Source organism: Streptomyces sp. NPDC102451 (assembly GCF_044765485.1).
In the GTDB taxonomy this organism is placed as follows: Bacteria; Actinomycetota; Actinomycetes; order Streptomycetales; family Streptomycetaceae; genus Streptomyces.
The window spans coordinates 1-110,627 of the sequence record NZ_JBIWKD010000015.1 but is presented as its reverse complement, the minus strand read 5'-3'; the positions used below and the strand labels follow the sequence as shown (position 1 = coordinate 110,627).

The window sequence follows — 110,627 nt, the reverse complement described above, 5'->3', positions numbered from 1 at the left end:
AGGAAGGGACCGTCCCCCCACTGCGTTTCGGAGCGTACACACACTCGAAGGACCGCGGGGGCGTCGCTGTCCACCAGCCATCCCCAAACGTAAGATTCTCGCCGTCTCCGTCGGCGTTGATGCGCACCAAAGGCGCTGCTGGGAAGCCCGGAGCCCGATCACAGGAACAGCGTGCGCAAGATATTCGGCCTAACACATCTGGCTGAAGAATGCATGGTGCACGGATGGCCTGGCTCCTCGGCCGACGGACGAGGCGTTCGACTGAGCGAAGGACGGAGGCTGGTCCGGAGCGGGAGGGTCAAGGGCCGGCCCCCGGAGAAGCGGGGCCGGCCCCGCACGCGTCAGGACGCATGCGGCCTGTGGGTGTTCAGGTAAGCGTGGTCCGAGACGATGAGCCCATTCCTGATGGTGAGGACGACACACCAAGCGCTCTCAGCGCCGCCGTCCCCATCGGCGCTCTCGGTGGTGGTTCCCTCGACCACCACCACGTCACCGGACGAGACCACGCGCACGGCACGCGTCTCGCGCCCGCCCGCACGAGCCGCCCCTTCGCTTTCGAGCTCCCGCAACCGCGCAACACCGAACTCCTCGACACCGGGGACGACGATCACCGCGTCGGGTGCGTAGCACTCGTCCACCATTCGTTGCGGATCGGTGTTGTGCAATCGGATCCACTTGTCGACGAAGGTAAGGTTCGCCTTCTCGTCATCGCCCACAACTGCGTTGATGAGGGGCTCCTTTCAGCCGGCGAGCAACTCGCCGGTCAGGGCGTGGAGACGACGCGCGGAATCGGGGTCGAAGGCGGGGCCGGTCAGCTCCAGCGGCTCTCCCATCATGGATGCGGAGAGCGCGGCGGTCGGAGGTGTGTCCAGAACGGACATGATCGGCAGGATGCCTTCCTCAACCGGCTTCGCAGCCTCACGCATGGCCTCGATCTGCTGGGCCATCACGGAGTCGTACTCCCCGGAGAAGCTGGTACGGACGCCTCCCGGGTTCAGCAGCACGTATTTGACCGCGCTGTCGGCGTGTTGCTGCGCGAAACCCACCCCGAGCAGGTCGTTGAGCCTGCTTCCCTGCATCAGGGCGTCGATGCCGGAGTAATCACGCTCCCGCTGCAGGTCGCTCCAGCGCACCTCACCGAAGTCGACGCCAGGACCGCACACGTTGACCACGACCGGATCGGGAGCGGCCTCGAGCAGGTCTGCCAGCTCGTGGCTGAGGAGGAAACGGCTCAGGTAGTACAGCGCGAAGCTGTTCTCGAAGCCCTCATCCGTCACCAGCCGGGCGGAACGGAAGTGCTGGGCACACAGGACGAGCCCGTCGAGCTTGCCCCACTGGGAGCGGATCTGGGCAATGGCCTTGCGGGTCTCCTCGACCAGAGCCAGGTCGGTTCGGATGAAGTGGACGCGGTCAGCCGCGCCCTGTTCCTCAGCCAGGGCGAGCAGCGTGGCGCCCTTTTCCGCGTTGCGCCCCAGCGCGACGACCTCGTGACCACGCCGCAGCAAAGCGAGAGCGACGGCCTTGCCGATGCCGTCCGTGGCACCTGAGACGACTAACGCTTTCACCCTGAGGACCTCCGCTGATTGAGCACGAGCATGACGGACTAGTCACCGATCGATGACTTAACTCAAGCTATCCAGGGCCGAGTACCATGTCAACAGACGATGATTACGCGGTGGGGAGGCATCAATGACCGTCACGCCCGGGGACCGGGAGGCGCCCCGCAAGCGGAACCGCGAGGTCACGCGGGCAGCGCTCCTGGCTGCCGCGCGAGTGCGGTTCGCCCGCGAGGGGTATTCCGGAACGAATGTGCGCGTGATCGCCCAGGACGTCGGCGTCGACGCGTCCCTGGTGTTCCGGTACTTCGGTTCGAAGCGCGCCTTGTTCGACGAGGCCTCGGCGGAGAACGCGCTGGCGGCGGAGGCCGTGCTGGACGGTCCGGCGGAGCAACTGCCGTCCCGGTTGCTCGCGACGATCCTCGAGTACGACTGGCCGGAGTCCGCGGGTGAGCACCCCTTCGTCGCCATGCTTCGCTCGGCCAACGACGACGCGATCCGCGCCGAGTTGAGTGACCAGTTGTGCAAGACCTACACCGACAGCATCAGCCGGCAGGTGCGCGGCGAAGACGCCGATCTGCGCGCAGCTCTGTTCAGCGCCTGGCTGCTGGGCATCAGCGTGCTGCGGTCGGTGGTGCGCGACGACACGCTCTCCCGGGCCACGATGGCGAGCGTCGCGCCGCACTTCGAGCGCGTGGTCGAGGCGTTGCTGGGAGAGGCAAAGGCCGGGCCCGCAGGCGCAACCCCCGCCCCCGGGCCCGAGCAGCCGGATTAGACGACGGTGGTGCCAGCCAGGACGGGGCCGCCGGACGGCAGGGTGCACTCCAGCGTCGTTCCCACCCATATCTCCATGACGAAATCCCCGGGGGCGAAGGTGTAGCCGGACAACCCCTACCTGATCAGTGCCGGCTCACCGGCGGGCGCCGAGCCCCTATCTCCTCTAGGGGGCCGCTCCCCCGGCCCCTACCGCGGCGGTCCCGGAGCAGGAGGGCGGCTCGGCCAGGGCTGTGGCCACCGGGGCGAGGGTGGTGCACCAGCGCCCCCTGGTATCGGTACCGCGTGCGATGGCCCTTCGGGCTTGTGGCGGCATCGGATGCGAGCGATGAACGAGCCGTCGGCGCGAACGGGGCCGCGGCGCCGCCACCGGTACCTGGCCCATGGCGTCCGGCAGTCTTCCGGCCCCCTTCACGGCGCAGTCCGGCCGGGGCACCGTAACGGGGCGCGTCAGCCGCCGGCGAGGACCGGCCAGATCTTCGGGTCCTCGAAGTTGAGCGCCCACAGGGCGGTTCCGGTCACGCCGTGCTTGCGCAGCACCGGCAGGTGGGCGGCGATCCCGCGTGCGTCCTGGTACCAGACCTCGCGGTGCTCCGCGCCGTCGAGATAGGTGAAGTACGGGGTGCCGGAGACCTCGTCGAACCGGTAGGGGGCGCCCTGCCGGGCGCGCAGCGCCTCCGCCTCCTTCCAGGTGACGTGCTTGGTGGCGGCCGTGCTCGCGCTCTCCGCGGGCCAGTCCCATCCGTACGCGGGAAGGCCCATCTCCAGCTTGGCCGGCGGTACGACGGCGGTGGCACGGGTCAGGATGTCGTCGTACCAGCGGGTGTCCGCGAGTGGTCCGGGGTCGCCGCCGGACCAGTGCAGGTTGTAACCCATGATGCGGATTCGGTCGGCGACACGCCCGAGGGCCGCGTAGTCCCAGATACGGCCGGTCGTGGCGGTCTTCGGGAAGACCGTGATCACACACTGCTTGCCGAGGGTGTGCAGGCGGCCGCAGAGGTCGGTCGCCAGGGCGGTGAACCCGTCGCGTACCGAGGCGTAGGTGGAGTCGCCGGTGGCGGCGATGGATTCGTAGTCGAGGTCGAGGCCGTCGTAGTCGCGGGTGGCGACGGTGCGCATCAGCGCGTCGGCGTGCTCGGTGCGCCGGGCGGAGCTGGTGAGGATCGCCGCCAGGGCACCGGACTTCATCGTCTCCATGACGGTGGGGACGACCTTGGTCCCGGCCCGGTGCAGTCCGTCGATGATGCGGCGTTCGCCCGCGCCGGGGTGGGCGTCGATCCGGCCGGCGGAGACAGCTTCGTACCAGAACGGGCTGACGGTGTGCAGCTGGTCCGCGTGGAGGAGGGCGTCCTGGTAGGCGCCCTCCTGGTCCCAGTAGGGCAGCCACGCCGACACGGTCCGTGCGGACGGTGCGGAGGGGCGGACGGACGGGCCCGGGGCCGTGGCCGACGTGGGGCCGGGTTCGGGGAGTGGGCCTGACGCGGCGACAGAAGCTGTGGGCAGCACCGTGGCTGCGAGGAGTCCGGCGACCGTGACGGCGCGGGACAGCCGGAAGGCGAAGGGGGTGATCATGTGGTCGAGCCTGCGGCCCGTTTCGCCGACCCGCTCCACGGACTGGGCCGTACAGGTCCTACGGTGTTGCGATGACGTTCCAGCACACCAACCACAGCAGCGACAGCACGACCGACTTCCCCGGCCGCAGCGGACCGGCGGCCACCACGGAGGCCGAACCACGCGACGTGGGGCCCGTCCGCACCTCGTACGCCCCCGACCGCGACGGAAATCCCGACCCCGGCGAGATCGTCTGGACCTGGGTGCCGTTCGACGAGAACGACGGGCGCGGCAAGGACCGGCCGGTTCTCGTCGTGGCCCGGGAGGAGCGGGACACGCTGCTCGCCGTACAGCTGTCCAGCAAGCAGCACGACGGGGACCATGAGTGGGTCTCGCTGGGGGCGGGCCCGTGGGACAGCTCGGGGCGGCCGTCCTGGGTGGACCTGGACCGGGTCCTGCGGGTGCACGAGGACGGGATGCGGCGCGAGGCCTGCGCGCTGGACCGGGCGAGGTTCGACCTGGTCGTGGGGCGGCTGCGGGAGCGCTACGACTGGAGCTGACCGCCGAACGCGCGGGTGAAGGCCGCCCGGACGGCGGAGTCGGGATCTCGGTCGGGTACGCCGAAGACAAGCTGCTCGAAGTGGCCGGCGAACCGCCCGCCGTCGGTGAGCAGGGCGCGGAACGCGCCGGCTACCTCGGCGGGGTCGTTCATGAAGACGCCGCAGCCCCACGCGCCGAGCACGAGCCGGCGGTAGCCGCGGACGGCGGCGACTTCGAGCACCCGTTCGGCGCGGCTGGCCAGTGCGGCAGGTATGCGGGGGACCAGCTCGGGGTCCCGGCTGCGGATCACTCCGGCGTTGGGCGCGGGCGAGGTGAGGAATCCGGCCGTGTACGGGGATTCCAGCAGCCTCCCCCGGTCGTCGCGGAAGACCGGCACTCCGGGTGAGTGGATGACCCGGTCGGTGTAGAGGGCGCTGCGCTCGGCGCGGTGGTGCGCGTAGAACTCGGGGGCCCGCAGAAGCGTGGCGTGGAGCGCGGAGCCCCGGCACAGGGACTCCTCCTGGGCCTGCGCACCGTTGAGATAGCCGCCGCCAGGGTTGCGGGCGGAGGCGTAGTTCAGCACTGCCGTCCTGGCCGCCGACTCGCCTGCCATCCGGCGTGCCGCCTGCAGGCTCGTCTCGCCCGTCACCTCGACGACCGGTGTGCGGTCGGTGTCCAGGACGGCCACGTGGACGGGCTCGGGACCATACAGCCGGGTGCCGGAGAGTGCGGTGGCCAGGGCGCGCTCGATCGTCACCTCGCGCCCCTCGGGCGTGCGGTACCGCCCGGCCCGGACGATGGACTCGGTCTCTCGCGCGATGCCGCGCAGTCGTGCGCTCATCGGCGCGCCCCCGTGTGGTGCATACGGGGCATGCTGGACGCCGCGACGGCATGGACGCAACCGGTTTTCCGCGTCCAGGGGCACCCTTGTGCGAACTCCCGGTAAGGGTTTGGGTGGGTAGGAAGCACCCGAAGAGGAGGCCCAGCATGCCCCCGGACACTCTCGGCCAGCACGGCCCGCCCGTCGACGCGGCGCCGCTCGGTGAGGAAGAGGCGGAGGATCTGCTCCGCGGCATATGTTTCAAGACGGGACCGCCCCGGACGGTCGGTGTGGAGCTGGAATGGCTCATTCATGACCGTGAACACCCCGAGGTCGCCGTCTCCCCCGACCGCCTCCACGCCGCGGCCGACGCCGTGCGCGCGACCTCGCTGGACGCCGCCCTGACCTTCGAACCGGGAGGTCAGCTGGAGCTCAGTTCCCAGCCCGCTCCCTCCATGATGGCGTGCGTCGACGCCACGGCCGCGGATCTGGCATCCGTACGCGACACGCTCGGACGGGCGGGGCTGACCCTGGCCGGCATGGGCGTGGACCCGTGGCATCCGCCGCGCCGTCTGCTCCGGGAGCCGCGTTACGACGCCATGGAAGCCGCGCTCGACCGGTCGGGACCGGCGGGCCGCGCCATGATGTGCACCTCCGCGTCCGTCCAGGTCTGCCTGGACGCCGGTGAGGAGGAGCCGGGGCCGCTGGGCTACGGGCGGCGCTGGCAGCTCGGGCACCTGCTCGGCGCGGTGCTGGTCGCCGCGTTCGCCAATTCGCCGTTCCGGCAGGGCCGGCGCACCGGCTGGCGGTCGACCCGGCAGTCACTGTGGGCCGACCTCGATCCGGCCAGGACACTCGCGCCGCAGGGCCGTCTCGCGCCCCGGGACGCCTGGGCCACGCACGTGCTCGCCACGCCGGTGATGTGCGTCCGTGACGACGGCGGCCCCTGGGCCGTACCGGTCGGCCTGACGTTCCGGGACTGGATCCGCGGCGGCGGGCCGAGGCCGCCGGTGCGGGCCGATCTCGACTACCACCTCACCACGCTGTTCCCGCCGGTGCGCCCGCGCGGGCACCTGGAACTGCGGATGATCGACGCCCAGTCCGGCACCGACGGCTGGCTCGTGCCGCTGGCCGTCACCACCGCTCTGTTCGACGACCCGGAGGCAGCAGAAACCGTGTACCGCACCGTGAAACCTCTGGCCGAGACCGCGGGTCTCCCGGCCGCGCCCCGCAACCCGCTCTGGACCGCCGCCGCCCGTGACGGGCTGGGCGATCCCGAGCTGGCGGCGGCGGCAGTGGCCTGCTTCGCGGCCGCGCTGGAGGCGCTGCCCAGGATCGGGGCGAGTGACCATGTCCTCGGGACGGTCGCCGCCTTCCACGACCGCTATGTGGCCCGGGGCCGATGTCCGGCCGACGATTTCCCCGACCCGGCACGGGCCCCGTACGGAAAGGGCTTGGTCCGATGACTGACACCTCTGCTCCGCACACCGGCCAGGAATTCGACGCCGAGTCGCTGCGCGAGCGCGCCCTGGCCGCGCTCCTCGCCGCCCGCGAGCGCACGGCCCTGCTCACCGACAGCGTCGACGACCACGAGCTCACCGCGCAGCACTCCCCCTTGATGTCGCCCCTGGTCTGGGACCTGGCGCACATCGGGAACCAGGAGGAGCTGTGGCTGCTGCGGGCCGTCGGCGGCCGCGAGGCGATGCGCCCCGAGATCGACGGGCTGTACGACGCCTTCGAGCACTCCCGGGCCAGCCGGCCCTCGCTGCCCCTGCTGGCGCCCGCCGAGGCACGGACGTACGCGGCCGACGTGCGCGGCCGGGCACTGGACATCCTCGGTGGCGCTCCGCTGCACGGCGAGGGCCGCCCGCTGGAGCGGGCGGGATTCGCCTTCGGCATGGTCGCCCAGCACGAACAGCAGCACGACGAGACGATGCTGATCACCCATCAGCTGCGCTCGGGACCGGCGGTGCTCTCCGCCCCGGAGCCGCCCGAGCCCACCGAGACCGTCACCCTGCCGTCCGAAGTCCTGGTCCCCGGGGGCCCGTTCACCATGGGGACCTCGACGGAGCCCTGGTCGCTGGACAACGAACGGCCCGCGCACCGGCGCGAGGTGGCGGCGTTCCACATCGACACCGCCCCGGTCACCTGCGGTGCGTACCAGCGCTTCATCGAGGACGGCGGCTACACCGAGGAACGCTGGTGGGCGCCCGAGGGCTGGGCGATGATCCGCGAACACGACCTGACGGCGCCCCTGTTCTGGCACCGGGACGCCGGACAGTGGCTGCGACGGCGGTTCGGGGTGACCGAGCCCGTGCGGGCGGACGAGCCGGTGCTCCACGTCAGCTGGTACGAGGCGGACGCGTACGCCCGTTGGGCGGGCCGGCGCCTGCCGACCGAGCCGGAGTGGGAGAAGGCCGCCCGGCACGACCCCGCCTCGGGGCGGTCGCTGCGCTACCCCTGGGGCGACGAGGACCCGACACCCGAGCACGCCAATCTGGGCCAGCGCCACCTGCGGCCCGCCGCCGCGGGGGCGTACGCGGCCGGCCGGTCCCCCGCGGGTGCGGGCCAGCTGATCGGCGATGTGTGGGAGTGGACGTCGAGCGACTTCCTGCCGTACCCCGGCTTCGCCGCGTTCCCGTACCGGGAGTACTCGGAGGTGTTCTTCGGCCCCGGGCACAAGGTGCTGCGCGGTGGTTCGTTCGCCGTGGATCCGGTGGCCTGCCGTGGCACGTTCCGTAACTGGGACCTTCCCGTCCGGCGTCAGATCTTCTCCGGCTTCCGCACGGCGAGGGATGCCTGATGTGCCGTCATATTGCCTACCTGGGGCCACCGGTGGCACTGGGCGAGGTGCTCGTCTCCCCCGCCCATGGGCTCGTTCGCCAGTCCTGGGAGCCCCGGCACCAGCGGTACGGCACGGTCAACGCCGACGGGTTCGGGGTCGGCTGGTACGCGGACGGTGACCCCGTGCCCGGACGCTACCGCCGCTCCGGGCCGGTATGGGGCGACGAGACGTTCGCCGATCTGGCCCGCGTGGTGCGCAGCACGGCGCTGCTCGCCGCGGTCCGGGACGCGACGTTCGCCGGGGCGGACGGGGAGGCCGCCGCGGCTCCTTTCGCCGAGGGACGTCTGCTGTTCAGCCACAACGGCGCGGTGCGCGGCTGGCCGGGTTCCCTGGCTCCGCTGGCCGGGGACCTGCCGCCCGAGAGGCTGCTGGGCCTGGCGGCGCGGAGCGACTCGGCGCTGATCTGGGCGCTGGTGCTGCACCGGGTGGCGCAGGGGGACGAGATAGCCCGGGCGGTCGCCGACACGGTTCACGACGTCGGTGCCGCCGCCCCCGGTTCACGGCTCAATCTGCTGCTCACCGACGGTTCCACGATCGTGGCGACCACCTGGGGCGACTCCCTCTGGTATCTCCACGAACCGGGCCGCCGCACGGTGGTGGCCTCGGAGCCCTACGACGACGATCCGTACTGGCGCGAGGTCCCGGACCGCACCCTGCTGGCCGCGACGCGCACCGATGTCCTGCTGACCCCGCTCAAGGAGCCCACCGCGTGAGTCCCTTCCAGCTGACCCGCACCCTGCCTGCGGACGCGACGGACGCGGCGCTGCGCGCCGATGTGCGCAGCGGTCTGACGCGGCACCCGAAGACGCTGCCGCCCAAGTGGTTCTACGACGCGCGCGGCAGCGACCTGTTCGAGGAGATCACCCGGCTGGACGAGTACTACCCGACGCGCGCGGAGCGGGAGATCCTGATCGCCCGTGCCGGGGACATCGCCGCCGCGTCCGGGGCCCGGACCCTGATCGAGCTGGGGTCGGGCTCCTCGGAGAAGACGAAACACCTGCTGGACGCGCTGCCGGCGCTGCACACGTATGTGCCGGTCGATGTCAGTGAGAGCGCGCTCGCGGGCGCGGCCGAGGCACTGCTGGCCGAGCGCCCGGGGCTCTCCGTGCACGCGCTCGTCGCCGACTTCACGCATGTCCTGGAGCTGCCCGAGAGCCCGGGGCCGCGGCTGGTGGTGTTCCTCGGCGGGACGCTGGGCAATCTGCTTCCCGGGGAGCGCGCGGAGTTCCTGCGGTCCGTGCGGGCCCGGCTCTCCCCGGGAGACGGGCTGCTGCTCGGTACGGACCTGGTGAAGGACGAGGCGACCCTCGTCGCGGCGTACGACGACGCGGCCGGGGTGACGGCCGCGTTCAACAGGAACGTGCTGGCGGTGGTGAACCGTGAACTGGGGGCGGACTTCCCGCTCGAAGACTTCGCCCATGTGGCGCTCTGGGACCCGGACAACGAGTGGATCGAGATGCGGCTGCGGGCCCGCCGGGCGCTGACGGTCAAGATCCGGGAGCTGGATCTGGTGGTGCAGTTCGAGGAGGGTGAGGAACTGCGTACGGAGATCTCCGCGAAGTTCCGCGAGGAGAGGGTCCGGGACGAGCTGGCCGCGGCGGGCCTGCGGCTGGATCAGTGGTGGACGGACGCGGCGGGCAGATTCGCGCTGTCGCTGGCGACGGCGGACTGAGCCGCCCGCGCCAGGGCCCGCCGGCCGGGCTCACCGTCCGCGTGGACCGGCGGCAGGATCCGGATCTCGGCGGTGAGCCCGGCGGCGGTCACCACGCGCCACAGCGAGGCTGCGAGCGGGTCGTCCCCGACGAACGCGGCGGCTCCCGCCGCGTTCGTCGTCGCCGTCCGGTAGCTGATGCGGACGGGGCGGACGGCGGCGCCGGCGTCGATCGCCGCCTGGAAGGCGGCGGGCCGGAACCGGCCGCCGCCGCTCCGGCCGCACCAGGTGCTGCCCTGCGGGAACACCGCGACCCGGGACCCGGAGGCCAGTGCCCCGGCGAGTGCCCGCACGGCGTGCGGGAGGGCCCGCAGCCGGTCCCGCTCGATGAACAGGGTGCCGCCGAGCGCGGCGAGCGGTCCGAGCACCGGCCAGTTCCGTATCTCGCTCTTGGCGACCATCCGGGCGGGCAGCACGGAGGCCACGAGCGGGATGTCCAGCCACGACATGTGGTTGGCGACCACGAGCTCGCCCGTCGGTGGCCGGGCCCGCTCCACCGGGCACCCGGTGATCCGTACGCGTACGCCGAAGGCCCGCACCACCGTATGGGCCCACCGGCGGATCAGCCGGTCGCGGTGCGACGGTCCCAGCAGCAGGACCGCCGGCACGCACACCACCCCCAGAAGGGTGAGGGCGCATCCGGCGAGCAGCAGGGCCGCGGCGTGCGGTGCCGGGCGTCTGGCGCCCTCGTGGTGCGCGCAGTCGCGTGGGGTGCAGGGGGCGACGGGCAGCCAGGCGCTCATCGCAGCGGGGCCAGCGAGAGGAAGTGGCGCAGGTAGCGCGGGTCGGTGCGGTGCATCGACAGCAGGACGTAGAGGTCCGCGACGTCGAAGTCCGGGTCGTGGGCGGGGGCTCCGCAGACCCAGGCGCCGAGCCGCAGATAGCCGCGCAGCAGCGGAGGCAGTGCGGCGCGGCCGCCCGCGCCGCCGCCGGGGTGGCCCGTGGTGTCCCAGAGGCGGTGCGGGGTGACCCAGTACTCCTCGGGGGCCAGGTGGTGGGTCCGTACGGTGTCCCAGCTCCTGGCGGCCAGTGCCCCTCCGTCGGTGAGCGGTACGGAGCAGCAGCCGGCCAGCCAGGTGTGGCCGGTGCGCTCCATGTAGCGGGCGAGGCCGGCCCAGATCAGGGCGATGACGGCGCCGTCCCGGTGGGCGGGGTGGACGCAGGACCTTCCCACCTCGACGAGGTCGTCGCGGATGGGGCCGAGGCGCCCGAGGTCGAACTCGCTCTCCGCGTACAGGCCGCCCGCGAGCCTGGCGCCCTGGGGCGGCAGCAGCCGGTAGGTGGCGACCACCTCTCCGGTGGCCGTCTCGCGCACCAGGAGGTGGTCGCAGTAGGCGTCGAAGGCGTCGCTGTCCAGGCCGGGTTCGGCGCTGTCGAGGCGGGCGCCGAGCTCTCCGGCGAACACGAGGTGCCGCAGGCGCTGGGCGGCCCGTACGTCGTCCTGGCCGGTGGCCAGGGAGACCCGGTAGCCCGACGGGGCGCCTGCGGCGGCCGGACGCGGCGCGGGTACACCGGCGGGAGCGGAGGAGGGTGCGGAGGTCGGGGAGGTGAGCGGCAGCACGGTCATGGCGGTCTCCGGGGGACGGATCAGCGGGGCCGTCGGCCGCCGCGGGAGTGCGGCGGCCCGGCCCTCTACTTCTTCCGTGACCGGCTGGATTCGACGTGACCGCCGTGGAGCGGGGGGATGTGCGACGGCTGAATCCCCCGGGTCGCCGGGCGGGCGGTGCTCCCCGGTCCGGTCAGCCGGTGATCAGCTTGGACGTGATGCGGTCGGACGCCTTCTTGGCCTCTTCCGCCGGATCGCGGCCCTCCAGCACCGCCGTCATGTACGGCTTGATCGGGTTGTCCGCCTCGACGGCCGCCCAGTAGGGCGAGTTGGGGGTGGCCCGGCCCTCGGTGGCGCCTTCCGCCATCGCGGAGGTCCCCTCCTCGCCTTCGACGGCCTTCGCCAGGGCGGGCTTGTTCGGCACGTAGCTCATGGCCCGGGCGAGCTCCGTCTGCCACTTCTCCCCCGCGAGGGCCTTGACGACCTCGATGCCTTCCGCCCGCTGGTCGGCGCCCTCCGGCACGATGAGGTCGGACCCTCCGGTGAAGACGGCACCCGGCTTCTTCGCGCTCTTGCCGGGGATGGGGAAGTAGCCGAGCTTTCCCTTGAGTTCGGGGTTCTGCTGTTCGATCAGCGCGGCGCTTCCGGGTACGGAGATGATCTGGGCGACCTCGCCCCCGGCGAAAACGTCGGTCTCCGGAGGAGTCTGCTCGTCGGCGTCCTTGGGTCCGTCGCCGAATGCCTGGAGCGTCTTGTAGAAGTCCATGCCGCGCAGCGCGGCGGGCGAGTCGAGTGCGCCCTGCCAGTCGCCGCCGCTGTCGTCGGCCAGCTCGCCGCCCTCGTCCCAGACGAACCCGGCGAGTACGTACCAGTTCTGCCCGGCGAGGTAGATGCCCTGACGGCCGGCGGTGTTGAGCCGCTCGCTGATGTCCACCCACTCGGCACGGGTCTTCGGGAGTTCGGTGATCCCCGCCTGTGCGAAGAGGTCCTTGTTGTAGATGACGACGCGGTTGGCCGCGTACCAGGGGATCCCGTACTGCCCGCCGTTGACCTTGCCCGGTTCCGCGAGTCCCGGCAGCCAGTCCTCCCCGCCCAGGTCGCGGAGCGATTCCAGGGTGAGGTCGCGCAGTTCACCGCTCTCCGCGTACTGGGCGACCTGGGTGTTGCCGACCTCGATCACGTCCGGTGCGTCGTCGCCCTCGAGCGCCTTCAGGACCTTGGGGCCGATGCCGCCCCACTCCTGGAGGATGAACTCCAGTTCGACCGAGGGGTGCTCAGCCTCGTACGTCTCCTTGAAGTGGTCGAGGAAGCCCTGGGAGGCGCTGCCCTTCATCAGCCACACCGTCACCGTGCTGCTGCCGGAGCCCGCACCAGGAAGGTAGCCGCAGCCGCTCAGCACGACGGAGGAAACGAGCGCGACGGCTCCGGCCAGTATGCGGATCTTCACGGGGGTCACCTTCTGCGAAACGGCACAACAACAGGACAGGACCCGGGTGGGGGGACTGCGGGCGGCGCTCGCACGGGCATATGAACCGGAGTTTGGTATGGACCAATGGGCAGGTCAAGCCCCCGTCCCGCCCCGGATCGCCACACGAATGCCTCGCGCTCCGACCCGGAGTGAGGCACCGTGGAACCACGAAAGGAGACATTAGATGACTAATCACACCTACCGGGTCACCGAGATCGTAGGAACCTCCGAGGAGGGCCTCGACGCGGCAATCCGTAACGGCGTCGCAAGAGCCTCCGAAACGTTGCACAATCTCGACTGGTTCGAGATGACGCAGGTCCGGGGCCATATCGAGGACGGCCGCATCGCCCACTACCAGGTGGGGCTCAAAGTGGGTTTCCGGCTCGACGAGAACGCCTGATCCGGTACTCCGGTCCGCACGGGGCCGCACCGGGCGTGGCGCCCGCGACCGGTCCCGTCAGGTGCGTCCTTCGCGCTCCTGGGCGTCCTTCAGCGACGGCGGGGCGACGGACCACCGGGCACGGACCACCGTGAAACCGGCCCGTTCCGCGGCGTCGCACACCAGCTCGTCGTCGTCGACGAGGACGCGCACCTCGCGTTCACGGCCCAGCCGTTCCAGGATCTCCAGCTTGGTGCGGCGGGCGGGCCGCCGGTCGGCGTTGCGCCGCATGTGGAGACCGCCCCTCGGCAGCCCCTGCCGCTCCAGCCAGGCCAGGGTGTCCCTGCGGCACCTCTCGGGCCGGCCGGTCAGATAGACGACCTCGCACTCCTCGGCGCTCGCCAGCACCAGGCTCACGCCCTCCTCCAGCGGGGGATCGTGGGGCGCCGCCGAGAAGAACCCGTCCCAGTCGCGTCGCGAGCCTTCGAGGAAGTGCTGCCGGTGGCCGCTGTCGGCGAGGGTTCCGTCGAGATCGAATACGGCCAGCGGCCGGGTGTCGTCGCTCACGGCGGCCAGCTTAGAGCGGTCCCGCGTCGCTCCTGACCCTCAGCGCCCCAGGGCCTTGCGCAGCTGCTCCTTGTTCATCGAGGACCGGCCCTCGACGTTGCGCTTCTTGGCCTCCTCGTACAGCTGGTCCCTCGTCGGCCCCTGCGCTCCGCTGTGGGAACGCTGCCCCCCGCGCTCGGAGGCGGACTTGGGGTCCTTGACCGAGGTACGGCTCGCGCTACGGGACTCTCCCGAGCGGGCCCGCTCCTTGTTGACGGTCCGCGCCGCGATCTCCTCGGCGCGCTTCGTGGACGTGCCGCGCTTCTCGGCACCTTCCTTGATGTGCTCGTACTGGCGTTCACGCTTGGCGTTGGATCCTGCGGGCATGGCACCTCTCCTCACGCTCGGACGACGGTGGCGGCCCACCGCACCCACTACCCCACACCTTCACACCTACGCCTGCCGGGCGGGGCGTCCGAACGGGGCACGGAGCCGGTCTCGCCGGTCGCGGAGCGTGGCCGTTCGAGATGCAGGCGGGCCCGGGCGCTGTTTCGCTGAAGGTGTCCGCTCCCCCACAGATCCAGGAGTGATCATGAGCGTTTCAGGTGAGTCCGGCGGCCGTGCCCAGCAGCTGCGTGCCAAGGCACAGGAACTGAACGAGGCCGCGGAGCGCGCCACCGACCCGGCGGAGCGTCAGCGTCTCCAGGACAAGGCCGGCCGTCTGCGGGAGCAGAGCGAGAAGGAGAGCTCCATGACGGACCGCGGCATGGACCCGATGGTGTAGGACCGGCGCCCCGCGCTGCCGGTGATCCGTCCGTGTGCGGGAGGATCACCGGCAGAAGCATGCCCACCCCACCGATCCCCCATGGAGCCCTGCCGCCGATGTCCACCCCTCATGATCCGTACGTCCGGGTGCGCGGCGCGCGTGAACACAATCTCACCGACGTGGACGTCGACATCCCGCGCGACACCCTCGTGGTCTTCACCGGCGTCTCGGGCTCGGGCAAGTCCTCCCTGGCCTTCGGGACGATCTACGCGGAGGCCCAGCGCCGGTACTTCGAGTCCGTGGCCCCGTACGCCCGCCGGCTGATCCATCAGGTCGGGGCGCCCGACGTGGGTGAGATCACCGGTCTGCCGCCCGCCGTATCCCTGGAGCAGCGCCGGTCGGCGCCCGGCTCACGCTCCTCGGTGGGTACGGTCACGACGCTGTCCAACTCCCTGCGGATGCTCTTCTCGCGTGCCGGCGACTATCCGCCGGGGGCCGAGCGGCTCGACTCGGACTCCTTCTCGCCGAACACCGCGGCCGGGGCGTGCCCGGAGTGCCACGGCCTGGGGCGGATCCACCGCACCACCGAGGAACTGCTGGTCCCGGACCCGTCGTTGTCGATCCGCGAAGGGGCGATCGCGGCCTGGCCGGGAGCCTGGCAGGGCAAGAACCTGCGCGATGTGCTGGACGCCCTCGGCTACGACATCGAGCGGCCGTGGCGCGAGCTGGAGCCCGCGGACCGCGCATGGATCCTGTTCACCGACGAACAGCCGGTGGTGACGGTCCACCCGGTGCGCGACGCGGGCCGGATCCAGCGCCCGTACCAGGGTACGTACATGAGCGCACGGCGCTATGTGATGCACACGTTCGCGGATTCCAGGAGCCGGACGCTGCGGGCGAAGGCGGAGCGCTTCCTGACGAGCGCGCCGTGTCCGGTGTGCGGGGGCAGTCGGCTGCGGCCGGAGGCCCTGGCGGTCACGTTCGCCGGCCGTACGATCGCCGGCCTCGTGGCGCTCCCGCTCACCGCCCTGACCGAGGTGCTGCTGGAGGCGGGCGGCGGGAGCGACACGGCACGCGTGCTGACGGCCGACCTGCTGGCCAGGATCGGGCCGGTCACCGAGCTCGGGCTCGGCTATCTCAGCCTCGACCGTACGGCCCCGACCCTGTCCTCGGGCGAACTGCAGCGGCTGAGGCTCGCCACCCAGCTGCGCTCGGGCCTGTTCGGCGTCGTCTACGTGCTGGACGAGCCGTCGGCAGGGCTCCACCCCGCCGACACGGAGTCGCTGCTCGGCGTACTCGGCAGGCTCAAGGACGCGGGGAACTCGGTCTTCGTCGTGGAGCACCAGATGGACGTGGTGCGGCAGGCCGACTGGCTGGTGGATGTGGGGCCGCTGGCGGGCGAGCACGGCGGCCGGGTCCTGCACAGCGGCCCTCCGGCGGAACTCGCCGGGGTGGCGGAGTCCGCGACCCGGCGGTTCCTCTTCGACGAGGACCCGCCGCCGGCCCGTGAGCCGCGCACCCCCACCGGGTGGATCACCCTGCGCGGGGTGGACCTGCACAACGTGCGCGGCGTCGATGCCGCGTTCCCGCTCGGGGTGCTGACGGCGGTCACCGGTGTCTCGGGGTCCGGAAAGTCGACGCTGGTCGGCCAGGTCCTGGCGGGTGTGCTCGCCGACCGGCGGCAGGCGGACACGGACGCGCCGGCCGCTCCGGAGGAGGTGCGGGGCTGCGCGTCGGCGGAGGGCCAGGAGGCGGTGGACCGGCTCGTGCAGGTCGACCAGCGGCCCATCGGCCGTACCCCCCGGTCCAACCTGGCCACGTACACCGGGCTGTTCGACGTCGTGCGGAAGCTGTTCGCGGAGACGGAGACGGCACGGGCCCGGAAGTACCGGGCGGGCCGGTTCTCGTTCAACGTGGCGGGCGGGCGGTGCGAGACCTGTCAGGGCGAGGGGTTCGTCTCGGTCGAGCTGCTCTTCCTGCCCAGTACGTACGCTCCCTGCCCGGACTGCCACGGCGCGCGCTACAACCCGCGGACGCTGGAGGTGACGCTGCGCGGACTCACGATCGCCGGGGTGCTGGACCTGACGGTGGAGGCGGCGGCGGGGTTCCTCGCCGGGACCCCGGCCGCCGAGCGCAGTCTGCGGGCGCTGCTGGACGTGGGGCTCGGCTATCTGCGCCTCGGCCAGCCGGCGACGGAGCTGTCCGGCGGTGAGGCGCAGCGGATCAAGCTCGCCTCCGAACTCCAGCGCGCCCGGCGTGGGCACACGCTCTATCTGCTGGACGAGCCGACGACGGGACTCCACCCGGCCGATGTGGAGGTGCTGATGCGGCAGTTGCACGGTCTGGTGGACGCGGGGAACACCGTGGTGGTCGTGGAGCACGACATGGCGGTGGTGGCCGGCGCGGACCGGGTGATCGACCTGGGCCCGGGCGGCGGCGACCGGGGCGGCAGGATCGTCGCCACCGGTACGCCGCTGGAGGTCGCCCGGGCGGCAGGGAGCCGTACGGCCGTGTACCTGGCCAAGGCACTGCGGACGGGCTGACTCCCCACCGCGGGGACGGGATCAGCGGCGCACCTTGCGGTTGGCGCGCAGCCATTCCTTGTTCATCGCGGTGATCGACGGCAGCGGGATGCCCTTGGGGCAGGCCGTGGCGCACTCACCGGCGAGGGTGCAGCCGCCGAAGCCCTCGTCGTCCATGGTGGCGACCATGTCGAGCACCCGGGTCTCCCGCTCGGGCGCCCCCTGCGGGAGCACGTTGAGGTGGTTGACCTTGGCGGAGGTGAAGAGCATCGCCGAGCCGTTCGGGCAGGCGGCGACGCAGGCGCCGCAGCCGATGCACTCGGCGTGCTCGAAGGCCGAGTCCGCGTCCGGCTTGGGCACCGGGGTGGCGTGCGCGTCGGGGGCGGTGCCGGTGGGCGCGGAGATGTAGCCGCCTGCCTGGATGATCCGGTCGAAGGAGGAGCGGTCGACGACCAGGTCCTTGACGACCGGGAAGGCCGACGCGCGCCAGGGCTCGATGTCGATCGTGTCGCCGTCCTCGAATGACCGCATGTGGAGCTGGCAGGTGGTGGTCCGCTCCGGGCCGTGGGCGTCGCCGTTGATGACGAGGCTGCACGCGCCGCAGATGCCTTCGCGGCAGTCGTGGTCGAAGGCGACGGGCTCGTCCCCGCCGAGGATGAGCTCCTCGTTGAGGGTGTCGAGCATCTCGAGGAACGACATGTCCTGAGAGATGCCGTCGACTTCGTAGGTGGCCATGGCGCCGGGCGCCTCGGCGTTCTGCTGGCGCCAGACGCGCAGGGTGAGCTTCATGCGTAGCTCCGCTGAGTGGGGTGGACGTACTCGAAGACGAGGTCTTCCTTGTGCAGGACGGGGGCGTCGCCGGTGGCGCTGAACTCCCAGGCCGCGGCGTAGGAGAACTCCTCGTCCCGGCGGGCGGCCTCGCCGTCCGGGGTCTGGGACTCCTCGCGGAAGTGGCCGCCGCAGGATTCGGCGCGGTGCAGGGCGTCGAGGCACATGAGCTCGGCGAGCTCCAGGTAGTCGACGACGCGGTTGGCCTTCTCCAGCGACTGGTTGAACTGTTCGCCGGTGCCGGGCACCTTGATCCGGCGCCAGAACTCCTCGCGGATCTGCGGGATCCGGTCGAGGGCCTTGCGGAGCCCTGCCTCGGTGCGGGCCATCCCGCAGAACTCCCACATGAGTTCGCCGATCTCGCGGTGGAAGGAGTCCGGGGTGCGGTCCCCGTCGACGGCGAGGAGGAGGTTGAGCCGGTCCTCGGTCTCGGCGACGGCCTCGGTGACCGCGGGGTGGCCGGCGTCGATCTCCTCGGTGTGCGGGTTGCGGGCCAGGTAGTCGTTGATCGTCGACGGCAGGACGAAGTAACCGTCGGCGAGGCCCTGCATCAGCGCGGAGGCGCCGAGGCGGTTGGCACCGTGGTCGGAGAAGTTGGCCTCGCCGATGGCGAAGAGGCCGGGGATGGTGGTCTGGAGGTCGTAGTCGACCCAGAGGCCCCCCATCGTGTAGTGCACGGCGGGGTAGATGCGCATCGGCGTCTCGTACGGGTTCTCCGCGGTGATCCGCGCGTACATGTCGAAGAGGTTGCCGTACTTCTCCTCGACAGCCTTGCGGCCCATGCGCGCGATGGCCTCGGCGAAGTCGAGGTAGACGCCCTGGCCGCCGGGTCCGACGCCGCGGCCCTCGTCGCAGACGTTCTTCGCGGCGCGGGAGGCGATGTCGCGGGGCACGAGGTTGCCGAACGCCGGGTAGATCCGCTCCAGGTAGTAGTCCCGCTCGTCCTCGGGGATCCGGTCGGCGGGGCGGTCGTCGCCCTTGGCCTTCGGCACCCAGATGCGTCCGTCGTTGCGCAGCGACTCGCTCATCAGCGTCAGCTTCGACTGGTGGTCGCCGGTGCGCGGGATGCAGGTGGGGTGGATCTGGGTGAAGCAGGGGTTGGCGAAGTACGCGCCGCGGCGGTGGGCGCGCCAGATCGCGGTGGCGTTGGAGTTCATGGCGTTCGTCGACAGGTAGAAGACGTTGCCGTAGCCGCCGCTGGCCAGGACGACCGCGTCGGCGAAGTACGTGTCGATCTGCCCGGTGACGAGGTCGCGGGCCACGATGCCGCGGGCCTTGCCGTCGACCACGATCAGGTCGAGCATCTCGGTGCGGGAGTGGAGCTCGACGTTGCCCGCGGCGATCTGCCGGGAGAGCGCCTGGTAGGCGCCGAGGAGGAGCTGCTGCCCCGTCTGGCCGCGCGCGTAGAAGGTGCGGGAGACCTGGACGCCGCCGAAGGAGCGGTTGTCGAGGAGTCCGCCGTACTCGCGGGCGAAGGGGACGCCCTGGGCGACGCACTGGTCGATGATCTCCACCGAGATCTCGGCCAGGCGGTGGACGTTGGACTCCCGGGCGCGGAAGTCGCCGCCCTTGACGGTGTCGTAGAAGAGGCGGTGCACCGAGTCCCCGTCGTTGCGGTAGTTCTTCGCCGCGTTGATCCCGCCCTGTGCGGCGACGGAGTGGGCGCGCCGGGGCGAGTCCTGGAAGCAGAACTGGACGACGTGGTAGCCCTGTTCGGCGAGTGTCGCGCCGGCCGAGCCGCCGGCCAGGCCGGTGCCGACGACGATGACGGTGTGCTTGCGGCGGTTGGCCGGGTTGACGAGCTTGGCCTCGAAGCGCCGGGTGTCCCAGCGGTCGGCGACCGGTCCGGTGGGCGCCTTGGTGTCGGTGACGGGCTCCCCCGTCGTGTACGTCGTGTAGTCGGCCATGTCAGCTCACCAATCCGGTCATGACGGCGACGGGTACGGAGATGAAGCCCACCGTCAGCACTGCGGCGAGCAGGTTGGCGAGGGTCTTCAGCACCCGGTCGCGGGTCGCGCTGCCCGCGCCGAGGGTCTGCGCGGCGCTCCAGAATCCGTGCTGGACGTGCAGCCCCAGGGCGAGCACGGCGACGATGTAGATGACGTTCCCGTACCAGGTCGAGAAGGTGTCGAGCACGTTCTGGTAGGGGTGCCCCGACTGGAATCCGCCGGAGTGCACGGTGCCGGTCGTGAGGTCCAGGATGTGCCAGACGATGAACAGCGCGAGGATGATGCCGCCGTAGCGCATGGTGCGCGTCGCGTAGCTGGAACGCGCCTTCTTGTGCACGTACGCCGTCGGGCGCGCCCTGAGGTCACGTCGGCTCAGCTGGTACGCGGAGACGGCGTGCAGCACGACTGCCACGACGAGGACCACGCGGACGATCCACAGCGCCCACTCGTAGTGCAGGAAGGGCTCGCCGAGGGTCCGGAGCCAGTGCGCGTAGTGATTGAACTCGTCGGATCCGAAGAAGATCTTCAGGTTGCCCAGCATGTGGACCGCCAGGTAACCGAGCATGATCAGGCCGCTCACAGCCATGATCGTCTTCTTGCCGACGGACGAGTCCCAGAGCGTACGCGTCATCGACGGCCGTCGGTCCGTCCGCGTTGCCAGTGCCATGGACACGACGCTAGAGGCGGAGGGCATCATCAGTCCAAGACATGAAACGACTCATCTCCATAGGCATCGGCTATGGAGTTCGCTATCGTCGGGCGTATGCACTTCCAGCAGCTCGCCTACTTCGTGGCCGTGGCCGAGGCCAGACACTTCACCCGGGCCGCCGAGGAGGTGCACGTGTCGCAGCCCTCCCTCTCCCAGCAGATCAAGGCCCTGGAGAACGAGCTGGGTGCCGAGCTGTTCAGCCGGGCGCGCGGCAACATCGCGCTGACCGACGCGGGCGAGGCGCTGCTGCCGCTCGCCCGCAGGATCCTGGCGGACGCGGACACCGCGCGGCACGAGGTGCAGGAGCTCGTACAGCTGCGCCGGGGGCGGATCAGGCTCGGTGCCACCCCGAGCGTCTGCACGGGGCTGCTGCCCGATGTGCTGCGCGCCTTCCACGGCGCGCACCCGGGGATCCAGCTCCTGATCGAGGAGGGCGGCTCCCACGACCTCGTACGGCAGCTGGCGCGGGGCGCCCTGGATCTCGCGCTGCTCGTGCTGCCCCTGCCCGCGGCCTCACCGGCGCTCACCACCGTGGAGCTGCTGCACGAGGACCTGGTGGTGGTGTCGTCGGCGTCCCGCCCCGCGCCCGGGCGGAAGGGCTCCGTACACGTCGCCGACCTCGAGAACGAGCCGCTGGTGATGTTCCGGCACGGTTACGACCTGCGGGAGCTGACCGTCGCCGCGTGCCGGGCGGAGGGGTTCGAGCCCTCGTTCACGGTGGAGGGCGGCGAGATGGACGCCGTACTCGGCTTCGTACGGGCGGGCCTGGGGATCGCCGTCGTACCCCGGATGGTCGCCGTCCGGGCGGGCCAGGACCTCCGCACGACACCGCTGGCCTCACCGGGCCTGCGGCGCACGATCGCGCTGGCGCACCGCAGCGACGTCGAACCGCCGCGCGCGGCGCGCGAACTCCAGCGGATGCTCCTGGGGGCGGGGCCGCCCGCCGTCTCCTCAGCCGCCGGCGGGTCCGGCCCCGGCGGCAGCTGAGGACGGGAGGTCAGACCGCGTCCGCCAGCAGCAGCGAGTGGATCCGGTCCGGGGCGCCCGGCCGCGCGTAGTACCAGCCCTGGGCGGTGTCGCAGCCGAGCTGCCGCAGCTGCTCGGCCTGGGCGCCGGTCTCGACGCCCTCCACGGTGACCGCGAGGTCCAGGCTGTGGGCGAGCGAGACGATGCCCTCGACGATCTTCAGGTCGACCGGGTCGGCCGGGTGGTGCTGCATGCCCTGGGTGAAGGAACGGTCCAGCTTGAGGATGCTCACCGGCAGCCGGCGCAGGTTCGCCAGGTTCGAGTAACCGGTGCCGAAGTCGTCCAGCGCGATGTCGACGCCCATCTCCGCCAACTGGCGCAGCGGCTTGAGCAGATCGTCGTCCGCACCGATCAGCGCGGACTCGGTGACCTCCAGGCAGAGGGCGCCGGCCTCCAGACCGGAACGTTCCAGTACGTCGACGGTCTCGGCGACCAGGTTCGGGTGGTGCAGCTGGGTCGGGGAGAGGTTGACGTTGATCCGCAGGGGGCCGCCGTCGGTGTGACGCTCCTGCCAGAAGTTCGCCTGCCGGACGGACTCCTCCAGGACCCAGCGGCCGAGCGGCACGATCAGCCCCGTGTGCTCGGCGAGCGGGATGAACCGGTCCGGGCCGAGCACACCGTGCTGCGGATGGCACCAGCGCACCAGCGCCTCGGCGCCGTGCACGCTGCCGTCCCCGAGGTGGACCAGCGGCTGGTACTCGATGAAGAACTCACCGCGGTCCAGCGCCGCGGGCAGCGCCGTGGTCAGCCCGTGGCGGGTGATGGCGCGGGCGTCGGCCTCGGCGTCGGCGAGTGCGAAGCGGTTCCCGCCCGCCGCCTTGGCCCGGTACATCGTGATGTCGGCGCTGCGCAGCACCTCGGCGGCGGTGCGCTCGCCCGACGGCCCCTCGACGACGCCGATGGATCCCCGTACGGTCAGCTCCCGGCCGTCGAGCCGGATGGGTGTGGCGAGCGCCGAGAGGATGCGCCCGGCCAGCTCGTGGACCTCGTCCTGGGTGCGCGGTCCTGTCGTGAGGGCGACGAACTCGTCGCCGCCGAGCCGCGCGACCATCTCGCCGGGGGCGGTGGCGCAGCTCTGCAGCCGGTCGGCGACCTCGACCAGGAGCCGGTCCCCCGCCGCGTGGCCCAGGCTGTCGTTGATCGCCTTGAAGCCGTCCAGGTCGAGGTAGCAGAGCCCGAAGCGCATGCCTTCCCTGGGCGCGAGGGCCTTCTCCAGGCGCTCGAAGAACAGCGTCCGGTTGGGCAGGCCGGTGAGCGCGTCATGGGTGGCTTCGTAACGCAGCCTCAGGTTGAGCAGCCGCCGCTCGGTGGTGTCCTCCATGAGAGCCAGCTGGTACTCAGGCCGCCCCTCCGCGTCCCGCAGCAGTGACACGGTGAGGTTGGTCCACAGGACGGTGCCGTCGTTGCGGTAGTACGGCTTCTCGACGCTGTAGTGCTCGCGCTCGCCCCGTACCAACTCGTCGTAGTACTTCCATACGTACGGCGAGTCCTCGGGGTGCACCCATTCGTTGACCTTGTGGCTGCGGACGTGGTTCTCCAGGCCGCCGAACATCCGGGTGAGGGTGTCGTTGATCTCCAGGATGTTCCCTTCGAGGTCGGCGATGCCGATCCCGATGGCGGCGTCCTTGAACACGGCGCGGAAGCGGGCCTCGGTGGCGTGGAGCGCCTGCTCGGCGTGCGAGCGGGCGGTGAGCGCCGAGCGGGCGATCGCCTCCTGCTCGGCGAGCGTCCGCTCACGCAGCGCCTGGGTGAAGCCGCCGGCCAGCGCGTGCTGGATCCGCGCGCACCGGGCCCGGCTGTCCTCGGTCGACAGCTCCACCGGCCCGTTGCCGCCGCAGTAGAGGACCAGGTAGGAGTCGACGACGCCGAGCGTGGAGCTCAGGGCGTCGGGATCGGTGCAGTGTGCGGCGACGAGGGAGGCTCCGACGCCGTGCGCGGGCGTCGCGTCGAAGACCCGGGTGTGCAGGATGTCGCTCAGCTCCCGGGCGAGCGGCAGCAGATGTTCCTCGAACTCCGGGCGGGACAGGGAGGTGGCCGTGGACGGGAAGATCGCCCGGCTCCAGATGGTGGCGAATCTCCGGAGCCGGCCCTCGGGGCCGTCGGGTTCCGCGTCCGGCGCGCCTGACGACTGGGCGGGAATGCTCACGCCTTGCGCCCAACCCCGCCGAAGCCCGAGAAGGCGAACGGGTCCTCCTGCGCGAGCGATCCGGGGGATTCGGGACGCCACTCGGGCATGGAGACCAGCCCGGGCTCGACCATCTCGTACCCCTCGAAGAAGCGGCTGATCTCGGTGCGCGAACGCATGATCAGCGGATTGCGGATGGTGCGGTAGACGCCGACCGTCCCGCCCGCCTCCTCCTCGGTGAGCGGGATCCCCTCGTACGAGGCGTGGGTCAGGATCAGCAGGCTGCCGGGGGCCAGTGCGTCGCGCAGCTCGGCGACCGCCGCGTACGGGTCGTCGGTGTCCTCGATGAAGTGGAGCACCGCCACCAGGAGCAGCGCCACCGGCTTGTCCAGGTCGAGGAGCTCGTTGATCTGCGGGTCCGCCAGGATGTCCTGGGGCTTACGCAGATCGGCGGCTGCGATGACGGCCCGCTCGTTGCCGTCGAGCACCGCCTGGCTGTGTGCGACCGCGACCGAGTCGTGGTCGACGTAGGCGATCCGTGCCTCGGGATCGGCCGCCTGGGCGACTTCGTGAACATTGCCGAAGGTCGGGATGCCGGAGCCTATGTCCAGGAACTGGTTGACGCCCGAAGTCGTCGCGTAGTGCACGGCCCGCCGCATAAAGGCCCGATTGGCCTGCATGACCTTGGGCAGGCCCGGCATGAACTCCATGGCCTTGCGGGCCGCTTCCCTGTCCACCTCGAAATTGTGCGAACCGCCCAGATAGAAGTCGTACATGCGAGACACGCTCGGCACCGAGATGTCAATGCCTTGCGGTGCCCAGGCGGGACGCTCCATCGATGTCTCCAACAAGTCGCCACGGCGATCCGGCCATGTTCATGGTCAGTGTTGACCAGAGGCTACTGATCGACCGCCAAGAGAGCGAGTGGAAACGGAAATTAGAGATCCGTTATTGGTCACACACCGGAGGCATGTGCGCCGGCCCGTCGCTGCGCGTGCGCATACGGCGACGGACCGGCACCACGAGGGGTCCTCCGGGGGCTACTTGGCGGCTCCGACCAGCTTCGCGTCGGGCGAGACCACGTACCATGTGCCCCCGACGCCTTGGCCGTTGGTGTCTCCCGGCTTGGCGTCGCCGGAGAAGGTGTAGACGGGCCAGCAGTCGACCGACTGCTGCTGGATGCCGTCGGGACGGTCGAAGGTGACGAATCCCTTCGTGGTCACACCTTCGACGTCATTCTTCGGGACGGGCGCGACCACCGGCCACTTCTTGAGGCAGTCGCCCGTGCACGCGGACTTCATCGGCCACGCCGAGTCCTTCTTGAAGCGGTAAACCGTCATGCCCCGCTTGTCGACGACGATGTCCCCGAGTTCCGGATCCTTACGGACCGAAAGTCCGGCGGCATCGGCCTGGGCGCCCGTGGGTCCGTCGGCGTTCACCGCCGCTTTCTTTCCGTCCGGGGCCGCGGCGAACCACGTCCCGCCGACACCCTGCCCGTTGGCGTCACCGGGCCCGGTGTCTTCGGCATAGCGGTACATGGGCCAGCCGCCGACGGTCAGCTGCTTGGTTCCGTCGGCCCTCGTGACCTCGCCGATCAGTGACGCGTCGACCCCCGCGGCGGCCTCGGCGTTCTGCGCGGGCACCGCGGGCCACGCCTTCGCACAGTCGCTCTCGCAATTCGAGGCGGGCGGTTCGGCGGTGTCCTTGTCGAACCGGTAGAGCGTGAAGCCCTCACTGTCGGTCAGCACCTTGCCCAGCTTCTTGCTGTCCCACACCGCGAGCTGCCCGGCCTCCTTCGGTGTGGCACCCGCAGCCGTGTCGGAGCCGTAGCCGCCGTCCGATCCGTAGCCGCTCTCGGCCGGCTGCTGTGCCGGAGCGGCGTTTCCCACGGCCTGGCCGTTCGGGGACGTGGTGCCCTTCTCCTGACCGCACGCCGTCGTCAGCGCCAACAGGGCCACCGCCGTCACCGCGAGCGAGGCGTTCCGCCAGGTATTCATGTCGACTCCCGTTGTCCTTCTGCCGTCCGGGACGCGAGTCCGCGCCTTTCGTGGCCCTAGGTACGGGCGGGCGGGGCCCCGGTGTTCAACGGGAGCCCGAGAAAGTTTCGGCGGGCGCAAACGCGAATTGCCCAATGTCCCCTCCATCAGGCGAATCAGCGCCTCGCTCCGCGTGTCCGGCGGCTCGGGGGAACATGCTCCCCGGCGTGTACGGATCACGCATATGGCGGCTGACGGCCGCCACCCTGCTCCTGCTGCTCGCCGTCCCGCTGCCGGCGGCCGGTGACGACTGTGCGGTCGCCTCCATCGGACAGGGGGACGGCGGCTCGTCCGTCGCCGTGGCGGGCGAAGGCCGGTGCGGGGCGGTCATCGCCGAACCCGAGCCCGAGCCTGCGCCGCCCCCTCCACCTCCGCCACCTCCCCCTCCACCGCCTCCGCCGCCCCCTCCACCGCCGCCACCCCCTCCGCCGCCACCCCCTCCGCCTCCACCACCGCCCCCTCCTGCCCCCGCACCACCGGAACCGGAACCGAAGCCGAAACCGGCGCCGCCACCGCCCACCGTGCACCCCACACCACCGGCCCCGGCGCCCGTCGCGCTGCCCGCCTACAGGAAGCCGCCCCGCAAGACACCACGGGCCGGCCCGTCATTGGTCTCGCTCACCCTTCTCATCACCGCGCCCGCCGTTTTCGCCGTGGCCGTCCTGCGGCCCCGCTCGTCCCGCTGACCGAAGAGGGGAACCCATGTCGGAATGGCTTGTTCTGACCATTGCGATGGCGTCGGCGTGTGCCGTCGTCCTGACCATCGCCGTCCTCAGCAACCGCCGCGTCGCCGAGGACGACGATCCGTCCGAGACTCCCGACGTCATCGAGTACATGACGATGATGATCGGCGTGGTGTACGCGATCGTGCTCGGCCTGGCCATCGCGGGCGTCTGGGAGGGGCGTAGCGCCGCCCAGGAGTCGGTCAGGCTGGAGGCACAGGCGCTGCACGAGGTGAGCGCGCGGGCGGCGGTCTACCCGGTCGAGGTCCGCGACCGGATCCGCGCCGACGTCGACGCCTACGTGGCCCATGTCGTCGGCGACGAATGGAGGTCGATGACGGACCACGAGAGTCTCACCGAGGAGGGCACGAGACTTCTCGACCGGCTGCGGGCCGACGTGACGGAGTACAAGCCGCGGACGGACCACGAAGGGCAGGCGTACCAGCCGCTGGTGGACCAGGTGGCCGCCGTCGACGACGCCCGGGGGGCCCGGGGGCAGAACGCCGGCGCGACCATGCCGGGAGTCGTCTGGTTCGGCCTGATCACCGGGGCGGTGGTCACGGTCGGGCTGATCTTCACGCTCCAGATCCGCAGAACCTTCCGTGAACTGCTGCTGGCGGGGCTCTTCAGCGTCCTGATCGCCTTTCTGCTCTTCCTCATCTGGGACTTCGACGCTCCGTTCGGCCGGGGCATCTCGGCGACCACCGCTCCCTTCATCGATCTCTTCCCGCACGCCACGGGCGGATAGGGGTGCGTCCCCAGGGCCCTGTCCCCCGGCCGGTGAGCCGGCCGGGGGACAACTCTGCCCCATTCGCCTGACACCGATCGCGGGTGATATGCGGCGCTTCTACCGTTTCGGGCATCGAGGTGCATTTCTCATGCCTCGCGGAAATCCGTTCCGCGGCTGCTCCTCGGGACCCGGAGGATTCACCATGCGCGCGATACGTGTCGCACCCGTCGCCCTGCTGGGCGCCGCCGCCTGCTTCCTGATGGCACCGGCCGCATCTGCCGATGTGCTCAACGGCGGCACGTCCACCTCGTTCACGCCGACCATCACTCCGTCGACGGTCGCGCCGGGGGGCCAGGTCACCCTCGGCGCCATGGGGTGCACCACCGATGCGACCGCGTTCTCGGGCGTGTTCGACACGACCACCATCCCGAGCGGGAGGTCGGCCACGGCCACCGTCGACCGGGACGCCCGACGGGGCGCGGTCTACGAGGTGACCTTCCGCTGCGGCACCACCACGCGGTCCGCCAACCTGACCATCACGAGCGGTGCCACCAGTACCCCCACGACCAGCCCCACCACGGCCCCGACGACCAGCTCCACCGCCTCTCCCAGCGGCGTACTGGGCGGGCTCGGCGGCAGCGTCGACACGATGGACCCCGCGGAGATCGCGGCCGGCTCCGCACTGGTCGCGGTCGCCTCGGCCGGCGCCTTCTACGTCCTGCGCAAGCGCCGCACCGGCCGCCAGCACTGACCGGCTCACATACAGACACACACGGCAGTCGCCCCGGGTCCTGATCCAGGACTCGGGGCGACGGGCGTATCGGGCCGGGCGGTAGGTTCGACGCGTCAGATCGCCGCATTGCTCGTCCGCCGGCGGACGACGAAGAATGCCCCGCCTACGGCCGCCGCCGCGACAAGGCCGCCGCCGACCTGCATCTCGACGGAGCTGGGGCCCATCGAGCCGCCGAGGCCGCCCTGTGCGCCCCGCGCGGGAAGCACGGTGAAGCGGGCCGTCGCGACCGGGTCGCCCTGGTCCCCACGGCCACCGTTGCCGCCCTGGCCTCCGTTACCGCCCTGACCGCCGTTGCCTCCGTTGCCGCCCTGACCTCGCTCGTCCCCGTTGCCGCCCTGGCCGCCGTTGCCGCCCTGGCCGCCGTCGCCCCCATTGCCGCCGCCGAAGTTGTTGTCGCTGTTGTTGCACCTCACGGACAGGCTGTACTGACCGGGCGTCGCGTTGTTGCGGATGTGCGCCGTGGCGTAGCCGACCCGGCCCGGCGAGAGGTTCACCGTCGGGAAGGCGTTCGACCACACCTTGCCGCCGGAGCGCCCGCAGCCCTCCGCGCTGACCTGCATCGTGGCGCCCTGGAAGACCGAGGACGGGTTGACGGTGACATTGGTCGGGAAGTTGCTCGGGTTGCTGCCCGGGCCGCCGCCGGCGGCGGCCAGCGGGGCAGCGAGCCCGACCGCCGCGAATGCGGTCGCGGTCACCGCGAGAGTGCGTGAAGCACGCATCTTTGAACCTCCAGCGGGAAGCGCCCCGGAGTCCTGGCCTCCGGGATTCGACGAGAACGCGTCCCATGACGAACCCTCACCAGATACCGCGGAAGTCGCACTTCGGCACTGCTCCACCCCGGTGAGCCGACACGCCGGGGGCCGGGTGCGGAATCTGACGGAGCCGCAGGTCACGGACCGTCAGAAGTTTTATCCGCTCATTACTCCGAAGAGAACACACCGCCGCCGGCACACGGTCGGCCGCCACCCGTTCGCTCCTCCCTGATCGCCACCGCGCGGAGCTGTGCCTAGCGTGGCGGTGTCGCGACGAAGGGAGAACCATGGGCCGGGTTCAGTGGGGCGCCGAGCGGAGCCGACGCACACCGTGGGGCGCCATCGCCCTGGTGATGCTCACCGGGCTCGCCCTCATGCGCAACGGGGTGGAGACGTCCCCCGGGCCGCCGCAGCCGGCCGCCGCGGCCTCGGTGGCCGGCCCCCGGGACACCTCCGTGTCCGCCCCGGCCGACGGCGAGCCCGTGCAGCCGCTCGCGTACGCCCCCGCCGAGCGCATCCAGATCCCTTCGATCGAGGTCGACGCACCCGTGGTCGATGTGAATCTGGATCCGGCCGGCTGGATCGAGGCCCCGCCCGCCCAGGACCCGAACCTCGCCGGCTGGTACCAGAACGGCATCGCCCCCGGCCAGCGCGGGACCTCCGTGATGGTCGGCCACGTGGACAACCTCGCCGGCCCGGCGGTCTTCTACGGACTGGGCTCCCTCAGCAAGGGGCAGCAGATCGAGGTGTCCCGCTACGACAACCGGACCGCGGTGTTCGAGATCTACGGCGTGGAGGTGTTCTCCAAGAGCGACTTCCCCGGGCCCCGGGTGTACGGCGACACCGGGTACGCCGAGCTCAGGGTCATCACCTGCGGCGGGGGTTACTCGAAGGCCAACGGTTACGACGGGAACGTGGTGGTCTTCGCCCGGCTGGTCGAGACGCGATAGCCCGTACGGCCACCTGGCGCCCGGTCAGCTCCGGTGCGGGACGGTGGGACGGTACCCCCTCCCGATGAGCGCGGGCAGGTACCGGCGCAGGGCCGCCACGCTCTGGGACCGGTTCCCGCCCGCGTCGTGCGACAGCACCACGACTCCGGGCGCAGCGCCCTGCGCGACCCGCCGGACGATGGTGTCGGTGCCCGGCGTGGTCCAGTCCAGCGTGTCGACCGTCCACGCCATCGGCTCCATGCCCATCGCGGCACCGATCTCGAAGGAATTGCGGTTCCAGGCGCCGTAGGGGGCCCGGTACCAGAGCGGCGGGGTGCCCAGCGTCTTCTCGATCACCTCGCTGGTGCTGCCCAGTTCGTCGCGGATCGCCCCCGGCGAGAGCTTCGGGATGAGGGGGTGCGACCAGGAGTGGTTGCCGACCACATGCCCGTCGTCGGCCATCTCGCGGAGCAGGTCACGGTTGTCCGCCGCCATCTCGCCGCAGACGAAGAACATCGCCCGGACTCCGTATCTTCGCAGCGTGGCCAGGATGTCCGGGGTGTACCGCGGGTCGGGGCCGTCGTCGAAGCTGAGCACCATGGCGTCGTTCCCCAGCTCCGGCAGCTCCTCGAAGGGCCGGGTGCGGACGGGCGGCGCGGCGGGCAGGATGCGGGCCGGTGCGGTCGAGGTCATGGGGTGCAGCCGGTAGGCCGCCGGGCGGGCCCGGGCCGTCGCCGGAGGGCCTGCCGCCGGAGCCGGCGGCTCCCCGCCGGGGCGTACGGGCGTCCCGGCGGGGTCCGCCGCGACCGTGTGCACGGCGGTGGCGGCCCCCAGCGCGAGAGCGAGGCGCAGCAAGGTGCGGCGTTCCGCGGGAATCTGATCATGCTTCATGACCAACTGCTCGCACGGAGTGACGCCCGCTCCCTCTGCCGACACCGGGGATGCGGCGTTTTGCACCCGATGGATGGAGTGCTCCGGCGGTATCCGGCGGGGAGGTTCCGGGCTGCGCGGAGGCGCCCGGGAGGCGGTCCGTGCGAGCGGCTACCCTCGGGGCCGTGACTGACCAGCAACAGCATCGTTTCGAGCGCGGCACGGACGGCCCCAAGGTGATCGTCGCGGGCATCGACGGATCGGATTCCTCCATGCGGGCCGCGGCGTACGCGGCGGGCCTCGCCCGCCGGCAGAACGCGATGCTCGCCCTCGTCTACGTCCAGCCGGTGATGTCGGCCGGTGCCGCCCTGGGAGCTCCGGTCGCCAACGCGACCGGCGAGGTCGCCGAGGGGCTGGTGAACGAGATCAGGACGGCGACCGAGCGGCTCAAGGACATATGGAATGTCCGCTGGGAGTTCCACACGTTCCACGGGGACCCGTACAACGGACTCGTGACGGCGGCCGACGAGCTGAAGGCGGACGCCGTGATCGTGGGTGCGTCGGAATCGGCCGGGCACCGTTTCATCGGTTCGGTGGCGGTCCGGCTGGTGAAGGCCGGGCGCTGGCCGGTCACCGTCGTGCCGTGACGCCCGTGTGTGTCCGCCCGTGGTCGTCGCGCGGCCGGCGCCCGGGCGGACGGCCGGCGTCGCTCACCTACCGGCCACGAGGCCGTCCCCGGCCGCACCACGGCTGAGGACGACCGTGTGGATCCGGTCGCGGATCTCGCGGAGCCGGCCGTCGGTCTCCCCCGCCGGGCCCGATGCCGCGGAGTCCAGGCCCACGACGCGTCCGGCTTCGGGGTCGAACCACTGCGGGATGAACTCGGCCTTCTTGACGGCCCACCGCTGTCCCTGTTTCGCGGGCGGCTCGAAGGTGAAGCGGCCCATCGAGCTCTCGTTGCCGCGCGGGTCCTGGGCCCCCTCGTGGTTGACCATGGCACCGGCGACCTGGTCGCCCATGCCGTAGACGATCCAGGTGCCGTTGACCTTCTCGTACGCTTGTGGGACGTGGGCGTGCGTGCCGAGGATCAGGTCGATGTCGGGGCGTCCGCCGGTGCCGGAGGCCGTGAGTTCGCGGCCGAGCCCCAGCTGGACGTCGTCGGGGGCGTCCTGCCACTCGGTGCCCCAGTGCAGGGAGACGACGACCACGTCGGCGCCCGCCTTGCGGGCCGCCCGGGCGTCCGCGACGATCCGGTCCTTGTCGATCAGGTTGACCGCCCAGGGCTGCCCGGCGGGCAGCGGGATGTCGTTCGTGCCGTAGGTGTACGCGAGGTGGGCGACCTCCGCCGCGTTCTTGCCCTTGCCCGCCCTGAGCAGGGTGGGGCGGGACGCCTCCGCGGCCGAGCGGGCGGATCCGGCATGGGCGACACCCGCGCGGTCCAGTGCGTCGAGCGTGCGCCCGATCCCCGGAGCCCCGTCGTCCAGCGTGTGGTTGGAGGCGGTGGAGCAGGAGTCGAAGCCCGTGGCGCGCAGGGCGGCCGCCACCTCGGGCGGCGATTTGAAGGACGGATATCCGGTGTACGGGCCGCCGTCCTGACCGTACACCGTCTCCATGTGGCAGATGGCCAGATCCGCCCCTGAGACCGCCGGTGCGGCGCCCTTGAGCATCGGACGGAAGTCGTAGCCCCTGCCGTCCGCGTCGGCGGCGGCCCGGTCGATGATCGAGGAGTGCGGCAGGATGTCGCCCGAGGCCAGCAGCGTGAAGGTGCGCGGGCCTTCCGCTCCCCCGGCGCCCGCGCCGTTCGCACCCCGCTCGGCGGAGAGGTGCCGCCCGGCGAATCCGGGGGGCGATGTCGGTTGGCCGGTACAGGCCGTCGCGGTGGCGAGCAGGCCGGCGACGGCGATCGCCGCGCCCGGTCGGATGCGCTTCGTCATCTGCATGACTCCCATTTCGGATGATTTCGCCCATCCGAATACACATATATTCATACCGGTGAGTCAAGAACAAAGGCGGCCAAGTACCTGAATCGGCCGTATCGAAGCTCGTCGACCGTTCACCGCACCACTCGCCGCTCCGTGCGACCGCTCGGCGCACACCTCGGTGCACCGGCTGTTCCCCCACGTCCCGATGCGTTCGTATACGCCAGGCGGGAGCGAGGCGTCAGGGGCCTCTTCGGGAAAGGACGTTCACCATGACCACTGCGACAACCGATGAGCGGGCCCTCGCCCAGCTGCAGAGGGAACACGGGCCCGCCCTGTTCCACTTCCTGCTGGGGCTGACGTTCGGCGACCGGCAGCGTGCGGAGGACCTGCTGCAGGAGACGCTGGTGCGCGCCTGGCAGCACCCGGAGGCGTTCGACGCGCCCTACGACTCGATGCGCCCGTGGCTCTTCACCGTCGCCCGGCGGCTGGCCATAGACGCCCGCAGGTCCCGGCAGGCGCGGCCCACGGAGGTCAGCGACGCGGTCCTGGAGAGCGCCCCCGCCCATGAGGACACCGCGGACTCGGCGGTCCACGCACTCGATGTGCGCGAGGCGGTGAGCACGCTCAGCCCCGAGCACCGGGCGGTCCTCGTGCAGATCTACTTCCGGGGGCTCAGCGTGGGCGAGACCGCGCAGGCCCTCGGCATACCCGCGGGCACCGTCAAGTCCCGCTCCTACTACGCGCTGCGGCTGCTCAGCCGTAATCTGCCCGGCTACTCCAGCAGGTCGTCCAGGTTGAGCAGCGCCAGCAGGGACACCGCCTCCGCGACCTCCACATAGGCCGCGGCGCACGCCCCGCACCGCTGGAGGTGCCGGGCGACCGGACCGCACTCGTCCGCCTCCAGGGCATCGAGTACGTAGGCGCCCAGCAGCTGCCGTACATGCGGGTCATCGCCGCGCTCGGCGGTCATCGCACCTCGAATCTCCCGACGGATCCTGCCCTTCTGCCCACGCGGGGCGCGTGCCCCCGGTTCAATGCTGCGTGTAGCCCGGTGCCGAGTCGACGAAAGAGGCGAGACGGGATGCGTCCCGAACATGACGAAGGAACCGGCGGGGGCGGGCTGCTGGTCCCGATGGCCTGGCTGTACTCCGAGTACATCGCCGACGAGGTCCTGGCGACCGGCGACCTGATGGAGCCGACGACCCTGGAGTACCGGGCGGGACGCGACGCGCTCGCCCTGACGATCTTCCTCTCCGACGGAGCGGGCGCCGAGGACCTCCCCGCGGCCCGGGTGGACGAGCTGCGGCTGCTCACGGCGTACGGCGCCTCCTGGAGACGCTGGGTCTGCGCACGGCTGGAGGCGCTGGAACGGCCGACCGCCCCTGCCGGGCTCCCGGGCCCCGACCTCGCGCTGGCGCGGGCCGCCTGGCGGTGGCTGGAGGAGACCGAACTGCTGGCCGCGGACCTGGACGCGATCGGCCCGCGGCCGTGGGAGCCGGTGAACGCCTACGGCGAGGAGGAAGCGGAGGGCGAGACGCGGGTGTGGACCCCGGCGTGGCAGCTGGGGCTGCCGCTGGGCCATCTGGCCGTCCATCTGTACTGAGCGGCAGAGGGACCTCGCGTCACGAACCGTGTACGCCCGCACGGTACTTGGGCAGCCTCAGAGTGATCTTCATACCTGCCCCGACACCCGTCTCGATGACGAGGCCGTAGTCGTCCCCGTACACCTGGCGAAGCCGTTCGTCCACGTTGAGCAGGCCGATGCCGGTGGAGGTGCCGCCCTCTCCGCGCAGGATCTGCCGCAGACGCTCCGGCTCCATCCCGGTGCCGTCGTCCTCGATGACGACCTCCGCCTCGGCACCCGCGTCCAGCGCGCTGATCGTGATGCGGATCGGGGCGTCCCCCGCCCGGGCGGCGCCGAGGGGCCGGGAGGGGGTGACGGCGCCCTCCAGGCCGTGCTTGACGGCGTTCTCGACCAGGGGCTGGAGACAGAGGAACGGGAGCGAGACGGGAAGGATCTCCGGGGCGACCTGGAGGGTCACGGAGAGCCGTTCCCCGAAGCGGGCCCGCACCAGCGCCAGATACTGGTCGATGGAGTGGAGTTCGTCGGCCAGGGTGGTGAACTCGCCATGCCTGCGGAACGAGTAGCGGGTGAAGTCGGCGAATTCCAGGAGGAGTTCACGCGCCTGCTCGGGGTCGGTGCGGACGAACGACGCGATGGCGGCCAGTGAGTTGAAGATGAAGTGCGGGGAGATCTGGGCCCGCAGCGCCTTGATCTCGGCCTCGATGAGCTGGGTGCGGGAGCGGTCGAGCTCGGCGAGTTCCAGCTGTACGCAGACCCAGCGGGCCACCTCCCCCGCCGCCCTGGCCAGCACCGCCGATTCGCGGGGAGCGTAGGCGACGAGTGTGCCGAGCACCCGGTGGTCGACCGTCAGCGGGACGGCGACGGCCCAGCGCAGCGGACAGTCCAGGTCGTCGCAGTCACTGTGGAAGGCGGTGTCCCTGCCGCTGGCGAGGACCCCCTCGACCTGGTGCATCACGTCCGTGCCGTGGTGCTCGCCCTCACCGTCCCACACCAGCACGCTCTCGCGGTCGGTGAGGCAGAGGGCGTCGGTGCCGAGCAGTGAGCGCAGACCCCGTGCCGACCTGCGTGCGCTCTCCTCGGTGAGCCCCGCGCGCAGCGGGGGCGCCGCGAGGGAGGCCGTGTGCAGGGTCTCGAAGGTGGCGTGCTCGACGGGTGTGCCCACATCACTGGTGCGTACGGGACGTGCGGTGCGGCCCAGCACGAAGCCCGTGGCGAACAGCAGCAGGGCGAGCACGGTGATGGCGGCGATCCCGGCCCCGGTCATCGCACACGTCCCGAGGCCAGCGCCTCCGGCAGATGGAAGCGGGTCATGGCCGCGTTGGTGCCCGGGGGTATCCGGCCCGGGGTGGCCAGGGAGACCAGGATCATGGCGAGGAAGCCGACCGGTACGGACCAGACGGCGGGCCAGGCCAGCAGGGCGTGCGGCCAGCCCGGCGGGCGCACCGCGCCGCTGACGGTGATGGCCACGGACAGCAGCGCGGAGCCGCCGCCGAGCAGCAGCCCGGCGATAGCACCGGGCGGGGTGAGCCGCCGCCACCAGATGCCGAGGACGAGCAGCGGGCAGAACGACGACGCGGAGACCGCGAAGGCCATGCCGACGGCGTCGGCCACCGGCACCCGGCTGACCACGAGCGAACCGGCCAGCGGTACGGCGATGGCGAGCACGGTGGCGAGCCGGAACTGCCGTACGCCCCGGGACGGCAGGACGTCCTGGGTGATCACCCCGGCGACCGCCATGGTGAGCCCGGACGCCGTGGACAGGAACGCGGCGAAGGCGCCGCCCGCGAGGAGTGCGCCGAGCAGATCACCGCCGAGGCCGCCGATCACCCGGGCGGGCAGCAGCAGCACGGCGGCGTCCGCGTCACCGCCGTGCATGAGCTCGGGCGCGTACAGCCGGCCCAGGGCCCCGTACACCGGGGGCAGCAGATAGAACAGGCCGACGAGGGCGAGCACGGCGACCGTGGTGCGGCGGGCGTCGCGGCCGTTGGGGCTCGTGTAGAAGCGGACCACCACATGGGGCAGGCCCATGGTGCCGAGGAAGGTGGCCACGATCAGTCCGTACGTCGCGTACAGCGGATGGTCGGCGCGGAACACGGAGATCTGCTCGTCGAAGCTGACCCGGGGGCGGCCGTCGCCCTGCCAGGCCAGCACCAGGAAGATCGCGGGCACCAGCAGGGCGGTGAGCTTCAGCCAGTACTGGAACACCTGCACGAAGGTGATCGAGCGCATGCCGCCCGCCGCGACGGCAATCACCACGACGGAGGCGACGAGGACGTCGCCGAGCCAGCCGGGCGCCCCGGTGAGGATCTTCAGGGTGAGGCCGGCGCCCTGGAGCTGCGGCACCAGGTACACCCAGCCCGCGCCGACGACGAACACGCTGACCAGTCGGCGCACCTGACGCGATTCGAGGCGCCCCTCGGCGAAGTCGGGCAGGGTGTACGCCCCCGAGCGGCGCAGCGGAGCGGCGACGAACACCAGCAGCACGAGATATCCGGCGGTGTAGCCGACCGGGTACCAGAGCATGTCGGGGCCGTGCACCAGCACCAGCCCCGCGATGCCGAGGAAGGACGCGGCGGAGAGGTACTCGCCGCTGATCGCCGCGGCGTTGAGCCTCGGCCGTACGGTGCGTGACGCGACGTAGAAGTCGGAGGTGGTACGGGAGATCCGCAGCCCGAAACCGCCGACGAGGACGGTGGCCAGGACGACGAGGGCGACCGCCACCACCGCTGCCGGGTGGCCGGGTGCGCTCATGGTGCGGGGAGACCTTCCACGAGTCGGGCGAAGTCGCGCTCGTTGCGCTCGGCCCTGCGCACGTACCACCAGGCGGCCAGGGTGAGCGGCGGATAGGTCGCGAAGCCGAGCACCGCCCAGACGAGGGCGTTGCTGTGCAGCGCCTCGAAGACCAGGGGCAGGGTCCCGGCGACGAGGGCGAGCACCGCGAAGGCGGTGAGTCCGGCGCGGAGCTGGCTGCGCATCAGCGAGCGGACGTAGGCGCCGCCGAGCGCGGTCTGCTCGTCGATCTCCGACTGGGCTCGGTAGCGGGGCAGCGGACGCACCCGCCGGGGCTCGCCCGTGACCACTTCGCGCCGGGGCGTGCTCTCTGCGGACATGGGCCCGGAGTTTAGGCGGCGCGGGGCCCGGCTGGGAAGGGCCGCCTCCCGGTCGAGCCAGGTCAGCGGCCGGTCTGCCGCATCAGGAGATCGCGCAGCGCGCGGGTGTGGCGACGGCTGACGGCGAGCTCGGCACCCCCGATGCGCACGCTCATGCTGCCCGCGTCGAGCCTGAGTTCGTCGATCCGGTTCAGCGCCACGAGGTGGCGGCGGTGGATGCGTACGAAGCCCCGGGATCGCCAGCGCTCCTCCAGGGTGGTGAGCGGGATCCGGACGAGATGGCTGCCGGCCGAGGTGTGCAGCCGGGCGTAGTCGCCCTGGGCCTCGGCGTACGCGATGTCGTCGACGGGCACGAAACGGATGACCCCGCCCAGCTCCACCGCGACCTGGTCGGCGGCCGAGTCGTGGACGGACGCGGAGCGCTCACCAACCTGTTCGGCGACACGGCGGACGGCCTCGGCCAGCCGCTCCCGGCGGACCGGCTTGAGCACGTAGTCGACGGCCTTGAGGTCGAAGGCGTGTACGGCGAAGCCTTCGTGAGCGGTGACGAAGACGATGAGCGGCGGCGCGGCGAACCCGGCCAGGAGCTGGGCGACGTCGAGACCGGTGAGCCCCGCCATGTGGATGTCCAAGAACACGACGTCGATCGCCGAGGGGTCCTCGGGCCCGGCGTCGACGGCACCCCCGATACGGCGGAGTGCCTCGGTGGCACCCGTGGCGCCCTCGGCGCTCCGGATGCGGGGATCGGCGCGCAGGAGGTAGAGGAGTTCCTCCAGGGCGGGTTCTTCGTCGTCGACGGCGAGTACGCGCAGCATGAGGCCGGAGTTTAGGTGGTTCTCCGGGGTGATGGCTTGAGTGATTCACCGGTTCGTCACGTACCTGAGGACATGCGCGCCATCGAACCTCACCGCGACGCCGGGGCCTACGCGCTCGGGGTGCTCGGGACCGCCGACACCTGCCGCTTCGAGGAGCACCTGGCGGGGTGTTCCGCGTGTGTGGTCCAGGTGCGCGAGTTCGGTCCGGTGGTGGGCCACCTGGCGGCGTACGCACACCTGCTGCCGCCCGGGGGCGTTCCCCGCCCGGCCCGGCGGCCCTGACCGGCGCAGCTACTTGAGCAGACGGGAGAGCCGCCGGTCGGCGAGTGGCTTGCCCCCGGTCTGGCAGGTGGGGCAGTACTGGAGCGACGAGTCGCTGAACGACACCTCCAGCACGGTGTCGCCGCAGACGGGGCAGGGCTGCCCGGTGCGGCCGTGGACGCGCATGCCGCTCTTCTTCTCGGCCTTGAGGCGGCCCGCGGCGACGCCCCGGGCGCGCTCGACGGCGTCCTGGAGCGTGGTGCGCATGGCGTTGTACAGATGGCTGATGTCGTTGTCGCCGAGTGCTGTGGTGAGCTTGAACGGTGACATCTTCGCGACGTGAAGGATCTCGTCGCTGTAGGCGTTGCCGATGCCCGCGATCAGCGACTGGTCGCGCAGGGCTCCCTTGATCTGCCGGCGTGTCCCGCCGAGCACCGTCGCGAACGCGTCCCGGTCGAAGGAGTCGGCCAGCGGATCCGGCCCGAGGCGTGCCACCCCGGGCACGTCCGCCGGATCGTGCACCAGATGGACGGCGAGGCGCTTCGTGGTGCCCATCTCGGTCAGGTCGAAGCCGTCGCCGCCGGCGAGGACCGTCCGGAGGGCGAGCGGCCCCTTGCCGGGCCGTGGCGGGGCCGCTGGGAAGCTGTCCTTCCACCGGAGCCAGCCGGCCCGCGCGAGGTGGATGAGCAGATGGAGCTCTCCGGCCGTGATGTCGAGGAATTTGCCGTGCCGGGCCACGGAGGTCACGGTGGCGCCTTCGAGGGCGGTGGGCGGCGGGTCGTACGTCTTCAGGACGCTGATCGCGAGCGGCAGGACGCGGGCGATCTCCTTGCCGACCAGTTGTTCGTCGAGGAAGTCCCGCAGGGCTTCGACCTCCGGCAGTTCGGGCATGACTCAAGCCTGCCGCAACGGCCACGCGCCTGCCCGGCGGACGGCGCGCGTTCGGACGGAGGGTTCCCGCAGCCCGTAGACCCGCCGCGCGGTGCCGGCGAGGACGGACCGCCGGCCGTCCTCCCCCAGGCCTCCGGTCAGCTCGCGTAGCGCGTCCAGGACCTCGGCGTATCCGGCGGCGAGCCGGCACACGGGCCAGTCGGAGCCGAACATCAGCCGGTCCGGCCCGAAGGCCTCGATGACGGTGTCCGCGTACGGGCGCAGGTCCTCCACGGTCCAGGTGCGCGGGTCCGCCTCGGTGACCAGACCGGAGAGCTTGCAGACGGTGTTGGGCAGCGCCGCGAGCGCCCGCAGACGGTCCGCCCAGGGGTGCGTGCTCCGCGTCGCCACGGGCGGTTTGCCCGCGTGGTCGAGTACGAAGGTGAGCTCCGGCAGGAGCGCGGCGGCGCGGGTGGCGGCGGGCAGCTGGTGGGGCAGGACGATCAGGTCGTAGACCAGTCCGGCGGCGGCGACCGCGCGCAGTCCGCGCAGGACGTCGGGGCGCAGCAGCCACTCCGGATCGTCCTCCCCCTGGACCTGGTGGCGGATTCCTACGAGCCGGCCGCCGCCGGGCAGGGCGCGGAGCGCCGCGAGGGTGCCGGCGACGTCCGGCGCGGTGAGGTCGGTCCAGCCCACGACACCGGCGACGAGCGTGCTGTGGTCGGCGAGCGCGAGGAGTTCGGGTGTCTCCTCCGCGACCGTGACGGTCTGGACGAGCACCGTGGCGACCACCCCGGCGGCGCGTGCCTCGGGCTCCAGGTCGGCGAGGGTGAAGGTGCGGCGGATGGGGGCGAGTTCCTCACCGGTGATCCACTCCTGGTCGCGCACCGCGAGGTCCCACACGTGGTGGTGGGCGTCGATGACCGGCGGGGGCGTCACAGCAGCCCTTCCGCGCGCAGGTCGTCCCAGAGCGCGTCCGGGACCGGTGTGCGGAACCGGGCCGCGGCGTCCCGCACCTCCTCCGGGGAACGGGCGCCGACGAGGACCCCCGCGACGGCCTGATGTCCCAGTGGGTAGTGCAGGGCGGCCGCGCGCAGCGGGACACCGTGCGCTTCGGTGACGGCCCGGATGCGTACGGCCCGTTCCAGGAGGGGCGCGGGGGCCGCCGCGTAGTCGTACGTCGCGCCGGGGCGCGGGTCGACGAGCAGCCCCGAGTTGAAGACGCCTCCGACGACGACGCTGCGGCCCCGGGCGGCGGCCTCCGGCAGCAGGGTGTCGAGGGCGCTGTGGTCGAGGAGGGTGAGGCGGCCGGCGCAGAGGACGGCGTCGACGTCGGTCTCGCGCAGGAAGCGGGTGAGCATCGCGGTCTGGTTCATGCCGGCTCCGACGGCGCCGACCGTGCCCTCCGCGCGCAGCTTCTCCAGCGCCGGGTAGCCCTCGCAGAAGGCGGCTTCCCCGTGGTCGTCGGGGTCGTGCAGGTAGACGATGTCGATCCGGTCGAGGCCGAGACGGGTGAGGCTGTCCTCGATACTGCGGCGGATGCCGTCGGCGCTGAAGTCCCAGCGGCGCCGGTGGGTGTGCGGTACGGCGAAACCGTCGGAGAGCCCGTGGTGGGCCGCCGCTTCGGCGGGGGTCAGCGGGTCGAGCAGCCGGCCCGCCTTCGTGGACACCGTGTACGCGTCCCGGGGCCGGTCACGCAGCGCCTCACCGAGGCGGCGTTCGGAGAGCCCGAGGCCGTAGTGCGGTGCGGTGTCGAAGTAGCGGATGCCCTCGTCCCAGGCCGCGTCGACGGCGGCGGCGGCCTGCGCCGGGTCGACCTCGGTGAAGAGATTGCCGATGGCCGCCGCCCCGAAGGCGAGTTCGGTGATCTCGACCGCACTGCGTCCGAGCCTGATGCGCCGCATGCCCCTGATGCCCCCGCCGGTGGTCCCTGATGGTCCGTAGAGGACTATTCATCGGATCAATCGACCGCGTCAACAGGTTCTCACCGATCGACGCTCACGCCGGTGCGGGCACCGTGGGCACGAGTGCGTGCAGGTCATGCAGCTCCTCGTGGACCGCGCGGGCCAGCCGGTCCAGGTCGGGCAGCGCCTTTCCGTCGGCGACCAGTCCGACCTGTACCCCTCCGCCGTACGTGGTCAGGGCGACGGCCAGTGACTGCCCGCGGGCCAGCGGCGCCATCGGGTAGACGGCGCGCAGCGGGCACCCGCCGAGCGACAGCGCCGAGCGGGGCAGGGGCACGCTGGTGACCAGGATGTCGAAGAGCATCCGGGCCGCGTTCCCCGCGAGGGGTGCCCCGAACCGGTGGGCCAGCGCGGGCAGCTGGTCGGCCAGTACGGCGACGGCGCCCGCCCCGCGCAACGGCCCGGCAGCCTTGTTGCGGTCCATGCCCGTGCGGACGAGCCGCAGGCGTTCCCGGGCGTCGGGTTCGCCGACGGGCAGCCCGAGGAGGTATGCGGAGAGCCTGTTGCCGGTGGCCGCCCCACCGGGGCGGCGCCGGGAGACGGGGACCAGGGCACGCGGGTCGGCGCCGGGGAGCGGCTCACCGCGTTCGAGCATCCAGCGGCGCAGTGCACCGGCCACCACGGCGAGCAGGACGTCGTTGGCCGTACCGCCCTCGGTGCGCCGGATCCGCTGCACCGTCTCGGCGTCGAGGTCGGCGGTGGCCATCCGGCGCGTACCGCTGGAGCGCGCGGTCAGGGCCGTGCCGGCCCTCAGGTCGAGGCGGCTGGCGCGTACGACGGAGGCCCCGACCCCCAGCGCCCGGCGCACGTCTCCCAGCCGGTCCATCGCCATGCCGGCGGCCTCGTAGGGGCCGGGCAGCCAGGAGCGGGGCGGCACGGGTGTCCGGCGGCGCACCGCGCCACGGCCCGCACCGGCGGAGGCGATCTGGTCGAAGATGCCGGCGCCGATGGCGACGGCGCGCATCCCGTCGGCGAGCGCGTGGTGCAGCTTCACGAGCACGGCGAACGGTCCGTCACCCGGGCTGTCGAGGACGTACATCTGCCAGGGCGGCAGGCCCCGTCCGAGCGGCTGTTCCATGAGTTCACCGGCGAGCCGGGTCGCCTCACCCATGAAGTCGCCCTCGGGGAGCACGACCCGCCTGACGTGCCGCTGCACGTCGAAGTCCTTGTCGGTGAACCAGGCGGCACCGCCGACGGGCAGCAGGACGTCACGCACCCGCATCCGGAGCCGGGGGATCGCGGCCGCCCGCGCTCCGAGCAGCTCCAGGAGGTCCTGCGGGGCCACGCCGGGCACCGGGTCGAAGACGGCGAGGGCGCCGAGGTGCATCGGGTGGGCGTCGGATTCGAGGTGCCAGAAAGCCAGATCAAGCGGTGCCAGAAGCTCGGTACTCAACGGGGCCTCGCGTCTTCGACAGCGGAACGGCGGGATCGCAGTCAATCCCGCAGGGTCGGTTACGGTCAAGTATGGACATGTTACGTACTGTTACAGTCTCGCGCTGTCCCGGCAGCGGCGCTACCGGTGCCCCGGAATGAGGAATTCGCACCACACGCACTTGCCGTTGCCCCGGGACTCCACTCCCCAGACGTCGGCAATCCGGTCGACGAGCATGAGTCCACGCCCCGAGACCCCGGACTCCCCCGCGTCCCTGCGGCGCGGCAGCGCGCTGGACCGGTCCTCGACGTCGACACGGAGGCGGCGTTCGGGTCCGGTGAGCATCCGGATGGTGACGATGGCGCCGCCGTCGGTGTGCATCAGCGCGTTGGTGATCAGCTCGTCGGCAGCGAGCTCGACCTCGTCCGCCCGGCCCTTCGCGCCCCAGGCCCGGACGGCCGCCCGGATCATGTGGCGTGCGGACGTCAGTGCCTCCGGGTCGTTCTGCGCGACGTGCTGCTGGAGCCGCCCGCCCGGATGGGGGGCGTGGGCCGCGTTGCGGCGCATCAGCAGCACCGCCATGTCGTCCTCGCCGCCGCGCTCGTCGACCACTTCGCAGAGCCTTTCGGCCAGCTTGTCGAGATCCTGCGGCCCGTCACGGACCGTCGCGGCCAGCAGCCTCATGCCGTCGTCGAGGTCGGTCCCGGGCAGCTCCACCATCCCGTCGGTGTAGAGGATCATCGTCTGGCCCGGGTCCAGGTCGACGGTGCTGACCGGGTATTCGAGCTGCCCGAACTCCGCGGAGAGACCCAGCGGCAGCCCACCGTCGACCGGCAGCCTCCGGCAGCTGCCGTCGACGTCCCGCAGGGCCGGGTCGACGTGCCCGGCCCTGACCATCTGCACCACTCCGGTGGTCAGGTCGGCCTCGGCGTAGGTGCAGGTCGCGAAGCGGTCGGTGTCGAGTTCATGGAGGAAGACGGACGCCCGTGCCATGACCGTGGCCGGGCTGTGCCCCTCGGCGGCGTAGGCGCGCAGCACGATGCGGAGCTGGCCCATGACGGCTGCCGCGTGCGTGTCGTGTCCCTGTACGTCACCGATGACGGCGCCGACCCGGCCGCCGGGCAGCGGGATGATGTCGTACCAGTCGCCGCCGATGTCCCTGCCGAGCCGAGCCGAGCGGTAGCGGACGGCGACCTGCGCCCCGGGCACGTCGGGGATCCGGCGCGGCAGCATCGCCTGCTGGAGCCCTTCGGCGAGGTCGTGCTCCTGTTCGTAGAGCATGGCCCGCTGGAGGCTCTGCGCGATCGAACTGCCGAGGGCCACCAGCAGGTTCCGCTCGTCGCTGGTGAAGCCTGCCTTGTCGCCGTAGAGCAGCCCGAGTGCGCCGATCGGGCGGGCCTGGGCGATGAGCGGCATGTAGGCGGCGGCGGTGATGCCGAGGTGGCTGATGTGCGGCCAGAGGATGGGGTACGACGTGGCGAAGTCCTCCGGCGTCTCGATGAAACGCGGCGTGAGCGTGCGGATGACCTCACTCATCGGGTAGGGCTCGTCCGTGCGGGTGTAGCGGGTGCCCTGCACGAACGCCCCTTCGGGGCCGTCCGCCACCAGATGGATGCGCCCGGACTCGAGCAGCCCCATGACGAGGCTGGTGGCGCCGAGGTTGGCCAGGCCGCGGGAGCTCTTCAGCACATCGGTGACGTCCTTGACCGTACGGGCGTGGGCCAGGGCCGCCGTGGTGCCCTCGACCAGGCTCGTACGGCGACGGCGCTCCTCGTCGACGGTCCGGCGGGCGGTGGACTCGGCCAGCTCCTGGGTGGCGTCGCGGATGATCCCGATGATGCGGCGGGGCCGCCCGGTGCCGTCACGGCGGATGAACCCCTGGGTGTGGGTCCAGCACAGGGTGCCGTCGCGTCGCGTCCTGCGGAAGTACGCGCCGTAGTTGCTGCGGCCGCTCTTGAGGGCCTGCGAGACCATGGTGTCGAGCCGGATCGCCTCGTCGGCGGGGACGCGCTGCGCGAGCCCCGCCGGATGGCCGTCGTACTCCTCGGCGCTCAGGTCGAACACATCGAGGGCGGGCTCGTCCATGTGCATGAGGCCGCTGTCCAGGTCCCAGTCGAAGCTGCCCATTCGGTTCAGGGCGAGGCTGAGGTCCGGGTGGGCGGGCCAGTCGTCCGGGAGTGACAGGGCACCCGCTACCCGATCATCCATGTGCGCCACTCTGCCATTATTTGTCCGATTCCTCGACCGAACCCACGCCTTGAACGCGTTCAAAGTTTCCCCTATGCTGTGCGCGACAAGAATTGAACACGTTCAAGTCGGGGTTGTTCCGCGTGAGACGGGGGTGGGCGCGATGTCCGTACTGGTCGGGCTGATCGTGATGCTGGGCATGCTGGTGATCGTCCCGTTGGGCCTGGGGCTCGTCGGTGAGCCCGCGCTCGACCGGATCCGGCGGCTGTGGCCGCTCTTCGCGGTGCCCGGTGCCGTGTCCCTGTGGCTGCCGCGCGGCGCCACCGCCACCGCGCTCGCCCTCTGCTACGCACTGGGGACGCTGCTTCTCGCCGCCCACGCGCCCCGGCGCCTCGCCCGTACGCGCAGCGCGGCCCCGGTGGAGGCCGCCCTGCTCACCGCGCTGGTCACGCCGTCGGTCGCCGCGCTCGCCCTCGTCGCCGAGCGCTCCGGCCACGAACTGTTCGGATTCGGGCTCGGCATCCTGGCGCTGACCGTGCCGCACTTCCACTTCGCCGGTTTCGCCGCCGCCCTCGTCGCCGGTCTGGTCTGCCGGGCCGAGGACGGCGCGGCCGGCCGTTTCGCCGCTCTGAGCGTGCCGTTCGGCACCCTGCTCGTCCTCGTCGGCTACTTCACCAGCGAGCGGACCGAGCTGGCCGGCGCCGTCGTGCTCACCGCCGGGATGTGGACGGTCGCCCTCCTGACCTGGCGTACCGCCCCCGCCGCCGGACGGGACCGTGTCACCCGCGCCCTGCTCGCCGTATCGGCCGGCGTCCTCGTGGTCACCATGGTGCTCGCGCTGAGCTGGGCGCTCGGCGAGGCCACCGGCCTGCCGCACCCCACCCTGACCTGGATGGCGGCCACGCACGGCCTCGGCAACGCGCTGGGCTTCGCGCTCTGCGCGCTGCTCGCCCGGCGCCGGCTCCAGGACCTCACCCACCCGGAAGGCAGGACCGCATGAGCACACTGACGTATCCCGAGGTCGGAGCCACCCGGCTGGGGCCGTTCCCGGACGGGTACAACCATCTGCACCACCGCGCCGCCGTCGGCAGGGGCCGGGCGGACTTCGAGGCCGCGGGTGCAGCCGTCACCGAGTGGCGCATGCACCGCACCACGGGGGCCAGGGTGAACGCCTCCGCCGCACGGGCCGCCGCCGGGGTGACCGTCGAGGTGTCGGCGGGCGTCGGGCCGTTCCGCCTCACCGCCCCCTGCGAGATCGTCTGGACCGCGTACGAGAGGCACCGCATCGGCTTCGCGTACGGCACGCTGCCACGGCATCCGGAGTGCGGGGAGGAGAGCTTCGTGGTGGAGCTGGCGGACGACGGAACGGTGTGGTTCACCGTCATGGCGTTCTCGCGCCCCGCCTCCTGGTACAGCCGGCTGGCCGGTCCACTCGTCCCGGTGGCCCAGCGGTGGTACGCCCGACGGCTCGGCACCACGCTGCGCCGTGTCGTGTCGGACGCCTGACGGGCGGGGCCCGCCGGATACTGGGGACGGTGGAGTGGTTCACCGCAGATGGCTACTGGCTGAGCAGGCTGATCTTCCAGCGTGCGCTCGCCGTCGTCTACCTGGTCGCGTTCGTCGCCGCCGCGCTCCAGTTCCGGGCGCTGATCGGCTCCCGGGGCATGCTCCCGGTGCCCGACCTCCTGCGGCGCACCTCGTGGCGGGCCGCGCCCGGCCTGTTCCGCCTGCACTACTCCGACCGCTTCTTCGCGCTGGTCGCGTGGACCGGCGCCGCGGTGTCCGTCGCCCTCCTGGCCGGGCTGGACGCGTACCTCCCGCTGGGGGCGGCGATGGCCCTGTGGGCGGTTCCCTGGGTGCTGTACCTGTCGATCGTCCAGGTCGGCCAGGTCTGGTACGGCTTCGGCTGGGAGTCGCTCCTGCTGGAGACGGGCTTCCTCGCCGTCTTCCTCGGCAACGGTGACACGGCGGCCCCGGTGCTGGTCCTGTGGCTGCTGCGCTGGCTGCTCTTCCGGGTGGAGTTCGGCGCCGGGCTCATCAAGATCCGGGGGGACGAGTGCTGGCGGAAGCTCACCTGCCTCGACTTCCACCACGAGACCCAGCCGATGCCGGGTCCGCTGAGCTGGTTCTTCCACCATCTCCCGAAGCCCGCGCACCGGGTGGAGGTCGTCGCCAACCATGTCACCCAGCTCGTGGTGCCCTTCCTGCTCTTCACCCCCCAGCCGGTGGCGAGCGTCGCGGCGGGGCTGATGGTGGTCACCCAGCTGTGGCTGGTGCTGTCGGGGAACTTCGCCTGGCTGAACTGGCTGACGATCGTCCTCGCGCTCGCCGCGATCGACTGGTCGCTGATCGCCGGTCCGCCGCCCGCGCAGCCGGGAGCGCCCCTCTGGTACGAGGTGGTGGTCATGGCGGGCACCGTCCTCGTCCTGGTCCTCAGCTACCGCCCGGCACGCAATCTGCTCTCCCGCCGGCAGGCGATGAACCGCTCCTTCGACCCGCTGCACCTGGTCAACACCTACGGGGCCTTCGGGAGCATCAGCAGGATGCGGCTGGAGGTGGTGGTCGAGGGCACCGACGACGAGGTGATCCACGAGGGGACCCGCTGGCTCGAGTACGGCTTCCGGGGCAAGCCGGGCGATCCACGCAGGCTGCCGCGCCAGTTCGCCCCGTACCATCTGCGGCTGGACTGGATGATGTGGTTCGCGGCCCTCTCCCCCGCCTACGCCCGCTCCTGGTTCGGGCCGTTCGTCGAACGGCTGCTGCGGGGCGACCGGGACACCTTGCGGCTGCTGGGCCACAACCCGTTCCCCGACGGCCCGCCGGCCCACATCCAGGCCAGGGTCTTCCATTACTGGTACACGGACCGGCACGAACTGCGGGCCACCGGATGCTGGTGGGACCGGACCTACGTACGAGAGTTCATGAGGCCGGTGGCCCGCCCCGTCCCGCTCCGGCCGGACGGGCACGGGCCCGGCAAGGGGAACGGCCGCCGGTGAGCGTCCCGGTGGCCCGCACGGCAGGGGCAGCGCCGTCCCGACCGGTTTGCGGGCCGGGACGGCGCTGCGTGTGCTGCGGTCAGTCGGCCCGGCCTCCGGGCACGACACAGGAGCGGCTGTTCTCGCCCGATTGTCGCTGGCATGTCGATACTTCGCGCGGGCGTCGCACCCTCGGGGGCACGGGAGGCGGCAGTGACCAAGGAGAAGACCCCTGCCCCCGTCCGGGGACGGGGGCAGGGGCCGAGGCGCTGCTCGAACGGGTACGGGCGGGTCAGTCGATCCCGGGCAGGATGTGGGGCTCGGCCAGGTCGTCCTCGTAGCCGGCCAGCCTGATCGGCGCCGACCTCGCCCAGACCTCGATGTTCCGGAGCTTCTCGGGCCGACGGCCCTGCTCCGCGGCCCGTTCGGACGGGCGCGTCTCGGTCTTCGTCATGTCAGGTGTCACCGCGGACTCCTTTGTGTCGCGTTACCCCGGGCGGTGGCGACGTTGCGGCTGTGAGAACCGTGTCGGGACCGCCCACTGCGGGGCAGGGGGCAGAAACAGTTCGGTCGCGGTGGCGCCGGGTACGGGGTGGGACGGCGGGCTGCTTACAGACCTGTCCCAGGACGGCCGAGGAAGCTTCGTGGATCCCTTGGTGGCGTCCGTTCACACCAGACTAACCAAATGAGCGCCGTCCCGCTCGACAGAACGTGTGGCCTGGGTCACTTTCAGCCAACAGAACGGCGGCGGTCCGCTGAACGCGGGACCGCCGCCGTGCCATCTGTCATCGCAGGTGACGGGAGGTGCGGGAGAGCCCGGAGGCCGGGAGGTCAGGCCTGCCGGCGGAGGTCACCAGCCCGCGGGGGCGTAGTCCTTCAGGAAGCAACCGTAGAGCTCCTCGCCCTCTTCGCCGCGCACGATCGGGTCGTAGACGCGGGCGGCCCCGTCGACGAGGTCCAGCGGGGCGTGAAAACCCTCCTCCGCGAGACGGATCTTGTCCGGGTGCGGCCGCTCGTCCGTGATCCAGCCGGTGTCGACGGCCGTCATGAGGATGTGGTCCTTCTCGAACATCTCCTGGGCGCTGGTGCGGGTCAGCATGTTCAGCGCGGCCTTGGCCATGTTGGTGTGCGGGTGCCCCGCGCCCTTGTAGCCACGGCCGAACACGCCCTCCATCGCGGAGACGTTCACGACGTACGCGCGCTTCGACTCCGTCCTGGCCATCGCGGGGCGCAGCCGGCTGATCAGGATGAACGGAGCCGTGGAGTTGCAGAGCTGGACCTCGAGGAGCTCGATCGGCTCGACCTCCTCGACGGTCTGGATCCAGCTGTTGGTGTCGTGCAGGTCGGGGACCAGACCGCCGGCGTCGATCGCGGTGCCCGCGGCGATGCGGGCCGGCGACGCGGACCCGGTCACCAGGGCGAGGTCCGTGACCTCCTGGGCGCTCAGGCCCTGGCCCTCCTGGCGGGCTGCGGGCAGCGCGGCGACCCGGTCGACGGTGCCGCTGCCGAACGTCCCGATCACCTGGGCGGCGGGCAGCTCGCCCGTCGGCAGCGGGGCGGACTCGGCCGCGACCAGCTCGCTGTAGGCCTGCGGGGAGCGGCGGACGGTCTGCGCGGCGTTGTTGATCAGGATGTCGAGCGGCCCCTCGGCGGCGACCGAGTCGGCGAGCGCGACGACCTGGGCGGGGTCGCGCAGGTCGATGCCGACGATCTTCAGACGGTGGATCCACTCGTCGCTGTCCGGCATGGCCTTGAAGCGGCGGATGGCGTCGTTGGGGAAGCGGGTGGTGATGGTGGTGTGCGCGCCGTCGCGCAGCAGCCGCAGCGCGATGTACATGCCGATCTTGGCGCGGCCGCCGGTGAGCAGGGCACGGCGTCCGGTGAGGTCGGTGCGCGCGTCGCGCCGGCTGCGGTTCTCCTTGGCGCACTGCTGGCAGAGCTGGTGGTAGAAGGCGTCCACCTCGACGTACCGGGTCTTGCAGATGTAGCAGGACCTGGGGCGCTGGAGTATGCCCGCGATCTCGGCGGAGGCCGAGGAGGACGGGAGGACACCCTGCGTCTCGTCGTCGATGCGCTCGGCCGAGCCGGTCGCCGTGGCCTCGGTGACGGCCTTGTCGTGCGCGGTCTTGGCGGCGCGGCGCTCCTGGCGGCGGCGCTGCTTCACGGTGCGGTAGATACCCGCGGTGGCCCGGCGCACGGCGACGGCGTCGGGGTGGTCGACCTCGATGGTGTCCAGCTCGTCGAGCACGCTCAGGCAGACGGCCAGCCGCTCCGGGTCGATACCGGGACCGAACTCGTCGATACCGGGAGCGAACTCCTGGCTGTCCTCTGTCACCGTCATTGCCGTTCCTCTGTCACTCGTCACTCATGCCGTTGTCGGGCTTCGGGTGGGGAGTGATCCGGCCGGGAGCCGGCGAGGGCAGGCGCGCACGGGCGGAATGCCCCGGTCAAGTCTGCCATGAGTCGGGCGTTGCTCAGTTCGGTGCGCCGCCCTGCCCGGCTTCGGCGGAGAGCGGGGTGGCGATGGACTCCAGGGACTTCTGTTCGGCCGCCACCGCGAAGAAGAACGCGACCAGCCCCGCGGCCACCATGAGGGCGGCTCCGATGCAGAAGGCCAGGACCGTGTCCCCGACCACGCCGCTCGCGGTCAGGTCCGCGAAGACCAGCGGTCCGGTGATGCCTCCGGCGGCGGTGCCCACGGCGTAGAAGAAGGCGATCGCCATCGCCCGGGTCTCCATCGGGAAGATCTCGCTCACGGTCAGATAGGCGGAGCTGGCACCGGCGGAGGCGACGAAGAGGACCAGACACCAGCAGCCGGTCATGGTCACGGCCGTCAGCATCCCGAGGCCGAAGAGCCACGCGGTCGCGAAGAGCAGCAGCCCGGAGAGGATGTACGTCCCCGCGATCATCGGTTTGCGCCCCACCGTGTCGAAGAGACGGCCCAGGAGGAGCGGTCCCAGGAAGTTGCAGAAGGCGATGACGGCGAAGTAGTAGCCGGTGGCGCCGCTGGAGATGTCGAAGAACTTCACGAGGATCGAGCCGAAGCCGAAGGTGATGGCGTTGTACAGGAACGCCTGGCCGATGAAGAGGGCGAGCCCGAGGACGGCCCGCTTCGGATACGAGCGGAAGACGGTCCGCGCGATCAGTCCGAATCCGATGCTCCTGCGCTGCCGCACGGTGATGGACGGCTCGGCCGGAGGCAGGCCCTTCCCTGTCTCCGCCTCCACTTCGCGCTCCACCCCCTCGACCAGTCGCTCCGCCTCCTCGTCGCGCCCGTGGATGAACATCCAGCGCGGGCTCTCCGGCACATGACGGCGCACCAGCAGGATGACGAGCCCGAGGACCACGCCCAGCGCGAAGGTGAGCCGCCAGCCGACGTCCTTGGGGAAGATGTCGGTGTTCAGGGCGAGTACGGAGAGCAGGGAGCCGGCCATGGCGCCGAGCCAGAAGCTGCCGTTGATGATGAGGTCGACGCGGCCCCTGTACTTGCTGGGGATCAGTTCGTCGATGGCCGAGTTGATCGCCGCGTACTCGCCGCCGATGCCGAAGCCCGTCAGGAAGCGGAAGAGGAAGAACCACCAGGCCGAGAAGGAGATCGCGGTGAGCGCGGTGGCCGCCAGATAGACGGCGAGAGTGATCAGGAAGAGCTTCTTGCGCCCGTAGCGGTCGGTGAGCCACCCGAAGACCAGTGCACCGGAGCAGGCGCCCGCGACGTACAGCGCGGCGGCGATGCCGGTGACCTGGGCGTCGGTGATGGGCAGTCCGCTGCCGTCCTCGGACAGCCGGCTGGCGATGTTGCCGACGACCGTGACCTCGAGTCCGTCGAGGATCCAGACCGTGCCCAGGCCGATCACGATCATCCAGTGCCAGCGCGACCAGGGGAGCCGGTCCAGCCGTGCCGGGATCCGGGTCGTGACAGTGCGTCCTTCTGCCGTACCGGTGTCGCTCATGAGCCCTCCTCGGCTTCCGGAACCACAGGTGCCCGGAACGAGGCGTGACTCACACCTGAGCCATGAAGAGCAACGAAAAGCACCCGCACGGACACGGATCGTTACGACCGGGAGCCTCATCCCGGCCCGTGGGGGCTTCTCCGGAAAATCTTCTGCACTCGGTGGCATTACTTCCGGATGACGGGGCATGCGCCCGTCACTGCTGCAGGACACCAGGGAGGGTGACACCATGACGGCCATGTCAGTGCGGACCACCGAAGCGATCGGCACAGCGGCGACGCGGTGCGACGAGGCGGAGGCGGTTTCCGGCACGGCCGCGCTTCCATGGATCGAGGACGCCGGCAAGGTGGCGCCGCAGGATGCCCGGGCGATGTCGAAGCTCTTCTTCGACCGGCTGCAGGTCCTCGAGGAGGGGACCCACGAGTACCAGTACGCGCGCAACACCCTGATCGAGATGAACCTCTCCCTGGTGCGCTTCGCCGCATCGCGGTTCCGCAACCGGGGCGGTGACGACACCGAGGACATCATCCAGGTGGGGACGATCGGCCTGATCAAGGCGATCGACCGGTTCGACCTGTCTCGCGAGGTCGAGTTCGCGACCTTCGCGGTGCCGTACATCGTCGGTGAGATCAAGCGGTTCTTCCGCGACACGACCTGGTCGGTGCACGTGCCGCGGCGGCTGCAGGAGCTGCGGGTCGAGCTGGCCAAGGCCAAGGAGCAGCTGTCGGCGGAGCTCGACCGCGACCCGACGGTCGCGGAGCTCGCCGCGCATCTCGATCTCCCCGAGGAGGAGATCATCGAGGGGCTCGTCGCCGCCAACGGCTACTCGGCGGGCTCCCTGGACACCCCGAACGCCGACAGCGAGTCGGGCAGCGACCAGCGCGCCTACGCCGATCTCCTCGGCGACGACGACCCCGGGATGGAGAGCGTCGAGAATCTGCACACCCTGGCCCCGCTGCTGCGGCAGCTGGACGACCGGGAGCGGAAGATCGTCCGCATGCGCTTCGGGCAGGAGATGACGCAGGCACAGATCGGCGCCGAACTGGGCGTCTCCCAGATGCATGTGTCGCGCCTGCTCAGCAGGATCGTCAAGCGCCTGCGCACGGGCATGAGCGTCGAGGCCTGATCCACAGCACAGCGACGGAAGGACTGAGGCCCGGCCTGGTGCCGGGCCTCAGTCACATATGCTTCCTGGCGATACGGCCGTGGGTGTCCCGTGCCGTCCTTCAAAGGGGGTGGAGCGTGGCCGACTCGTCGTTGGGCACCTCTGCGCGTGTACAGCAGCCCGGTGTGGTCCCGGAGCAGCAGCGGGTGCTGACCGGTGCCGACGTGTCCGTCTGGGACGTCGACGCGGTCCTGCTCCTCGTCGAGGACGACGCCGGGGACGCGCTCCTGGTCGAGGAGATGCTCACCGACAGCGAGCTGGCCGCCCCGCTCACGTGGTGCAAGACGCTGGCCGAGGCGCGGCGGTTCCTGCTGGGGTGCCGCACACCGGTCTGTGTCCTGCTGGATCTGCACCTGCCCGACGTGAACGGCCTCGACGCCGTCCGTCAACTCGTCGGGTCCGCCCCTGACGCGGCCGTCATCGTGCTCACGGGCCTGGACGAGTCGTCGACGGGGCTGTCCGCGGTGGCGCAGGGCGCCCAGGACTACCTCGTCAAGGGCCGGATCGATCCCGAGGTGCTGGGCCGGGCGGTCCGCTACGCCCTCCAGCGCAAGCACGCCGAGCGGTCGGCGGCCGCCATGCGGACCAGCCGTCTGATCGCCCAGGAGAACGCACGCCTGGAGCGCGCCCTGCTGCCGATCCCGCTGCTGCTGGACGACAGCTTCCAGGTCGCCGCGCGTTACGAGGCCGGGCGCGCCCACGGGCTGCTGAGCGGTGACTTCTACGACGTCGTGCAGACCGCCGACGGCGCGGTGCACGCGGTGATCGGCGATGTGTCGGGGCACGGCGCCGCGGAGGCCGCCCTGGGGGTCTGTCTGCGGGTCGCCTGGCGCACCGCCGTACTGACCGGCGTCACGCAGCTGGAGAAGATCGGCCTGCTGGAGGGGATACTCGTCGCCGAGCGGTCCGATCCGCATGTGTTCGCCACCCTCACCTCACTGGTGTTCCCGCCGGGCCGGGACAGGGTGCTCATCGCGCGGGCCGGACATCCCGGGCTGCTGGTGAGACGCGGCACGGAGGTCTCCTGGGTGGAGCCCGACCCCGGCATGGCCCTCGGGCTGCTGCCCGGCGCCGGCCGCTGGACGACCACGGAGCTGGAGCTCTTCCCCGACAGCGAGCTCGTCCTGTTCACCGACGGTCTGTTCGAGGGGCGTACGGGTCCCAAGTCCCGGCTCGGCGAGGACGGGCTGCTGGCCATGGCGGGCAAGTACGTCGCACTCGGAGGCAGGGCGTTCGTCGACGCGCTGGTCGCCGAGGCCACCGAGAGCGCCTCTCCGTACGGCGGCCTGGCCGACGACGTCGCCGTACTGCACCTGGGCTGGAAGGCGAACACATGAGTACGGAGCAACCGGCGGCCGCGCCGCCCGGACCGATAGCCCGGCTGTCGGTGCAGAACTGGGTGCATCTGATCCTGGCCGGCTTCGTGCTGGTGGTCTGCGGCTGCCTCGTCGTGGGCGGGGTCGTCCTCTCCCGCATCTCCGACCGGACCACCGAACTGGTGGACCGCATCCAGCCCGCCCGCTCGGCGTCGTTCCAGCTGCAGAACGCGCTCCTCGACCAGGAGACCGGGGTACGCGGTTACGCGCTCACCGGTGACCCCTCGTTCCTGGAGCCCTACGAGGAGGGCATGCGGGCCGAGCGGGAGCGGCTGGCCCGGGTGCGCTCGCTGACCGGGCACGAGCAGCCGTTCGCCGCGGACCTGGACCAGCTCGCGAAGGCCTCCGAGGAGTGGCGGACCGTGCGGGCCGAGCCGCTGATCGCGACGGTGCGGGCGAGCGGCCCCGCCGGCGCGTCCTCGGCCCCGATCGTGCGGAGCAAGGCGGAGTTCGACGCGCTGCGCGCGCTGTACACCGCCCAGCAGGGACACCTGGACGAGGCACGTGACACGGCGCGCGCCGAGCTGAACGACGCGCGCACCACCCGCGACCGTGTGCTGATCGCCCTGGTGATCGGCTTCGTGCTGGCCGTCGTGTCGCTGAGTCTGCTGCTGCACCGCATGGTGGGCCGTCCTCTGGCCGCGCTGACCGCGGCGTCGAACAGGGTGCGGGAGGGCGCCTTCACCAGCAGGATCGAGGTCCGCGGCCCGTCGGACGTCAGAGCGGTGGCCGCGGCGGCCGAGGACATGCGCCGGCGGCTGGCCGCCGAGCTGGCCGAGTCCCAGGAGCGGGAGACGCTGCTGGCCGAGCAAACCTCGGAGCTGCGCCGTTCCAACTCCGAACTGGAGCAGTTCGCCTACGTGGCCTCGCACGACCTCCAGGAACCGCTGCGGAAGGTGGCCTCCTTCTGCCAGCTGCTGGAGAAGCGGTACGGCTCGGAGCTCGACGACCGCGGCCGGCAGTACATCGACTTCGCGGTCGACGGCGCCAAGCGGATGCAGGTGCTCATCAACGACCTGCTGACCTTCTCCCGGGTGGGCCGGGTGCAGCAGAGCTGGAAACCGGTGGACCTGGAGGCCGCGCTGGACCGGGCCCTGTCCAATCTCACCCTGACCGTCGAGGAGTCCGGAGCCGTCCTCGTACGCGAGGACACGCTGCCGGAGCTGCTCGGCGACTCGACGTCGCTCACCATGGTGTGGCAGAACCTGATCGGGAACGCGGTCAAGTTCCGGCGGCGCGACGTGCCGTGCCGGATCACCGTCGGGTGTGTCCGGGAGGGCGACGACTGGCATCTGACGGTCGCCGACAACGGCATCGGGATCGCGCCGGAGTTCGCGGACAAGGTCTTCGTCATCTTCCAGCGCCTGCACGCCCGCGACGAGTACGAGGGGACCGGGATCGGGCTCTCCCTCTGCCGCAAGATCATCGAGTTCCACGGTGGCCGGATCTGGCTGGACCCCGAGCCGGCCGAGGGCACACTGATCCACTTCACCCTGCCCGTCCTCCCTGAGGCACCCACGCACACCACGGCGGAGCTCCTGGCCCCCGCCGCGCTCACCCCCCGGTCGGGAGACCCCCTGTGAACGACGCCGTCAAGCCCATCGAGGTCCTGCTCGTCGAGGACGATCCCGGCGACGAGCTGATGACCCGTGAGGCGTTCGAGGACAACAAGATCCGCAACACCCTCCATGTGGTCCGCGACGGGCAGGAGGCGCTGGACTTCCTCTACCGCCAGGGCGAGTACCCGGACGCGCCGCGCCCTGATCTGGTCCTTCTCGATCTGAACCTGCCGAAGTACGACGGCCGGCAGGTGCTGGAGCGCATCAAGACGGATCCGGAGCTGGCGCTGATCCCGGTGGTGGTCCTCACCACGTCCTCCGCCGAGGAGGACATCCTGCGGAGCTACAAGCTGCACGCCAACGCCTATGTCACCAAGCCGGTCGACCTGGAGCAGTTCATCGGCGCGGTGCGCCAGATCGACGACTTCTTCGTGAGCGTGGTCCGGCTGCCTCCGCGTGCGTAAGATCTGCAGAGATCTCCCGGAGTGGGATCTCTCGACGCGGGTAGACGAACGGCGAGAAGAGGTCGACGACCTCCCCTGCGGCGCCCCTGGCTGGAGCACATGAACGAACAGGCCACCTCACGGCCGGACGATCCCTTCCAGGGGTCCCCGTCCACGGAGGTTCTGCTCACCGCCGAGGTGTTCGACGGTGAGCCCGGATGCATCGCGCAGGCCCGCGCGCTCGCCGACCGTTTCCTGGCACGGCTGGTGGCGGAGTGGCTCGCCGTCCTGGGTGAGCACACGCGCAGCGATCTGATGCTGGCGGTCAGCGAGCTCGTCACCAATGCGGACCGCTACAGCCACGGTCCGTATCTGCTGGAGCTCGAGGGCGACGCGCGGCGCATCAGCGTCACGGTGTACGACAGCAGCACGGCGCTCCCCGTGCTCTACTCCCCCGATCCGGCCCGCCTCGGCGGTCACGGCATGGAGATCGTGGTCGCGCTCTGCGACCGGCTCACGGCCGAGCGCGTGCCCGTCGGCAAGCGCATCCGTGCGGAGTTCATGCTCAGCACCTGAACGGCCGTGGTGCCGCGGCCACCGGCCCGGGCACGACGGCCGTTCCGTCGCGTCCACGGATACCCGGCGCGGTGGAGCGGCAGCAGGGCGTCACCCCTCCCGGCGAACTTCTGAGGCCTCGGCCGAGCAGGACTACCGTCGGGAGGAGGAGCCTGGAGTGATGGACGTACTACTGGAGCAGTATGCCGAATCGCCGCCTCAGGGACGACGACGCGGCGGCTTCGACGGGACATCGTGGTGTACATGAGTTCCCTCGCGCTTTCCGTGCTGCTCTCACTGGTCTCCGCGGTCGCCTACGCGGCCGGGGCGATCGTCCAGGAGCGCGTGGCCGCGGCCGGTGACAGCCGCCCGTACGCACCGCTGCGCAACGGCGTCTGGTGGGTGGCTGTGGCCCTCAACGGCGTGGGAGCGGTGCTGCACGTCGTGGCGCTGGCGTACGGGCCTCTCAGTCTCGTGCAGCCCCTCGGGGCGCTGACGATCGTCTTCGCGCTGCCCATGGCGGCGCTCTTCGTCCGCCGCAGGGCGGGGCGTACGGCCTGGCGCGGTGCCCTGATGGCCACGGTCGGCCTGGCGGGACTGCTGGCTCTCACGGGGAACGCGGGCTCCCACACGCTGGCCGGGCCGGAGCAGCTGATGCTCGCGTCCGCGACCGCCGGTGCCGTGGTGGTCGTCCTGGTGCTCGCCAAGGGGCTGCACCGGCCGATGCTGCGCAGCGTGGTGCTGGCCACGGGCGCCGGTGTCGCCTTCGGCATGGCCTCGGTGTTCACCAAGACCGTGGCCGTGGAGTGGACCTCCGGCTCGGTGACGTCCGGGCTGCCGACCCTGCTGGTGATCGCGGTGCTGGCGGCCGCGGGGCTGCTGCTCTCCCAGGCGGCGTACCGGGGTGCCGGGCTGACGGCGCCCCTCGCGACGGTCACCGTGGTCAACCCGGTCGTGGCGGCCGCCGTGGGCATCACGATGTTCGGGGAGCAGTTCCGCTACGGCCTGACGGGCACCCTGCTCGCCCTCGGCTGCGGTGCGCTGGCGGCGGCCGGTCTGGTGCTGCTGACCACGGAGCGTGTGGGCGCGGAGCGGCGTACGGCGGAGCGGGCGGAGTCCGGGGAGCATACGCCTGAGGCGCACGCCGGGGACCGGGACGCGCCTCGCACGGTGGTGCTGCCCGAGCCGGCGAAGCCCGCGGAACCCCAGGGGGCGGCGGTGCTGCCGGACCCGTTTCCGGCGCCCACGGCGCTCTCCCTCCCGCTGACGCTGCCGTTGGACCACGGCGGCGGGCGCGTGGAGTTCGGCGGCGGACGGCCTGCTCGCCGGGGTGACTTAGAGGACCGGGCCAGGGCTGTTCAGACGCTGACGCCGCCTGCCCTGAGGTAGGCGAGGGGGTCGACGTCGGACCCGTAGCCGGGGCCGGTGCGGATCTCGAAGTGCAGGTGCGGGCCGGTGCTGTTCCCGGTGGATCCGGAGCGGGCGATCCGCTGGCCGCTGCCGACCTGCTGGCCCTCGCGCACATGGAGCGAGGAGAGGTGGGCGTACTGGCTGTATCTGCCGTCGGCGTGCCGGATGACGACCTCGTAGCCGTACGCGCCCGCCCAGCCGGCCGAGACCACCTTCCCGGACGCCACGGCCTTCACCGAGGTCCCGGTGGGCACCGGGAAGTCGACGCCCGTGTGGTAGCCGCTGGACCATGAACCGGCCTGGTGGTACGGGGTTCCGGTGCGGGCGGACACGGGGGCGGTGAGGGCGGACCGCGGCTTGGACGCCTTCTTGGCGGCCGGGGCCGCGGGCTGCTTCGCCGTCTGCTCGGGAGCGGTCTTCTTGGGCGCGGCCTTCTCGATGGCCTTCTCCGGAGCCTTCTCGGTGGCCTTCTCCGTTGCCTTCGGGGCCGTGGTCCTGGGGGTGGCCTTCTGCTTCGGGGCCGTCGGCGGTGTCCCGGCCACGTCGAGGGTCAGCCGCTGTCCGGGAAGGATGAGGTCGGGGTCGGCGCCCACCACGCTGCGGTTGGCCGCGTACAGCCGCTGCCAGCCGCCCTGGACCCGCTCTGCGGACGCGATGCCGGAGAGGGAGTCGCCGCGTGCCACGGTGTACGACTCACGCTTCCCGGGCACCGCCGTCGGCGAGGTCTTCGCCGCCACCGCGTCACGGGCCGTCGTGGCGGCCGTACCCTTCGCCGGGCGGGCGGCGGCCGCCTTGTCCTGCGCTGCCTTCGTGGCTGTGGTCCGGGGGGTGGTGCCGGGTGCGTCGCCGCCCTGCTTCAGGCCGGCGCGCACGGAACACGTCGGCCAGGCTCCGGGGCCCTGCCCGTCGAGGACCTTCTCGGCGACGGCTATCTGCTGGTCCTTGGTCGCCAGATCGGCCCGCGCCGCGTAGGCGGTGCCGCCGTAGGCGTCCCAGGTCGACCTGGTGAACTGCAGGCCCCCGTAGTAGCCGTTGCCCGTGTTGATGTGCCAGTTGCCCGTCGACTCGCAGGCGGCGACCTTCTCCCACACATCGGTCGAGGCAGCCCCTGCCGAGGCCGCCGTGAGCAGCGGGAGCGCGATCCCCGCGCCTCCCGCCGTCACCGTGAGCGAGGCACGGTTGATCCGGCTGGGCTGATATCTGCGGTGCCGTCCGTTCGCGGCCATGATCAGGCTCCCCCACTGGCAGTAGGACACGTCGCAAGCGGCCAACTTATGGGCATACGGGGGACGGTGACAAGGGAACAGCTGACTCCCGCAGCCCGCGCGCACCGGCGCGCCACCCCGCCGTGCCGAGGCCACGTCTGCCGCCTGACCTCTTCGAGAACCTCGGGAGAGCGCTCTATCCCGCCCTCTTCCTGATGCTATAAAGGCCCTCATGACGGATCCCCGATCACCCGGCGCGGCGCCCACCCTGGAGGACGTGGCGCGGGCGGCCGGCGTCTCGCGCGCGACGGTCTCGCGGGTCATCAACGGGGTGCGCAATGTCGACCCCGTGATTCAGGAGGCCGTACGGCAGGCGGTGTCGGTCACCGGCTACACGCCCAACCGCGCGGCCCGCTCCCTGGTCACCCGGCGTACGGACGCCGTCGCGCTGGTGGTGTCGGGGGCGGGGGTCGAGCCGGACGAGGACGGGGCCGTCGAGGAGGGGGCCTTCACCGCCCAGGTCTTCGCCGACCCGTTCTTCGGCCGGGTGGTGACAGGAGTCGTCAACTATCTGCGGCCGCGCGGGATGCACCCGGTGCTGATGTTCGCCGAGACCTCGCGGGCCCGGGACGAGGTGCTGGCGTATCTGCGCCAGGGCAGCGCCGACGGGGCGCTCATCGTGTCGACCCACGCGCAGGACCCGCTGCCGGGGCTCATCACGGAGGCCGGACTGCCCGCCGTGCTGTACGCGCGCCCGGCCCGGCCGACCAGGATCAGCTACGTCGATCTGGCCCACCGGGACGGCGCCCGGCTGGCCGCCGAGCATCTGCTGGCGCGGGGCTGCCGCCGGATCGCCACCATCAGCGGGCCGCTGGACATACCGGCGGCGCAGGAGAGGCTCGCGGGGTTCCGGGACACGATGGCGCGGCACGGCCATGCCGGCGCCCCGGTGGCCGAGGGGCTGTTCACGCAGGAGAGCGGTGAGGCCGCGATGGAACGGCTGCTGGCCGAACACCCGGGCCTGGACGGGGTTTTCGCCGGGAACGACCTGATGGCTACGGGGGCGTGCCATGTGCTGCGGGAGCACGGCAGGCGGGTGCCCGAGGACGTCGCGGTGGTCGGTTTCGACGACAGCGGTGCCGCCTCGGCCTGCCGTCCGCCGCTCACGACGGTGCGGCAGCCGGTGGAGGACATGGCGGCGGAGATGGCCGGTCTGCTGCTGGACAGACTGGCAGCACCGGAGAGGCCGGCGACGTCGGTGATCTTCGAGCCGGTGCTGGTCGTCAGGGATTCCGCCTGAGGGCTGTCCCGCTGACGGGAGCCGGCCCGGCTCGGCAGGAGTCAGCCCTGCTCGACGCGAGCGGTCGGGAGGTTTTCCAGAATGGCCGCGACGGTCTGCGCCGGCGTCTGCTCCGAGGTGTCCGGCCAGAGCCCGAGGGGCGGAGTCCCACCACGCAAGGACCGGTCAAGCGCCTCGACCGTCCCGTCCGGAGACCACCATCCGCCGGAAGACGTCGCCACGCACATGAGCCGCCCGAGGCAGTCGCCCGGCGAGCAGATCGGCCACGGTGGACTTCCCCGCCGCCATCACACCGGTGACCAGGAGGACCGCGGAATCCAGTTCCTTCACCACGCCCACCTCTCGCTCGGGGATGCCACTTCGATCAGGACACGTCCACCAGGACAGGTCGCAGGGGCTCGGCCGGCCCTGCCGCGCTCAGCCCGCCACGGTCCTGCCGCGTCCCTGCACCGCCCGGTCCGGGGCCGGGGTGGTGCCCCGGAGGGGCTGTGGCACGGGGCGGGTGCCGCCGCGGGCCAGGAAGTCGGACAGGGGCAGGGTCGCGGCGCCCACCGTGACCGCGTCCGGGCCCAGGTGGCCCAGGTCGATCGTGGTGCGGGCGACCGCGTGTTCGAGGGCGTACTCCTGGGCGTAACGGCGGATCTGTGGGAGGAGGTGGGGGCCGATCAGGAGGCCCGCCCAGCCGCCGAGCAGGATGCGTTCGGGCAGGAAGAGGTTGACCAGGTCGGCCAGGGCCGCGCCCAGGCACTCCGCCGTCTCGTCCAGGATCGAGACGGCCACCGGGTCCGGGGCAGGTCCGCCGGGCCCCGGGTAGGCGGCCGCGAGCAGCGCGGCGAGAGCGGTCTCGTCGTCGGCGTCCGGGGGCAGCGGACCGCCGGCCTCCTGCCAGCGCTCCCGCATGGCCTCCGCACCCGCGTATGCCTCCAGGCAGCCTATGGAGCCGCAACGGCACCGGCGGCCCCGCAGCTGCACCGTGGTGTGCCCCCACTCCAGGGCGGCGTTCGAGAGGTCCTCGTCGAGGATGTCCCCCCTGTTGACGCTCGCGCCCACCCCCGAGCCGATCAGCGCCACGGCCGCGGCACCGGCGCCGCGGCCGCCGCCGAACCACATCTCGGCCTGACCCAGCGTCTTCGCGCCGTTGTCGATGAAGAACGGCACCTCCGGCGGTACGTCCACCGCCTCGCGGAGCAGCCGCTCGAAGGGCACGGCGCTCCATCCGATGGTCTGGCCGTGCACGACCGCGCCCGGGCCGCCCGCCGGCTCCGGGGCGTCGCGTTCGATGATCCCGGGCACCCCGATGCCGATGCCGAGCAGCATGCGGGGGTCGGCGCCCGCGTCCCGCAGGACGTCGGACACGCCCGAGCGGACATGGCTGACGATGCGCTCGACGTCGTATCCGTGCTGGGCCAGCAGGCGGTCGGTGCGGGCGAGTTCCGTCAGCGAGAGATCGAACAGCTCGATGCGCACCCGGGTCTCGCCGATGTCGATGCCCACGAACAGGCCACCGCCCGGTGCGGTCCGCAGCAGGGTGCGGGGGCGCCCGCCGTCGGAGTCGACGACGCCCGCCTCCTCCAGGAGCCCTTCGGAGGCCAGCTCGGCGACCACGTTGCTGATGGAACCCGAACTCAGCCCGGTCGCGGGTCCCAGCTCCTGACGGCTCAGCGGGCCGTCGAGATACAACCGTTGCAATACCCGCGCCCGGTTGCCCCTTCGCAGGTCACGCACCGTCCGTCTGCTGCGCTCAGCCATGTTGCTCCCTTCGCCCCGGCAACATACCCCGGTCCGGGCTCTTGACGCGCACTTTCTTCAGCTCTTAAATCACATCTTAAATTAAGAGCGGAAGGGTCGTTCGGATCCCGAACCGCGCCCTCCCCGGAAAGGGGCCACCTTTCATGCGTCACCTCAGAGCCGCAGCAGCCGTCACCCTCGCCATATCCGTCGCCGCCGGAGTCACCGGCTGCGGAGGCGGGACGTCGTCGGCCGACGGCAGCAACGAGTCACCCAAGACCCTGACGTACTGGGCGTCCAACCAGGGGCCGAGCGTCGAGGCCGACAAGAAGATCCTCACTCCCGAGCTGAAGAAGTTCGAGAAGGAGACCGGGATCAAGGTGAAGCTGGAGGTCGTCCCCTGGGCCGACCTGCTGAACCGGATCCTCGCCGCCACCACGTCGGGTCAGGGCCCGGACGTGCTGAACATCGGCAACACCTGGTCGGCGTCGCTCCAGGCCACCGGGGCGCTGCTCCCCTGGGACGACAAGAACTTCGAGGCGATCGGCGGCCGGGACCGCTTCATCGACTCGGCGGTCGCCTCGGCCGGCAAGGAGGGCGAGCCGCCCGCCGCGGTGCCGCTCTACTCGCTGTCGTACGCCCTCTACTACAACAAGAAGATGTTCGCCGACGCGGGCATCACCACGCCGCCCGCCACCTGGGACCAGCTCGTCGAGGACGGCAAGAAGCTGTCCAAGGACGGCAAGTGGGCCCTCGGCGCCGAGGGGTCCAACCTCTCCAACAACATCCACCAGACGTTCGTCCTGGGACAGCAGCACGGCGCGGACTTCTTCGACAAGGACGGCAAGGCGGACTTCACCTCCGACGGCGCCGTCGACGCCGTGAAGCAGTACGTCGACTTCATGGCCAAGGACAAGATCATCGCCCCGGGCAACGCGGAGTACGCCCAGAACCAGTCGCTGACGGACTTCGCCAAGGGCCGGACCGCCATGGTCCTGTGGCAGGCCGCCGCCACTACCTTCGCCTCGCAGGGCATGAAGCCCGAGGACTGGGGCGTGGCTCCCGTCCCCGTGCCGGCCGGTGCGCCGGGCGCGGGCAAGCAGACCAACTCCATGGTGGCCGGCATCAACATGGCGGTCTTCAAGAACACCAAGAACATCGACGGTGCGAAGAAGTTCGTCAAGTTCATGACGAGCGACGAGGAGCAGAAGATCCTCTGCAAGACCTACGGGTCGATCCCGCCCGTCAAGGCCGCCCAGTCGGATCCCGCGTTCGCCGCGCCCGAGCTGAAGGTCCTGCGCGACACCCTCGCCACCAGCGCCGCCCCGCTCCCGCAGGTGCCGAACGAGTCCCAGTTCGAGACGGCCGTGGGCACCGCGGTCAAGGAGCTGTTCGCGGACGCCGCGGCCGGCAAGCCCGTCACCACCGAAACAGTCAAGGCGCGCCTCGAAAAGGCCCAGCAGACGATGCAGCAGTGAGGCTCTCTCCATGACCGCCACCGTGACCACCGACCCCGGGCCCGCCACGTCGGCCAGGGGTACGAGCCGGGGCAGCGGGGGTGCGCGCCGCAGGATGCCGCGCATCCCCGACCGGATCCGCCAAGGCGGACTCCCCTACCTCCTGCTCCTCCCCGCCGTCCTCCTCGAACTCCTCATCCATCTGATCCCGATGATCGTCGGGATCGTGATGAGCTTCCGTCAGCTCACCCAGTTCTTCATCAACAACTGGAGCGCCGCGCCCTGGAGCGGCCTGGACAACTACAGGCTCGCCGTCGACTTCGACGCGCCGATCGGTGAGGCCCTCCTCCACTCCTTCCTCGTCACCTGTGTCTTCACGTTCTTCGCCGTCGGTCTCGCCTGGCTGCTCGGGGTCGCCGCGGCGATCATGCTCCAGGAGAACTTCCGGGGCCGCGGCGTCCTGCGGACCATCTTCCTCGTCCCGTACGCCCTGCCGGTCTACGCGGCGGTCATCACCTGGGCGTTCATGTTCCAGCGGGACAACGGGCTGGTGAACCACGTCCTCCACGACCAGCTGGGGCTGACCGACCAGCCGTCCTTCTGGCTGATCGGCGACAACAGCATCTACGCGCTGATCATCGTCTCGGTCTGGAAGGGCTGGCCCTTCGCCTTCCTCATGCTGATGGCCGCGCTGCAGAACATCCCGCGCGAGCTGTATGAGGCCGCCGCGATCGACGGTGCCGGCATCTGGCAGCAGATCCGCAAGATCACGCTGCCGTCGCTGCGCCCCGTCAACCAGGTGCTGGTGCTCGTGCTGTTCCTGTGGACGTTCAACGACTTCAACACGCCGTACGTCCTGTTCGGGAAGTCGGCTCCGGCGAGTGCCGACCTCATCTCGATCCACATCTACCAGTCGTCGTTCGTCACCTGGAACTTCGGCACCGGCTCGGCGATGTCCGTGCTGCTGCTGCTCTTCCTCCTGATCGTGACGGCCGTCTACCTGTTCTTCACCTCACGCGGAAGGAAGGGTTCCCGTGCCTAGCCGCGCCGCCCGGTCCCCCATGGCCGCGCCGCAGTCCTTCCTCTGGACCCGCCGCGTCGTCCTGACCCTGCTCGCGGGCTTCGTCCTGCTGCCGGTCTACGTGATGATCAGCAGTTCACTGAAGCCGCTCCAGGAGGTGTCGGGGAAGTTCCAGTGGATCCCGCACGGGCTGACCGTGCAGCCGTACTTCGACATCTGGGAGACCGTCCCGCTCGCCAGGTACTTCGTGAACTCGCTGATCGTGGCGGGTTCCGCGACGGTCCTCTCGGTGGTCATCGCGGTGTTCTCGGCCTATGCCGTGAGCCGCTACAGCTTCCGCGGCAAGCGAGTCTTCACCGTCACGGTGCTCTCCACACAGATGTTCCCGGGGATCCTGTTCCTCCTCCCGCTGTTCCTGATCTTCGTCAACATCGGGAACAGCACCGGACTCGCTCTCTACGGCTCGCGGGGCGGGCTGATCCTCACGTACCTGACGTTCTCGCTGCCCTTCTCCATCTGGATGCTGATCGGCTACTTCGACTCCATCCCGAGGGACCTGGACGAGGCCGCCATGGTCGACGGCTGCGGCCCGATCCGCGCCCTCTTCCGGGTGGTCGTGCCGGCCGCCGTGCCGGGGATCGTCGCCGTCTCCGTGTACGCGTTCATGACGGCGTGGGGCGAGGTGCTGTTCGCGTCCGTGATGACCAACGACGCCACCCGCACCCTCGCGGTGGGCCTGCAGGGCTACTCGACGCTGAACGACGTGTACTGGAACCAGGTCATGGCCGCCTCGCTCGTCGTGAGCGTGCCCGTCGTCGTGGGGTTCCTGCTGCTGCAGCGCTACCTCGTCGCCGGGCTCACCGCGGGGGCCGTCAAGTGACCCCTACCGAAAGGCAGTCGGTGAACGACCTCAGTGTTCTCCCGGACGACTTCACCTGGGGGGTCGCGACGGCCGCGTACCAGATCGAAGGTGCCGTGGCCGAGGACGGCCGCTCCCCCTCGATCTGGGACACCTTCTCCCACACCCCGGGCGCCGTCGACAACGGTGACACCGGTGACGTGGCCTGCGACCACTACCACCGGGTCCCCGAGGACATCGGTCTGATCAAGCAGCTCGGGGCCGGCGCCTACCGTTTCTCGGTGGCCTGGCCCCGGGTCGTGCCCGGCGGCGACGGACCGGTGAACAAGGCCGGTCTCGACTTCTACGACCGGCTGGTGGACGGGCTCCTGGAGGCCGGGATCACCCCGTTCGCCACGCTCTACCACTGGGACCTGCCGCAGGTGCTCCAGGACCGGGGCGGCTGGACCGTCCGCGGGACCGCCGAGCACTTCGCGGCGTACGCCTCCGTCGTCGTCGAACGCCTCGGCGACCGGGTGAAGGACTGGGCGACGCTCAACGAGCCGCTCTGCTCGGCCTGGATCGGCCATCTGGAAGGGAGGATGGCACCTGGCCTGACCGATCTGACGGCCGCCGTCCGTGCCTCCTACCACCTCCACCTGGGGCACGGTCTGGCCGTGCGGGCGATCCGCGCGCTGTCCCCGGACGCCCGCGTCGGCATCGTGAACAACCTCAGCCCGATCGAGCCGGCGACCGACAGCCCGGCCGACCTCGCCGCCGCCGTACGGGCCGACGGCCACATCAACCGGTGGTGGCTGGACCCCATCCACGGCCGTGGCTACCCGCAGGACATGCTCGACCTCTACGGCGTCGAACTGCCCCTGCGCCCGGGCGACCTGGAGACCATCGCCACGCCGCTGGACTGGCTCGGGCTGAACTACTACTTCCGCCAGATCGTCACCGCCGACCCGGGCGGACCGGTCCCCCACGCCCGGCAGGTACAACGGGCGGGTGCCCGGCAGACCTCCATGGACTGGGAGGTCCACTCCGAGGGCCTGGAGCATCTGCTGCTGCGCCTCACCGAGGAGTACGGCGCCCGGCGGATCCATGTCACCGAGAACGGCTCGGCCTACCGGGACGTCGTACGGCCCGACGGCTCGGTGCACGATCCGGAACGCACGCAGTACCTGGAGGAGCACCTGGCCGCCTGCGTCCGGGCCGTGAGCAAGGGTGTGCCGCTGGCCGGCTACTTCGCCTGGTCGCTCCTGGACAACTTCGAATGGGCGTACGGCTACGACAAGCGCTTCGGCCTCGTCCACGTCGACTACGAGACCCAGCGCCGCACCGTCAAGACCAGTGGACGGCGCTACGCGGAGCTGATCCGCACGTTCTCGGGCGGCAGGCCCCGCACGGCGGCCTGAGCCCCTTCCCCGGGCGACGGCCCGAACCCCCGGCCCGGCAGCCCCACCTGCCGGTGTCCGGGGGTGTCTGCCGTTCGGGACACCCCTGGAGGGCGATCGGACGTGGGAGGTCCGGCGCTTATGCTCGCCGTATGGAGCAGAGCGAAGTCCTCAAGCGAGTGATCGGCATCCTCACGGAGGCGGGCGAGATACAGCGCCATGCCGAGGGGGACACCGGAGGCGTCGACCCGGACGCGGGCGAGAGCATGGTGACGACCCTTCTCAACGAGACGATGCCGCACATCGCCATCCCCTCCGACGCGACCGTCGAGGAGATGGCCGCTCTGGTGGGGCGCGAGGTCGGCGGTGCCGTCGAACAACTGGTCGGAGCATTCACCCTTGCCTTCATCGCGCTCGCCCAGATCCACGACTCCGGACAGGAGGACGTGACCTCGGCCGATGTGCTCCAGGATCTGGCCCTGCGGGCCGAGGAGCTGAGCACGGGTGACGAGGGGCCGGAGGAGCCGCTCTAGGCTGCCTCCGGGAAGGAGGAGCCTCTCCGGGGGCAGCCTCCGGGAACGGGTCCGCGGCGGGCCACGGGATTCCGTGGCCCGCCGCGGACTGTCCGGCCGCACCGACGGCGGGGAGTGGGACGGTGCGACTGGTTCTGCGGGCGGTCAGCTCCGGTAGACGCCGAACTCGTAGAGCGAGTAGCCCCACGGGGTGCCGCGCACAGTGGTGTTCACCCGTACGTAGCGCGCCTCACCCGTGACGTCGATGGCGTCGATGCCGCCGTTGCCCTCGGTGACGGTGTGGACGGTGGTCCAGTTCTCCCCGTCGTCCGAGGTCTGCAGGGTGTACCCCTTGGCGTACGCGGCCTCCCACGCGAGCTGCACGTGGTCGAACGCGGTCTTCGCCCCGAGGTCGACCTGGATCCACTGCTGGTCGGCCCAGTCGCTGGCCCAGCGGGTGTCGTAGGACCCGTCGACCGCGTTGCCCGCGGGGCAGGGGCAGCCGGTGCTGTCCGGCTGGAAGGTGGACGCGGTCGCCGGCTTGCCCGCCGCCAGGTTCGTGCCGCCGACCTCGGGCGGGACGACCTTGAAGGACTTCGTCTCGATGCCGACGTTGCCCTTGCCGTCCGAGCTCTTGATGTAGACCTTCCAGACACCGAGCCGATCGGGAGCGGTGACCTCGAAGGTGCCGTTGCCCTTGTCCGTGAACTGCGCGTCGTTGAGCTGTCCGCTGTCGTCCACGTACTTGCTGCCGAGCAGCACCTGGTGGGTGAGCGTGTCACCGTCGGGGTCGGAGATCGAGGCCTTGACCGTGAACGGCTTGCCGGCCTGGACGGCCGAGGAGTTGTCCACCGTCATGCCGGTGATCACGGGCGGCGTGTTGTCGCCCGAGGTGTCCGCTCCGTACGCCTTCTTCACGGCGTAGTACGAGAGCCGCTTCTGGCCCGCCGGAAGCAGGTTGAACCAGACCCCGCCGAAGTCGTACTCGGTGCCGTAGTGGAACAGCGTCGCACCCAGCGCCACTCCGGAGTGGTCCGTGATGCACTGCCACGCCTTGCCGTAGCCCTCCGCCTTGGCCACGTCCGTGGGCTCGTCCGGTACGCCGTTGGCGTCGTCGGGCACCTCCCACTCGCCCGCGGGGCCGCCCTCCGTCACGATGTAGGGCTTGTCGAAGCCACCCTCCTCCCAGGTCTTGCGGATGTCGCAGACGGCTCCGTAGGAGTTCACCGCGTACAGGTCGAGGTCCGGGGCGTTCTTCTTGTAGTACGGCCATGCCCCGGTCCACGCGTCGGTCGAGGTGACCGGGTGGTTGGGGTCGACCGCGTGGATCTTCTTGGTGATGTCGTTGACGAACGTCGTGTAGGCGTCGCGCTGTTGTTCGAGGGCGTCGCCGCTGTAACAGTTCTGCAGACCGAGCACGGACTCGTTGCCCACGTTCCACATGAGGACGCCCGGGTGATCCTTGTAGGTCTCCACCCACTTGGGGAACTCGGCGAGCATGTCGTTCTTGTAGCCGGTGTCCGTCAGGTAGTTGACGCACCCACCGCTGCCGGGACCGCCGCCCGGCTGGAGCCAGAAGCCGGCGACGACCTTGATGCCGTTGTCGGCCGCGCTGTCCAGGAGCGGTTCGGTCGTGGCGTCGGTGCCCCAGGTCCGGATGGTGTTGACGCCCATCGACTTGACGTCCGGCATGTACTGCCCGGCGTCCGCGACGGCCGGGCCCCAGGTCAGGCCCTTCACGGTGTACGGCGAACCGTCCACGGTCAGCTTCCAGGCGCCCTGCGATCCCTCGACCTTCACCACGCTGCCGGCCGCCTGCGCGGCGGGCACGGGCAGGGTGGCCGCTCCCGCGGCGACCAGGGCGGCGACGGCGAGACGAGCCGTCGTACGTCTGCGGCCGCGGGCCGTGGGGGTGGGACGTGACAATTTCATGGGGAGACAGCTCCTTGTGGGGGGAAACGGGTAGTGGGAGAGCGCTCTCCCTCATGGGCGCACTGCACCCATGAGGGAGAGCCGGTGCGGTCAGGGCAGTTCGTAGTTCTCGTCCAGGGCGGCCCCCTCACCGGGGTTGGTCTCGTCGTAGCCCCTGGCGTCGCACTGCAGGCCGCCGACGATGCAGTGACCGACCAGGGCGTCCAGGGTCGCGTCGTCCCAGGCGTTGAAGAAGTCGTAGTGGAAGGAGTGGCCCGTGCCGCTGGCCAGCCTCACCTGCGACATGTCACCGTTGACCGGCCACGCCATCTTGAACTCGATCATCGGCAGGGCGACGGGGTGACTGGCCGGGCAGACGTCCTGATTGGCGCCCGTCACGACCGGATAGGCCATGTGGGCCTGGTGGTCGGGGGTGTCCAGGTGCTGACCGTCCCAGCAACTGGGGGCCTGCATACGCAGGTTGAGCTGCGTGTCCTGGCTGGTCGGGCACGTGGCCGGGAACTCGTAGTTGTGGTAGCTCTCGCCGCACTCGTACCCCTCGACCATCCCGGGGTGGTTCCGGAACTCCTCGGCCGTCTGCATCGGGCTGCCGACGACGAAGCGCAGCCCCTTGGGGAACGGCCGTACGGTCCGGTAGTCGGTGACACCCGCCTTGTAGTAGATGGTCTGCGGACCGACCGGGCGCACCTCCTGGTCCCCGTTGTAGAGGGTCGGCATCCAGTACGCGGACAGGTCACCCGGCGCCTTGCACGCCGTACCGCCCTCACCGAGCGAGGCGGTGGTGCTGTTCTCGTCCGTGGTGTCGTTGCCCATGAACGTGTGGTTGTGGGACTTGCCGGTCTGCCCCGGGTAGACGATCGGGTCGACCGAACCGGTGTGGTTGACCGAGCAGTTCGCCTGGAACTCGTGGAAGTACCGGTGGGGCGGGATCTCCGTGGACGGCTCCACCCCGGTGACCGGCGGGTTCGCGGGAATGTACCCGTCGCCGTCGGGGTCGTCGCCCGACGGGACGGGGTCGGCCGCCGCCATCGCGTGACCTTGCGTGTGCTGCGTCCCCTGCATGATGTGTGACGCCGCGGCCGGTTCGCCGGCGGCCTTCTGGACCGCCCCGGCCTCCGGGGTGCCGGCGCGGGTGATCGCCGTGAACCCCATGACGACCAGGGCCAGTGCGGTGGCGACGACGAGGGCGGACACCAGGGTGGTTCTGCTGATTCTTTCGGCCATGCGGACCTCCATGCCGCTCTGCGTCCGCGCACATCGGGTGCGCGGTGGGGGGAGAGTTGAGCTGGATGGTGCGTCGTACGGAACCTTGGGAGAGCGCTCTCCCAGGGCGGTGCCAGTGTTACGCCGCGGCTGAGAACATGTCAAGAGTTGGTGAACGGTGCGCAGCACAAAGGACGTTGGACACCGGGCTGCGGGCGCGGCGCGGGCCGTGGCGCGCGGACGCGCGAGGCGGACGCGCCCCCGGGCGACATCACGGGGGCGCGGCCGGAGCGGGGGCGGTGGGCGCATGCCGGAGGTCCGGTCACCCCGGCCGGGGAGCGCCTGGCAATCGACCCGGAAGGAAAGGCTCGTAACGGATGAGCCGCCGGAGTCCGTGCGGAGCAGGAGGAGCCGTCGAGCCCGTGCGCACGGCCACGGGCCGGGGCACGGGCCGGGTACGGCCGAGGTCTACTGCGGCAGGGGGCCACCCTGCTGCCGCAGCAGACCGGTCACGTACCGCCGGGCCTGCGAGGCCCGGCGGAGTCGTGCGTCAGGCCGTGTGGAGGGTCAGCCCGTAACGGTTGAGGATCTCGTTGATGGGCTGGTGCCAGGTCTCACCGCCGCTGCTGCAGTTGCCCCAGCCACCCGAGGTGACGCCCTGCGCCTGGTCGCCGCTGATGAACGAGCCGCCGGAGTCGCCCCCTTCGGCGCAGACGCTGGTCTTGGTCATCTGGTGGACGGCGCCCTGGCTGTAGTTGACGGTCTCGTTCTTGGCGAGGACGTTGCCGCAGTGCCAGTGGGTGGTGGAGCCGGAACGGCAGATCGACGCACCGATCGGGGCCTCGTTGGAGCCGCGGACCAGCTGGTCGGAGACAGTGCCCCAGCCGAGGACCACGGGGACGGTCCACCAGCCGTTGCCCACACTCACCCAGGCGTAGTCGTTGTCGGGGAAGGACGAGCCCTGGAAGGAGCCGATGTCCGAGCCGTCCCAGCCCCTGACCGCTCCGCCCGCCTGGCCGCAGTGACCGGCCGTGACGAAGCCGCCGTGCACCGAGAAGCCTATGGAGCAGCGCACGTTGCCGGTGTAGTACGGGTCGCCGCCGACGGTTCCGGCGGCGAAGGTCTGCGGGGCCTCGGCGGTCTGCTTCACCGTGACGGGACCCGCCTTCCGGGCCTTCGCGACGAAGGCGCGGACATCGTTGTCACCCTGCTCGGAGGCGACGACGTTCACCACGACGCTGCTGGTCGCGGGGTCGACGTGCCAGCTGCTGACGCCGCTGGGTGCGGACAGTGCGTCCAGCCTGCTCTTCACGGCGTCGAGCTCGCGCGCCGTGTGGTCGACGACCTGGACGTCCGCCCCAGCGGCCCGGACGGCTCCGGCCTTGGCGCTGTCCGTGACGGCGACCGTGAGGCGCCCGCTGTCCGCGTCGTACCAGGAGCCGCCGAACGACGTCCCGGCCGCGCTCCGCGCCGGGCCCTCGACGGCCGTCGCCGCCTTCTCGGCGGTGAGCCGGGCTTCCGCCTGGCTCTTCGTCAGCCCGAGGTCGCGCTGCATGGCCGTGAGGATGCCGGCCGATGCCTGGGGTTCGGAGGAGGAACGGGTGTCGGCGGCGGAGGCCTGGGTCAGGCCGGCGGTCGCCCAGGTGCCGATGATGAGCAGTGCGGAGAGACCGGTCCGCACCATCGTCGTATGTCTCAAGGGAGTGCCCCTTCTGTTGTTCCAGCTTCGTGGGGGTGGAACAGGAAGCATCCGAGAGCCGTCTGAGAGCGCTCTCAGAGGTGCCGCTACGGACTGTAGTCCAGTTCGACGGGCAGGTCCATGCCAATGACGGACCGGGCGGGAGCATCGGCGGAACCATGGAATCAGGCGTGCGATCAGCAACCGGTCCACGCGCCCGTACGGTGAATCAGTCGGGGGATCCCCGGCCTGTCGGTCCCGGTGCCACGCCCCGGAGCGCCGATCCTGGAGGCGCCCTTCCCGACCCGTCGCACAGGAAGCTCGGTGACACCATGGCAACCGGCCCGTCCCCGGCAGCCGGCGTACACGTACCGGATACGAAGCTCGCGGCCGAGGCCACCGAGCTCGTGCGCGACACGACCGGCGAACTCGTCTACCACCACTCGCACCGCGTCTACCTCTTCGGTGCCCTCCAGGGGCGCCGGCGCGATCTCTCCTTCGACCCGGAACTGCTGTACATCGGCGCCATGTTCCACGACCTGGGCCTCGGCGAGCGCTTCCACGGCAGCGGCCGGCGCTTCGAGGTGGACAGCGCGGACGAGGCGCGCCGCTTCCTCCAGTCCCGCGGGGTGCCCGAGGACAGCGTGCGGCGGGTGTGGACGGCCATCGCCCTGCACACCACTCCCGGCATCCCGGCCTTCATGGAGCCCGAGGTGGCGCTGGTGACCGCAGGTGTGGAGTACGACGTCCTGGGCATCGGTTACGACGACATCTCCGACGCCGACCGGGCCGCGGTCGTCGCGCTCCACCCACGGCCGGACTTCAAACGCCGGATCCTCGCCGCGTTCACCGAGGGGATCCGGCCCAAGCCGGAGACGACGTTCGGCAACGTCAAGGCCGACGTTCTCCAGCACTACGTTCCCGGCTTCGAGCGCGGGGACTTCGTACGCACCATTCTCGAATCGCCGTGGCCCGAGTGAGCCCCGCCGCCGGTACGGCCGGGGCGCACGGACCGCGCCGGAACGGAGGGACCGTCATGACCGGGGAGCGGCAGGAGATGCTGGCACGCCTGGACGTGTTCGTCGGCGAGTGGTCGCTGGAACCGCGTTTTCCCGAGGGCCGGCCCTCACCGCCGGGTGAGGTGCCGAAGGCGCGCACCTGGTTCGAATGGGCCCTCGACCGGCAGTTCCTGGTGCAGCGTACGGAGATTCCCGTCCCCGAGGCGCCGGACGGCCTGATGGTCGTCCGTGCCGACCCGGGGACCGGGGCGTACACCCAGCACTACTTCGATTCACGGGGCGTGGCCCGTCTGTACGCGATGGACTTCGACGGCAGGGTGTGGACGCTCACGCGTGAGTCGCCCGACTTCACGCCCCTGGAGTTCCGCCAGCGGTTCACGGGCACGTTCAGCGAGGACGGCTCCACCATCACCGGCGGCTGGGAGGTCCGCTTCGACGGCGGGGAGTGGGAGCCCGACTTCGCTCTGACCTACCGCAGGGCGGGCTGACTCCGTACGACCGACAGGTCAGGGACGTACGGTTGCGCCCCACCTCCGTGAGGCATCGAGCAGCGCGGCCGTGAACGGGTGCCGGGGCGCGGTCAGGATCTGTTCCCTGGTCCCCTGTTCGACGACGTGACCCCCGTCCAGCACGGCGAGGCGGTTGGCGGGTGCCGCCGTGTCCAGGTCGTGGGTGATCAGCATGACGGCCGGACCGCCGGGGCGGCGGATCAGCGTGGCGAGCAGGTCCAGCAGGGAGCGGCGGGTCACGGGGTCCAGGCCCGAGGTGATCTCGTCGCAGACCAGCACCCGGGGCCGCGCGAGGAGGGCCCGGGCCAGGGCCGCGCGCTGGAGTTCACCGCCGGACAGCCCGCCCGGCACTCTGCGGACGAGGGCGTCGTCCAGTCCGAGGTCCGTCAGCGTCCGCCGGGCCTCCGCCGTCGCCTCCCGGTGACCGGTGCCGCGCAGGCGTACGGCGGTGCGGGCCACCTGGTCCAGGACCGGCCGGTGTTCGTCGAAGGCGGCCCGGGCGTCCTGGAAGACGTACTGCACGGCGGCGAGCTGCTCGCGGCTGCGGTCGCGCAGGCTGCGCGGCAGCGCCGTGCCGTCGAGCAGGATCTGCCCGGTGTGATCGCGGTGGAGGCCGGCGAGACAGCGGGCGAGGGTGGTCTTGCCGCTGCCCGAGCGTCCGACGACGGCGAGGCATTCGCCGCGGCGGAGCGTGAGCCGGTCCACGTTCAGCACGGGGACGCGGCGGCCGGCCGTGCGGTGGCGGGCGGTGAGCCCTTTGACCGTCAGCAGCTCCTCGCCGGTGCGCTCGGGGTCGGCGTACAGCAGGGTCCTCGGTTCGGCGAGGAGCTCCTTGGTCCACGGGTGCGTGGGGCCGTCCAGGATCCGGTGGGCCGGGCCCTGCTCGACCACCCGGCCGCCGCGCATCACCAGTACCTCGTCGGCCAGTTCGCGTACGACGTCGAGGTCGTGGCTGAGCAGCAGTACGGCGATGCCCCGTGCGGCCACCGCCGCGAGCTGGTCGACGATGCGGCGCTTGGTCAGGGCGTCCTGCCCGGTGGTCGGCTCGTCTGCGACGATGACGCGGGCGCCGAGGAGCAGCGCCTGCGCCAGGACGACGCGCTGCTGCTGGCCGCCGGACAGCTGGTGCGGGTAGCGGCCCAGCACCTCGCCGGAATCGGCCAGTTGGGCGTCGGCGAGCGCTTCGGTGACGCGCTCCCGTGCCGCCGTACGGCGCTGCTGGCGGGGCAGGTCCCGTACCTGTCTCCGTGCCATGTCGTGCAGGAGGGCCACGGCGCGGCGGGCCGGGTTGAGGACGGCCGCGGGGTGCTGGGGGACGTAGCCGATCCGGGTGCCGTGGACCGTGACCTCGCCCGTCACGCGCGCGCCTGCGGGGTATTCACCGAGCAGGGCGAGGCCGGTCGTGGTCTTGCCGCTGCCGGACGCGCCGACCAGGGCGGTGACGGTGCCGGGGCGGATCCGCAGCGAGACCCGGTCCACGAGTGCCCGTCCGTCGACCTCGACGGTCAGCCCGGTGAGGGAGGCGAGCAGGGGGTTCTCGTTCATGGGCGGCTGCGTGGGCGGCTTCATGGGCGACGGCCCTTCCGGGGCGGGGTGCGGTGCTGGAGGGCGGCGTCGACGAGCAGGTTGCCGCCCATGGTGAGGGCGACGATGAGCAGGGCGGGCACGACGACGGCCCAGGGCTGGATGAGCAGTCCGGTGCGGTTGCGGTCGACCATCACGGCCCAGTCGGCGGCGTCCGGGGCGACCCCGATGCCCAGGAAGGCGGCGGTGGCCACCAGGTAGAGCACTCCGGTGAGGCGGATCCCGGCGTCGGCGGCCAGGGTGCGCAGGATGCACCGCCCGACGTATCCGACGGCGATGCGCCACCAGCTCTCCCCCTGCATGCGCAGGGCCTCCACGGCAGGCCGGGAGGCCGCCTCCGCGGCGGCCGCCCGGACGATACGGGCGGCGTCCGGGATGGAGACGAAGGCCACCAGCAGCGCGAGCCCCACCGCTCCCGGCGGGAAGGCGGCGGCGACGAGAAGGATCATGAGCAGCGAGGGAACGGCGAGCAGGACGTCCGGCGGACGCATCAGCACCTCCTCCAGCCATCTGCGGTGGGTGAGCGCGCTGATCAGGCCGAGCGGCAGGGCGACGAGGTACGCGAGGGCCGTGGCGGCCAGTGCGACGAGGACCACGGGCCGCCCGCCGAGAAGTACCTGGTGCACGACGTCCCGGCCGACGAAGTCCGTGCCGAGCCGGTGCCCTCCGCCGAGAGTGAAGGAGGCGGCGCGGGCGGAGGGCTCCCCCGCGAGGAACGGCCCGGCCAGGGCGAGGCCGAGGGGGATCGCGACGACGGCGGCCCCGGGCCCGTATCTGCGGAGCCGATTCACGCCGCCACCCCCGAGCGCGGGGCGAGCCGGTGGGTGACGAGGTCGGCGCCGAGGTTGAGCACGACGGTGGCGAGGCCGAAGACCACCGCGAGCCCCTGGACGACGGGGATGTCGCGGTCGGCCACCGCGTTCATGAGGACGGTGCCGAGTCCGGGGATCACGTAGAGGGCCTCCACGACGATGACGCCGCACAGCAGCCAGTCGATGGTCCGGGCGAGCTGCTGGGTGGCGGGGGCGAGGGCGTTGGGCAGGGCGTGCGCGTAGCGGACGCGGGCGCCGGGGATCCCGTACCGCTCGGCGTGGGCGGTGTACGGGGCGGCGAGCGCCTCGATCATGCCCGCCCTGACCAGCCGGGCCAGCGAGCAGACGGGCCGGGCGAGCAGGACCAGGACGGGCAGGACGAGCACGGCGGGGTGGGCGAGCAGTCCTGTCCCGTAGCCGACGGCGGTCGGGGGGAACCAGCCGAGCCGCAGGGCGAAGACGCTCACCAGCAGCACTCCGAGGGCGAATTCGGGCACCGCGTAGACGCCGAGGGTGGCGGAGCTGATGAGCCGGTCGGTGAACCGCCCTTCGTGGCGGGCGGCCAGGACGCCGAGGCCCACCCCCACAGGGACCAGGAGCAGGACCGTGACGGCGGCGAGGAGCAGGGTGGGGCCGAAGCCGTCCGCGAGGAATCCGGCCACGGGCCGTCCGGAGGTGAGGGAGGTGCCGAAGTCGCCGTGGAGCAGGCCCAGCACCCATGCGGCCAGGCGCTCGTGGGCGGGCCGGTCGAGGCCCATCGCCTCGCGGACGGCCGCGATGCGCTGCGGGTCGGGCTGGTCCCCGGCGAAGGCGACCGCGGCGTCGCCCGGCAGCGCCTCGGTGAGCGCGAAGACCAGCAGGACGACGGCCGCGGTCTGCACGACGCCGAGGAGCAGCCGCCGGGCGATCCAGGAGCGCAGTCCGTTCACGCCAGCCAGACCTTGTCGAAGCGCGCCCAGTCCAGGGTGTTGGCGGGTGCTTCGCGGGCGACACCGCGCAGGTTGCGCGCGGTGCCGAGGATCCAGTCTCCGAATCCCCAGACGAGGAAGCCCCCTTCGGTGTACAGCTGTCGCTGCATCCGTCCGTAGAGGGCGGCGCGGGCGGTCCTGTCCTTGGTGGACTGGGCCTGCCGGTAGAGCGCGTCGAAGCTCTTGTCCTGCCACTTGGTGGCGTTGGTGGTGGAGTCGGTGAGCAGCCGCTGGGAGATGTGGGACTCGATGGGCATGGCCCCGGACCGGTAGCAGCACAGGGTGCCCGAGTCGAGGATGTCCTTCCAGTACGAGTCCTTGCTGCCCATCCGTACGTCGACGGTGACTCCGGCGCGCGCCGCCTGGTCCCGGAAGATCCCGGCGGCCTCGGTGAAGCCGGCGGCGACGGAGGAGGTGTCGAGGGTGACCTTCAGGTCCTGGGCGCCCGCCTGCTTGAGGAGGCTGCGGGCGCGGCCGATGTCCTGTGTGCGCTGCGGGAGTTCGTCGGCGTAGTACTCGTACCCCTTGCCGAAGAGGTCGTTGCCCTGCTCGCCCGCGCCGGACAGGGCACCGTCCACCAGTTCCTGGCGGTCGGCGATGAGGAAGAACGCCTCGCGGACCCGGGGGTCGTCGAAGGGCGGGCGGTCGGTCTTCATGGCGAAGGCCTGCATGGCGCTGTTCCGCAGCCGGACGATCTCGATGCCGCCCGCCTTCTCGTGGGCGCGCCCGGTGGCGGGGTTGAGCTCGTGGGCGTACTCGATCTGGCCGCCGAGGAGGGCGTTGATGCGGGCGGACTCCTCGTTGGCGACGACGAATTCGAGCTCGTCGAGGTGCGGGGCGCCGTCCCAGTGGGTGTCGTTGCGCCGCAGGACGGTGGAGCGCCCGGGGGTGAAGGAGACGAACCGGAAGGGACCGGAGCCGACCGGGTCGCGGTCGAACGCGGTGGCGCCGTCCTGGACGATGTACGTGCCGAACGCGGCTATGACGTTGGGGAATTCGGCCGTGGGCCGCTTGAGGACGAACTCGACGGTCCGCTCCCCCGTGGCACGGCTGGCCTTCAGGTCGATGGGTTCCAGGGAGGCACGGGCGCGGTACGCCTTCGCGGGGTCCGCGATGCGGCGGTAGCTGTACAGGACGTCGGCGGCGGTGACCGGGTTGCCGTCGTGGAACTCCGCCTGCCGCAGGGTGACGGTCCAGCGGTCGAGGCCGGCGTTCGGCTCCCACTTCTCGGCCAGGCGTGGCACCGCGGCGAGGTCGGCGCCGTAGTCGGCGAGCTTGTCGAAGAGCGCCTTGCTCCGGGCGGCGTCGGCGAAGAGGTTGCCCAGGTGGGGGTCGAGAGTCTCGCTCGCGCCGCCCCCGGCGAAGGCGGCGCGCAGCCGTCCGCCGCGCCGAGGGGTGCCGTCCCCCTTGCCGGATGCGGCCTCGGTGGCGGGCGACCCGGAGCAGCCGGCGAGGGTGAGGGCGCCGAGTCCGGCCGCTCCCCCGGCCGCGGCGAGGAAGCCGCGCCTGTGCAGGCCGGGGAAGCGTTCGTGTCTGTCGGCCGGTGCGGTCATGGCTGCTCTCCTGTTGCTGGATGTACGGAAGGGGCGGGGGTGGTGACGGCCGGTGCCCTCGCGACGAGGTGGAGCCGGTCGCCGTCGGCGGCGTCACCGTGTTCGTCACCGGGTCGCCAGGGCGGTTCGGTGCGGGGCCCGGGGCCGTCGTACAGGGCGAGGACCTCGAAGCCGTGCACGGTGAGGAAGTGGCGCAGTTCCTGGGGCAGGAGCAGCCGCCACGCGGAGTGCTCCTCGACGGGCGGGCTGCCGTCGTCGGCGGTCCAGCCGCGGGTACGCCGCAGCAGCTGGGCGGCGCGGTCGACGCGCAGTGCGGTGGTCGAGCGGTAGGTCGTGCCGTGCCAGGTGAAGCGGGAGACGGCGGGCGCGGTGGGTGGGGCGTCCCGGCCGAGGAAGTACGCGCCGTTGCGCATCTCCGCGACCAGCAGGCCGCCGGGCACCAGGGTGCGCCGGCAGGAGGCCAGGAATCCGTCGAGCTGCTCGTTGGTGTGGCAGTACAGCAGCGAACTGTCCAGGCACACCACGGCGTCGAAGACGCGCTGTCCGAAATCGAACCGGCTGAGATCGGCCTGTACGTACGCGGGGCCCGGGTGGTGGGCGCGGGCGTGGGCGAGCATGGTGCCGGAGAGGTCGGCACCCGTGACGTGTCGTCCGGCGGCATGGAGGGCGGCGGCGTCCCGGCCGGTCCCGCAGCCGAGGTCCAGGACGGCGGGCCCGGCGCCGTACCGTCGCAGGAGGTCCTCGGCCCACCGCCCGGCGAGGCGTTCGGGGTCGGGGAACCGTGCCTCGTACAGCTCGGGGCGGTCGGTGAGCAGGTTTCCCGTACGGCCCGTCATGCCGCCACCGCCACCGGGGCGGGCCGTGTCCGGGGCAGGGTGCCGTTGCGGTGCAGCCAGGTCGCCCCGGCTGCGGAGGCAAGTCCGGCCGCCAGGCAGCAGGCCCAGGGGAGCAGCGCGGCCGCGTCCCCGCCCCGCCCGGCGACGTCCATGGCCCAGCCGACGGCCGCGTTGCCGACGGCGGCGGCGATGCCCGAGACCGCGTAGAAGATCCCGAAGTACGTACCGGTCAGGGTCTGCCGTCCGAAGGCGGGGATCAGCTCCATGACGAAGGGTTGCGCGGTCATGACGCCCAGATGCAGCAGGAGGGCTCCGAGCAGGACGGGCAGGGAGCGCAGGATGGCGTCCAGGGCGCCGTGCGGGGGCGTGTCCGTACCGGCGACGAGCATCGGCGGTACGAAGGCGAGCCCCATCAGCACCATGCCCGCGGCGATCCATCGCCCCCTGGTCCCCCGGCCCTTGAGCGCGCGGGTGATGCGCAACTGGAAGGCGATGCCCGCGACCGTGCCCACCAGGAAGACGAGTCCGGCGGCTCCGTCCCAGCCGGTGGCCTGCCGGGCGCCCGCGGGGAGCAGCAGATAGAGCTGGTTCTCCAGGGTGAACATGCCGACCATGGCCAGGGCGAAGGCGAGGAAGGCGCGGTTGCCGACGGCTTCGCGCCAGTCGGAGGTGACGCTTCCGGTGGCCGGTGGCACGTCCCGTGCGGGGAGCACCAGGGCCTGGGCGACGGTGAGCAGGGCGAAGATCCCGGCGGCGGTGAGCGCGGACGCCCGGAAGTCGACGAGCAGCAGGGCGCTGCCGAGGAGCGGCCCGACCAGGGCGCCGGTCGTCGCGAAGACGTTGAACAGGGCGAACGCCTCGGCCCTGCGCTCCCCGGCTTCCTGGGCGAGGTAGGTGCGGACGGCTGGGTTGAACAGGGCGCCGGCCACTCCGCTGAGCACGGAGGCGGCGAGCAGGACGGGCAGTCCGTCGCCGAGGGCGAAGAGGGCGAAGCCGACGGTGCGTATCGCGCAGCCGGCGATGATGACGCCGCGTGCGCCGAGCCGGTCGGCCGCGGACCCGCCGATGAGGAAGAGGCCCTGCTGGCTGAGGTTGCGTACGCCGAGGACGATGCCGACGACGGCCGCCGACATGCCCAGGTTGTCGCCGAGGTGGGTGGCGAGGTAGGGGATGAGGAGGTAGAAGCCCGTGTTGACGCCGAGCTGGTTGACCAGCAGCAGGCGGATGGCGAGCGGGAATCCGCGGATCTCGTGCCAGGTCCTCATGAGGCCGCCCTCCGGATCCCGGCTTCGGTGCGGGGCCGTACGCCGAGCCCGGGCAGCGCGGCGGCCGAGACGAAGCCGTCCTCGCCGCCGATTCCGGTCCAGGGGTCGTGGGCGAGCAGGAGGTGCCCGTCCAGGTCGGTCCAGCGGGCGCGGTCGGCGATGTGGACGGCGGGGGCGATGCCGAGGGTACTGGCGGTCAGGCAGCCGAGCATCAGGTCCGTGCCACTGCCCTCGATCAGGGCGGCGATACGGAGAGCGGCGTGGACTCCGCCGCATTTGGCGAGTTTGACGTTGATCCCGTGGACGCGTCCGGCGAGCCGCCGCGCGTCCTCGTAGGTGACGGCGTCCTCGTCCGCGATGACGGGTACGGGTGAGCGGGCGGCGAGCCGCGCGAGGGCCTCCGGGTTGCCGGGGGTAAGGGGCTGTTCCACGGCCTCGATGCCGAGGTCGGCGAACCGGGGCAGGAGCTCCCGGGCCTGTGCGGCCGACCAGGCCCCGTTGGGGTCGAGGAGGAGCCGGGCCGCCGGGGCGGCGGCGCGGACGGCGCGCACCCGGTCCAGATCGGCTTCCTGGTCGGGGTCACCGGCCTTGATCTTGATGACGGAGAACCCGGCGTCGGCGAGCCGGCGGGCCTGGACGGCCGCGTGCCCCGGGGAGACGAGGGAGATCGTCCGGGCAGTGGCGGCCCTCGGCGCCACGGGGGACCCGAGGAAGCAGTGGACGGCGGTGGCGGTGCGCTTGCCGACCAGGTCGAGGAGCGCGGCCTCGGTGGCGGCGGTGACGGCGGCCGGGGTGTCGGGCGCGGTGAGTTCACCGACGCGCAGGGCGTGCAGCGCGGTCTCCGGTCCGGCGAAGCGGGTGAGCCGCTCGCCGGTCCGGGCGGCGAGGCGTTGCAGGGTCGGTGTGTCGAGGCCGTAGAAGACGCTGGTGACGGCCTCTCCGTGACCGCTGAGCCCTTCGTGTTCGATGGTGAGGCGGACGGCGTCGCGGGCGGCCATGGTCGACCGTGAGATGCGCAGCGGCTCGGCGAGGACGAGTCGCACGGTGTGCTGGGTGAGCTTCACGGCTGCCTCTCCAGGCGTTCGGCCAGGGGGTCGGTGACGGTGGTACATCGGGCCCAGCCGCCGGGGTGCGGAGTTCGTGGGTGCGGGACGTCGACGGGGCGTCCGGCCGCGTGGTCCGGGTCCAGGTGGTGGGCGGTCATGAAGTCGTCGTCGTAGACGGTGCCGAGGTAGCGGTGGGGCCCGTCGGGGAAGACGGTGGCGACGGCGGCCCCGGGGTGGGTGCGGGCGGCCCAGGCGGCGACGCGGGCGACGGCTCCGGTGCTCCAGCCGCCGCTGACGAAGTTGCCCCGGGCGAGGCGCCGGCAGGAATCCGCGGCCTCGGCGGGACCGATCCAGTGGACCTCGTCGAAGGCGTCGTAGGCGACGTTGCGCGGATGGATGCTGCTGCCGAGACCGCGCATCAGGCGGGGTGCGGCGGCCTGTCCGAAGATGGTGGACCCGGTGGAGTCGACGGCGACGAGGCGCAGGGCGGGCCAGTGTCTGCGCAGCGGTCCGGCGATCCCGGCGCTGTGTCCCCCGGTGCCGACGCTGCAGACGAGGATGTCGAGGTGGTCGAGCTGGGTGGCCAGTTCGGCGGCGAGGGAGGCGTAACCCGCTGTGTTGTCGGGGTTGTTGTACTGGTCGGGCCAGTACGCTCCGGGCAGCCGGGCGAGCAGGTCGTGCAGCCTCTCCAGGCGGGCGCCCTGCCAGCCGCCGTGCGCGGCGGGACGGTCCACGAGTTCGAGGCGCGCGCCGTACGAGCGGAGCAACTGGCGCATCGACGGCTCCAGTTCGCTGTCGCCGACGAGCACGACGGGATGCCCGAGGGCCTGGCCGGCGAAGGCGAGTCCTATGCCGAGCGTGCCGGAGGTCGACTCCACGACCGGTGCGCCGGGGAGCAGTTCGCCGCGTTCCTCGGCGCCCAGGAGCATGGAGACGGCGGCCCGCGCCTTCATGCCGCTGACGGCCTGGCCTTCGAGCTTGGCCCAGAAGCCGGGGTGGGGCAGGGGCAGTCCGGTGGTGATCCTGGCCAGCGGGGTGCGGCCGAGGAGGGCGAGGAGCTCGCGGTTGGGGGCGAGGGCGGGCAGGGATGTCGTGGTCACGGGGTGCCTCCGTCGTCCGCGCGGTAGCGGTGGACGGTGCCGGGGCCGCCGTCGAGCCAGAAGAAGGGATACGGCTCCGCGCACACCGCGGCCACTCCGGCGCCCAGGAAGCGGGGCAGGACCGCGCTCCCGGTCTGGGCGAACATGACCAGGGGCTTTCCGTGCTCCTGGGCGCTCCGGCGCAGCGGGTCGAAGGTGCCGTTGCCGAGCGTCATGCCGGAGGCCAGCACCGCGTCGCAGCGGCCGATTTCGGCGAGCGCGTCGGTGCTGATCGGCTCGCCCCACTCGGTGGTGCCGCCCTTGAGATCGCAGGGAATCCAGGCGAGACCGCGCGAACGCAGCTCGGCCAGAAGGGAGTTGACGACGCCGACGACCAGGACGGTGGATCCGGGCTCCACGTCCAGCAGGTCGATCACGGCGGCGGCCCGTGCCCGTGAGCGCTCCAGCGAACTCCCGGCGGGGACGGTCACCGGCTGCGCGCCGTGGGACGGGGTGTGCGGTGTGACGTCCATCAGGTAGGCGTCCAGCGCGGCGACGCGGACCGGCAGCAGCGGGTGTCCGAGGAGTGCGGCCACATCCGCGCCTGCGCAGCTCTCGACGGCCCCGGCGGGAAGCGCGCCCGGTTCGACGGCGCACGAGCCGACGGCCCGGCCGAGGCGGAGGCTCAGCACCTCGTTGCGGTATCCGCCGCGCCTGCCGTCGTGCCGTACGGCCTGGGACGTCGTGAAGGCCACGGCGATACGTCGGGCCGACGGATCCGGACCGAGTTCACCGGCGCGGGCCTGGTCGAGGAGGGTGTCGAGACACGGGGCGGCGAGGGCGCGCAAGGCCGTCGTCATGAGCGCACCAGCAGGGGGCGTACGTCCGCGAGCAGGGCCTCGACGCGGACCCGGGCGCCGAGCCCGGTGGTGTCGCCCGCCATGATGTGCCCGAGGTACGCGTTGTTGCTGTCTGCCGCCTGGACCGTACGGCCCGCCTCGGCGACCTGGACCTCCAGGACGCCTTCGGCGCCCCGCACCCCTTCGGCGCCCTCCACGGACGCGAGGGTGCCCGTGGTGCCGGGTACGAGGAATCCGATGGCCGCGCTGCGCAGTCCGGTGTCGCGGCGCCGGAGGTCGGGTTCCCGGCCGAGCGCCACGTCGACACAGGCGGCGGCGAGGTCGATCCCGGTGACATGGCGTACGAGCTCGGTGATGCGGTTGCCCGCCGGGCGGGGGTTGACCTCCACGACCCGGGGGCCGTCGGCCGTCAGTTTGATCTCGGTGTGCGCCACGACGTCGTCGAGCCCCAGCGCCGCCCCCGCTCTCACCGCGGTGCCGGTGGCGGCGGCGAGGTCGTCCGGGGTCAGGGCGGCCGGGAACATATGGCCTGTCTCGACGAAAGCCGGGGCTCCTCCGACGCTCTTGTCCGTCACGCCGACGACGTGTGCGACGCCCCGGCAGGTCACGGTCTCGACGCTCACCTCGGGACCGTCGAGGAACTCCTCCAGCAGGATGTGGGGCGCGCGCCGCTGTCCCCGGGCGTTGTGCGGGAAGCCGGCCAGCGCCTCGCAGGCCGTGGCCAGTTGCTCCGCGTCGTCGGCCCGGCGTACGAACATGCCCGCGCAGAGGTCCACCGGCTTGACCACCAGCGGATAGCCGATGCCCCGGGCGGCCGCGACGGCCTCCACCCCGTCCGCGCACACCGCGAAGCGGGGGCCGGGGACACCGGCGGCGGCCAGGACACGTCGGGTGGCGTCCTTGCGGCAGGCGTTCTCCATGGCTTCGGCCGAGGGGCCCGCCAGTCCCAGCAGCGCGGCGATCCGGGCGGCGGCCGGCAGGTAGTAGTCACAGGAGGTGACCACTCCGTCGAAGCGCAGAGCGCCGTGCAGCCGCTCGACCTGCGGAAGCAGCGTGTCGACGTCATTGGTGGGCGCCGTGACGACATTACGGGCGGTGAGCAGTGGATGGCCCGCCCCCTCCGGTGCCGCCCGGAGGTAGTGGTGCAGGTCGCGGGTGAGGAACGTGAAGTCGTGCCCCGCCTCCCCCAGGGCTCGTGGCAGCAGTCTGCTCATCGATCCGACCCAGCTCTCGACCACCAACAGATGAGCCACGAGCTCCCCTTTCACCGTGCCGTCGGGATTGCGGGCAGGCAGGAATCGGCCCCGTACGGAGGCTTCCGGCCCGACCGCACACACGTTATCGACAATCGTTTTCATTGTCATCTGAAACAGCGTCACTGATGCCGGGAAACGGCTTCCGTTGCGTCACTCGCCGGACCGGAGTGGAATTGCATACAGGGGGACCCGGAGGAAGGGGCACGCCATGACCGACAGCGACCGGGGGGACGACGTCTACCAGCCGCAGGAGCCGGAGGCCTCCGACCCCGATGACCTGCTGGATCTCGAGGACACCCTGGACACGTCCGCGATCGACGACGTCCTGGACGAGGGCTACTCCCCGCCGGACCGGCCCTGGGCGGTCGACGACAAGGGCACCACCGCTTCGGAACAGCACACGGGCGAAACCCTCGACAGCCGCTTGACCAGGGAGGTTCCCGAGAACACCGATCCCACCCCGGACGGCCCGGGAGATCTGGCGGACGGCGACGGGGAGCTCTACGACACCGAGGTGGGGACGGACCGCGCAGGCAGGCTCACACAGGAGGGTGACGGGCACGTGCCGTCCACCCTCACCGCGCAGGACGTCGGCATCGACGGTGCGGCGGCGTCCGCCGAGGAAGCGGCGATGCATCTGATCCCGGAGGAGCAGGATTTCTTCGGATAGGAGCCCGTACGGCCCCGATGGCCGGAGGGAGGGCGGAAACCGGCCATACGTGGACAGCGCGCCCGAGCCCCCGTGCGGCGGGCCGTCGCGCCGGGCCCAGCGCTCCGGCACCCCCCTACTCTCCGCCCGCACGACTCACTCCCTGTGATCCGGCCCTCACTCCGGGCTGCGCGGTCCCGGCTCGTGGAACCCCCCCTTGAGCAGGCCGAAACCCGCCTCCGAACCGTCCGTACCCCCTAAAACTCTTGGACGCCGAGCGCCCGGCCACGGGAGACTCCTCTCTCCCGGATCTCCAGCCACGGACGCGCGGCGGGCAACGGCTGCCCCCGTACGGTGCTGCGCCCTTCGTGGCGCGGTCCCCGCACCACGGCGGATCCGGGCGCAACTGCCCGCGTAACGACACGAGGTCGGCATGGGATCGCAGCAGTCTCACGGCACCGGAACGGGCAAGGGCCCGGTCGGGCTCGCCCTCCGCCACTATCTTCGGGAGCTGTCCCGCCAGCGCGCACTTTCCGTGCCCGCGCTCGCGCTCCCGGCCCTCGGCAACATCGGTATCACCTACATCGCGCCCCTGGTCGTCGCCAAACTGGTCGGCCGGATCGCCGAGGACGGGACCATAGGCATCCGTGAGGCGCTCCCCTACGTCGGCGTGTTCGCGGGAGTGCTGCTCCTGGCGGAAGCCATGTGGCGTGCGGGGCTGCACTGCCTCAACCGCGTCGACGCACGCGGCATCGAGCACCTCTACGTCACCGGCATGGACGAACTGTTCGCCAAGGACGCCTCGTTCTTCCAGGACAACTTCGCGGGATCACTGACCAAGAGGGTGCTGAGTTTCGCCTCCCGCTTCGAGGAGTTCGTCGACACCCTCACGTTCAACGTCGTCGGCAGCCTCGCCCCGCTGCTGTTCGGCACGGTGATCCTCTGGAGCTACGGCCCCCTGCTGGTGGCCGGCCTGCTGACGATGATCACGCTGACCGCCGTGTGCGCCGCGCCTCTCATCCGCCGCCGGCAGAAGCTGGTCAACCGGCGTGAGGAGGCGATCGCCCGGGTCTCGGGCCATGTCTCCGACGCGCTGATGAACATGGACACCGTGCGCGCGTTCGCGGCCGAGGAGCGCGAGGCCGCCGAACACCGGTCACGGGTCGCGGAGTCCCGGCGGCTGACGCTGCGTTCGTGGGACTACGGCAACCTCCGTATCGACACCCTGGTCGCGCCGCTGTCCGTGCTCACCAACGGGCTGGGTCTGCTCCTCGCCGTCGGCATCGGCGCCGGTACCGGCAGCGTGGAGGCGATCGTGGTCGCCTTCACCTACTACACCGGTTCGACCCGCATCATGTTCGAGTTCAATCAGATCTACCGTCGCCTCGAGAGCTCGATGACGGAGGCCGCGCAGTTCACCGAACTGCTCCTCGCCTCCCCCACCGTGCTCGACCCGGCGACACCCGAACCGCTGGCCCCGAAGGCCGCCGACGTCCGCTTCGAGAACGTCACCTTCGCCCACGACGGGGGCGACCCGATCTTCGAGGGCCTCGAACTGGACGTGCCGAGCGGGGCGAGGATCGGCCTCGTCGGGCGGTCCGGCGGCGGGAAGACCACGCTGACCCGGCTGCTGCTCCGGATGGCCGATGTCCGCTCCGGGCGCATCCTGATCGGCGGTCAGGACATCAGCAGGCTGCGCCAGTCCGACCTGCGGAGCCTCATCGCGTACGTCCCGCAGGAGCCGGCCATGTTCCACCGCACCCTGCGCGAGAACATCCAGTTCGCCCGCCCGGACGCCACGGACGCCGAGGTCCGGGCCGCCGCCGACGCGGCGCACGTCACCGAGTTCGCCGACCAGCTCCCGGCGGGCTTCGACACGATGGTCGGGGAACGCGGCGTCAAACTCTCCGGCGGGCAGCGCCAACGGGTGGCCCTGGCGCGGGCGATCCTGCGCGACGCGCCGATCCTGCTGCTGGACGAGGCGACCAGCGCGCTGGACTCCGAGAGCGAGACGCTCGTCCAGCAGGCCCTGTGGCAGCTGATGGAGGGCCGGACCGCGCTGGTCGTCGCGCACCGTCTGAGCACGGTCGCGGCCATGGACCACCTCATCGTGCTGGACCACGGCCGCATCGTCGAGCAGGGCACGCACCACGAGCTCCTGCTCACCGACGGGGCCTACGCCAAGCTCTGGCACCACCAGTCGGGCGGCTTCCTCGTCGACACCGCCAACGGCGCGCCCGCCGCCGCGGCAGAGCAGGTGCGGTGAAGGTGCGGTCCCTCGACGCCACGCGCGTCGGGGGACCTCACCGGGCACGAGCACGGGGTCTCCCGGCACCCCGTGCGCGGTGGGAGACGTCTCATCGACATTGCGGATCATTGACATTCCGAACGATCAGCTTGAGACTCGATCACATGCACGAGGTCCAGCCCCTTCCCAGCGAGCGCTGTCCCCGCCTCGTCCGCGCGTCAAGCGCCGGGTGTTGATCTTCACTCCACCCCTCTCCACGCAGCGCCCGTTCACCCGCACCTGATCCGGCTACGCCCTCATGTGCCCGTCGGACGCGGCGGTTTGCCGTCCGGCCCGGACAGCGGCGACGCCCGTACGTCATGTTCCGAGGCCCGACCGGCACGGTGCGGCCGCGTCCGGCCGGTCCGTGCCGAGACCGAGGCCGTCGGCAAGGACCGGCCGACGCCCTTCCCACCTTCGTCCCGGCCTGCCGAGCTCCGGCGCGCGGGCCTGTCAGTGATCGGAAGAAACGATGAGTCCGAAGTTCCTCTGGTACATCCCCAACACCGTCGAACCGGGCCACCGGGGCGACGACACCACGACCGGCTGGGGGTCCATCGAGTACTCGACCGATCTCGCCCGCACGGCGGAGGCGCACGGCTGGAGCGGCGCCCTCCTGGGCACCGGCTGGGGGCGCCCCGACACCTTCACCGTGGCCACGGCACTGGCCGCGCGCACCACGACGTTCGAGCCCCTCATCGCGGTCCGTCCCGGATACTGGCAGCCCGCCCACCTCGCGAGCGCGGCAGCCACGCTCGACCAACTCAGCCGTGGACGAGTCCTGTTCAACATCGTCAGCGGGCTGGACAATCTGGACGCGTACGGTGACACGAATGTCGATCCGGCCCAACGGTACGCCCGTACGCAGGAGTTCCTGCACCTCCTGCGGCGCCTGTGGACCGAGGAGGACGTCACGTTCAGCGGGGAGTACTTCCAGGTCACCGGCTCCACGGTCGCCCCACGCCCGTACGCGACCGAGGGGAGGGCGCATCCCACGCTCTACTTCGGGGGCGCCTCGCCGGCCGCCGAACGGGTCGCGGCCGCCGAGGCGGACGTCCAGCTCTTCTGGGGCGAGCCGCTCGACGGGGTGGCCGAACGCATCGACCGGCTCAAGACGCTGAGCGAAGAGGTGGGCCGCCGGCACAAGCCGCTGGAGTTCGGACTGCGGATCACCACGCTGGTGCGGGACACCACAGAGGAGGCGTGGCAGGCCGCGGAGGAGAAGGTCGCCGCGATGGCGACCGCCGACGGGGCCACCTGGGCGGCCAACCGCCGGACGGCGGTGGGGCAGCAACGGCTCTTCGCCCTCGCGGCGCGCGGCGAGGTGCTCGACACCTGCCTCTACACCACTCCGGGCACACTCGGGGCCGGCGGGGCGGCGACCACCTGGCTGGTCGGCTCCCCCGGCGATGTCGCCACGGCCCTGGAGAACTACCGCAAGCTCGGCATCACCCACTTCGTCCTCTCCGACACCCCCTACAAGCAGGAGATCGGCCGCGTCGGCGACCAGCTGCTCCCCCTGCTGCGCGAACCATCCGCCTGACGGCCCGCGACCACCCCTGTCCCACCGTTCCCATGCGCGCCGGTACCCGTGTCCGTACGGCTTCTCCGTCCGCGTCCCCGCCCTGAAAGGGAGCACCACCATGACGACCTACCGGTCCCTCGGCCGTACGGGTGTGAAGGTCAGCCCGCTGACACTCGGCGCCATGAACTTCGGCGCCTGGGCCAACCGTGACCACGACGACGCCGTCAAGATCATTCACCAGGCCCTGGACTCGGGTATCAACGTCATCGACACCGCGGACGTCTACTCGCGGGGCGAGAACGAGGAGATCGTCGGCAAGGCCCTCGCCGACGGCCGCCGCGACGACGTGTTCCTGGCGACCAAGTTCCACGGCCAGGTGGACGACAACCCCCACCACCAGGGCAACTCGCGCCGCTGGATCCTCCAGGCCGTCGAGAACAGCCTGCGGCGCCTCGGCACCGACCACATCGACCTCTACCAGGTCCACCGGCCCGACCCCTCCACCGACTTCGAGGAGACACTCGGCGCCCTCGACGACCTCGTGCACCAGGGGAAGATCCGCTACTTCGGCACGACCACCTTCGAACCCCACCAGCTCGTCGAGGGGCAGTGGGCCGCCGAACGCCTCCGTCTGCAGCGCCCCGTCACCGAGCAGCCCCCGTACTCCCTGCTGGCCCGGGCTGCCGAACGAGCCGTACTCCCCGTCGCCGAGCGGTACGGGCTGGGCGTGCTGCCCTGGAGTCCGCTGGCCGGCGGCTGGCTGTCCGGCCGGTACCGCAAGGGGGACCCGGGGCACGCCGGGTCCACCCGGCTGGAACGCCAGCCGCACCGCCACGACCCCGCGCTCGACGCGAACCGGCGCAAGCGTGAGGCGGCGGAGCAGCTCGGGGAGCTCGCGGACGAGGCGGGCCTGTCCCTGATCCACCTGGCGCTGGCGTTCGTCCTGGAGCACCCGGCCGTGTCCACGGTGATCATCGGTCCGCGTACCCAGGAGCACCTGGCGAGCCAGCTCGGCGCCGCGGACGTACGCCTGACGCGGGACGTGCTGGACCGGATCGACGAGATCGTGGCCCCGGGAGTCACGATCAGCCCGGCCGACAAGGGCTACCAGCCCCCGTCGCTGACCGACGCGTCCACACGTCGCCGCGGGGCGTCCGGCAGCTGACCAGGGTTGCGGGGGCGTGTCGGACCGCGCGGCGCGGCGGTGCGACACGCCCCTGCCCGTTCCTTCCTCACGGGGCCCGGCATCCGGTACGGGGGCCCGGACGACGCGCCCCGGACCGCGATCCGGACCGCGTTCCGAACCGCGTTCCGCAGGGACCGAACGGTGATGCCGCAGGTCACGCGGGGCCATCCGGAGAACACGGGCGACACCATGACCGCCTCCCGGTCCGCAATCGTCCGCACCTCGTAAGCTCGGTAGCACGTTCCGCCATGGCGGTCGGCCGAACTGCCGAAGACCACGAGACCGGAAGCAGGCAGAGCCACGATGAGCAACACAGCGCAGATCGGTGTCACAGGACTCGCCGTCATGGGGCGGAACCTGGCTCGGAATTTCGCACGCAACGGCTACACCGTCGCTGTGCACAACCGGACGGCCGCCCGCACTCACGAACTCGTCGAGCAGTTCGGCGACGAGGGTGATTTCCTCGCGACCGAGAGCGCCGAGGATTTCGTGGCGGCCCTCGAGAGGCCGCGGCGCCTGGTCGTCATGGTGAAGGCCGGAGAGGCCACGGACGCGGTGATCGCGGAGTTCGCGCCCCTCCTGGAACCCGGCGATGTGATCATCGACGGAGGCAACGCGCACTTCGAGGACACACGTCGCCGGGAGCGCGACCTGCGCGAGCAGGGCATCCACTTCGTCGGCACCGGCATCTCCGGCGGTGAGGAGGGCGCGCTCGACGGGCCGAGCATCATGCCGGGCGGCAGCAAGGAGTCCTACGACTCACTCGGGCCGATGCTGGAGAAGATCTCCGCGAAGGCCAAGGACGGCGCCCCGTGCGTCACCCATATCGGCCCCGACGGCGCCGGGCACTTCGTCAAGATGACGCACAACGGCATCGAATACGCGGACATGCAGCTCATCGGCGAGGCGTACCAGCTGCTCCGCGACGTGGGCGGCTACTCCCCCGCGCAGATCGCGGACATCTTCCGTACCTGGAACACCGGGCGCCTGGACTCCTACCTCATCGAGATCACCGCGGAAGTGCTCTCGCACGTCGACGAGGCGACCGGGAAACCCTTCGTGGACGTCGTTCTGGACCAGGCGGAGCAGAAGGGCACCGGCCGCTGGACCGTGCAGATCGCCCTCGACCTGGGCGTTCCTGTCTCCGGCATCGCCGAGGCCGTCTTCGCCCGCTCGGTCTCCGGCCACGCCGACCTCCGTGACGCCTCCCGCCACCTCGCCGGGCCCACCGCCCGCAAGCTCGGCAAGGAAGAGGCGGCGGCCTTCGCCGACCAGGTCGAGCAGGCACTGTACGCCTCGAAGATCGTCGCCTACACCCAGGGCTTCCACGAGATCGCGGCCGGCAGCGAGCAGTACGACTGGAACGTCGACCTCGGCAAGGTCGCCTCGATCTGGCGCGGCGGATGCATCATCCGGGCCGCGTTCCTCGACCGGATCACCAGCGCCTACGAAGCCCAGCCCCAGATGCCGAGCCTCCTCGCCGACAAGAGCTTCGCGGAGGAGATCGCCGCCGCACAGAACGACTGGCGCACCGTGATCGCCACCGCCGTCACCCAGGGCGTCCCCACCCCCGCCTTCGCCGCCACCCTCGCTTACTACGACTCCCTGCGCGCCGAACGCCTCCCCGCCGCCCTCACCCAAGGCCAGCGCGACTACTTCGGCGCACACACCTACCACCGCACCGACCGCAAGGGAACGTTCCACACCCTCTGGGGCGGCGACAGGACCGAGGTCGAAAGCTGATCTACGAGCACACCGATCCCCACACCCGCCGGCGTCGTCGTCCTCTGGCTCGTGAAATACAGGCACCGATGAGTTCCCGGTGCGCGGCGAGTCTCCCCTGACAGATGCCGCAGTCGGCCGATGGAGGAAGCCGTGGGAGATGTCTGGTCGATGGTCCACGCGGAGCGTGCGGCACTTATCACTGACCTTGAACACCTCGACGACGAGCAGTGGGAGCAGCCGTCGCTCTGTGCGGAGTGGACCGTGCATGACGTGGCGGCCCACCTGGCCGACACAGCCCGGACGACGCGCCTGAGCTTCCTGGTCGGCCTCGCCCGGGCACGGTTCGACTTCGATCTCCAGAACGCCCGCGGCGTCGTGCGCGAACGTGGCGCCTCACCGCAGGAGACTCTGGAGCGGCTGCGTCAGGTGGCGTCGCGCAGGTCGACCCCACCTGCGCCCCTCGACAGCCGACTCGTCGAGGAGGTTGTGCACGGCGAGGACATTCGCCGGCCGTTGGGCCTCGCCCACTCCTACTCGATGGAGGCTGTCGTCAGATCGCTTCGTCTGCAGGCTCGGACTCCAGCCTCCTTCGGCGGAGCCAAGGAGCTCGTGGCGCACACCCGGCTGACGGCTGCGGATGCCGACGCGTCGATCGGCGAAGGCCCTGAGGTGAGCGGGCCCGCGCTTTCACTGCTCCTGGCCGTCTCTCGACGCCGCGTGGCGCTGGACGACCTCGACGGGCCGGGAGTTGCCGCGCTGGCTGCGGCAATCTGACGACCCGTCTCCGAGCATTCGTGCGGGGGCCTCACCTTCCGTCAAGCAGCCCCCTCACGACGTCCGCGTGCCGGAACCCGATGCGCGCCACCGGCCGTCGTTCAGGCCCGGCTGTAGCCGCCGTCGGCGAAGAGTTCGGCGCCGGTGACGAACGACGAGGCGTCCGAAGCCAGGAAGAGGGCGGCCTCGGCGATCTCCTCGGCTTCGGCCAGCCGCCCCAGTGGCACGACGGCCTCGGCGAACCGGTCGGCGCCCGGCCCCGCGGCGCCCAGCAGGCCAGGGGTTCGCGTGGGTCCCGGGCTGAGCACGTTGACCCGGAACCGGCGCTCCCGTGACTGCCGGGCCCAGTTGTGCACGAGGTTGCTCACCGCCGCCTTCGAGGCGCTGTAGACCTCGAGTTGCTCATTGGGGCGCACACTGTTGCTCGAGCCGATGACCAGGATGGAGGCGTTCTCCGCCAGCAGCGGAAGCGCCTTCTGGACGGTGAACAGTGGACCCTTGACGTTGACGGCGAGTGTCAGGTCGACGTTCGCCTCGGTGTGGGCGCCGAGCGCGGCGTCCGCGACGATTCCCGCGTTGGCCACCAGCACGTCGATGCGTCCGGCCTCCTCGCGAACTCTCGCGTAGAGCGCGTCCAGGTCGGCCAGGACCGCGACGTCGGAGCGTACGCCGGTGGCCGCAGGGCCCAACTCCTTGACCGCTGCTTCGAGGCGGTCGATGTCCCGGCCGGTCACGAAGACCCGTGCGCCCTCCCGGACGAAGCCGTGGGCGATGGCCAGCCCGATCCCGCTGGTCCCTCCGGTGATCACGGCGACCTTCTCCTGCAACACACCTGGCATGTCGAACCCCTTCAGTTCTGGAATGGATCGTCCACAACGTAGGCGGTAATGGACGATCGAGTCAAGAATGGCTAGGCTGAGGTCATGCCGAGACCACGCGCATTCGACGAGCAGCAAGTCCTGGAGCGGGCCCGGGAACAGTTCTGGGCGACGGGCTACGCAGGAACCCGGATGGACGACATCGCCCAGGCGACCGGCCTGGGCAAGGGCAGCCTGTACGGCGCATTCGGCGACAAGGGCAAGCTGTTCCACCGTGTGTTCGACGACTGGTGCACGGCGGTCGTCGAGGTGGCCGAAGGCCGGCTGGCAGGCGGTCCCGACGCAGAGGCCTTGGCCCGGCTGTCGGGATACGTGCACCTGATGGCGGAGAACGCCGCCTCCGACAGTGAGCGGCGCGGGTGCCTGTTGGCCAAGGGCGCGGCGGAACTGGCCCAGCACGATCCGACGGTCGCCGGACGGTCGGCCGAGACCATGACGGCATTGCAGACCCTGCTGCGGACGGAGATCAGCGCCGCCCAGCGTCACGGCGACATCGACGGCGCCGCGGATCCGGAGCGGTTGGCGGCGCTGATGCTGACGGTGGTCCGCGGTATCGAGGCGGTGGGCAAGGCCGGCCTGCCCCCGGAGACGCTGCGGAACATCGCAGACACCGCACTGGCGGTCCTGCCCGTGCCCGAGGGGCAGAATCGCCTCGGAACCGGGCACGGTCCGGCCCGCGAGAACTGACGTGGTGCCGTCACGGCCACATGAGCTGCCGGACGGTTCCTGGGCAGGGGTGCGCGACTGCGGTGCCGGTTCTGGACTTCGGTCGGCGGATACGGGAGGTTCGAGGGACCGTCCGGTCAGTCGGCGCCCACGTCGTGCACGGAGACGCGAATCGTGCCGAGGGTGCTGTCGGCCGCGTCGGGAACGAGCATCCCCCCGGCGACGCCGGTCCGCAGGTAGTCCACTGCGGCCTGATCGAGCAGCTCGCCGGGGAGAGCCACCGGGATCCCCGGAGGGTAGGGCGTGAGCATCTCGGCGCAGATCCGGCCGACCGCCCGGTCCACGGACACCTGCTCGACGTCGCCGAAGAAGGCGTCGCGCGGGAGCGTGGCCTGCCGGAGACGGAGGTCGCCGGGGTCCGGGATGCGGATGTCCGGGGCCGGCGGGAGTTCGTCGGCGTGCGCCACCAGGTCGCGCAGGCCGTCGAGGAGCCGCGCCGTCGTCGTCTCGTCGTCGGCGTACGTGAGCTGGGCGTTGATGCGCCGGTGGTCGGACGTGTGCAGGTTGATGCGATGGTTCCGGCGCATCCAGTCAGCGGCGTCGTATCCACTGAACTTGACTCCGCCCAGGTCGATGAAGACCTGGAGGGGGTCCATGTCGAAGGCACGCCCCGGCGCACAGAATTCGTCGCGGCCGTTGACGTGCAGTCCCTCGATGTCCTCGATGGCCGCTCGTACCCGGCGGGCCCTCGTGAGGGCCTCGTCCAGGAGTTCACGGCCGTGTTCCACCATCTGGCGGCGCCAGCCGTCAAGGGCCGCGTAGATGAGGACAGAGGGGCTGGTGGTGTCCAGCAGGTCGGCGCGGGAGGCGAGGGTCCGCGCGGTGACCAGGTCGCCCTGCAGGTGGAACACCGACCCCTGTTCGAGCCCGGAGCCCATCTTGTGGACCGAGGTGACACACACGTCCGCGCCGGCGTCCATGGCCCAGGTGGGCAGCTCGGGGTGGAAGGGCAGGTGGGCACCCCACGCTTCGTCGACGATCAGCGGTACGCCCCGCTCGTGGCACAGCGTCGCGATGGCTCCGATGTCGGCGCACGTTCCGTAAGGGGTGGGGCTGGTGACCAGCGCACCCCGTGCATCCGGATGCTCCTCGAATGCCGACCGGAAGGCCTCGGGCGCCGGCGGGTGGGCGAGGTGGAGATCGGGGTCCCACTGAGGATCGACCCACACCGGGCGGATACCCGCGAGGATCAGGCCGGAGATGACTGATTTGTGCGCGTCGCGTCCGACCAGGAGCTTTTCGTGCGGGCCGGCGACGGACAGCATGGCCGCCTTCACCGAGAGCGAACTTCCGCAGGTGGAGAAGAACGTGTGCTCGGCGCCCACGGCGTCGGCCATCAGGCGCTCTGCCCGCTCCAGGACCCCCTGCGACGTGGTGCGGTCGTCCAGACCGGACACGGCGAGCATGTCCGCGCTGAAGAGCGCGTCTCCCAGAACGGCCCGTACCCTCGGGTCGGCCCCTCGGCCCTGCTTGTGACCGGGCGGGGTGAACGGCAGTTGCTCCTGCGCCTGGTACGCCCTCAGAGCGTCGAGTACGGGAGTTTTCGAGTGGTCCATGATGTGCGGCTTCCCGGTGCAGACGGGCGAAAACGACTGACGACAAGTACCCCGTCACCATGACGACCGACACCTGTGCTGGGCTGTCCGTGGCCGCAGAGGTGTCTCCGGCAGCCCGCCTCTCCCCCGCAGAAGCGCTCGCCCGGGCGGCCGGCGAACTCCCGGTGGGATCTGTCAACCGGTGTTCCGCCCTGCGCGGACGGCCCACGGCATGCGCGGCGCCCGCAGTCGGTGTACGCCCCCGCCCCGCAGCGCGGCGCGCGCGGCGTTGGCGCCCGGGGCACCGTGGACGCCCCCGCCGGGGTGAGCGGAGGCCGAGGCGAGGTACAGGCCTCTCACCGGCGTTTCGGGCCGCCCGGTACCAGGTGTCGGGCGGAACACCAGTTGCTGATGAGCGGCTGCGGTTCCGCCGTTGATCGCGCCGCCGCGCAGGTTGGCGTCCATGGACTGGAGGGTGGGCGGTGCCAGGATGCGCCGGGATGCGATGCGGGAGCGGAATCCTGGCGCCCAGCGTTCGACTTCGTTCTCGATACGGTCGGCCATGGCTTCCTGCTCACGCCGGTCCCATCGCCCCGTGAGGTTGTCCTCGCCCTCGTCCCCCTTGATCCGGTGCGGAACATGGGTGTACGCCCACGCCGACTCCGTACCGGCCGGTGAGCGCGTGGCGTCGGCCGTGGTCATCTGCCCGAAGAGGAGGAAGGGGCGGTCGGGCACCCGGCCCGTCGCGATCTGCGCGGCGAAGCGGGTGAGACCGTCCACGCCGTCGGCCAGGTGCACCGTCCCGGCCGTGGAGGCGTCCCTCGCGGTCCAGGGCACGGGGCCGTTCAGCGCCCAGTCGACTTTGAACGTCGCGAAGTCCCACTGGAACCGGCGCAGGTCACTCAGCAGCCGGTCGGGAAGATGCTGTGCACCGACCAGTTCGCCGTACAGCGCCGGCGCGGACACGTCGGCGAGCACGGCACGGGAGGCGGGTACGGCCTCTCCCCCCGCGGTGCGTACGCCGACGGCGCGTCCGCCGCGTACGACGACCTCGTTCACACGCTCTCCGCAGCGGACCACGCCGCCGTGCCGTTCCAGTCGGTGCACCAAGGCCGCCGTGAGCGCCCCTGCTCCCCCTGCCGGCACCGGAAAGCCGTAGGTCTGCCCGAGCATGGACATCAGCCATCCGTAGCCTCCGCTGCCCGCCGCTTCGGGGCCGAGGTCCGCGTGCAGCGCATTGCCCGCGAGCAGAAGCCTCGCCGCCTCGCCATGGAACTCCTCCTCCCCCAGGCGACGTACAGGCAGCACCATCGTCCGTGCCAGCCGTAGCCCGCCGGCCGCACGGAGCTTGGCAGCGAGGCGGACGGCAGGGCGCACCGGCGGGAAAGGGGTGAAGAGGGCCCGCAGGATGTCGGGGCCCAGACGATTCCATGTGCCGCAGAGATCGAGCCACGCAGCACCGTCGCCCGCTGCGAACGTGTCCAGCCCGGCCGCAGTGTCTTCCGCCCCGTGTTCGAGGACTGCGCACCGGCCGTCCGGCAGGGGGTGCGCCAGCACACGCGGCGCTCGACTCCATCCGAGCCCTTCCTCCTGGAGCTCCAGCCCGCCGAGGACCGGCGAGGCGGCTGCCAGTGGGTAGAAGGCGCTGAAGAGGTCGCTCACATGGTCGGGGTGGACGCCACGGTCGCTTCGGACCGCGCCGCCCGGTTCCGGCTGCGCCTCCAGAACCTCCACGCTCCATCCCGCGGCGGCGAGGAGATTCGCTGCGACGAGACCGTTGGGCCCCGCGCCGATGACCACCGCATCCGGCATCGATGCCTCCACGTGTTCTCGCCGTTCCGGGCCCGCCCGTGCGGCCCGGATCCAACGGGACGTCCGGCTGAGAGGGCTCCTGCGCCGCCTTGCTCCGGGAATTCAGCTCATGAGCCTGAGCCCTTCTTGCGCAGGGACTGCGGCTTGTGCACCGCTCTGCGTCCGGATTTCTCGCTCTCGACCTCGTACTGCGGTTCGTCCTTCGAGGCGTCGACGGTACGTCCCGCCGCCTCGGTGCGCTCCGTGATCTTCTTCTTCACCTTCCCGGGAACACTCTGCCCGTGGCTGCTCCACGAGACCCGGTCGTCCTTGTCGAGCTTCTTTCCCTCGGCCACGATCCGCACGCTCCCTCCGCTTCGGTCCCAGCGCTGGACGACGTTCCGCAAACGCCTTCCACTGTCCCGCCATTCATGGCTCAGCGCATTCCGGCGGGCGGACCACCGCTGCGGTGGCTGTCGTCGTCCGCGACGCGCTCCCCGGTACGGGCGGGCAGGTCCGCGCCGCGGTGTTCTCCCTACGGGGCGCGTCGCCCGGCCGGGCCGGGCCGGGGTGCGGCAGGGAGCGTGGTGTGGATAAGTGGCAGGGAGCCCTGTCCGCCACCTACGGAGTGCGCGCATGTCCGACGCCGTACCGGAACCCGTCGTGGTCCAGCCCGTCGTGGCGCCGCTGACCAGTGCCGCCGTGGTGCTGGTCGCGACGATCGAGCCGGGCGGCGAGTCCGCCGTACGCGATGTGCTGCCCGATCTCGCGGCGTTCGCGCGGTCGATCGGCTTCCGGGTGCCGAGCGCCGGGCTGGCCTGCGTGACCGGTTTCGGCTCCGACGCGTGGGACCGGCTGTTCGCCGGCCCACGGCCGGCCCGTCTCCACCCGTTCCTGGAGCTGCGGGGACCCGTCCACCGTGCTCCGGCCACACCGGGCGATCTGCTGTTCCACGTCCGCGCCGAACAGATGGACGTCTGCTACGAGTGGGCCTCCCAGCTCCTCGGACGGCTCGGCGGTGCGGTGAAGGTCGTCGACGAGGTCCACGGATTCCGCTACTTCGACCACCGGGACCTGCTCGGTTTCGTTGACGGTACGGAGAACCCGGTGGGCGACGACGCGAGGGCCGCGGCCATCGTCGGACCGGAGGACCCGGCCTTCGAGGGCGGCAGCTACGTCGTCGTGCAGAAGTACCTGCACGACCTGGCCGCCTGGAACGGGCTGAGCACCGAGGACCAGGAACGGGTCATCGGCCGTACGAAGTTCACGGACATGGAGCTCGCCGACGACGTCAAGCCGGCCGATTCGCACATCGCCCTGAACACCGTCACCGACGACGACGGCACCGAACTCGACATCCTGCGCGCCAACATGCCCTTCGGCAGCTTCGAACAGGGCGAGTTCGGGACGTACTTCATCGGGTACGCGGCCGATCCGGGGGTCACCGAGCAGATGCTCCGCAACATGTTCCTGGGGAGCCCGCCCGGCACCCATGACCGTATTCTCGACTTCTCCACGGCGGTCACCGGCTCGCTCTTCCACGCCCCCAGCGCCGACTTCCTCGACGCCCCTCCGCCGCCGCCCTCCCCCGCCGGGACCACAGCCGTCCCGGAGCCGCAGCCCTCGGAGCAGCGCTCCACGGCCGCGCCGGCGCCGGTGGTCCGCGACGGTTCGCTGCGTATCGGCAGCCTGCAAGAAAGCGCCCCGCGATGAACAACCTGCACCGTGAACTCGCCCCCGTCACCGACTCCGCCTGGGAGCAGATCGAGGAGGAGGCCAGACGCACCTTCAGCCGTCATGTGGCGGGCCGCCGCGTCGTGGACGTCAGCGACCCGCAGGGGCCGGGGCTGTCGGCGATCGGCGACGGGCATCTGCGCGACATCGACCCACCCACCCCCGATGTGATCGCCCGGGCCCGTACGGCGAGGCCGGTCATCGAGTGGCGGGTGCCGTTCACGGTGACCAGGGCGGCCGTCGACGACGTGGAACGCGGCTCCGAGGACAGCGACTGGCAGCCGGTCAAGGACGCGGCCCGCACCTGCGCGTTCGCCGAGGACATGGCGGTCATCGACGGGTACGCGGCGGCCGGCATCACGGGTCTGCGGGACGGTTCCTCGCACGCCCCGCTGCCGCTGCCGGCGGACGCGCGGGACTACCCGACTGCGGTGAGCCAGGCACTGACCCGGCTGCGGCTCGCCGGGGTCGACGGGCCGTACCGGCTGCTGCTCGGCGCGGACGCGTACACCGAGGCCACCGAGACCTCCGACCACGGCTATCCGGTGGCCACCCATCTGGCACGGCAGCTCGACGAACCCATCCTGTGGGCACCCGCCGTCGCCGGCGGGGCCCTGCTGTCCACCCGCGGCGGCGACTTCGAGCTGTGCCTGGGCCAGGACCTGTCCATCGGATATCTGGACCACGACGCGACGAGCGTCAGGCTCTACTTCCACCAGGCGTTCACCTTCCGGATGCTGACACCCGAGGCCGTGGTCCCGCTCATCGCCTGAAGGCACCGACCTGCGAGGCTCCCATCGACGACTCCCGCACCACACCGCCCCCCGGTCCCGCAAGCGCTCCCGGCCGCCCACCGCGCTCCGCCCGATTCGCCGAGGTGCTGCGCCTCGCGGTGGCGGAAGGGCTGCTGGGCGAGGAGCAACCGCTCGCGGGCTTCCTGGACGCGGACGGGATACACGACAGTGTCGATGCACTGCGGGACGCGTTCGCCGCCGAGCCGGGGGTACGGGTGCTGCACACCTTCGCCGCGAAAGCCGCGTCACTGATCCCGGTGCTGCGGCTGCTGGCCGAACGCGGCATGGGGTGCGAGGTGGCCGGCCCGGGCGAACTGAGGCTCGCGGTCGAGGCCGGCTTCACCCCGGCCCGGATCGTCCTGGACTCACCCGCCAAGACCCGTGCCGAGCTCAGGCTGGCGCTGGCGCTCGGTGTCGCCGTGAACGCGGACAGCTTCGGCGAGATCCGCCGTATCGAGGAGCTCCGCTCGCCCGGCTCGCCCTCCGTCCTGGGGCTGCGGGTGAACCCGCAGGTGGGGGGCGGTTCCATCGGCGCCATGAGCACGGCGACGGCCACGTCCAAGTTCGGCGTGGCCCTGCGCGACCCCGGCGCCCGCGAACGGGTCGTCCAGGCGTTCGTGGAACGTCCCTGGCTGACCCGGCTGCATGCCCACGTCGGTTCGCAGGGCTGCTCGCTGGAACTCATCGCCGCGGGCATCGCCGAGACGTACCGTCTCGCCGAGGAGATCAACGAGGCCGTGGGCGCGCGTCGGGTCACGGGGATCGACATCGGCGGCGGGCTGCCGGTCAATTTCGACGACGACGAGACGCGCCCCGCCTTCGCGGAGTACGTGGCGGCGCTCCGGCACGCGGCTCCGGGCATCTTCGACGGGCGCTACGGCCTGGTCACCGAGTTCGGCAGGTCCCTGCTGGCCAAGAACGGCTTCATCGGGGCACGTGTCGAGTACACGAAGGACGCGGGCGGGCGCCGCATAGCGCTCACCCACGCGGGGGCCCAGATCGCCACCCGCACCGTCTTCATGCCCGATGCCTGGCCGCTCCGGGTCGGCGCGTTCGACGGGGACGGCCGTCCCCGGAGCGGGCCGCCGATGGTCCAGGACATCGCGGGGCCGTGCTGCTTCGCCGGGGACGTCGTGGCCCACGGCCGGGAGCTGCCCGAACTGCGGGAGGGCGATTTCGTCGCCCTGTACGACACGGGGGCGTACTACTTCTCCACCCCCTGGGCCTACAACAGCCTGCCCCGGCCGGCCGTGTACGGCTTCGCGGGGGAATCCGGCGGCCTGAGCTTCGCCCCGGTGCGCGAGGCGCAGTCGCTCGACTCGGTGGCGGCGGAGAGCGGGCTGCACCACGCCGACGCGCTGACGGGACTGTACGGCCGGCCGTAGGGACTCCGGCTCACCCCGCCGGCTGGGGCTGGGGCTCCGGCTCGGGTACCGGTTCGGGGTTCGGGTTCGGCGGCTGCGGAATGGGATCGGGCGCCGGGCCGGGCGGCACGGGGCCCGGCGGCACGGGCGGCGGCGAGGGCACCGGTGTCGGCGGCCCCGGCACGGGCGGGGGCGCCGGCACAGGCACGGGGTCGGGACTGGGGTGTGTCATCTCGGTCCTCCAGGTGCGACGGACGGGACGAGTGGATCTCCTCTCCACCGTCTCCCCGTGCGGCTTCCCTCGCCTGCCGAGTCCATACGTACGCACCGGGACTCCTGGTCCGGGAAGCCCCCGGCCGGTCTCAGAACAGCTCGGGATGCGACCCGAGCTGCCTCTCGGCCCCGCGCACCAGCTCTTCCGGGGCCTTCGGCGCCTGGTCGGGGTGACGCTCGGCCCACGCGGCGAGATACGGGCAGAGCGGAACGACGGGAACCCCCTGGCGGGCCGCCAACCCGTAGAACTCGCGCGCGAGGGCCCCGGCGACGCCCTTGCCCTCGTACTCCGGCCCGACGACGGTGTGCACGCCGACGAGGGCACCGGGTTCGGGATACATCGCGAAGTACGCGATGGTGCCCGCCACCGAGCCGCCCTCGTCGTAGGCCGTCAGCCTGCCGTGCTCGCGGTCGTCCCGGATGTCCACTGCGGTGTTCTCCTCTGCCATGGCGGGTGCTCCCTCGTACGGCGTACGCCTGGGCCGGATCAGCCCCGGGCGGGGACGGCCTGCGGGCTGCGCTCGGTGCGCGTACCCGGCACGGGGGCCGATGCGTCGGCCCCCAGGGCCACGATGCGGTTCCCCGCGTCGACGTGCACGACGCTCGGCACGAAGGCACGTGCCTCGGCGTCGTCGAGCTGCGCGTAACTGATGAGAATGACCAGGTCACCGGGGTGCACGAGATGGGCGGCGGCACCGTTGATCCCGATGACGCCGGAGCCGCGCTCCCCTTCGATGACGTACGTCTCCAGGCGGGCACCGTTGTCGATGTCCACGATATGCACGAGCTCGCCGGGCAGCAGGTCCGCGGCGTCCATGAGGTCGGCGTCGACCGTCACGGAGCCCACGTAGTGCAGGTCGGCCTGGGTCACGGTGGCTCGGTGGATCTTGGACTTGAACATGGTGCGCATCATGGAGCCACTCCCGAGCTAGGCTTCCTGCCTGCGTTTTTGCAGGTCAAGTGCTGTTTCGCTACCTTACAACCAGTCGCACGTTCGTGCAGCTTTCCCCAGGTTTTTCAGGACCCATGCTCACCACTTGCTCACTTCACTGACGGCCCGTCAGGTAGTTGCAGGAGATCTTGCACTCCCCCCTGCACCCGCACCGCAACGACTGCACAAGCCTACTCAGCTCCCACCGATGGGTGCCCGTGATCACCGCCACTCTGATAACAGATTCGATCCCGCCCTGGCAGTCGTCCTGAACGCGGATGTGGCCCCCGACCACCGTTGCGATCGACTCGACCTCCGACGATCACGTCGCGGGCGCGGCCCGACAGAACGCCGGTCATGGCGTCGAGGGCTTGCCCCCAGGTAGCGCATGCCTCGTCAAGGCGGCCTTGCTGGACCTGGTCGGCGCCGAGGTAGCCAAGGGTCACGCTGTGGGTGCGGGCGTATTGCTGGCGGCGACGGGTGGCAACGCTGCGCTGGAAGTGGATCTCCGCGTCGACTGGCTGTCCCAGGCCGCGCAGGGCACAAGCTGTCTCGTGCGCGAGGGAGGCGTCCTGGAAGAAGTCCACGCGGCCCGGCGCATCGTCGTTGTCGGCGCGGGCGAGGTCCTGCGGATGCCGACAACCGTGAGCGGTCGCTGTTGGAGCCACATTTACCCCAATTGTGTGGCCTCGGAGGCCGGTGAAGCGATCTGCTGATGGGTCCGCGCATGTCTTCCTCGGCCAGCGTGGAGGTGCTGGCGCGTGTCTTCGCACGCTGCTGGTCATCCCCCCGTCGGGACGGCGGTGCCGGTTCGCTTGGGGGCCTGTAGGCCGTCGGCCGACTGGATGGGCAGGACGACTTCCGCGCCGTCGGCACGGGTGCCCCATCCGGTGCGCATGCAGGTGAGGAGCCCGTACCAGCGGACGGGGCGCAGCACTGTCCAGGACCAGAGGAGAGCGAGGGGGGTGAGGGCCCAGGTGGCGAGCTGGGAGCGCAGTTTCTGGTCGGAGCGGGTGAGGGTGAGGTAGCGGAGGGTTTGTCCGGAGACGATGACCAGGGGGACGAGGAAGAGGCTGGTGGGCGGGTGGGTGTCGGTGTGCAGGTGGAGGAGGGTCAGCCAGATCAGGAGGGCGGTGCAGGTCAGTTGCTGGAACCAGCGCAGGAGTTGGGCGAGGTAGGCGGGGTGGGTGGGGGGGAGGTAGCGGATGCGCCACAGGGCGCGGATGGTGGATCCGCGCATCCAGCGCAGGTACTGGCGGAGGTGGTGGCTGACGGTCTCGGGCATGGCGCTGAACACGATCGCCGTGGGCTGTTGGACGACTCTGCCGCGCATCAGGCCGTAGAGGGTGAGCATCGAATCGTCGGAGAAGGCGACCGGCCGGCCGAAGAACCTCTCTCCGAGGTAGGAGTGGAGGTGGTCGCGCAGGAGCTCGGCGCGGTAGGCGGCGAGTGATCCCGAGGCGACCATGACACCGCCCAACGGGGAGAGGGCCGAGCGGTCGACGAGTTGGGTGGTGACGTACCAGAGGTCGGTCATGCGGCTGAGGAAGCCGTTGCGGTTGTTGTGCGCCGCGACGACTCCGGCCACGACCTGGTTACGCGGGTCGGCCAGGGGCTGGAGCACCTCGTGCAGGGCGTCGGGAGCGAGATGGGCGTCGGAGTCGATGGTGACGAAGATATCGGCTTCCGGGCAGCGGCTCGCGGCACGGACCTGTGCGTGGCGCTTGCCGGCATTGGCGGTGCGCTGCCAGGACGTGGCGATGCCGGCGTCGCGCGCCACCCGGCACCACCAGCGTCGCGTGGCTCGGTGAGCGCATTCGGAGCCGTCATCGACGATGTGGACGGAGTCGGGCAGCCGGGACTGGGCGAGCAAAGACCGCAGGGCGGAGCGCAGGTACCCGTCGTCCTCGTTGAAGACCGGCATCAGTACGGCGACGTGCCGCCCGTCCAGCACCTCCTGCTGATCGGACGTGGCGCGGTAGGGCCTCTCCAGGAGATAGAGAGTGGTCTGGACCGCCAGGATCAGGGCCACAGGAGCCCACGCCCACTCCGCGTATGTGGCGGACGATTCGGTGACCACCGAGTACGCGCGGGTTCCGTAAGCCGTCAGGCCCAGTGCGAGGAGTGCCAGCACCACGGTGGCCGTGACCAGGGCCGCCGTCCTACGTCGTCCTGCGGTGATCAGCGCCGGGCTGCTCCCGCTCACACTCCTTCACCGCGCCGGAACACGACCCGGACGCACAGCGCTCCCGCCACGACGAGGAACAATGCCAAGGCGGCCATCCACCAGCCCGCCATGGTGAGGCCGCCCACGACCAGAACTCCCGTGCCCGTCTGCGCCAGTTGATTGTCGTACATTGCTGCCTGCTCCTTCGGGGAAGATCACCAGTGCTTCCGCCACCATCACCCGGTCCCGGCTGTGCCGCCTGTGCTGGCACCTGCACGAGTGGCGGCAGTACGCCATCGGGTGGTGGTGACTGCACGACGAATGAGTGGGGGAACTTCGGCCTGCGCCGTTCCGGCGCGAACGAGCCGACCTTGGCTCCCTGCTCGCCCTGCGGCAGCAGCGCGGCTCACCGACGCCGACCGAGGGGCCCTGTCCCCGCTGTTCTGGACCCATGGGAATCCCTACGGCCGCTCCGAGCTCGGCATGAACTCTCGGCTCACTCTCGCCGCAGCGGAGTCCCTGAATGCCCAGGCCCGCACCATCCGAGACACGGGCTCACGAGTCGGCAGTGGAGAGCACTGTCGGGTCGGCGCCTGTGGATCTGCACTCCGCACGTCGCCAGCGGGGAGCCAAGGCGTGGTCACCGGGTCGGAGGGGCAAGCCAGAGGCTTCCTTCACTGTGCCGCGCGCTATTCCGCTGAACAGTATGTGATTAATTGTCCGGGATTGCCGGTTGGGATTCGCCTAGGGAAAGGGTTCGGGCACGCCATGGGAGAAGCGATCGGCGCGATGCTCACCTCGGCGGCGGGTATCGCGATCAGCCCGTTGCCGCTGGTCGCTGTGGTCTTGATACTGGCCACGCCGAAGGGGCGGGCCAACGGGATCGCGTTCACAGCCGGCTGGGTGGTTGCTCTGGCAGGAGTCGTGGCCGTGGTCGTCGCCGCGGGCAGCTCGATGACCCCGGGCACAGAGAAACCGACATGGGCGTACTGGCTCCAACTGGGCCTTGGCGTGCTGTTCGTGCTGATGGCGGTCAAGCAGTGGCGGGGCCGCCCGAGAGCGGGACGGGATGTGGCGCCGCCCGGGTGGATGCGGGCCATCGACCGGTTCACGGCGGCCAGGGCCGCCGGTCTCGCGGTCGTCCTGGTGGCCGCCAATCCGAAGAACCTGGTCCTTTCCGTCGCCGGAGCGGTCTCCATCGCAACCAGCGACGCCGGGGCGGGCGGCAAGGCTGTGGCAGCGGCATTGATGGTGCTCATCGGCTCGCTCTGCACGCTATTGCCGCTCGGTGTCTATCTGCTGGGCGGTGACCGGGCAGGGCGCGTGCTGGCCGAGTGGAAGGAGTGGATGGCGGCCCACAACGCGGCGATCATGACCACGGTGCTCGTCGTGCTCGGTGCCAAGTACATCGGCGACGCGCTCACAGGGTTGGCGTGAGACTGCCGACCGTTCGGCTCCGCCTCGGCCGGCCCGAGCTGTCGGATGTGAGTTTCGGCGGCGGGGCCCGCACGGGGGTCGAGGTCTCCCGATGTGGGGGGCATCGGCTGCCTCCTGTGCCCCTGTCGCTGTACTGCGCCCAGGGGCTGCCCGCCAGGCCCATCTCACCGCCCTGCACCTCACCCCCGACCGGGGTCCTCCGGCCCCGGACGCTGGGAGACTGCCGAGCCGTCGGCCACGCTCGTGCCGGGCACGGTCACCGTCCTGGACCACGCCGGTCGAGAGCAGGCTTCCGCCAGTCGACGGTGCCCGGGGCGGTGCTGGTGCTGGTCCTGCGGGCCTTGCCCGACGTGCCGTCCTTGGCGATGCTCAAGCGGCTCGACCGGTACGCCGCCCGCCTCACCGGCCGTGGCGGGCGGCTGGTCCTGTGCGGCGTCCGGTCGGCACTCGTACACCTCCTGGAACGCTCCGGGCTTGCCACCCGGCTCGGTGACGGCGGCATCGTGCCGGCCACGAAGGAAATGTTCGGCGATCTCGACACCGCGTATGCCGACGCCCGCCGCTCGGCCTCGAAGAATTCGTCCGAACGGCCCCCTTCCCCTCGCTGACCGCATACCCGGCCGTAAGGCTCGTCGGTAGGCCGCGCCGCGTCTCACGGCATGGCCGGCGACCAGGAGGGACCCTCATGGCCTACGAGCCCAAGCCCGCCACCGCACGGACCGCCGCCGTCAACCGCGAAGCATTGGCCCGGTACGCGATGGACGACCGTCGGGACTTCACCGACAACGACCGCGGCTTCCTCGCGCCCTTGCCCGACACCGTGCAGGCTGCCGACGGCCGGGTCATCTTCGACCCCGCGTGGTTCGACTACATCGGCGACGAGGACCCGGCGCCCGACACGGTCAACCCGAGCCTGTGGCGGCAGTCCCAGCTCATACGCAAGGGCGGCCTGTACAAGATCGCCGAGCGGGTGTACCAGGTCCGCAACTGCGACATTGCGAACCTGACCGTCGTCGAGGGCGAGACGGGGCTCGTGGTGGTGGACTGCACCGCCTCCGTGGAGGCGGCGGCCATGTCGATGCGGATGATCCGCGAGCACGTCACCGACAAGCCGGTCGCCGCCGTGATCTACACCCACACCCACATCGACCACTACGGCGGGGTGAAGGGAGTCGTCTCCGCCGAGGACGTCGCCTCAGGGAAGGTGCCCATCGTCGCACCCGGCACCATCGCCTCCTTCGACAAGCACGCCATCGGTGAGAACGTCATCGCCGGCAATGCCATGTCCCGACGTGCCGGCTATGCCTTCGGTACCCTCCTCGGCCTGAACTCCTGCGGCCACATCACCAGCGGCATCGGCATCATGGGCTCGGCCGGCACCACCATCACCTACCTCTCGCCCACCGACTCCATCACGAAGACCGGTGAGCGGCGGGAGCTGGCGGGGCTGGAGTTCGAGTTCCTCTACGCCCCCGACACCGAGGCTCCGGAGGAGATGCACATCTGGATCCCCGAGCTGAAGGCGCTGACCTGCGCGGAGAACGCGAACCACTCGCTGCACAACATCCAGACTCTGCGCGGCGCCAGGACCCGTGACGCCCGCAACTTCGCCCGGTACCTCGACGAGACGCTCCAGCGGTGGGGCGACGAGGCGGAGGTCCACTACGGACCGCACACCTGGCCCGTCTTCGGCAACGAGAACGTGACCGCGTTCCTGGAGTCGCAGCGCGACACGTACAAGTACATCCACGACCAGGCGCTGCGGCTGGCGAACAAGGGGTACACCCCGCTGGAGGCCGCCGAGGTCGTCGAACTGCCCGAGGAACTCGGCCGGAACTGGGCCGTCCGCGGCTACCACGGCACCCTCCACCACGACGTGCGCGCCGTGTTCCACAAGGAACTCGGCATGTGGGACGGCGACCCGGTCTCCCTCCACCCGCACCCGCCCGTCGAGACCGCCCGCCGCCTCACCGGCCTCATCGGCCCGGACCGGATCCTCGCCGAGGGCCGGCGAGCCTTCGAGGAGGGCGACTACCGGTGGGCCGTGCAGATCCTGCACGCCCTCGTCTTCGCCGAACCCGACCACAGGGAGGCGAAGAACCTCCAGGCCGACGCGTACGAGCAGTTGGGCTACCAGGCCGAGGGGCCGCAGTGGCGCGGCATCTTCCTCACCGCTGCCAAGGAACTGCGCGAGGGCGTGGTGCCGGCCGCTTTCGCCACAGCCAGCCCCGACACCGTCCTCGCGATGCCGATCGACATCCTCTTCGACTTCGCCGCCATCCATCTCATCGGGGACGAGGCCGCCGACGTCGACCTGCGCATCGACTTCCGCTTCACCGACCACTCCGACGAGACCTGGACCATGTGGATCCGCCGTGGCGTCCTCAACGCCCGCCCCGGCGCCTCCCCCGACCCCCGTCTTACCGTCGCCGGCCCCAAGGCTGCCCTCGTCGCCGCCCTCCTCAAGCCCGCGAGCGCGGCCAAGCTCGCCCAGGCCGGGAAGATCACCCTCGACGGCGACGAGACCGCCCTGCAGACCCTTGCCGGCCTCCTCGACGACTTCGACCCCGACTTCCCCATCGTCACCCCCTGATCCTGAAGTCCGGGTGTGAGTAAACACGGTCTTCGAGCTCCCGAACCGCTCCAGCAGGTACCGCCACGGAACACCTGCGGCTGGAGCGAGAGCGTCTCGTACTCATGGATTTCGATCCCGCCGTGGTGCAGATCGCCTCCCAGCCGCTCTGGCTGCACTGGCACCGCGGTTCGCGTGAGCGTCGCCATGCCCCGGACTTCTTCGTACGCCGTGCGGATGGTTCGGCCTCGGCAGCAGAAGCTCGGGAGGGCCCTCAGTACTCGCTCTCGTCCCCCTCGCCTGCGACAAGACGGCGCAGGGAGGGGAGCAACGCATCGATGTCCTGCCCGGTCCTGAATGCGACGACGGTGGTACCGGCGCCCGCCGTCCGGGAGTGGGCCGCGGGGAAAAGAGCGAGCACCTCGCGCATCGCTTCATCCACCTCGCCGACCGGATCCGCGGTCTCCCCACGGAGCCAGCGCCGCAGCACGTGGTTGTGGGCCGCGACCACCGCAGCCGACATGAGTTCCGCCCTGAGGGACGCCCCCTGGGCCGAGTCGCCCATCCAGTCGGCGATGAACTCACGGAACAGCCGCTGGTAACGCGCCACTCCGGCGATCTCGCGGTCACGGAGGACGGAGACCTTGCTGGTGAGCACGTAGCGCCGGCGCGCGAGGTCGCCTTCGTCGAGATAGTGGAGCAGCACCAGGCGGACCGCGTCGGAGACGGCGACCAGCGCCGTGCTGTGGTTCGAGGTCGCCAGCCGGTCCCTGATCAGGTCGAGGAGCCGGTCATGGTCGGGGAAGATCACGTCTTCCTTGGACCGGTAGTGGCGGAAGAACGTCGTGCGGCCGAGGCCTGCACGTTCGGCGATGTCGTCAACGGTGGTCTGCTCGTATCCGCGCTCGTCGAAGAGCGCGAAGGCGGCGTCTGCGAGTCGGGTCCGCGCGGATGGCTTGCTCATGATCACCCATCCTCCCCTGTCGAGGGACCAAATAATACTTGCCCAATACAACGGTACTGAGTACCTTCATTCCGAGATTCAGTACCGATGGAGGAGAGCGGGAGACACATGATCAGCAGCACACCCGAGACCATCGACGACGTCGGTATCCACACCACCGCGGGCAAGATCGCGGACCTGCAGCGCCGTATCGAAGAGGCCACACACGCAGGTTCCGCCCGTGCCGTCGAAAAGCAGCACGC

The 110,627-nt window shown here is 71.2% G+C and carries 102 protein-coding genes and 3 pseudogenes; 47 read left to right on the top strand and 58 right to left on the bottom strand.

Features of this window, described 5'->3' with window-relative positions; genetic code table 11:
* Positions 1-341 precede the first annotated feature (341 nt).
* The gene (locus ACIRD8_RS28195) at positions 342-716 is read right to left on the bottom strand and encodes a nuclear transport factor 2 family protein (RefSeq protein ID WP_403997341.1); all 375 of its coding nucleotides are present in this window, start codon (positions 714-716) and stop codon (positions 342-344) included.
* 24 nt (positions 717-740) lie between these two features.
* The gene (locus tag ACIRD8_RS28190) at positions 741-1,565 is read right to left on the bottom strand and encodes an SDR family NAD(P)-dependent oxidoreductase (protein WP_403997338.1); all 825 of its coding nucleotides are present in this window, start codon (positions 1,563-1,565) and stop codon (positions 741-743) included.
* Positions 1,566-1,689: 124 nt separating this feature from the next.
* Between ACIRD8_RS28190 and ACIRD8_RS28185 the strand changes: the two genes are divergently transcribed.
* Positions 1,690-2,331 carry a TetR family transcriptional regulator gene (locus ACIRD8_RS28185; protein ID WP_403997336.1) on the top strand — a complete coding sequence of 214 codons (642 nt, stop codon included), beginning with the start codon at positions 1,690-1,692 and terminating at the stop codon, positions 2,329-2,331.
* Between the two features lie 449 nt (positions 2,332-2,780).
* Here the strand turns inward: ACIRD8_RS28185 and ACIRD8_RS28180 are convergent, their stop codons facing one another.
* Positions 2,781-3,902 (bottom strand): glycosyl hydrolase family 18 protein, encoded by a 1,122-nt coding sequence (locus tag ACIRD8_RS28180; protein ID WP_403997334.1) that lies wholly within the window; start codon positions 3,900-3,902, stop codon positions 2,781-2,783.
* A gap of 71 nt (positions 3,903-3,973) precedes the next feature.
* Between ACIRD8_RS28180 and ACIRD8_RS28175 the strand changes: the two genes are divergently transcribed.
* Positions 3,974-4,441, top strand: a complete 468-nt coding sequence (locus ACIRD8_RS28175; protein ID WP_403997332.1) for a type II toxin-antitoxin system PemK/MazF family toxin — start codon at positions 3,974-3,976, stop codon at positions 4,439-4,441.
* Here the strand turns inward: ACIRD8_RS28175 and ACIRD8_RS28170 are convergent.
* Positions 4,426-5,262 (bottom strand): TIGR02452 family protein, encoded by an 837-nt coding sequence (locus tag ACIRD8_RS28170; RefSeq protein ID WP_403997330.1) that lies wholly within the window; start codon positions 5,260-5,262, stop codon positions 4,426-4,428. The two genes, ACIRD8_RS28175 and ACIRD8_RS28170, sit on opposite strands and share 16 nt — an antisense overlap.
* A 146-nt stretch (positions 5,263-5,408) precedes the next feature.
* Here ACIRD8_RS28170 and egtA point away from each other — a divergent pair, with 146 nt between their 5' ends.
* From egtA to egtD, 4 genes are read left to right on the top strand one after another with little or no spacing between them, the layout of a single operon-like run.
* The gene (egtA, locus tag ACIRD8_RS28165; RefSeq protein ID WP_403997328.1) at positions 5,409-6,707 is read left to right on the top strand and encodes an ergothioneine biosynthesis glutamate--cysteine ligase EgtA; all 1,299 of its coding nucleotides are present in this window, start codon (positions 5,409-5,411) and stop codon (positions 6,705-6,707) included.
* Complete coding sequence (gene egtB / locus ACIRD8_RS28160) at positions 6,704-8,044, top strand: ergothioneine biosynthesis protein EgtB (protein ID WP_403997325.1); 1,341 nt, start codon at positions 6,704-6,706, stop codon at positions 8,042-8,044. Before egtA ends, egtB begins: the two co-directional genes overlap by 4 nt.
* Positions 8,044-8,799 (top strand): ergothioneine biosynthesis protein EgtC, encoded by a 756-nt coding sequence (gene egtC / locus ACIRD8_RS28155; protein ID WP_403997322.1) that lies wholly within the window; start codon positions 8,044-8,046, stop codon positions 8,797-8,799. Before egtB ends, egtC begins: the two co-directional genes overlap by 1 nt.
* On the top strand, positions 8,796-9,758 hold the full coding sequence (gene egtD, locus ACIRD8_RS28150) for an L-histidine N(alpha)-methyltransferase (RefSeq protein WP_403997319.1): 963 nt from the start codon (positions 8,796-8,798) through the stop codon (positions 9,756-9,758). The genes egtC and egtD overlap by 4 nt, the downstream gene beginning before the upstream one ends.
* Here egtD and ACIRD8_RS28145 read toward each other — a convergent pair.
* The 3 genes from ACIRD8_RS28145 to ACIRD8_RS28135 all read right to left on the bottom strand — a co-directional run bounded on the left by ACIRD8_RS28145 (position 9,701) and on the right by ACIRD8_RS28135 (position 12,790).
* A complete protein-coding gene (locus ACIRD8_RS28145; protein ID WP_403997316.1) occupies positions 9,701-10,540 on the bottom strand; it encodes a lysophospholipid acyltransferase family protein in 840 nt (279 codons plus the stop codon). The two genes, egtD and ACIRD8_RS28145, sit on opposite strands and share 58 nt — an antisense overlap.
* The gene (locus ACIRD8_RS28140; RefSeq protein WP_403997313.1) at positions 10,537-11,364 is read right to left on the bottom strand and encodes a GNAT family N-acetyltransferase; all 828 of its coding nucleotides are present in this window, start codon (positions 11,362-11,364) and stop codon (positions 10,537-10,539) included. Before ACIRD8_RS28140 ends, ACIRD8_RS28145 begins: the two co-directional genes overlap by 4 nt.
* Before the next feature lie 172 nt (positions 11,365-11,536).
* Entirely contained in the window at positions 11,537-12,790 is a 1,254-nt protein-coding gene (locus tag ACIRD8_RS28135; protein WP_403997310.1) for an extracellular solute-binding protein, read from the bottom strand.
* Between the two features lie 205 nt (positions 12,791-12,995).
* On the opposite strand from ACIRD8_RS28135, the gene ACIRD8_RS28130 reads away from it, so the two are divergent.
* Positions 12,996-13,211, top strand: a complete 216-nt coding sequence (locus ACIRD8_RS28130) for a dodecin (RefSeq protein ID WP_403997307.1) — start codon at positions 12,996-12,998, stop codon at positions 13,209-13,211.
* A gap of 57 nt (positions 13,212-13,268) precedes the next feature.
* Here ACIRD8_RS28130 and ACIRD8_RS28125 read toward each other — a convergent pair whose 3' ends face one another.
* Both ACIRD8_RS28125 and ACIRD8_RS28120 read right to left on the bottom strand, forming a co-directional pair.
* Positions 13,269-13,757, bottom strand: coding sequence for a hypothetical protein (locus ACIRD8_RS28125; RefSeq protein ID WP_403997304.1), 489 nt, complete (start codon positions 13,755-13,757; stop codon positions 13,269-13,271).
* A gap of 39 nt (positions 13,758-13,796) precedes the next feature.
* Complete coding sequence (locus ACIRD8_RS28120; RefSeq protein ID WP_403997301.1) at positions 13,797-14,123, bottom strand: plasmid stabilization protein; 327 nt, start codon at positions 14,121-14,123, stop codon at positions 13,797-13,799.
* 205 nt (positions 14,124-14,328) lie between these two features.
* Here ACIRD8_RS28120 and ACIRD8_RS28115 point away from each other — a divergent pair, with 205 nt between their 5' ends.
* Positions 14,329-14,520 carry a DUF6381 family protein gene (locus ACIRD8_RS28115; protein ID WP_403997298.1) on the top strand — a complete coding sequence of 64 codons (192 nt, stop codon included), beginning with the start codon at positions 14,329-14,331 and terminating at the stop codon, positions 14,518-14,520.
* Between the two features lie 98 nt (positions 14,521-14,618).
* Positions 14,619-17,045, top strand: coding sequence for an ABC transporter (locus ACIRD8_RS28110; protein ID WP_403997295.1), 2,427 nt, complete (start codon positions 14,619-14,621; stop codon positions 17,043-17,045).
* Between the two features lie 21 nt (positions 17,046-17,066).
* On the opposite strand, the gene ACIRD8_RS28105 is transcribed toward ACIRD8_RS28110, so the two are convergent.
* Genes ACIRD8_RS28105 through ACIRD8_RS28095 form a run of 3 tightly spaced genes read right to left on the bottom strand, consistent with a single transcriptional unit; the run spans position 17,067 to position 20,468 of the window.
* On the bottom strand, positions 17,067-17,813 hold the full coding sequence (locus ACIRD8_RS28105) for a succinate dehydrogenase/fumarate reductase iron-sulfur subunit (RefSeq protein WP_403997292.1): 747 nt from the start codon (positions 17,811-17,813) through the stop codon (positions 17,067-17,069).
* Positions 17,810-19,759 carry a fumarate reductase/succinate dehydrogenase flavoprotein subunit gene (locus tag ACIRD8_RS28100; RefSeq protein WP_403997289.1) on the bottom strand — a complete coding sequence of 650 codons (1,950 nt, stop codon included), beginning with the start codon at positions 19,757-19,759 and terminating at the stop codon, positions 17,810-17,812. Before ACIRD8_RS28100 ends, ACIRD8_RS28105 begins: the two co-directional genes overlap by 4 nt.
* A gap of 1 nt (position 19,760) precedes the next feature.
* Positions 19,761-20,468, bottom strand: a complete 708-nt coding sequence (locus ACIRD8_RS28095; RefSeq protein ID WP_403997286.1) for a succinate dehydrogenase — start codon at positions 20,466-20,468, stop codon at positions 19,761-19,763.
* A 96-nt stretch (positions 20,469-20,564) separates the two neighbouring features.
* Here ACIRD8_RS28095 and ACIRD8_RS28090 point away from each other — a divergent pair, with 96 nt between their 5' ends.
* Positions 20,565-21,497, top strand: coding sequence for a LysR family transcriptional regulator (locus ACIRD8_RS28090; protein WP_403997283.1), 933 nt, complete (start codon positions 20,565-20,567; stop codon positions 21,495-21,497).
* 10 nt (positions 21,498-21,507) lie between these two features.
* On the opposite strand, the gene ACIRD8_RS28085 is transcribed toward ACIRD8_RS28090, so the two are convergent.
* The 3 genes from ACIRD8_RS28085 to ACIRD8_RS28075 form a co-directional block, all read right to left on the bottom strand.
* Complete coding sequence (locus ACIRD8_RS28085) at positions 21,508-23,682, bottom strand: putative bifunctional diguanylate cyclase/phosphodiesterase (RefSeq protein WP_403997280.1); 2,175 nt, start codon at positions 23,680-23,682, stop codon at positions 21,508-21,510.
* Entirely contained in the window at positions 23,679-24,497 is an 819-nt protein-coding gene (locus tag ACIRD8_RS28080; RefSeq protein ID WP_403997277.1) for an SAM-dependent methyltransferase, read from the bottom strand. The genes ACIRD8_RS28085 and ACIRD8_RS28080 overlap by 4 nt, the downstream gene beginning before the upstream one ends.
* A gap of 204 nt (positions 24,498-24,701) precedes the next feature.
* Positions 24,702-25,658 (bottom strand): SCO0930 family lipoprotein, encoded by a 957-nt coding sequence (locus ACIRD8_RS28075; RefSeq protein ID WP_403997274.1) that lies wholly within the window; start codon positions 25,656-25,658, stop codon positions 24,702-24,704.
* Positions 25,659-26,399: 741 nt separating this feature from the next.
* Here ACIRD8_RS28075 and ACIRD8_RS28070 point away from each other — a divergent pair.
* Both ACIRD8_RS28070 and ACIRD8_RS28065 read left to right on the top strand, forming a co-directional pair.
* On the top strand, positions 26,400-27,167 hold the full coding sequence (locus ACIRD8_RS28070) for a DUF4239 domain-containing protein (RefSeq protein WP_403997271.1): 768 nt from the start codon (positions 26,400-26,402) through the stop codon (positions 27,165-27,167).
* 184 nt (positions 27,168-27,351) lie between these two features.
* Positions 27,352-27,900: a hypothetical protein gene (locus ACIRD8_RS28065; protein ID WP_403997268.1), complete on the top strand. Its 549-nt coding sequence runs from the start codon at positions 27,352-27,354 to the stop codon at positions 27,898-27,900.
* 95 nt (positions 27,901-27,995) lie between these two features.
* Here ACIRD8_RS28065 and ACIRD8_RS28060 read toward each other — a convergent pair whose 3' ends face one another.
* Positions 27,996-28,637, bottom strand: a complete 642-nt coding sequence (locus ACIRD8_RS28060; protein WP_403997265.1) for a hypothetical protein — start codon at positions 28,635-28,637, stop codon at positions 27,996-27,998.
* A 344-nt stretch (positions 28,638-28,981) separates the two neighbouring features.
* Between ACIRD8_RS28060 and ACIRD8_RS28055 the strand changes: the two genes are divergently transcribed.
* The gene (locus ACIRD8_RS28055) at positions 28,982-29,644 is read left to right on the top strand and encodes a class F sortase (protein WP_403997262.1); all 663 of its coding nucleotides are present in this window, start codon (positions 28,982-28,984) and stop codon (positions 29,642-29,644) included.
* 24 nt (positions 29,645-29,668) lie between these two features.
* Here the strand turns inward: ACIRD8_RS28055 and ACIRD8_RS28050 are convergent, their stop codons facing one another.
* Positions 29,669-30,514 carry a polysaccharide deacetylase family protein gene (locus ACIRD8_RS28050; RefSeq protein ID WP_403997259.1) on the bottom strand — a complete coding sequence of 282 codons (846 nt, stop codon included), beginning with the start codon at positions 30,512-30,514 and terminating at the stop codon, positions 29,669-29,671.
* 164 nt (positions 30,515-30,678) lie between these two features.
* On the opposite strand from ACIRD8_RS28050, the gene ACIRD8_RS28045 reads away from it, so the two are divergent.
* Positions 30,679-31,140: a universal stress protein gene (locus ACIRD8_RS28045; RefSeq protein ID WP_403997256.1), complete on the top strand. Its 462-nt coding sequence runs from the start codon at positions 30,679-30,681 to the stop codon at positions 31,138-31,140.
* 63 nt (positions 31,141-31,203) lie between these two features.
* Here ACIRD8_RS28045 and ACIRD8_RS28040 read toward each other — a convergent pair whose 3' ends face one another.
* Positions 31,204-32,427, bottom strand: coding sequence for a CapA family protein (locus tag ACIRD8_RS28040; RefSeq protein ID WP_403997253.1), 1,224 nt, complete (start codon positions 32,425-32,427; stop codon positions 31,204-31,206).
* Between the two features lie 257 nt (positions 32,428-32,684).
* Here ACIRD8_RS28040 and ACIRD8_RS28035 point away from each other — a divergent pair, with 257 nt between their 5' ends.
* The gene (locus ACIRD8_RS28035) at positions 32,685-33,254 is read left to right on the top strand and encodes a sigma-70 family RNA polymerase sigma factor (protein ID WP_403997251.1); all 570 of its coding nucleotides are present in this window, start codon (positions 32,685-32,687) and stop codon (positions 33,252-33,254) included.
* On the opposite strand, the gene ACIRD8_RS28030 is transcribed toward ACIRD8_RS28035, so the two are convergent.
* The gene (locus ACIRD8_RS28030; protein WP_403997249.1) at positions 33,188-33,385 is read right to left on the bottom strand and encodes a zf-HC2 domain-containing protein; all 198 of its coding nucleotides are present in this window, start codon (positions 33,383-33,385) and stop codon (positions 33,188-33,190) included. The two genes, ACIRD8_RS28035 and ACIRD8_RS28030, sit on opposite strands and share 67 nt — an antisense overlap.
* A gap of 111 nt (positions 33,386-33,496) precedes the next feature.
* Between ACIRD8_RS28030 and ACIRD8_RS28025 the strand changes: the two genes are divergently transcribed.
* The gene (locus ACIRD8_RS28025; protein WP_403997247.1) at positions 33,497-34,018 is read left to right on the top strand and encodes a hypothetical protein; all 522 of its coding nucleotides are present in this window, start codon (positions 33,497-33,499) and stop codon (positions 34,016-34,018) included.
* A gap of 19 nt (positions 34,019-34,037) precedes the next feature.
* Here ACIRD8_RS28025 and ACIRD8_RS28020 read toward each other — a convergent pair whose 3' ends face one another.
* The 4 genes from ACIRD8_RS28020 to ACIRD8_RS28005 all read right to left on the bottom strand — a co-directional run bounded on the left by ACIRD8_RS28020 (position 34,038) and on the right by ACIRD8_RS28005 (position 37,925).
* Positions 34,038-35,264 (bottom strand): sensor histidine kinase, encoded by a 1,227-nt coding sequence (locus tag ACIRD8_RS28020; RefSeq protein WP_403997246.1) that lies wholly within the window; start codon positions 35,262-35,264, stop codon positions 34,038-34,040.
* Entirely contained in the window at positions 35,261-36,751 is a 1,491-nt protein-coding gene (locus ACIRD8_RS28015; protein ID WP_403997244.1) for a cation acetate symporter, read from the bottom strand. The genes ACIRD8_RS28020 and ACIRD8_RS28015 overlap by 4 nt, the downstream gene beginning before the upstream one ends.
* Complete coding sequence (locus ACIRD8_RS28010; protein WP_099175792.1) at positions 36,748-37,110, bottom strand: hypothetical protein; 363 nt, start codon at positions 37,108-37,110, stop codon at positions 36,748-36,750. The genes ACIRD8_RS28015 and ACIRD8_RS28010 overlap by 4 nt, the downstream gene beginning before the upstream one ends.
* Positions 37,111-37,172: 62 nt before the next feature.
* Positions 37,173-37,925, bottom strand: a complete 753-nt coding sequence (locus ACIRD8_RS28005) for a LytR/AlgR family response regulator transcription factor (RefSeq protein WP_403997242.1) — start codon at positions 37,923-37,925, stop codon at positions 37,173-37,175.
* Between the two features lie 72 nt (positions 37,926-37,997).
* On the opposite strand from ACIRD8_RS28005, the gene ACIRD8_RS28000 reads away from it, so the two are divergent.
* Entirely contained in the window at positions 37,998-38,207 is a 210-nt protein-coding gene (locus ACIRD8_RS28000) for a zf-HC2 domain-containing protein (RefSeq protein ID WP_403997239.1), read from the top strand.
* A 9-nt stretch (positions 38,208-38,216) separates the two neighbouring features.
* Here the strand turns inward: ACIRD8_RS28000 and ACIRD8_RS27995 are convergent, their stop codons facing one another.
* The 5 genes from ACIRD8_RS27995 to ACIRD8_RS27975 all read right to left on the bottom strand — a co-directional run bounded on the left by ACIRD8_RS27995 (position 38,217) and on the right by ACIRD8_RS27975 (position 44,600).
* Positions 38,217-39,077 (bottom strand): Fpg/Nei family DNA glycosylase, encoded by an 861-nt coding sequence (locus ACIRD8_RS27995; RefSeq protein ID WP_403997237.1) that lies wholly within the window; start codon positions 39,075-39,077, stop codon positions 38,217-38,219.
* A gap of 3 nt (positions 39,078-39,080) precedes the next feature.
* On the bottom strand, positions 39,081-39,995 hold the full coding sequence (locus ACIRD8_RS27990; RefSeq protein WP_403997235.1) for an amidohydrolase family protein: 915 nt from the start codon (positions 39,993-39,995) through the stop codon (positions 39,081-39,083).
* Positions 39,992-40,960 (bottom strand): aldo/keto reductase, encoded by a 969-nt coding sequence (locus ACIRD8_RS27985; RefSeq protein WP_403997233.1) that lies wholly within the window; start codon positions 40,958-40,960, stop codon positions 39,992-39,994. Before ACIRD8_RS27985 ends, ACIRD8_RS27990 begins: the two co-directional genes overlap by 4 nt.
* Positions 40,961-41,054: 94 nt before the next feature.
* The gene (locus ACIRD8_RS27980; protein ID WP_403997229.1) at positions 41,055-42,413 is read right to left on the bottom strand and encodes a wax ester/triacylglycerol synthase family O-acyltransferase; all 1,359 of its coding nucleotides are present in this window, start codon (positions 42,411-42,413) and stop codon (positions 41,055-41,057) included.
* Positions 42,414-42,533: 120 nt separating this feature from the next.
* The gene (locus ACIRD8_RS27975; protein WP_403997226.1) at positions 42,534-44,600 is read right to left on the bottom strand and encodes a SpoIIE family protein phosphatase; all 2,067 of its coding nucleotides are present in this window, start codon (positions 44,598-44,600) and stop codon (positions 42,534-42,536) included.
* A 142-nt stretch (positions 44,601-44,742) separates the two neighbouring features.
* Here ACIRD8_RS27975 and ACIRD8_RS27970 point away from each other — a divergent pair, with 142 nt between their 5' ends.
* Genes ACIRD8_RS27970 through ACIRD8_RS27960 form a run of 3 tightly spaced genes read left to right on the top strand, consistent with a single transcriptional unit; the run spans position 44,743 to position 47,575 of the window.
* Entirely contained in the window at positions 44,743-45,579 is an 837-nt protein-coding gene (locus tag ACIRD8_RS27970) for a YndJ family protein (protein ID WP_403997224.1), read from the top strand.
* A complete protein-coding gene (locus tag ACIRD8_RS27965; RefSeq protein WP_403997222.1) occupies positions 45,576-46,085 on the top strand; it encodes a DUF1990 family protein in 510 nt (169 codons plus the stop codon). The genes ACIRD8_RS27970 and ACIRD8_RS27965 overlap by 4 nt, the downstream gene beginning before the upstream one ends.
* A gap of 29 nt (positions 46,086-46,114) precedes the next feature.
* On the top strand, positions 46,115-47,575 hold the full coding sequence (locus ACIRD8_RS27960) for a lipase maturation factor family protein (RefSeq protein ID WP_403997219.1): 1,461 nt from the start codon (positions 46,115-46,117) through the stop codon (positions 47,573-47,575).
* Positions 47,576-47,846: 271 nt separating this feature from the next.
* Here ACIRD8_RS27960 and ACIRD8_RS27955 read toward each other — a convergent pair whose 3' ends face one another.
* From ACIRD8_RS27955 to ACIRD8_RS27945, 3 genes are all read right to left on the bottom strand, one after another.
* A complete protein-coding gene (locus ACIRD8_RS27955; RefSeq protein WP_403997605.1) occupies positions 47,847-48,020 on the bottom strand; it encodes a hypothetical protein in 174 nt (57 codons plus the stop codon).
* 384 nt (positions 48,021-48,404) lie between these two features.
* Complete coding sequence (locus tag ACIRD8_RS27950; protein WP_403997215.1) at positions 48,405-49,895, bottom strand: SDR family NAD(P)-dependent oxidoreductase; 1,491 nt, start codon at positions 49,893-49,895, stop codon at positions 48,405-48,407.
* A 133-nt stretch (positions 49,896-50,028) separates the two neighbouring features.
* Positions 50,029-51,504, bottom strand: coding sequence for an MFS transporter (locus ACIRD8_RS27945; protein WP_403997212.1), 1,476 nt, complete (start codon positions 51,502-51,504; stop codon positions 50,029-50,031).
* Positions 51,505-51,733: 229 nt separating this feature from the next.
* Here ACIRD8_RS27945 and ACIRD8_RS27940 point away from each other — a divergent pair, with 229 nt between their 5' ends.
* The 6 genes from ACIRD8_RS27940 (at position 51,734) to ACIRD8_RS27915 (ending at position 57,991) form a co-directional block, all read left to right on the top strand.
* Positions 51,734-52,630: an RNA polymerase sigma factor SigF gene (locus ACIRD8_RS27940; RefSeq protein ID WP_403997209.1), complete on the top strand. Its 897-nt coding sequence runs from the start codon at positions 51,734-51,736 to the stop codon at positions 52,628-52,630.
* A gap of 116 nt (positions 52,631-52,746) precedes the next feature.
* Positions 52,747-54,006: a PP2C family protein-serine/threonine phosphatase gene (locus ACIRD8_RS27935; protein WP_403997205.1), complete on the top strand. Its 1,260-nt coding sequence runs from the start codon at positions 52,747-52,749 to the stop codon at positions 54,004-54,006.
* Positions 54,003-55,628 carry a CHASE3 domain-containing protein gene (locus ACIRD8_RS27930; RefSeq protein WP_403997202.1) on the top strand — a complete coding sequence of 542 codons (1,626 nt, stop codon included), beginning with the start codon at positions 54,003-54,005 and terminating at the stop codon, positions 55,626-55,628. Before ACIRD8_RS27935 ends, ACIRD8_RS27930 begins: the two co-directional genes overlap by 4 nt.
* The gene (locus ACIRD8_RS27925; RefSeq protein ID WP_099175766.1) at positions 55,625-56,068 is read left to right on the top strand and encodes a response regulator; all 444 of its coding nucleotides are present in this window, start codon (positions 55,625-55,627) and stop codon (positions 56,066-56,068) included. The genes ACIRD8_RS27930 and ACIRD8_RS27925 overlap by 4 nt, the downstream gene beginning before the upstream one ends.
* Positions 56,069-56,167: 99 nt before the next feature.
* Complete coding sequence (locus ACIRD8_RS27920) at positions 56,168-56,623, top strand: ATP-binding protein (protein WP_403997199.1); 456 nt, start codon at positions 56,168-56,170, stop codon at positions 56,621-56,623.
* 243 nt (positions 56,624-56,866) lie between these two features.
* Entirely contained in the window at positions 56,867-57,991 is a 1,125-nt protein-coding gene (locus ACIRD8_RS27915) for a DMT family transporter (RefSeq protein ID WP_403997196.1), read from the top strand.
* Here ACIRD8_RS27915 and ACIRD8_RS27910 read toward each other — a convergent pair.
* The gene (locus ACIRD8_RS27910; protein WP_403997193.1) at positions 57,961-59,238 is read right to left on the bottom strand and encodes a transglycosylase family protein; all 1,278 of its coding nucleotides are present in this window, start codon (positions 59,236-59,238) and stop codon (positions 57,961-57,963) included. The two genes, ACIRD8_RS27915 and ACIRD8_RS27910, sit on opposite strands and share 31 nt — an antisense overlap.
* Before the next feature lie 211 nt (positions 59,239-59,449).
* Here ACIRD8_RS27910 and ACIRD8_RS27905 point away from each other — a divergent pair, with 211 nt between their 5' ends.
* The gene (locus ACIRD8_RS27905) at positions 59,450-60,517 is read left to right on the top strand and encodes a LacI family DNA-binding transcriptional regulator (RefSeq protein ID WP_403997190.1); all 1,068 of its coding nucleotides are present in this window, start codon (positions 59,450-59,452) and stop codon (positions 60,515-60,517) included.
* A gap of 41 nt (positions 60,518-60,558) precedes the next feature.
* Here the strand turns inward: ACIRD8_RS27905 and ACIRD8_RS27900 are convergent.
* Both ACIRD8_RS27900 and ACIRD8_RS27895 read right to left on the bottom strand, forming a co-directional pair.
* Positions 60,559-60,805 (bottom strand): annotated as a pseudogene (locus ACIRD8_RS27900) (hypothetical protein).
* Positions 60,806-60,934: 129 nt separating this feature from the next.
* Entirely contained in the window at positions 60,935-62,266 is a 1,332-nt protein-coding gene (locus tag ACIRD8_RS27895; RefSeq protein WP_403997188.1) for an ROK family protein, read from the bottom strand.
* 143 nt (positions 62,267-62,409) lie between these two features.
* Between ACIRD8_RS27895 and ACIRD8_RS27890 the strand changes: the two genes are divergently transcribed.
* From ACIRD8_RS27890 to ACIRD8_RS27870, 5 genes are all read left to right on the top strand, one after another.
* Positions 62,410-63,723 (top strand): extracellular solute-binding protein, encoded by a 1,314-nt coding sequence (locus tag ACIRD8_RS27890; RefSeq protein ID WP_403997185.1) that lies wholly within the window; start codon positions 62,410-62,412, stop codon positions 63,721-63,723.
* Between the two features lie 10 nt (positions 63,724-63,733).
* Positions 63,734-64,744 carry a carbohydrate ABC transporter permease gene (locus ACIRD8_RS27885; protein ID WP_403997182.1) on the top strand — a complete coding sequence of 337 codons (1,011 nt, stop codon included), beginning with the start codon at positions 63,734-63,736 and terminating at the stop codon, positions 64,742-64,744.
* Positions 64,745-64,763: 19 nt separating this feature from the next.
* A complete protein-coding gene (locus ACIRD8_RS27880) occupies positions 64,764-65,603 on the top strand; it encodes a carbohydrate ABC transporter permease (protein WP_403997597.1) in 840 nt (279 codons plus the stop codon).
* Between the two features lie 20 nt (positions 65,604-65,623).
* Positions 65,624-66,982: a GH1 family beta-glucosidase gene (locus ACIRD8_RS27875; RefSeq protein ID WP_403997594.1), complete on the top strand. Its 1,359-nt coding sequence runs from the start codon at positions 65,624-65,626 to the stop codon at positions 66,980-66,982.
* A 131-nt stretch (positions 66,983-67,113) separates the two neighbouring features.
* The gene (locus tag ACIRD8_RS27870) at positions 67,114-67,494 is read left to right on the top strand and encodes a hypothetical protein (protein ID WP_403997179.1); all 381 of its coding nucleotides are present in this window, start codon (positions 67,114-67,116) and stop codon (positions 67,492-67,494) included.
* Positions 67,495-67,638: 144 nt separating this feature from the next.
* On the opposite strand, the gene ACIRD8_RS27865 is transcribed toward ACIRD8_RS27870, so the two are convergent.
* The 3 genes from ACIRD8_RS27865 to ACIRD8_RS27855 form a co-directional block, all read right to left on the bottom strand.
* Complete coding sequence (locus ACIRD8_RS27865; RefSeq protein ID WP_403997176.1) at positions 67,639-69,405, bottom strand: discoidin domain-containing protein; 1,767 nt, start codon at positions 69,403-69,405, stop codon at positions 67,639-67,641.
* 90 nt (positions 69,406-69,495) lie between these two features.
* Positions 69,496-70,629 (bottom strand): DUF1996 domain-containing protein, encoded by a 1,134-nt coding sequence (locus ACIRD8_RS27860; RefSeq protein WP_403997173.1) that lies wholly within the window; start codon positions 70,627-70,629, stop codon positions 69,496-69,498.
* A 529-nt stretch (positions 70,630-71,158) separates the two neighbouring features.
* A complete protein-coding gene (locus tag ACIRD8_RS27855; RefSeq protein WP_403997591.1) occupies positions 71,159-72,292 on the bottom strand; it encodes a S1 family peptidase in 1,134 nt (377 codons plus the stop codon).
* 326 nt (positions 72,293-72,618) lie between these two features.
* Here ACIRD8_RS27855 and ACIRD8_RS27850 point away from each other — a divergent pair, with 326 nt between their 5' ends.
* On the top strand, positions 72,619-73,266 hold the full coding sequence (locus ACIRD8_RS27850; protein WP_403997170.1) for an HD domain-containing protein: 648 nt from the start codon (positions 72,619-72,621) through the stop codon (positions 73,264-73,266).
* Positions 73,267-73,322: 56 nt separating this feature from the next.
* Complete coding sequence (locus ACIRD8_RS27845) at positions 73,323-73,793, top strand: hypothetical protein (RefSeq protein WP_403997167.1); 471 nt, start codon at positions 73,323-73,325, stop codon at positions 73,791-73,793.
* Positions 73,794-73,811: 18 nt separating this feature from the next.
* Here the strand turns inward: ACIRD8_RS27845 and ACIRD8_RS27840 are convergent, their stop codons facing one another.
* The 10 genes from ACIRD8_RS27840 to ACIRD8_RS27795 are packed head-to-tail and all read right to left on the bottom strand — an operon-like array spanning position 73,812 to position 85,070.
* Positions 73,812-75,359: an ABC transporter ATP-binding protein gene (locus tag ACIRD8_RS27840; protein ID WP_403997164.1), complete on the bottom strand. Its 1,548-nt coding sequence runs from the start codon at positions 75,357-75,359 to the stop codon at positions 73,812-73,814.
* Positions 75,360-75,379: 20 nt separating this feature from the next.
* Positions 75,380-76,189 carry an ABC transporter permease gene (locus ACIRD8_RS27835; protein ID WP_403997161.1) on the bottom strand — a complete coding sequence of 270 codons (810 nt, stop codon included), beginning with the start codon at positions 76,187-76,189 and terminating at the stop codon, positions 75,380-75,382.
* Positions 76,186-77,139: an ABC transporter permease gene (locus ACIRD8_RS27830; RefSeq protein ID WP_403997159.1), complete on the bottom strand. Its 954-nt coding sequence runs from the start codon at positions 77,137-77,139 to the stop codon at positions 76,186-76,188. Before ACIRD8_RS27830 ends, ACIRD8_RS27835 begins: the two co-directional genes overlap by 4 nt.
* Complete coding sequence (locus ACIRD8_RS27825; RefSeq protein ID WP_403997156.1) at positions 77,136-78,731, bottom strand: ABC transporter substrate-binding protein; 1,596 nt, start codon at positions 78,729-78,731, stop codon at positions 77,136-77,138. The genes ACIRD8_RS27830 and ACIRD8_RS27825 overlap by 4 nt, the downstream gene beginning before the upstream one ends.
* A complete protein-coding gene (locus ACIRD8_RS27820) occupies positions 78,728-79,567 on the bottom strand; it encodes a class I SAM-dependent DNA methyltransferase (RefSeq protein WP_403997153.1) in 840 nt (279 codons plus the stop codon). The genes ACIRD8_RS27825 and ACIRD8_RS27820 overlap by 4 nt, the downstream gene beginning before the upstream one ends.
* Positions 79,564-80,832, bottom strand: a complete 1,269-nt coding sequence (locus tag ACIRD8_RS27815) for an MFS transporter (protein WP_403997150.1) — start codon at positions 80,830-80,832, stop codon at positions 79,564-79,566. The genes ACIRD8_RS27820 and ACIRD8_RS27815 overlap by 4 nt, the downstream gene beginning before the upstream one ends.
* A complete protein-coding gene (locus ACIRD8_RS27810) occupies positions 80,829-81,896 on the bottom strand; it encodes an enolase C-terminal domain-like protein (RefSeq protein ID WP_403997147.1) in 1,068 nt (355 codons plus the stop codon). Before ACIRD8_RS27810 ends, ACIRD8_RS27815 begins: the two co-directional genes overlap by 4 nt.
* Positions 81,893-82,978 (bottom strand): PLP-dependent cysteine synthase family protein, encoded by a 1,086-nt coding sequence (locus tag ACIRD8_RS27805; RefSeq protein WP_403997144.1) that lies wholly within the window; start codon positions 82,976-82,978, stop codon positions 81,893-81,895. Before ACIRD8_RS27805 ends, ACIRD8_RS27810 begins: the two co-directional genes overlap by 4 nt.
* Positions 82,975-83,817 carry a Rossmann-like domain-containing protein gene (locus tag ACIRD8_RS27800; RefSeq protein WP_403997141.1) on the bottom strand — a complete coding sequence of 281 codons (843 nt, stop codon included), beginning with the start codon at positions 83,815-83,817 and terminating at the stop codon, positions 82,975-82,977. Before ACIRD8_RS27800 ends, ACIRD8_RS27805 begins: the two co-directional genes overlap by 4 nt.
* The gene (locus ACIRD8_RS27795; protein ID WP_403997139.1) at positions 83,814-85,070 is read right to left on the bottom strand and encodes an ATP-grasp domain-containing protein; all 1,257 of its coding nucleotides are present in this window, start codon (positions 85,068-85,070) and stop codon (positions 83,814-83,816) included. The genes ACIRD8_RS27800 and ACIRD8_RS27795 overlap by 4 nt, the downstream gene beginning before the upstream one ends.
* A 211-nt stretch (positions 85,071-85,281) precedes the next feature.
* On the opposite strand from ACIRD8_RS27795, the gene ACIRD8_RS27790 reads away from it, so the two are divergent.
* The 6 genes from ACIRD8_RS27790 (at position 85,282) to ACIRD8_RS27765 (ending at position 93,219) form a co-directional block, all read left to right on the top strand.
* Positions 85,282-85,743, top strand: a complete 462-nt coding sequence (locus ACIRD8_RS27790) for a DUF5709 domain-containing protein (RefSeq protein ID WP_403997136.1) — start codon at positions 85,282-85,284, stop codon at positions 85,741-85,743.
* Positions 85,744-86,155: 412 nt separating this feature from the next.
* On the top strand, positions 86,156-87,988 hold the full coding sequence (locus ACIRD8_RS27785; protein ID WP_403997133.1) for an ABC transporter ATP-binding protein: 1,833 nt from the start codon (positions 86,156-86,158) through the stop codon (positions 87,986-87,988).
* A 493-nt stretch (positions 87,989-88,481) separates the two neighbouring features.
* Entirely contained in the window at positions 88,482-89,552 is a 1,071-nt protein-coding gene (locus ACIRD8_RS27780) for an LLM class flavin-dependent oxidoreductase (protein ID WP_403997130.1), read from the top strand.
* Positions 89,553-89,652: 100 nt separating this feature from the next.
* Positions 89,653-90,699, top strand: a complete 1,047-nt coding sequence (locus ACIRD8_RS27775) for an aldo/keto reductase (RefSeq protein ID WP_403997127.1) — start codon at positions 89,653-89,655, stop codon at positions 90,697-90,699.
* 324 nt (positions 90,700-91,023) lie between these two features.
* Positions 91,024-92,463 carry an NADP-dependent phosphogluconate dehydrogenase gene (gndA, locus tag ACIRD8_RS27770; protein WP_403997123.1) on the top strand — a complete coding sequence of 480 codons (1,440 nt, stop codon included), beginning with the start codon at positions 91,024-91,026 and terminating at the stop codon, positions 92,461-92,463.
* Between the two features lie 120 nt (positions 92,464-92,583).
* Positions 92,584-93,219, top strand: a complete 636-nt coding sequence (locus tag ACIRD8_RS27765) for a maleylpyruvate isomerase family mycothiol-dependent enzyme (protein WP_403997120.1) — start codon at positions 92,584-92,586, stop codon at positions 93,217-93,219.
* Positions 93,220-93,320: 101 nt separating this feature from the next.
* Here ACIRD8_RS27765 and ACIRD8_RS27760 read toward each other — a convergent pair whose 3' ends face one another.
* Complete coding sequence (locus ACIRD8_RS27760) at positions 93,321-94,058, bottom strand: SDR family NAD(P)-dependent oxidoreductase (RefSeq protein WP_403997117.1); 738 nt, start codon at positions 94,056-94,058, stop codon at positions 93,321-93,323.
* Between the two features lie 84 nt (positions 94,059-94,142).
* Here ACIRD8_RS27760 and ACIRD8_RS27755 point away from each other — a divergent pair, with 84 nt between their 5' ends.
* Positions 94,143-94,784 (top strand): TetR/AcrR family transcriptional regulator, encoded by a 642-nt coding sequence (locus ACIRD8_RS27755; protein ID WP_403997114.1) that lies wholly within the window; start codon positions 94,143-94,145, stop codon positions 94,782-94,784.
* 116 nt (positions 94,785-94,900) lie between these two features.
* Here ACIRD8_RS27755 and ACIRD8_RS27750 read toward each other — a convergent pair whose 3' ends face one another.
* From ACIRD8_RS27750 to ACIRD8_RS27740, 3 genes are all read right to left on the bottom strand, one after another.
* Entirely contained in the window at positions 94,901-96,379 is a 1,479-nt protein-coding gene (locus ACIRD8_RS27750; RefSeq protein WP_403997111.1) for an aminotransferase class I/II-fold pyridoxal phosphate-dependent enzyme, read from the bottom strand.
* A gap of 174 nt (positions 96,380-96,553) precedes the next feature.
* Positions 96,554-98,170 (bottom strand): phytoene desaturase family protein, encoded by a 1,617-nt coding sequence (locus ACIRD8_RS27745; RefSeq protein ID WP_403997108.1) that lies wholly within the window; start codon positions 98,168-98,170, stop codon positions 96,554-96,556.
* Positions 98,171-98,277: 107 nt separating this feature from the next.
* On the bottom strand, positions 98,278-98,505 hold the full coding sequence (locus ACIRD8_RS27740) for a DUF2945 domain-containing protein (RefSeq protein ID WP_403997105.1): 228 nt from the start codon (positions 98,503-98,505) through the stop codon (positions 98,278-98,280).
* Positions 98,506-98,785: 280 nt separating this feature from the next.
* Between ACIRD8_RS27740 and ACIRD8_RS27735 the strand changes: the two genes are divergently transcribed.
* The 3 genes from ACIRD8_RS27735 (at position 98,786) to ACIRD8_RS27725 (ending at position 102,062) form a co-directional block, all read left to right on the top strand.
* On the top strand, positions 98,786-99,862 hold the full coding sequence (locus tag ACIRD8_RS27735; RefSeq protein ID WP_403997102.1) for a Dyp-type peroxidase: 1,077 nt from the start codon (positions 98,786-98,788) through the stop codon (positions 99,860-99,862).
* Positions 99,859-100,656, top strand: coding sequence for a family 1 encapsulin nanocompartment shell protein (locus ACIRD8_RS27730; protein ID WP_403997099.1), 798 nt, complete (start codon positions 99,859-99,861; stop codon positions 100,654-100,656). Before ACIRD8_RS27735 ends, ACIRD8_RS27730 begins: the two co-directional genes overlap by 4 nt.
* 104 nt (positions 100,657-100,760) lie before the next feature.
* The gene (locus tag ACIRD8_RS27725; protein WP_403997096.1) at positions 100,761-102,062 is read left to right on the top strand and encodes a diaminopimelate decarboxylase; all 1,302 of its coding nucleotides are present in this window, start codon (positions 100,761-100,763) and stop codon (positions 102,060-102,062) included.
* Between the two features lie 341 nt (positions 102,063-102,403).
* On the opposite strand, the gene ACIRD8_RS27720 is transcribed toward ACIRD8_RS27725, so the two are convergent.
* From ACIRD8_RS27720 to ACIRD8_RS27695, 6 genes and pseudogenes are all read right to left on the bottom strand, one after another.
* The gene (locus ACIRD8_RS27720; protein WP_403997093.1) at positions 102,404-102,763 is read right to left on the bottom strand and encodes a GNAT family N-acetyltransferase; all 360 of its coding nucleotides are present in this window, start codon (positions 102,761-102,763) and stop codon (positions 102,404-102,406) included.
* 38 nt (positions 102,764-102,801) lie between these two features.
* Positions 102,802-103,227 carry an aspartate 1-decarboxylase gene (panD, locus tag ACIRD8_RS27715; protein ID WP_403997091.1) on the bottom strand — a complete coding sequence of 142 codons (426 nt, stop codon included), beginning with the start codon at positions 103,225-103,227 and terminating at the stop codon, positions 102,802-102,804.
* A 247-nt stretch (positions 103,228-103,474) separates the two neighbouring features.
* Positions 103,475-103,549: pseudogene (locus ACIRD8_RS27710) on the bottom strand (S-adenosylmethionine-dependent methyltransferase); the annotation flags it as partial.
* Positions 103,533-103,883, bottom strand: a pseudogene (locus ACIRD8_RS27705) (Tat pathway signal protein); the annotation flags it as partial. The pseudogenes ACIRD8_RS27710 and ACIRD8_RS27705, both read right to left, overlap by 17 nt.
* A 143-nt stretch (positions 103,884-104,026) precedes the next feature.
* Complete coding sequence (locus ACIRD8_RS27700; RefSeq protein ID WP_403997088.1) at positions 104,027-105,451, bottom strand: glycosyltransferase; 1,425 nt, start codon at positions 105,449-105,451, stop codon at positions 104,027-104,029.
* Positions 105,448-105,603, bottom strand: coding sequence for a hypothetical protein (locus tag ACIRD8_RS27695; protein WP_403997085.1), 156 nt, complete (start codon positions 105,601-105,603; stop codon positions 105,448-105,450). The genes ACIRD8_RS27700 and ACIRD8_RS27695 overlap by 4 nt, the downstream gene beginning before the upstream one ends.
* 577 nt (positions 105,604-106,180) lie before the next feature.
* Between ACIRD8_RS27695 and ACIRD8_RS27690 the strand changes: the two genes are divergently transcribed.
* The 3 genes from ACIRD8_RS27690 (at position 106,181) to ACIRD8_RS27680 (ending at position 109,442) form a co-directional block, all read left to right on the top strand.
* Positions 106,181-106,849 carry a GAP family protein gene (locus ACIRD8_RS27690; RefSeq protein ID WP_403997082.1) on the top strand — a complete coding sequence of 223 codons (669 nt, stop codon included), beginning with the start codon at positions 106,181-106,183 and terminating at the stop codon, positions 106,847-106,849.
* A gap of 317 nt (positions 106,850-107,166) precedes the next feature.
* Positions 107,167-107,457, top strand: a complete 291-nt coding sequence (locus tag ACIRD8_RS27685; RefSeq protein WP_403997080.1) for a hypothetical protein — start codon at positions 107,167-107,169, stop codon at positions 107,455-107,457.
* Between the two features lie 77 nt (positions 107,458-107,534).
* Positions 107,535-109,442, top strand: coding sequence for an alkyl/aryl-sulfatase (locus ACIRD8_RS27680; RefSeq protein ID WP_403997077.1), 1,908 nt, complete (start codon positions 107,535-107,537; stop codon positions 109,440-109,442).
* A 253-nt stretch (positions 109,443-109,695) separates the two neighbouring features.
* Here ACIRD8_RS27680 and ACIRD8_RS27675 read toward each other — a convergent pair whose 3' ends face one another.
* Positions 109,696-110,385, bottom strand: a complete 690-nt coding sequence (locus tag ACIRD8_RS27675; protein WP_403997074.1) for a TetR/AcrR family transcriptional regulator — start codon at positions 110,383-110,385, stop codon at positions 109,696-109,698.
* Positions 110,386-110,627 lie beyond the last annotated feature (242 nt).

What these genes read in the sequence shown, in the direction of transcription:
- ACIRD8_RS27880 (WP_403997597.1), top strand. Translation starts at nt 64,764, where the DNA reads ATGGCCGCGCCGCAGTCCTTCCTCTGGACCCGCCGCGTCGTCCTGACC.
- ACIRD8_RS27760 (WP_403997117.1), bottom strand. Translation starts at nt 94,058, where the DNA reads ATGCCAGGTGTGTTGCAGGAGAAGGTCGCCGTGATCACCGGAGGGACC.
- egtB (WP_403997325.1), top strand. Translation starts at nt 6,704, where the DNA reads ATGACTGACACCTCTGCTCCGCACACCGGCCAGGAATTCGACGCCGAG.
- ACIRD8_RS27680 (WP_403997077.1), top strand. Translation starts at nt 107,535, where the DNA reads ATGGCCTACGAGCCCAAGCCCGCCACCGCACGGACCGCCGCCGTCAAC.
- ACIRD8_RS28005 (WP_403997242.1), bottom strand. Translation starts at nt 37,925, where the DNA reads ATGCTGCGCGTACTCGCCGTCGACGACGAAGAACCCGCCCTGGAGGAA.
- ACIRD8_RS27755 (WP_403997114.1), top strand. Translation starts at nt 94,143, where the DNA reads ATGCCGAGACCACGCGCATTCGACGAGCAGCAAGTCCTGGAGCGGGCC.
- ACIRD8_RS28105 (WP_403997292.1), bottom strand. Translation starts at nt 17,813, where the DNA reads ATGAAGCTCACCCTGCGCGTCTGGCGCCAGCAGAACGCCGAGGCGCCC.
- ACIRD8_RS27820 (WP_403997153.1), bottom strand. Translation starts at nt 79,567, where the DNA reads ATGACGGGCCGTACGGGAAACCTGCTCACCGACCGCCCCGAGCTGTAC.
- ACIRD8_RS28075 (WP_403997274.1), bottom strand. Translation starts at nt 25,658, where the DNA reads ATGAATACCTGGCGGAACGCCTCGCTCGCGGTGACGGCGGTGGCCCTG.
- ACIRD8_RS27750 (WP_403997111.1), bottom strand. Translation starts at nt 96,379, where the DNA reads ATGGACCACTCGAAAACTCCCGTACTCGACGCTCTGAGGGCGTACCAG.
- ACIRD8_RS28095 (WP_403997286.1), bottom strand. Translation starts at nt 20,468, where the DNA reads ATGGCACTGGCAACGCGGACGGACCGACGGCCGTCGATGACGCGTACG.
- ACIRD8_RS28090 (WP_403997283.1), top strand. Translation starts at nt 20,565, where the DNA reads ATGCACTTCCAGCAGCTCGCCTACTTCGTGGCCGTGGCCGAGGCCAGA.
- ACIRD8_RS27940 (WP_403997209.1), top strand. Translation starts at nt 51,734, where the DNA reads ATGACGGCCATGTCAGTGCGGACCACCGAAGCGATCGGCACAGCGGCG.
- ACIRD8_RS27885 (WP_403997182.1), top strand. Translation starts at nt 63,734, where the DNA reads ATGACCGCCACCGTGACCACCGACCCCGGGCCCGCCACGTCGGCCAGG.
- ACIRD8_RS27735 (WP_403997102.1), top strand. Translation starts at nt 98,786, where the DNA reads ATGTCCGACGCCGTACCGGAACCCGTCGTGGTCCAGCCCGTCGTGGCG.
- egtA (WP_403997328.1), top strand. Translation starts at nt 5,409, where the DNA reads ATGCCCCCGGACACTCTCGGCCAGCACGGCCCGCCCGTCGACGCGGCG.
- ACIRD8_RS27765 (WP_403997120.1), top strand. Translation starts at nt 92,584, where the DNA reads ATGGAGGAAGCCGTGGGAGATGTCTGGTCGATGGTCCACGCGGAGCGT.
- ACIRD8_RS28030 (WP_403997249.1), bottom strand. Translation starts at nt 33,385, where the DNA reads ATGACCGCCGAGCGCGGCGATGACCCGCATGTACGGCAGCTGCTGGGC.
- ACIRD8_RS27970 (WP_403997224.1), top strand. Translation starts at nt 44,743, where the DNA reads ATGTCCGTACTGGTCGGGCTGATCGTGATGCTGGGCATGCTGGTGATC.
- ACIRD8_RS27675 (WP_403997074.1), bottom strand. Translation starts at nt 110,385, where the DNA reads ATGAGCAAGCCATCCGCGCGGACCCGACTCGCAGACGCCGCCTTCGCG.
- ACIRD8_RS28170 (WP_403997330.1), bottom strand. Translation starts at nt 5,262, where the DNA reads ATGAGCGCACGACTGCGCGGCATCGCGCGAGAGACCGAGTCCATCGTC.
- ACIRD8_RS28145 (WP_403997316.1), bottom strand. Translation starts at nt 10,540, where the DNA reads ATGAGCGCCTGGCTGCCCGTCGCCCCCTGCACCCCACGCGACTGCGCG.
- ACIRD8_RS27910 (WP_403997193.1), bottom strand. Translation starts at nt 59,238, where the DNA reads ATGGCCGCGAACGGACGGCACCGCAGATATCAGCCCAGCCGGATCAAC.
- ACIRD8_RS27720 (WP_403997093.1), bottom strand. Translation starts at nt 102,763, where the DNA reads ATGGCAGAGGAGAACACCGCAGTGGACATCCGGGACGACCGCGAGCAC.
- ACIRD8_RS28080 (WP_403997277.1), bottom strand. Translation starts at nt 24,497, where the DNA reads ATGGAGCGTCCCGCCTGGGCACCGCAAGGCATTGACATCTCGGTGCCG.
- ACIRD8_RS27790 (WP_403997136.1), top strand. Translation starts at nt 85,282, where the DNA reads ATGACCGACAGCGACCGGGGGGACGACGTCTACCAGCCGCAGGAGCCG.
- ACIRD8_RS27945 (WP_403997212.1), bottom strand. Translation starts at nt 51,504, where the DNA reads ATGAGCGACACCGGTACGGCAGAAGGACGCACTGTCACGACCCGGATC.
- ACIRD8_RS28115 (WP_403997298.1), top strand. Translation starts at nt 14,329, where the DNA reads ATGAGCGTTTCAGGTGAGTCCGGCGGCCGTGCCCAGCAGCTGCGTGCC.
- ACIRD8_RS27870 (WP_403997179.1), top strand. Translation starts at nt 67,114, where the DNA reads ATGGAGCAGAGCGAAGTCCTCAAGCGAGTGATCGGCATCCTCACGGAG.
- ACIRD8_RS27920 (WP_403997199.1), top strand. Translation starts at nt 56,168, where the DNA reads ATGAACGAACAGGCCACCTCACGGCCGGACGATCCCTTCCAGGGGTCC.
- ACIRD8_RS27775 (WP_403997127.1), top strand. Translation starts at nt 89,653, where the DNA reads ATGACGACCTACCGGTCCCTCGGCCGTACGGGTGTGAAGGTCAGCCCG.
- ACIRD8_RS27800 (WP_403997141.1), bottom strand. Translation starts at nt 83,817, where the DNA reads ATGACGACGGCCTTGCGCGCCCTCGCCGCCCCGTGTCTCGACACCCTC.
- ACIRD8_RS27690 (WP_403997082.1), top strand. Translation starts at nt 106,181, where the DNA reads ATGGGAGAAGCGATCGGCGCGATGCTCACCTCGGCGGCGGGTATCGCG.
- ACIRD8_RS28025 (WP_403997247.1), top strand. Translation starts at nt 33,497, where the DNA reads ATGCGTCCCGAACATGACGAAGGAACCGGCGGGGGCGGGCTGCTGGTC.
- ACIRD8_RS27840 (WP_403997164.1), bottom strand. Translation starts at nt 75,359, where the DNA reads ATGAACGAGAACCCCCTGCTCGCCTCCCTCACCGGGCTGACCGTCGAG.
- ACIRD8_RS28050 (WP_403997259.1), bottom strand. Translation starts at nt 30,514, where the DNA reads ATGAAGCATGATCAGATTCCCGCGGAACGCCGCACCTTGCTGCGCCTC.
- ACIRD8_RS28100 (WP_403997289.1), bottom strand. Translation starts at nt 19,759, where the DNA reads ATGGCCGACTACACGACGTACACGACGGGGGAGCCCGTCACCGACACC.
- ACIRD8_RS27930 (WP_403997202.1), top strand. Translation starts at nt 54,003, where the DNA reads ATGAGTACGGAGCAACCGGCGGCCGCGCCGCCCGGACCGATAGCCCGG.
- ACIRD8_RS27905 (WP_403997190.1), top strand. Translation starts at nt 59,450, where the DNA reads ATGACGGATCCCCGATCACCCGGCGCGGCGCCCACCCTGGAGGACGTG.
- ACIRD8_RS28015 (WP_403997244.1), bottom strand. Translation starts at nt 36,751, where the DNA reads ATGAGCGCACCCGGCCACCCGGCAGCGGTGGTGGCGGTCGCCCTCGTC.
- ACIRD8_RS28000 (WP_403997239.1), top strand. Translation starts at nt 37,998, where the DNA reads ATGCGCGCCATCGAACCTCACCGCGACGCCGGGGCCTACGCGCTCGGG.
- ACIRD8_RS28130 (WP_403997307.1), top strand. Translation starts at nt 12,996, where the DNA reads ATGACTAATCACACCTACCGGGTCACCGAGATCGTAGGAACCTCCGAG.
- ACIRD8_RS28180 (WP_403997334.1), bottom strand. Translation starts at nt 3,902, where the DNA reads ATGATCACCCCCTTCGCCTTCCGGCTGTCCCGCGCCGTCACGGTCGCC.
- ACIRD8_RS28070 (WP_403997271.1), top strand. Translation starts at nt 26,400, where the DNA reads ATGTCGGAATGGCTTGTTCTGACCATTGCGATGGCGTCGGCGTGTGCC.
- ACIRD8_RS27985 (WP_403997233.1), bottom strand. Translation starts at nt 40,960, where the DNA reads ATGCGGCGCATCAGGCTCGGACGCAGTGCGGTCGAGATCACCGAACTC.
- ACIRD8_RS28120 (WP_403997301.1), bottom strand. Translation starts at nt 14,123, where the DNA reads ATGCCCGCAGGATCCAACGCCAAGCGTGAACGCCAGTACGAGCACATC.
- ACIRD8_RS28185 (WP_403997336.1), top strand. Translation starts at nt 1,690, where the DNA reads ATGACCGTCACGCCCGGGGACCGGGAGGCGCCCCGCAAGCGGAACCGC.
- ACIRD8_RS28175 (WP_403997332.1), top strand. Translation starts at nt 3,974, where the DNA reads ATGACGTTCCAGCACACCAACCACAGCAGCGACAGCACGACCGACTTC.
- ACIRD8_RS27950 (WP_403997215.1), bottom strand. Translation starts at nt 49,895, where the DNA reads ATGACGGTGACAGAGGACAGCCAGGAGTTCGCTCCCGGTATCGACGAG.
- ACIRD8_RS28055 (WP_403997262.1), top strand. Translation starts at nt 28,982, where the DNA reads ATGGGCCGGGTTCAGTGGGGCGCCGAGCGGAGCCGACGCACACCGTGG.
- ACIRD8_RS27975 (WP_403997226.1), bottom strand. Translation starts at nt 44,600, where the DNA reads ATGGATGATCGGGTAGCGGGTGCCCTGTCACTCCCGGACGACTGGCCC.
- ACIRD8_RS28065 (WP_403997268.1), top strand. Translation starts at nt 27,352, where the DNA reads ATGCGCGCGATACGTGTCGCACCCGTCGCCCTGCTGGGCGCCGCCGCC.
- ACIRD8_RS27850 (WP_403997170.1), top strand. Translation starts at nt 72,619, where the DNA reads ATGGCAACCGGCCCGTCCCCGGCAGCCGGCGTACACGTACCGGATACG.
- ACIRD8_RS27785 (WP_403997133.1), top strand. Translation starts at nt 86,156, where the DNA reads ATGGGATCGCAGCAGTCTCACGGCACCGGAACGGGCAAGGGCCCGGTC.
- ACIRD8_RS27825 (WP_403997156.1), bottom strand. Translation starts at nt 78,731, where the DNA reads ATGACCGCACCGGCCGACAGACACGAACGCTTCCCCGGCCTGCACAGG.
- ACIRD8_RS27780 (WP_403997130.1), top strand. Translation starts at nt 88,482, where the DNA reads ATGAGTCCGAAGTTCCTCTGGTACATCCCCAACACCGTCGAACCGGGC.
- gndA (WP_403997123.1), top strand. Translation starts at nt 91,024, where the DNA reads ATGAGCAACACAGCGCAGATCGGTGTCACAGGACTCGCCGTCATGGGG.
- egtC (WP_403997322.1), top strand. Translation starts at nt 8,044, where the DNA reads ATGTGCCGTCATATTGCCTACCTGGGGCCACCGGTGGCACTGGGCGAG.
- ACIRD8_RS28010 (WP_099175792.1), bottom strand. Translation starts at nt 37,110, where the DNA reads ATGTCCGCAGAGAGCACGCCCCGGCGCGAAGTGGTCACGGGCGAGCCC.
- ACIRD8_RS27860 (WP_403997173.1), bottom strand. Translation starts at nt 70,629, where the DNA reads ATGGCCGAAAGAATCAGCAGAACCACCCTGGTGTCCGCCCTCGTCGTC.
- ACIRD8_RS27695 (WP_403997085.1), bottom strand. Translation starts at nt 105,603, where the DNA reads ATGTACGACAATCAACTGGCGCAGACGGGCACGGGAGTTCTGGTCGTG.
- ACIRD8_RS28040 (WP_403997253.1), bottom strand. Translation starts at nt 32,427, where the DNA reads ATGACGAAGCGCATCCGACCGGGCGCGGCGATCGCCGTCGCCGGCCTG.
- ACIRD8_RS27815 (WP_403997150.1), bottom strand. Translation starts at nt 80,832, where the DNA reads ATGAGGACCTGGCACGAGATCCGCGGATTCCCGCTCGCCATCCGCCTG.
- panD (WP_403997091.1), bottom strand. Translation starts at nt 103,227, where the DNA reads ATGATGCGCACCATGTTCAAGTCCAAGATCCACCGAGCCACCGTGACC.
- ACIRD8_RS27995 (WP_403997237.1), bottom strand. Translation starts at nt 39,077, where the DNA reads ATGCCCGAACTGCCGGAGGTCGAAGCCCTGCGGGACTTCCTCGACGAA.
- ACIRD8_RS27915 (WP_403997196.1), top strand. Translation starts at nt 56,867, where the DNA reads ATGAGTTCCCTCGCGCTTTCCGTGCTGCTCTCACTGGTCTCCGCGGTC.
- ACIRD8_RS27745 (WP_403997108.1), bottom strand. Translation starts at nt 98,170, where the DNA reads ATGCCGGATGCGGTGGTCATCGGCGCGGGGCCCAACGGTCTCGTCGCA.
- ACIRD8_RS27895 (WP_403997188.1), bottom strand. Translation starts at nt 62,266, where the DNA reads ATGGCTGAGCGCAGCAGACGGACGGTGCGTGACCTGCGAAGGGGCAAC.
- ACIRD8_RS27890 (WP_403997185.1), top strand. Translation starts at nt 62,410, where the DNA reads ATGCGTCACCTCAGAGCCGCAGCAGCCGTCACCCTCGCCATATCCGTC.
- ACIRD8_RS27730 (WP_403997099.1), top strand. Translation starts at nt 99,859, where the DNA reads ATGAACAACCTGCACCGTGAACTCGCCCCCGTCACCGACTCCGCCTGG.
- ACIRD8_RS27845 (WP_403997167.1), top strand. Translation starts at nt 73,323, where the DNA reads ATGACCGGGGAGCGGCAGGAGATGCTGGCACGCCTGGACGTGTTCGTC.
- ACIRD8_RS28140 (WP_403997313.1), bottom strand. Translation starts at nt 11,364, where the DNA reads ATGACCGTGCTGCCGCTCACCTCCCCGACCTCCGCACCCTCCTCCGCT.
- ACIRD8_RS27855 (WP_403997591.1), bottom strand. Translation starts at nt 72,292, where the DNA reads ATGGTGCGGACCGGTCTCTCCGCACTGCTCATCATCGGCACCTGGGCG.
- ACIRD8_RS28035 (WP_403997251.1), top strand. Translation starts at nt 32,685, where the DNA reads ATGACCACTGCGACAACCGATGAGCGGGCCCTCGCCCAGCTGCAGAGG.
- ACIRD8_RS28110 (WP_403997295.1), top strand. Translation starts at nt 14,619, where the DNA reads ATGTCCACCCCTCATGATCCGTACGTCCGGGTGCGCGGCGCGCGTGAA.
- ACIRD8_RS27965 (WP_403997222.1), top strand. Translation starts at nt 45,576, where the DNA reads ATGAGCACACTGACGTATCCCGAGGTCGGAGCCACCCGGCTGGGGCCG.
- ACIRD8_RS28020 (WP_403997246.1), bottom strand. Translation starts at nt 35,264, where the DNA reads ATGACCGGGGCCGGGATCGCCGCCATCACCGTGCTCGCCCTGCTGCTG.
- ACIRD8_RS27865 (WP_403997176.1), bottom strand. Translation starts at nt 69,405, where the DNA reads ATGAAATTGTCACGTCCCACCCCCACGGCCCGCGGCCGCAGACGTACG.